We start from the raw sequence: 115,343 nt of genomic DNA on the forward strand, positions 1-115,343 counted from the left end.
GTTGATGGTAACCATAAAGTAGTTAATAAAATCGTCTCAATAAAATTAGTTAACCAAAAAAACCTAGAATCAGTATTTTCAATAGTCATGCACGGAACACGAACAGGTACTAATGTACCCTCTTTTAAAGCTTTTATACGAATCGGTAAGTAACCTAAATCGTGTAAGTCTTCTAGGTGCTTAGTATAAACATCTTCAACGTTTAGTGCATTTTTCACTACCCTTGTGTATTCTGTAATAACTTCTTCTTTAGGACGAGCAAAAAAGTCTTTCTCAAATTTTTCAATAAGATAATGCTTTATAAAGTACTGTAAACCAAAAAACACAACTTCATCGTTATGTAAATCCCATTTTTTTACTCTGGGAGTGAGTGTACTGTAAACAATTTCAGTGTTTACAGGATACTGTTCACGATGGGATAACTTATAAAAATCTGCCAAAAGCATTATAGGAGTTGTCATATCTTTCCTTTTTTCTTTATAAGTATTTAATGACATTGTAAATGATTAATACATCAAGTATCACACCCGTTTACGAATAATACTACTACATATTGATTTGTATTTAATACACACGACTATAATTCTTATAAAAATAGTTATTATATTAATAAAATATCGTTATTTCGGTTCATATTAAATATTATTAATACTTTCTCAATATAATCTTTACGTAATATTTTCTTTGCTAATTAGAGGATAAAGATCTTAAAGCAGTAAAATAATAAAATATTAGTATCTCCAGCATAAATACAGTAAACATTACAAACTATAGATTAGACTACTAGTAAATAAAATTTTTACTACATATAAAATATCAGTATAAAAGCAAATACCTACCAAAATAATTACAAATATAATTTTCACATTAGCATATATACGAGATATTAATATTTTATTAATATCTACACATATTCAGTCATTTTTACAAAACATTCTAAATGCGTAAAATTAGATGAATATTAGTGCATTTCCTACATATAAACTCACCACATTCTTTAAAAATAAAATCACAATTTTCAAGTAAATTATTAAAAACAAAAGTGGCTAACAACAAAGTTAGCCACTTTTATAAAGTTTGAATTTTAGTTCATGAAACTAATTATTCAGCCTTGTTACCCTTTTTACCGAAGAATTCGATGAATACTGGGCTTAGACCACCAACAACAATTAGCAAACCACCGATAGCGATCAACATTGTCATTGATTCTTGCCAAATTAGGTAACCACAAGCAACACCAACTGGGCATTCCCAGTAAGAAATTGTTGTGTATTCGATAGCTGGTAGGTTACGACCTGCAACAACTAGGAAACCTAGAGCGAACAAACCACAGACTAGGAATAGTCCTGCTGCCCACATCCAGTTTTCTCCTGTGAAGGAAGCAACACCATGCCATGGGTTTAGAGCGATGCTCATAGCTAGTGTAGCAACAGCTGCCCATACGAAGTTCCATGTACCACGTACGATTGAGTCGATATCTTTACGGTATCCATAGAAGAACATAGCCAAACCGTAGAATACACCAGATAGCAAACCTAGCAAGTCACCGATTGCCTTCTGTGGTAGTTCTGGTGTACCACCACTTAGGTCTAGACCGAACTGTAGGCTTCCTGCTTCGTCGAAGCTAACGATACCGATTGTCAAAATCATACCAACGAATACTAGGAAGAAGAAGAATGCACCTAGTGGTGAAATTAGTTCCTTACGGAATACACGAGCCAAAATAGCACAGAACAAAGGACCTGTGTAAATCAAGAAAACAGCGTTAGCAATTGATGTCAATAGAGTTGAGGAAATGTAGCAACCTAGTGACAAACCAATGAACACGCCACCAAAGATAACTGCTGGAGAAATCTTTGTCTGACGGAACAAGCCAAACTTCTTTGTAATGGCTAGAAGAACAACGAAACCGATGAAACCGGTTGTCATACGACCGAATGCTAGGAATGAACCGATAACTGCTTTATCAGCATCAGCTAAACCTGCTGTTGTCAAACGTGAGAATGTACCCACTAGACCCATGCCTGTAGCTGAAAGGATCATTGAGATAGCACCGAGCTTTTTGTTCATTACGTACTCAGTTGAAGTAGTTGTGCTCATAATAATAAGCCTATCTTTGTAAAACAATAAAAACTACACGATGTTAAAGCCATAAAACACCATGCAACAAGATAAATTATATTTAATACCAGAGAACTATTCAAACGCTAAAGATGTAAGATTAAGCACATTTTTCTTCATCTTATAGGATTACTACCCCTGAACTACAACCTTTTAAACTACTTTTAAACTCATAAATACAACTAAAATTCACATAGTAAATATCATTTTTATGAATTTTTCAAACTAAACATCTATCTAAATTATAATGTTCTCATACTCGAGTAGGATATAAATATAATAAACATTTAGAAAACCCGTAAAAAATAAAAACAGATATAATCACGAAAAGAAACTTATAAATATTTCAAAATAGTTGCTATAAAATCTAAACTATTAGTGTATCAATCTTATAATAAGGTTATCTCCCTAGAAAATATGCAAACAAATACCAAAACGACACTATACTAATAAATCTTATTTTCAATAAAATATTCAAAATTCGTAAAATACTAAATACATTTCCTAGTTACCAAAAATATAAAATAAACCTTTATAAGTTATGAAATATATTTTCTTCCTTTTATAAGAAGGCTATCATTTTATTATTTAGCATAATAATCCCAAACACTTCATAAACTTATTTTGAGAATTCTCATCTAAAACCTTAAACTTTTTTAAAAAATATTAGGGCAGCTACACTATATAAGCGCTACTACCCTAATATTTTATATAAATTTTTTATGAAAATTCTTTATTCACAGCCTTTGCCATACCTTCACTAGCAACAGTGAGCAAGATTTCACCTTTCTGCACAGTTGCATTTTTAGCACATGACAAACAACCAGAATCTGGAGTAAGTTCAGGCTGAATAGGAAGAATATCATAGTTAGGCATAACTGCAGGATCAGCTACTTCAACTTTATTCATATCCACTTTATCTGGATGCAACAATAACATTAGTGATGTTTCTAAAACTCCACCATGTTCTAAATCCCAACCAGTAAAACCTTCTGGATACAACTTTTCAATTGTTTCATCATCGACAAAGTCCCAATATGAAAGTAGAAGTACTTTCACATCGTCTATACCTTGCAATTTCAATTCACGCAAAGCCAAATCTATGCCTTCAAACATAAATTGATAATTCTCGTAGTGTCCATTGCAGAAAACTATTTTACGATTACCATGTGAAACTATTTCCAAAACTAGCTCTTTCACCTGGTTAATCAAAGTTATACCTGACATGAATAAACCACCGCTGAGATGATATCCACCACCTGAGCGCTGCTGTGATTTATATCCAAATACTATTCCTGGAGCAACTAAACCATCAACTTTTTCAGCTAAAGCTTTGGAAAGCTCTTTAGATAAAATAGCGTCAACACTGACTGGCATATGTGGACCATGTTGCTCAATTGCACCCACTGGAACAACAATAATTTTTTCACCATTTGAAATGAGTTCACGATAGGTGAAAGCATCCAATTCTTCCATAAGTAAGGAATTAGTCATCGCAAATCACCTACTCGCTATTCACTTCGCTCATTTTCGGCTCAGCCCCGGCATTCTTCACTGACATGAATATCTGCGATACACCACCACCGACGATTAAAGCACCACCAAGTAACTGTAGTGGAGTCAATGTTTCTGAGAAAAGCACAAATCCAAGTAGTGATGCCATAATAGTTTCTTGGTATGAAATAGTTGCTAGTTCACCAGCAAACAAGATCTTTGTAGCCAAAGTCAAGAAATAGAAAGCACCAAAACCTGTGATTACAGCGGTAATAATCAAGAAAATCCATGAACGAGTACCCATCTCTGATAATATCCAAGGCTTAGAATCTATGATTCCACCAGGTGTATTACCGTTCCATTCACGAATTGGATACTCTAAATCCGACCAGCGAATCATAACCATAATTGCTATAGTTCCAGCAGCAAATAGGAAGTTGTACCATGCTCTAACGTTTGAGTCAAAATCTGTACGCAAACGAGAAACAAATAAATACAAACCATATGCCACACCAGAAGCAAGAGCAATTAGGTTACCAATGGTATATTGTGGATCAAGATTTAAACCAATTCCGTTTTCAGATATAATTCCAACAATCAATAAGGTACCTATTATAACTGCACCTAAAGAACCTAGCATGGATAATCTAAATGATTCCTTCAAAAATACAGTAGCCAATATTGTCGAATAAACAGGGCCTGTATAAATTAAGAAAGAAGCGTTAGCTAGAGTCGTATATTGTGTTGAAATAACATATAGAGATGAAAGTAATCCCAAGAATAAACCTGAGAAGAAAATAGCAGGACTAAAACGTTGTCCTTTAACGAGTGTAAATTTTCCAGCTATTATAAAAATAACTGTCATTGCTATGAGTCCTGCAAAAGATCGCCAAAAAGCGATAAAATCACCAGGAGCATCGACATAGCGGGCAAATGCACCTACCCCCCCCCATCAATGAAGATGAGAGGAACATGAAAGCAAAGCCCTTCGCTTTTTGTTTTGCTGATGTTTTCATAATCAGTCTTTCCCAAAAAAAGAAGGATGTTTATTAGGGTAGATAATTTTATTTACATAGTTTGATAAGAATATATCTATACAAATTGCATTGTATTCTTCAGTTCAATTCAATCAGATAGACAATAATCATAAACTTAACAAACTTCTGTCAAATATATCTATGCTTTTGCTTCATAATTTGAATAGTAAACAACATTGAATGCTATTCCCGTAAAATGAAGAATCAAATTATAAATAAACAAACCGATTTCAAAATATTTTATTTAAAAACGATTTAAGTTTGTAAACCTAAATTATTTATGGTGTACATCATAAATGACGCACACATGAAACGATGTCCTTTCCCGTGAGGAAAAGGACATCGCACGTAAACTCAATCCCTTACGGAATGAAAACTTCTACGCTACTAAGAAATTAGACGCGTGTTGGGTCTTCAACCTGATTTGGGAAGTAGTCTTCACAGCCACCTTCACGGTAAACGTCAGCTGTAGCACAGTGTAGAGCGCCACCGAATGCGTATGCATTACGGAATGGTACTGGAACTGGTTCCATACCTAGCTTGTCGAACTGTTCTAGCTGGTTTACTTCTGAAGCTTCACCGATAACTGTCTTGTGGTCTAGAACTAGGCAGTTCATTGACAACCATACTGATGAGTAGCACAACGGTGGTGGTTCTTTGTGAGCTGGCATAGCAGCATCAACAATCTGCCAGTCGTTTGCTTCGAAGATCTTACGCTGTTCTTCTGGTAGACGACGGTGTGGGTTGTTGATGATCAAACCTGGACGCAATGGTACGAATGTTGCGTCGATGTGGATTGGGTATGGGTCACCTGGGAAGTTTACAGCGTGAATACGGAATTCTGGGTACTTACGCTTGAACCATTCCATAGCCTTGCGGTTTGTTGTTAGACCATGCTGGATGAATAGGTCTTTACCTAGACGTAGAACGTCTGCTGCGTCGAATAGGATTTCTTCTTCAGTTGTAACGAAGTCTTTGTTTGCTGTGCGAACTAGACGTTCTTCTAGAGAAATCTTTTCGTCGTAGTAGTTGTGCTTGTATGACCTGTCTGTCAAACGTGGACGTGGAGCCTGTGACCAGATGAATTCTGGGTCGTTGTCGAAGTATTCTGACAATAGTGGGCTATATGCCAAGTATTCCCAGAAACGGCAACGGAATGACATAGCAGCTTCGATGATTTCTGGGCCGATTGTCAATAGTACGTCACGTGGAGGCATACATGTCATCATTGAATCTGTACGGAAGTCAGGTGTGATAACTGGCTGATTCCACTGTAGAGGTGTTGGGCGGTCAACCTTTGCACCATACTTTTCACAAGCTGCTGCTAGGCCATCTAGCTGTTCTGCAGCTGCTTCTACTGTGTATAGAGGACGAGGACCCCACATACCGCGCATTTCTGAATCGACTGGAACCTTTTCAGATGTTGCTGGTTCTTCTGGTGGAATACATGAGTTTTCTGCACGACCGACGATTACGTGCTTTAGTGGATCGAAATCATTCCATGAATTAACGATCTTTGCCATTGTTCTCACTCCTTCTGTATGCGTCTTCGCACACAAGTGAATTTCCGATAATTATTATCTGTACAGTCATGAATATTACGTTTGCAATATCCTGATGAGAATTCGATTTCTCAAAATCTCTTCACCCCCTAGTTTACATCCTTTTAGGGACATAAACTAGGAGATGACATGAGACATTAATCACTTTGGTGAACTATATTTTAGTATTCACCTGTTGATGTAATAATTGTGCCTGCTTCACCCTTGATAACAGCCACAGCATCAGCCAAACGACCGATACCAGCAGCGCCATTTGAAGAATCAACGAACTGGCAAGCTGCTTCTACCTTAGGTCCCATTGAACCTGCAGCGAAGCCCTTTTCACGCAATTCTTCTGGCTTTGCACGGTTAATTTCGCACTGTTCTGGTGTGCCAAAGTTTTCCATAACAGCTGGAACGTCGGTTAGAATCATGAAGAAATCTGCACCTAGTTCGCGTGCTAGAGTAGCACCTGTTAGATCTTTGTCAACAACAGCTTCAATGCCGTATAGTTTACCTTCAGCATCACGGCCAGCTGGAATACCGCCACCACCGGAGCAGATTGTAACAGTTCCACCGTCAACCAAGCGACGGACTAGATCGATTTCTACGATACCCTTTGGAACTGGTGAACCTACAACGCGACGGAAGTACTGACCATCAGCCTTCATTACCCATCCACGTTCAGCTTCGAAGCGCTTTGCTTCTTCTTCGCTGTAAACTTCACCAACGAACTTGGTTGGGTTAGCGAAAGCTGGATCTTTTGGATCAACCAATGTCTGTGTAACTACTGCACAAACATCGCGACCTGGAAGAGCGTTCTGGAAGCCCTGCTGCAACCAGTAACCAATCATACCCTGAGTCATAGCACCCAAAGTATCGAATGGATATGGTTCTGACAATTTCTCGTCATTTGCTGACTGTAGAGCCAAAACGCCAACCTGTGGACCATTACCGTGAGTAATGATTAGTTCATGTTCTTCGGCTAGAGGTGCTAGAGCTTTAACAGCTGTTAGAACGTTTTCGATCTGAACAGATGCATCTGGCTTCTGACCACGCTCTAGCATAGCGTTACCGCCTAGAGCTACTACGATACGCATCGGCTTACCACTCACCTAGTGTAGCAACCATAACAGCCTTGATGGTGTGCATACGGTTTTCAGCCTGCTGGAATACAACTGATGCTTCTGATTCGAATACATCGTTTGTTACTTCTAGAGATTCCATGCCTGTCTTCTGGTAGATGTCTTCACCTACTGTTGTGTTGCGGTCGTGGAATGCTGGCAAGCAGTGTAGGAACTTAACATTTGGATTGCCTGTTGCTTCCATTAGTTCCTGGTTTACCTGGTAGTCCTTTAGAAGAGCAATACGCTGATCCCAAACTTCCTTTGGTTCACCCATTGATACCCAAACGTCTGTGTAAACGCAGTCAACGCCCTTTACACCAGCTTTAGCATCTTCTGTGTGTGTAATCTTAGCACCAGTCTTTGCAGCAATTTCTTCAGCTGTCTTGATTAGTTCTGGTTCTGTCCATAGTTCCTTTGGAGCAACAATACGAACATCCATACCTAGCATAACGCCTGAGATTAGTAGGGAGTTACATACGTTGTTACGGCCATCGCCACAGTATGCGAATGCGATGTCTTTGTATTCTTTACCTGATACTTCGTGCATTGTTAGCATGTCACATAGCATCTGTGTTGGGTGCCAGTCATCTGTTAGACCGTTCCATACTGGTACGCCTGATAGTTCACCTAGTGTTTCAACATGTGACTGTAGCTTACCACGGTATTCGATACCATCGTAGTAACGACCTAGAACGCGTGCTGTGTCAGCCATTGATTCTTTGTGGCCAATCTGTGAGCTTGTTGGTTCTAGATAAGTAACAGATGCACCCTGGTCGTAAGCAGCAACTTCGAATGCACAACGTGTACGTGTTGATGTCTTTTCGAAGATCAAAGCAATGTTCTTACCCTTTAGGTGCTGAACTTCGCGGCGTTCGTACTTAGCAGCCTTTAGTTCTGCTGCTAGATCTAGAAGATAACGCCATTCTTCTACTGTGAAGTCCAATTCCTTTAGGAAATTGCGGCCTTGCAATGGTCCAATAGCCATTTTTCCGTCCTTTTATTAGTAGTTTCCAATTAATATTTTATTAGATGCCGTCACGAATCATTGGGCAGCTCATGCAACGTGGGCCACCACGACCACGACCGAGTTCGTCACCTGGTACTTCAAGAACTTCAAGACCGTTCTGACGGAAGTACGCATTTGTAGTAACGTTGCGTTCGTAAGTAACTACGACACCTGGTGCGATTGTCAACATGTTGCAACCGTCGTTCCACTGTTCACGCTCTGCAGCGAGCATATCTTGTGGAGCAGTCAAAATGTGGATTTCTGGTTCACCTAGAGCCTTAGCAATTACATTGTGCATTTCTTCGGCTGGGTTTGGAACGATATCTAATCCACCGTTATCGCCTGGGAAGATTGAGTATGATGGCAACATACCTAGACCAGCATACTTGCTGAATGTGTTTTCGTTAGCCATTGTCATAACTGTATCTAGGTGCATACATGCACGTCCCTTAGGCATATCAAGAGCAATAATCTGCTTTGCTGAGCCATTAGCAAACAAGCGCTTTGCCAAACGTTCTACACCGATTGGGGTTGTACGTTCACTCATACCTACTAGAACAACACCACGACCAATAATTAGAACGTCGCCACCTTCAACTGCACATTCTGGGCCACCCTGGCCGTCTGTCCATAGGTTGAAGTCATCGTTAGCAAAGCTTGGGTGCCAACGATAAATTGCTGCTAGGTTAATTGTTTCACGACGACGAGCTGGCTTCTGCATTGAGTTAACAGCAACACCATCGTAAACCCAGCAAGATGTATCGCGTGTGAACAAGTGGTTTGGTAGAGGTGAAAGAATCATGTCATCTAGTTCTAGTGTCTTCAAGTAAACTGATGAAGAATCGCCTAGTTTTTCTACCAATTCACGCTTAGTCATACCAGCAATCATCAAAGTAGCGAATTCACGAGCTGTCAAATCGTCAACTAGCTCACGCAAAGGTTCTGCCAAAGTACCATAAATTTCTTCAGTGAACAGTTGGTCTGTCAAGTGCTGACGAGCTTCAGGAATTTCAACTGTTTCTGTCAACAAGTTGTCTAGTAATACAACTTCAATTCCACGATCTTCCAATGTCTTAACAAAACCTTTATGTTCTTCCTGGGCCTTTTCTAGCCATAGAACATCATCAAATAGTAAATCATCTTTATTAGAAGGTGTGAGACGGTTCATCTCAAGACCTGGACGGTGTAGCAAAACTTTATGTAGCTTACCGACCTCAGAATCAACATGGTGCAACATCTGGGTTGCCTTTCTTCAAATATCTAATTTTTCAACAACATAGCTACCCTAATTAAGGAATAGCTAAATTTGTAATCATCAGAATTACAAACACTACAACTTTATCACTTATCTTAAAGTTATTACAATGTAGAAAGAAAAATACGCCAAAAATTTTTAAGCTAACAGAATAAAATGTCGTAAATAAAAGGATCCCCGCACCTTAAATATTTTAAAATGAGGGGACCCGTAATGTCATGATTTTAGGAAAACTACGATATTTCAAGAGAACTGTCATTTGGAAGAAGCTCAATCCAAGTCTTTCCTGGAGCTAACTTTATAACTTTACCTTTTGAATCTTTGAAAACAACAGGTTTTGAAATGTCTGTTTTTTCCCATGTACCTTCAATCATTTTGCCGTTGATTACAATTTTTACATTACCTTTACCAACCATTACTGTTTCTGGAACATGTGAATCAACACTACTTGGGTGAACATCAACGCTCATCACAATAACATTTTTAGCTGAAATTCTTGTTCCATCTTGTGTGGTCAAAGGTGAACCGTTATCAGTACGTAAGTAACTTCCTGACTCCTTGTCAAAATCCCATTTTGTAGTATGAGCAGGGAATTCTAAAGATAAAGCATTAGCTGGCTTTATATCTTTATTTTTACTATCTTCAACAGCAACTATGTCCTTTTTACCTGTAGCAAAAGCTAACTGTGATTCAGGTTTTTTCAAATCTTTGCCAAAGCGATCAACCGCCGCTTTAGTGTCTAGGAATAAGTTATGTGGGGCAAAGCGTGAAGAATCTCTGTGTGCAGTATCTTCAGCAATAGTCTCATTTATAAACTTACCAACAACCTGTGATACTGAATCCATAAAAGCTTGTTGACCTCCACTGCAAGCAAAAACACCATGTAGTGGAGCTGATATACCAGCATCCATAGGGCGTACAGAACGCATTGGTCCAGCTACATTTGGAAACTGTGAATGATAAACAACATTAAAACGTGTCAAACCGCCTTCAACCATTTGTTCCCAAACAATATCAGCCTTATCTAAGCCTACATGAGGACGCGCATCATCAACATTCTCAATCTTCATTGAAAGAGCCGGATGATTTATTTCTTTTTCAGAAGAAGCTTTCTGTCCTGTTAGCGGCCAAAAAACTTCAGCTGGAGGTTTAGGGGCAGCCTTTTCTTCAGGAGCAGCAGAACACCCTGTTAAAACTAAAGCTACAGCTACTACCCCAGCCAATAACCCCTTACAACGTTTCATTTGGAACTCCTAATTCCTCATTTATCAGAAAAAATATACAAATACACGCTATAATAAAAGTAAAAAAACTTTTGTATTGAAACGCTAAAAATAAAAATATAATGATAAAATCACCGATAAACTGGATAGAAGCTGCTAGACCGAAAACACTTCCAGCTGCTGTGGCTCCTGTTGTACTTGGAAGTTGTATTTGCGTAAGTGTTGGAAAATTCCAACCGATACCCGCACTTTTATGCTTACTTGTGGCTATAACTCTACAAATAGCTTGCAACTTTTCAAACGACTATTCTGATGGAATCAGAGGAACAGATAATGAACGTGTAGGACCAAAAAGGTTAGTCGCTAGTGGTACAGTATCTGCTAAAACAATGCTCAAAGCTTCTCTAGGGACATATAGTTTATCTTGTATATTTGGTCTGATTTTAGTTATTTATACACAAAAATGGTGGCTAATTTTGTTAGGTCTCCTATGCATAGTTGCTGCTTGGTATTACACTGGTGGCAAATATCCGTACGGATACAGAGGCTATGGGGAAATAAGTGTATTCGTATTTTTTGGTCTAATAGCAACAATTGGAACAACCTATTTACAAACTAACACTATTCCACCAGTTTCAATTAGCACCGCTTTTTCTATAGGAATGTTATCTACGGCTATGCTAATGATAAACAATATTAGAGATATAGAAAGTGACCGAAAAGCAGGCAAACACACTTTAGCTACGAAGCTTGGAGTGGGAAAATCTAAAGCACTGTATACCGTTTTAATAATCTTACCTTTAGTGATAGGTATAACAACTTTCGTTTATGCTAAGTTGGCTATTTTAACTGGCGTAACAGGGTTTTTAGTATTGAAAATTTTGAAAATTGTTTTATACACTGATGACCCTAAAAAGTTGATTTTGGCTTTAAAATATACTGGTCAACTCGAGATATTATATGCTCTCATACTAGGAACAGCTATCGCATTGAAGCCTATAACGGGGTAATCTGTAACTTTTCAGCGTGTATAAACCTTCGCATAAATACTTTTAATACTAGTTCACACCTTATTAATACTAATATTTCCTATATGTAATACTGTTTTAAAATATAGTAGTAGCATACAAGGGAACTTTTATAACCTTAAACGCAACTCATACTAAAATATGAAACCTTATTTCTAACCTAACTATATTTTATCTCGATTTAAGCCATTAATTATAAGGTATACCAAAAGGCTCATAAGATTATTGCAACTTATACAGGCATATATAAACTGAATATATTTTGCGTTTACAATAGCTGTTATAAATAGTTATTACTCATCCTCAAACTTTTCATCTTCAGTAAAATCAGAGTCTTTTGGATCGTTTTTCTTTTGAGTATTTTCACTCTTGAACCTGAGATTTTCACCTAAAGAATCATTACGTTGTATACCTTCACGTTCAAGTTGTATATCTCTATTTAATTTGAATAGAAATTCTTCATCATCATCTGGAGCAACAACTTTGTCTTTCTTAGAATTCCTATTTTGTTTTGTCTCAAAATACTTAATAAAACGTAAAGATAACCAAGATATAGCCCCGACAGGCTGAACTAAAATTATGACAACAACCCAAACTATCTTAGGTAGTCCACCAGGTAATTCTTCATCAGAAGATGTATTTATGCACGAAACTAATGCGTAAACAGTTAATACTAAGAGTAAAACTATAGGTATAAGACGTAACATATTTTAAAGATAAACTAAAAAGGGCTTGGAAACAAGCCAAGCCCAATTCAGATTACTTCTTATTACGACGCTGATGACGAGTCTTACGAAGCAATTTACGATGCTTCTTCTTCGCCATACGCTTGCGACGCTTTTTAATAACGGAGCCCATTGCCCCTCCTTATAATCGAACTACCCAAAATATTCTAAAAGAGAAAATGAAAATTTCCTACTATTTAAGAGGAAATAAAACTAATTAGCTAAAAGCTTATCTTCAACGTAGATACCTTCCAAAGCCAACATTTGTTGAATTGCAGACACAGGAATGCGGTAAGACTTACCTACACGAATAGCAGGTAAATCACCAGAATGAACCATACGATACACAGTCATTTTGGATACACGCATAAGCTCTGCAACCTCAGCAATAGTGTATAAATTAGGCTTAGAAGAAAAATTCATAGTCCCCATCCAAGTCGAAAACAACAATACACAATATACCGTCAACTGCACAGTATTGCAACGAAAAATATATAACAAATTGTCATAATATAACTAGCATTTCACGCATAATACTATTATCAGTAATTTGTGTGAAAAAATGACTGAAATTAGATAATATATTTGCCTTATTAAAAATCGAAAGTAAAACAACTAATAAACAACTAGCGAAAAGAAAAACAAACTCGAACCTCACAAAATCCTTATAAACAATCACAAATTCATTAACAAAAACTTCTAAAACACGTTTAACTTTTTAGGAACAAAATAGACCAAACATAATTACTTAGCTTTTTCTCACACATAACACAACACGTAATTTATATTTTCAAACAAACTAAATAAACACGAGAAAATACTTGCAATATCAAAACTTACAAATAATAAATATAAAACACATATAAATAAACTTACTAGCCCTCGAAAATGCTGAAAACAAAGACTCTGCACAAAATAAACATATGGAAATGAATAGATACTTAAATCACTTTTTCCTAAAAATAACATACAGGACATTGCTATGACAAAACTACTTAAAATAAAAAAGGACAAACACTTAAAAATATACCTGTCCTTTAATTTACAAATCTTCAAAAAACAAAACTATGAATTATACGCGAATTGTTCCAGCAAATCTGCATCACCACCAACGATAATAATATCGTCCTCATGTATACGTGTACTAGCACTCGCATACTCAAATGGCTGGCCAACACTTAGTACTCCAATAACAGTTACGCCATACTTACGACGAACTTGTGCTTCTTCCAAAGTAAAGCCCCAGAATTCACGAGGTGGACGCATTTTAACAATAGAAAATCCATTACGCTCCATCTCAATATAGTCAAGCATACGTCCAGATACTAAGTGTGCAGTCCTCTGACCAGCATCAAATTCCGGATAAATAACGTGATGTGCACCAATACGCTTTAAAATGCGGCCATGCTCACGGCTAGTAGCTTTAGCCCAAATCTGAGAAACTCCAATATCGACTAAATTAGCTGTAATCAAAACTGAAGCTTCTAGCGAAGAACCAACGCCTACAACAGCAGAGGAAAAATCAGCAGCCCCAATTTGTTCCAAAGCGGCCATATTAGTCATATCAGCTTCAAGAGTAGGTATACGGCTAGACCACTTTTGTACTAACTTACTCGAAATATCAACAGCTAAAATTTCACGATTCAAATTATCCAAAGTCACAGCAACAGCCGAACCAAAACGACCTAACCCAATAACTAAAGTAGAATCAACTACGTTATTTGGCACTTTCATCACCACCTATAATTCCTATAAATAGCATAAGCCTAATATCTAAAAAGTAAAAATATTCACAATACTATTAGCCATTAAAAGTTCGTTTCACGCGCAAAATATTCCAACCTTTGCTCTCACAGACACGGCGCAACTTACGATCAGGATTAACACCGCAAGGAAAACCAACCATAGATAGCATAGGAATATCTCCGTAAGAATCGCCATAAGCAAAGGAATTAGTCAGATCATATTCGTACTCGCTAGCTACTTTACTAACAGCTAGTCCTTTACCTTCGTTGTGCATTAACTCTCCGTCAAGTTCAGGAGCTAAAACACCATCTACAACTTTTACTTTAGTACCTAAAATGCCATTAACACCAAGCTTTTTAGCAATAACTGCACCTATTTGTACAGGCACAGCAGAAACCAACCATACATCATGTCCAGCAACTAAATGCCTATTCAAAACTTCACGCATATAAACAAAAATACGGCCATGCAAGTCATTATCGTACAGTTCCTCAACAATTTTGGAAACCTCATCGACACTGCGCCCAGCTAAAACATTTAAAGCTCTATCAGCCACCAAGTCTAATCTTCGCTTAGATTCACCAAAGAGCATATACAACAAACTATGACGTGCAGCAAAAAAGATATCACGCCACCCGAAAAAATTACGACGATACAGTTCACGAGCAACATAATATGAAGAAGAACCACGAATCAAAGTCTGATCAATATCAAAAAACGCAACAACACGTGAATTCGCAGAAGAATCAGTATTAGGCTGATTGATATTCATATTCATAAAGCTCTCACTAACAATCAAATCTATTATTCACGAGTAAACCACTATTCTATACTCATATATCATACAGAACAAAATAAAGATAATATAAAACAAAACGTCCACAAAAGACAAGATAGAAACAAAGGGCTAAAATACTACTATGACACAAACAATAATACATGTATTACGACATGGTGAAGTAGAAAATCCTGAAGGAATATTATACGGACGTCTAAAAGGATACTCGTTAAGTACCTTAGGGAAGAAAATGGCTCAAATGGTTGCTGATGAGTTCAAAAAACGTCCAGAAATACAAATATCTAGAATTATTGCTTCTCCTCTTCTACGTACCCAGCAAACAGCCAAACCAATTTCGAAGGCGTACAACGTACCAATTGAAACAGATATACGTCTAATAGAAGCGGGTAATCACTTTGAAGGTATAGCAGTAAATAAAAATCCGAAACTTCTAGCAAGCCCTAAATACTGGAAATACTTCCATAACCCTATACGTCCATCATGGGGAGAACCTTATATAGACATTGCTGATAGAATGCTAAAAGTGGTAAAAGAAACTCAAAAGAACAATGCTGGACAAGAAATACTTTTAGTTTCACACCAACTGCCTATATGGTGCTTACGAAAATACTTAGAGAAAAAACCACTCGCCCATTTACCATGGCAACGAGAATGCTCTCTAGCTTCAGTAACAACACTAATATTTGAAAATAACACACTAGTGGGAATAAAATATTGGGAACCTGCAGCCGTGCTACTAAACGAAGCAAAAGATGTGACTCCAGGAACATCAAGCGCTATGACTAACAGAGGCTAAAATTCACAAGATACAACAAAAGCGAAAAAAGTGAATAAAACAAGTAAAAATGAGAAAAAGCTTATAGAAGATGTAAAAAGCTATATAAGCTATACAGCAAAGTACAAACCATCATTATTAGCAATAATGATTTTCGGTAGTATCATAACTGTAATAACCATGCTACTTTGCTTGCCAATATCAACAGTTGATGGCAAAATGCCAAACTTTGTTGACGCTTTATTCACGGCAACCTCGTCAGTATGTGTAACTGGATTGACTACTGTAGAAACAGCAACTTACTGGTCACATTTTGGACATTTCGTAATAGCCTTAGGTATGAAAATCGGTGGCTTGGGGGTAATGACCTTTGCTTCAATACTTGCTTTAGCAGTGTCAAAAAATATTGGTTTAACTCAAAGGCTCATTATTGCCAACGAAAATCAAATAGAAAAACTAGGCAAAGTAAAAACCCTCATACGAGCAGTAATAATCATATCTGCTACTTGTGAATTTTTATTATTTCTCGCATTATTTCCACATTTTTATTACGGAGTTGGATACTCATTCGTAAAAAGTATAGGATACGGACTATTCATGTCAGTTTCCATCTTCAATAACAGTGGATTCGTAATTATGCCTGAAGGAATGGAAGTATTTGCAAACGATATTTTCGTAATAGCACCGATAATAATTGGAACATTTGCTGGAGCAATCGGGTTCCCCGTTATTTTGAACATAACTTCAAATATAAAGAATCCGAGAGCGTGGAATATACACACAAAATTAACAGTTATAACTTACCTAATTTTATTCGTAATAGGTACTGTTCTCATCGGTTTATTAGAATGGAATAACACTCATACTTTAGGAAATCTACCATTACACTCTAAAATAAGTAACTCGTTATTACTGGGAATAAACGGTAGATCCAGTGGTCTTAGTACTCTAGACATCGGACAAATGCACCCTTCAACTTGGCTGGTACAAGATGTGCTGATGTTTATAGGCGGGGGTAGTGCCTCTACTGCTGGTGGTATAAAAGTTACAACTTTAGCTGTGCTGACTTTGGCGATTGTTGCTGAAGCCAGAGGTGACACAGATATACAAGTATTTGGCAGAAGAATACCTAATACAACAGTTCGTTTGGCTGTTACTGTAATTGCGATAGGTAGCTTCCTTGTCTTTACTTCAATTTTCTTGTTGCTGCTGATTACTAACTTAAGCTTAGACGTTATAGCATTTGAAGTTATATCAGCCTTTGCTACTGTTGGCTTATCCACTGGTATAACCCCTCTACTACCCACTGCTGGAAAATACCTACTTGTATTGCTCATGTTCGCTGGAAGAATTGGAACTATGACTGTAACTGCAGCTCTGGCTTTGCGTAAACAAAAGCGTGTTTTGAGATACCCTGAGGAAAAACCTGCTATTGGCTAACTTTTCAAGTTTTTATAACTTTAGTAAACCTAATTTCAATTTGTCTTACTTTTGTGTGGCTTTATTTTGTTTATTTCAAAGTAGTTTTACTATTTGTATGAAAAATTAATATAGTTTTTAACGTTTAGCATTACGTAGTATTAGTGTTTATGTACTTTCTGTAACTTTTTAAAAGTTTATGTTTGATATTAGTTTTGCATGATTAAACAGAATTAAGTATTTCTTTTTATAAACTTGAGTTTGACTTTTATTCCCTCAATACTTTTTAGTATTTAATTACCTATTAGGCTATTTTTCGGGGAAATTTATATGTATATAAGCGCTTATTTTATTTTGCATTATAGTGTGATGCTTTTCAAAGGAATAAGGTATTTTAAGCTCCATAACTACATATTAATTGGCGCAGATATTTTATACTTTTAAAACTTAATAAATACTTTAGTTACACAATTCATATACACTTAGCACTAAAACTTATCTACACAAAATATAGCTTTGAAAGTAAATTCAATTTCTAAACCTTTAAATACTATCGTTGAAAAACTCTATCCACAACTTCAGCAATATTGGAGACAAAAATAAACTTTAAACCATCAAAATCAGACAAATTTTCTTTTACATTTGCAGGCAAAACTACCGTTTTAAAACCAAGTTGTACAGCTTGTTGCAAACGTTTACGCACAGCTGATATTTTACGTATATCACCTGTCAAACCAACTTCACCAAAAGCAATCAAATCTGCTGGAAGTGTTTTATTACTAAAAGCAGAGATAATTGCTAAAACTACAGGTAAATCCAAAGCAATATCGTTGATTTTTGCTCCACCCACAGTAGAAACATACACGTCCATGTTCTGCACGCTGATACCAGCACGTGACTGCAAAACAGCCAACATCATTGCTACTCTAGAGCTATCTACACCAGAAGTAGCCCTACGAGGAGCAGCAAAGTTAGTTCCAGCGACCAAAGACTGTATTTCTATAGGCATAGGCCTACGACCATCTAAAGCTATAGAAACACAAGTTCCAGCAGTATCAACCCTGTTCTCAGAGATAAACAGACCCGAAGGATCTAAAAGTTCTTGCATACCATTTTCGTTAATTTCAAAGCAGCCTACCTCATCAGTTGGCCCAAAGCGATTTTTCACAGCCCTAAGCATACGTACGCTACCAAAACGTTCGCCTTCAAACTGGCATACAACATCAACTAAGTGTTCTAAAACTCTTGGACCTGCTATAGTTCCATCTTTTGTTACATGTCCAACCAAAATTATTGGTGTATTCGTTGTTTTTGCAACAGAAATAAGCTGATTAGCCACTGTTTTAACTTGCAAAGTCGATCCAGATACAGCATCAATTTCGTTAGCACTAATTGTTTGAATCGAGTCAACTATTACTAGAGATGGTTTGGTCTCTTTTATATGCCCTAAAACTACAGATAAATTATTTTCACTTGCTAATAAAATATTTTTCTGTAGAGCTCCTATACGTTTAGCTCTAAGTACCACTTGTGAAGCTGATTCTTCACCACTTATATATAAAACTTTATTATCAGGGTATTTACTAGCGATCTTTAAGGTGACTTCCATGAGTAATGTAGATTTACCAACCCCTGGCTCGCCAGCTAGCAAAATTACAGCACCCGGTACAATTCCTTGACCTAATACTCGGTCTAGCTCGGATATACCGCTACTTCTAACTGATGTTTCCTCAGTACTAATCTCAGTTATAGGCAAAGCTTGATTTGTGGGCGAAATAACTTTAGTTTTTTGTTCAGAAATAGTGTTTTCCTCTAGTGAACTCCAACTTTTACATTGGCGACATTGTCCTTGCCATTTAGAAGTTTCCCAGCCACATTCGCTACAAATATAAGCAACACCGTTCTTCGCCATTTTTCTTTCCACATCGTAAATAAATGATTATAAAAACCTTAATATAAGGAAATAAACGTAGGAATACTTAAACTTTTTTCCACACTACAAGCATATACTGAATACTTCATTAAATGAAACAAGAATGATAGAAGATTAAATAAGTTAAGGTTGCACGACACGTAATATGTCGTGCAACCTTGCGCCGTTTTAGGATAAACCTAAAGTTTTATATCGTCACTTTCTTCTTTTTACTTTTTGAGTGTACAAGAAGAAAATTACTGCAGTAACCATGAACATTAATCCAGCACCAAATAGTCCTGAAGCTACAAGAGGTAGCCAAGAGCTATCTGAACTATCAGCATTGTTTATAGCTGGAGTAGTTTTTGCTTTCTTGCTCTTCAAAGGTTTCAATCCACCGTTTTCACCTTTTTCTTTAGCATCAGCATCTTTTGCGTTTACTTTAGGTAATTCAAGCGGTTTAGCTGCTGCTAATGGGTTTGATCTGCCAATAAATGGCTGAGTAAGTACTGGTGAACTTTGAGATTGAGGAGAGCGCGAATCTACGCTATTTATTCTGTCGTATTCTTCACCGCTTATTTCTTTGAATCTTGAGGAATCTGGATTCACTGGAGCAGGTTTTGTAGTTCCAGATATTCCATTATTAGCATTATTTGCGTTATTTCCGTTAGATCCATTATTTGGATTGTTGTTACCTGGAGCAGGGGAAGGATTACCATTGTCAGGCTTAGATGGAACAACAGGATTTGAAGGTTTAGAAGGTTCTGCAGGCTTAGATGGCTGATCAGGATTACCCGGTTTAGGCGAAGGTGTACCTTCATTATCAGAGTCTTTACCATCTGAATTTCCATTATCTGAACCATCATTTCCATCTTGCTTATCCGGATTAGCAGGATCTTCAGGCTTTGAAGGAGAATCGCCATTATCAGGAGCTGACGGATCTACAGGATTTGAAGGATTAGAACCATTATCAGGAACTGATGGATCCGCAGGCTTAGATGGCTCTGAATCAGAATTGTTAGTATCTTCACCAAAGATTTCAGCACGAGTCAAACGAACATACTTGTTTGTATTTTCATCTAGTTTCCAATACTGACCGTACTTCATATTTTCTTTGTTTTCAGGCTTTTCGCTACCTTCGTATTTATACAGTTTTCCTTCTGAAATGTAATAGTATCCATTGTCAACTATTCCTACAACTTCAGCTGGGTTCTTTGTACCTTTACCTACTTCATAGTTAGGCAATTTTTCTATACGATGAATCTTATTTTCAGTTTCATTTCGATAATAAAAACCATCGTCTGTTATACCAACAATATTCTCAGCTTTTACTTCTCCATCATACTTTTCGTCAGTAATAATTTTCTTCAAATCATTCAAAGTATCTACAGTTTTAATTTCCTTACCATCACCACGTGTATAGTATTCAGAGTCCTTATCTTTAATTATTGATAGAACATCTTTAGCTAGTATTTTAGGGGCATTGTCATCAGCATTACTATCACTATTTGGTAACTTAGGCAAATTGTACTTTTCACGTGAAACATTGATAGATTTATCACCAACTAGGTAGTGAAGAGTATAAGTACCGTAAGTATAATACTTAGCTCCTTTTTCTTTCATTCTGAAAGTATATTCAACAGAATAAATACCCGGTTGTGTAAAGTAAGTAGCTTTGTGAACATGAGTTGGATTGTATAACTTTTCAAAAGTTGTTCCTGCATAATAACCTGTATCAATTGACTTTACAAAGTCGTTTTGCAAGGCATCATAGCTACCTACAATCATACGTCCAGGACCCTCATACTTGAGTGCAGTTACTGTTACTCCATCTTCTAGATTAGAATAATCAATCTCTTCAGTATTAAATCCTAACCATGGTAACGATGGGTTTTGTATTTCAGGTAACTCATACAGACGCTTATCTTTTCTGTCTGAAAGTTCACGCAAAGCAGCATATTCTGGAGAATTACCCTTAGGTAAGAACAAAGATGAGTCGGGGACCTCCACAGCTGCACTTTCGCTTTCGCGTTCAACAACATTTGCCGGGTCACTTTCATCTTTTAAAGTCATCCTAATGCTACGTTCACCTTTCGACCAGCGACCTTTCAAATCTAGGTGGCCTTTAGAAATATGAACTAAGTTAGGGTTATCTTCTGGTCCCCATTCTTCTGGTAACACAGGAGTGTAGTTATCGTTAGAATATTCAGGGTCATAAGCTGAGGTATCATCGCCAACTTCTGCTTTAATTTTTTCAGCATAGACTTCTGTAGATGTTGTAATTGGATTGATACCAGTTGTTGTTCCCTCTGGCAAACCAACTTGCGCATCGCTACCAACTAACCAGGTTACTTCACGAATTGGAGTAGATATTTTTTCACCATTCTTCAAAGTTGCATGTCCTTGCCATTTCAAACGGTAAATACCTGGCTTTGAAAATGTTGTGTATGAGTGTGTATGCATTCCTGCAAACATATAATAACGTTTGTATCTGGAATCTTTGGAGGAAATAATTCTTGTCACTGGCTGTTGAATGCCATTGTAACTGAACATTTCCATAGTACCTGGACCATCTGCTTCAACTAGCTCCATTTTTATTGATTCTTTGACAATATTTCCCAGAGGAAGAGTTTCATGATCAGTTTCTAATGCACCAATACCTGCCCATAGAGGTGGCCATCCTCTATAGTATTTTTGAGGACCAGACCATACTATTTCACCAGGTTTGCCCAAGAATGCTAGTTGTCTATCTGCTGGAATTGCAAATCTTGATACTTCTTCACCTTTTTCATTAGCATCAGGAGCCAAACGAATACACACATCGCTTGCATTTATAACTGTTGCACCATTTACAACTTTAAGATCAATGTTGTCTGGACTAGTCTGATTTATATAAGCAGCGTCGATATGCTTACGATATATCATTTTCTTTCCAGCACAAATATGATTTAAACTTGCAGGTAAATCTATATCTGACGCATAGCTAGACTTGCTGTTATCTACAAGTGTCAATCCAGCTATTGACAAAAACGTTGCTAATAAAATTAGCAGTGTTTTCTTTGTTACACTCAACTGTTTTGCAAACATTGGTATCTTTCTAAACAATCCGTAATAATAATCATTATCAATAATAAACCCCAAGACCCAATAAATCAATTTAATAAATCGAAAAAATAACTAAAAACACTTATACTATTTTTAATAAGAAACAAAATGGAAGCCAAATATGTCTCAAAACAACAACACAAATCTAAGAGAAATACTACAATCAATTGCTCCTGGCACAGAAATACGCGAAGGGTTAGAGCGTATCCAATTAGGCAAAACAGGGGCACTAATAGTATTAGGTTACAACGAGAACATAGAAAAAATATGTTCTGACGGAATAGAACTAGACGTAGAACTATCCCCTGCCATACTAAGAGAATTATCAAAAATGGACGGGGCAATACTAGTAGATACAGACACAATGAGGATTCGTCGAGCAAACGTTCAGCTACTACCCGACTCAACAATCCCAACAAAAGAATCAGGAATGCGTCACCGAACAGCAGAAAGAACATCAAAGCAAACAGGCATTCCAGTAATTTCAATAAGCTCCTCACTAAAAGTTATTACAATCCATACAGCTGACACCAGATATACCCTAGAGCCGCCAGAAGTCATATTGACAAAAGCAACACAAGCTTTATCTACTCTAGAAAAATACCGCACAAGACTCGATCAGTTCATGTCTGGACTATCAAAATACGAAATCACTGATCAAGTTTTCGTAAAAGACATAGCCACAGCTCTTCAACGCACAGAAATGATACGTCGCATAACTGACGAAATTGAAGGATATCTAGCTGAACTAGGTAGAGATGGCAGACTAATTTCCTTGCAGCTAGACGATTTGCTAAAAGGTGCCGCAAAGGAGAGAAGCACTATTCTGAAAGATTACATGGCTGAAGAAAGCGACATTCAGATTGCTGAGGACTATTTAAGCTCGTTATCTTCAAATGACATAATCGATCTGACAGTAATAGCACGAGGCCTACACTTTTCTATGTTAGACGTAGTCGCGCTAGATGACCCTGTTCACCCACGAGGATACAGAATTATGGGTGAAATACCTAGATTACCTCAAACAATAGTGGACTCAATCGTAAACCATTTCTCTACCCTGCAAAATATTTTGAACAGCGGAATAGAGGAGTTACAATCAATTGAAGGTGTAGGACAATTCAGAGCAAAACGTATACGTGAATTCTTAGATATACAAATACAAAACAATCCTACGCATATACATTAAATAAGATCTAAAACTCACCAAATTCAAATATTAAGCTACCGAATTATTGCCACTTTAGTACTATAAAGTGGCAATAACTATATCAAAGTTTTATTAATAAGTGCTGTAACTAGCCATTTTTCAAAACAAATGGATAACTTACGTCAAGCAAATCTCCATCTTTAACACCTAACAAACGATAAGTACCTGCTTGGGAAATTGAAAGTTTTTCACACTTAGCATTGTAATTTATACCATCCCAATTAATCGTACCCGTCCATGTTTGCCCAGGTTTCAGAAGCAGAGGATTTTCCTCACTAGTTACAGGGCAAGAAGTACTATCCCAAATTTTCTGATCACCAGACATAACTCTAATACCAAATTTCTTTGAGCCAGCCTTAGCTAAACATGTCTTAGAAGATTTATTTGTGACAGTAATACCAAAGTCTGTTCCTTTACCTACCAAAACCTGATTTTCTTTCACAAAAACATTCAAATTCAAGTCTCGGTTATCGCAATCTGGAACTTTTGGAGTTGACTTAGTAGTCTTTTTTACAGCAACTTTCTTAGTTGCTACTTGAGTTTCAGAAACAAAAAACTTCTTATACGACCAGTATCCCACAGCTGATAGCAAAGCAAAACAAAGCAGGATAAGAAAAACTTTAGTATATATTTTACTTTCGCCATTATTAGCATTACTACCACTATTTGACCTTAGTTTACTATAGGCAGAAAAGTCTGTATTTCTTTGTGTTTTCCTAAAGTTATTTTCAGAAAACTGTTGCTTTTTACCAGCAAAATTTGCAGAATTTTTAGATTTTTTATTTCCTTTAGGCATTGTAGACTTACTACTATTACCCTTAGGTACATCAGAACGCTCTTGCATACTTGAAGAATTTATATGCACAATATTTTTTGGATAAGCACTAGGCTGTGAAGAAGTTTTTCTCGTAGAGCTTTTTCGCTCAGCTAGATGTGAGTATTTATCAGAATACTTTTGCCCACCGTTCGAAAGCTTTTTACTTTGAGTAAAACTACCTTTAGCTTGCTTTTTTCTGTCTGATTGAAGTGGCTTATTTATTTCTTTTTCAAAATCAAAAACTTCTCTGTCATTACTATTACTCGAATGAGTGCTCTTTCGTCGAGGCTTCAAGTTAGGACTATTATTTTTTGACACAGAAGAATTACGTTTAATACTAGTATCTGAGAAGTTCTCACGAGATACTTTATTTTTCGCAGATGATTTATTTACCTGCGAATTTAAATTTGAACGCATTTGATGAACTTTTGATTCTGAAATATTATTTCTTTTATTTCCTTTATTAGAATTTAAATTTTTATCGTTCATATAAACCACTAACAGTTAGATGATAGCTTTTTATTTAAAGTACTACTCGTATTCAAGTCGTCACCGTCATCGACAATGCACCAATTCTCAACGATAATACCAGTAGTTGCAAACAAGATACATGACAAAAAGCTTGCTAAAGAAACAATTATCATATCTTGCATGAACATGGATTCACTGTACATAATGAAAATTATAGTTTGAGCAAAAGTAAAACCTGAAATACATGCTCCGCCAATAGATGAAGTTTTAGCAAAAATAACCAGCTTAGCAGCCTTAAACTGATCTACTTCCACAGTTTTATCACTCTTATACTTACGTACTTTCCAGCCAGCTAAAGCAAGAATTCCTGAAAATATAAGCATAAATATAGGTAAAATCCAGCTTGCCAAAGGCGGAGTAAAACCTGAATGTATGACACTCAAGATAAATGTAAAACTCGAGATAAGAAATATCGTAAATGCCAACACGAGGGAAGAAATCTTCGTCTTAGTCATCTTATTCACCTTTTTCAAGCGACTGCCACTTAGGTTTGAAAGTATACGGCGCGTCAGGCTCTCTAACTGCCATTGCTTCCTCAAAAGTTTTTTTCCTCAAGGCTTCGTATATACTAGCTTTTTGAGTTGCAGGTTTTGAGGTGCTTTCAGAGTTATCAATAACTTCAGATTCATAATTTCCAACATGTTTATTCATACGCTGAGCTATAGGTATTCGTACTACTTGTGTAGCAGATTCTATTCCACTATCATCAGATTTACTATAAATATTAGTTTCTTTATGAGTGTGGATTTCTTCTTGAGGCAATAAATCAGAATCTTCAACTCCATTTGTAAACAAAGTGCGTAACTGATTCATAACCTTTGTATGTTCCATTGTATTAAGTATTTGATTAATTTCGTCATCTGAATTCGAGTTAGAAATAGGTTCCTCATCAGATACAGCAACGCCTTGTTCTCCCGCGGCTATACCGTAATTATCTTCTTCGCCTTCAAATACTTCTAAATCAGGTGTATCTGCAGAATACAAATTATCAGCGTCAAAATTTGAATCATCAAGGCTAGTATCTAAATATTCGTTTTCCTGAGATTCATAGTGAATGTTATCTTGCAAATCTACACCATCTATGGTGGTAATTTCTTCTGAAACATCTCCTATAGCGTTACTATCGTTTTGCTCATAGATTTCATCACCAGTATAAACATCTATGTCATCGTCAAGTATTCTAACTAATTCGTCAGAAAGCTGCTCGTCCTGTATATACTGATTTTCTACCCCAGCGTTTTCAAGCTCAGCATAACTCTTACCAAGCCACTGCTCCCAAGTATGCAAAATACCGTCACGGTCATCAGTTTTTTCGAGCAAATCAGCAACTTTCTCACCATCAAGTTCAGCTTCATTTTCCATCAAATGCCATGGATATAATACAAAAGCACGCTGTTTTGCTAGTTTATGAGGGATAGTTAATTCTTCGTCCTCATATTTTTGGTTGTTGTAGCTAATAATGTCAATATCAATTAAACGTGCCTGCCATTTAGCGTGTTCACGTCTACCGAAATAATATTCTACTTCTTTAACTAGTCCCAATAAATCGCTAGGGCGCAAGAAAGTTTCACCTCGTAGCACACAATTATAGTAGTCAGGCTGTTCTTCATCATTTAATGTATGTGCTTTTGTTTTAACTAATGGAGATACATCTAATACATCAAAACCTAAAGATCTATCTAAATCTGAAATCACATCTTGAAATAGTTCTACAGGGTTACCTAAGTTTCCACCCAAAGCTAAAATAACACTAGATTTCTGAGGTTCGAAAATTGGTGGATAATCGTTACATCCCTCCTGTGTTACATCAATAATATCAGTCTTAAGTTCAGGTTCTTCAAAAGTATCGCTCTGGTTACTTACAGTATCGAGGACTGAATCAGTTTCTAACTCTTTTTCATAATCATTAGTAGCTTGAGTTTGAGTTTGTATCCCTTGAGTAGAATAAACATCAGAATTTGTTTCTTCTAGAAGAGTATTTTCAGTATTTTCTTCAAGTTCCACGTCAAGGTTTACAGAGTTATCAGCTAAAGTTTTATCAGCTTCTTCCTCTAAAAAGTTAACACGTTTTATAAAATAAGCACTATTTTCAAAGCTAATCTTCAAATTAGATCTATTACGCACAATTGATAAAGCTACGTCTTTAAACTCATAATCTAGAGGAGCTTGTGGTTTATGTACAGTAACACTAACCTCTATGACGTTATCAAAGCATAAGACCACTAAAGCAATTCGTTCAGCAAGAGTTTCAATGAGTTTTACAGGTTCGCCCTCAATTGCACGAACTATAGCTCTACCTACTTTTTCGTAGTCAACTGTTTTATCCAAGTCATCTTCAACAGAAGCATTTACACAATCAACATCCATCACAACATCAACCACAAAATTTTGACCAACAGCACGTTCTGTGTCATAAAACCCGTGATAACCTTTTGCGGTAACACCTTTCAAATGGATTTTATCAAAACTCATCTTGTGACTCTTTCATCTAAATATTTTTTAGTTAGTCCAACATTGTGTACTCGCACTCCCCACACGTTATGGTCAGCGCAAAAGACAGATATTTTTGCTGTAACTTTGTCTCTATCTTCTATATTATCTCTACCATACAAAACTGTCATACGTTTTCTAGATGCACCTATCAAAATTGGGTACCCTAATTGACGCAAAGTATCAATTTTGTTTAATAATTCCCAAGATTGGCTGTGATTTTTGTAAAACCCTAACCCCGGATCAAGAATTATTCTTTTATCTTTTATTCCAGCATCATGCATATTTTCAATACATAAATGTAGCTCATGCATTACATCGTGAGTAAGTTTCCAATACTTTTCAGCTTCAATAGGATCAGTGTTGACTCGCCAATGCTGACAAACGTAATCGATGTCATTATCTGCAACTACTTTATACATGTTAGGATCATATAATCCACCAGAAACATCGTTTATTATGCTAACTCCATATTCCATACAAGCTAAAGCCGTAGAGGAATTCATTGTATCAACTGAAATTGGAACTGATAAATCTTTCAAAGCGGATAAAACTGGGCGTATTCTAGCAATTTCTTCTTCCCAAGATATTCTAGTAGAGTTAGGTCTAGTAGATTCTCCGCCTATATCAATAATATCTGCCCCGTCTTGTATCATCTGATTAGCATGCTCAATAGCGTTGTCTAAAACCATATATTTTTGACCGTCACTGAAAGAATCTGGGGTAATATTTAGAATCCCCATTATTTTCATTCTATTTTTGTCCTCATTGACCATAGTTTCTCCAACGCATTTATTTTACTTATCAATAGATAACAGTCTCATTATCTCATTTTGTTTCACAGAATCAGAAAGATTTCCACGTGAAGCTAAAGTTATTGTTTTAGAACCCGGTTTCTTTATGCCACGCATTGACATACACATATGTTCAGCTTCTAAAACCACTAGCACACCTTCTGCATGCAACTGTTCGGTTATAGCGTCAGCAATCTGACCAGTGATACGTTCCTGAACTTGTAATCTACGAGCATACCCTTCAACTAGTCGAGCTAATTTTGACAGCCCTGTTACTTTGCCATTGCTAGGTATATAACACACATGAGCTACACCATAAAAAGGTAGCATATGGTGTTCACAGCAAGAAAAGAAAGAAATGTCTTTCACAATTACTAGTTCATCATGATCTACTTTAAATTGCTTTTTTAAATGTTCTGGAGGACACTCATCCATTCCAGACAAAAGCTCTTGAAAAGATCTCGCTACCCTATCAGGGGTTTCAAGTAAGCCATCACGGTCAGGATCTTCACCCACTGCAATAAGTAAATCTCTTACAGCTTTTTTAACGCCATCGTAATTGTAAGTCATATAGTATTTATCTCATCTCAGTAATAAACTAATGTAGGTAAGTATCAGAACTTACCTACCATTAGTACAATCTATTTCCACGTATTTTATTCAAAAGTATAATCAACGTGTAAAGTTTCTGAAAACTTTTGATTAGTTTTTAAACAGTCAGATTTACTCTGAGTCAGTTCTTGTAACATCATTATTTTCAGATTCGTCAGTATTTTCTTGAACCTTACTTTCTTCAATACCTGATTTTTCTTCAGCTATATCAGTGTTTTCTGATTCTGTTTTAATACTGACTGGCGCTTTATATGATCCGTAATCTGCTTCAATACCACGCCACACTGGACGTTCATCACGCTTTTTAACGTTTTTGAATATTTCAGCAAGCTGACTTTCATCTAGAGTTTCCTTTTCAAGTAACTCTAGAACTAGGTTATCCAAAACTTCACGGTATTGAATTAAGATTTCCAAAGCTTCACGATGAGCATCCTCAAGCAATTGCTTAACTTGTTCATCTACCACAGTAGCAGTTTGGTCAGAGTAATCTTGGACTTTGCCACCATAGTATTCTTCAGTGGATTTTCCTAGCTTTACAGTACCAATACTATTTGTCATACCGTAAGTTGTAACCATATTACGAGCAATAGCAGTAGCTTTTTCAATATCATTCGAAGCACCTGTTGTCGGATCTAGATAAACAAGTTCTTCAGCTACACGACCACCCATTGCGTAAACTAATTCATCAAGCAATTCATTACGAGTCTTCGAATAGCGATCTTCCACTGGCATAACCATGGTGTATCCCAGAGCTTTACCTCTAGGCAAAATAGTAACCTTTGTAACTGGATCGGTATATCGCAATGCAGCAGCTGTCAAAGCATGACCACCCTCATGGTAAGCAGTCATGGTCTTTTCGTGGTCGTTCATCACGCGAGTACGTTTTTGTGGACCAGCAATAATTCTATCGATAGCTTCATCTAATGCTCGATTGTCGATAAGATCAGCATTGTGACGAGCTGTAAGTAACGCTGCCTCATTCAAGACATTCGCTAAGTCAGCACCAGTAAACCCTGGTGTACGCTTAGCAATAGCTACTAAATCAACTTCATCGACCATTGGTTTATTCTTAGCATGAACTCTAAGAATAGCTTCACGTCCTTTCAAATCAGGAGCGTCAACTGAGATTTGTCTGTCAAAACGTCCTGGACGTAGCAATGCTGGATCCAATACATCTGGTCTGTTAGTACCAGCTATCAAAATAATATTTGTTTTCTCGTCAAAACCATCCATCTCAACAAGAAGCTGGTTTAATGTCTGTTCGCGTTCATCGTGTCCGCCTCCCATTCCTGAGCCACGGTGACGACCAACAGCGTCTATTTCGTCAACGAATATAATTGCTGGGGCTTCTTTCTTTGCCTGCTCAAACAAATCACGCACACGAGAAGCTCCCATACCTACGTAAAGTTCAACGAATTCTGAACCAGACATAGTGAAGAATGGAACGTTTGTTTCACCTGCTAGAGCTTTAGCTAGTAAAGTTTTACCTGTTCCTGGAGGGCCATATAATAAGACACCCTTAGGAATTTTAGCTCCCACTTTGCGGAATTTGTCAGGTTTAATCAAAAATTCACGAATTTCCTGTAGTTCTTCCAATGCTTCATCAACGCCAGCGACATCAGCAAAAGTAATATCTGAGTTCTCTTTTGAAATCTTCCTAGATTTTGACTTGCCCATTCCCATAAAACCGCCATCTTGCATACGGGAAGAGAACCACATGAGCAAAGCGAACAAAAGAAGAACAGGCAATAATAGCGGAATTAAACGAGAAATAAAAGATTCTACAGGATACGTAGAATTATATCCCTTAGATAGCTTAGCTTTAGCTACAGAACTAGAAATGTCAGGACCTTGTGGTGTCACATAGAAAAAGGAAACCTTTTTACCTACATTTTGTTTTACACCAAACCAGTTTTTCTTTGTACTGGTGTAGCTTTTCGATAAGTCAAGTACAACAGTGTGTGTTCCCTCGTTTATTACTGCTCGTTCAACAGTTTTTCCTTTTAAAAGAGCCAAACCTTCAGATGTATCAATCATTCTAGGAGCAGTCAAAAAACTATATACCCAAAAAGCAGCAAATATTAAAAATATAGGAAATACCCAAAATAGTGGTCTCCTAGTAACTACTTTAATCTTTTTGTCGTTATTTTCATTTGCCACAGATACTATCCTCCATAAACATGCTTGGCCAAAGTTCCTATAAATGGTAAGTTACGATACTTTTCAGCATAATCTAGACCATAACCTATAACGAATTCGTTTGGAATATCAAAACCTAAATACTTAACGTCTACTTCAACCTTAACAGCATCTGGTTTACGTAGAAGTGTAGCAATCTCAACAGAGTTCGCTCCTCTACTTTCAAGATTGTCACGTAACCATTTTAAAGTTAGACCTGAATCAATAATATCTTCGATAATTAGAACATCACGGCCAGAAACATCTGTATCTAAATCTTTAAGAATACGGACAACACCACTAGATTGTGTGCCTGCACCATAAGAAGAAACAGCCATCCAGTCCATTGTAATTGGATTGCTCAACTTACGAGTCAAATCAGCCACAACCATTACAGCACCACGTAAAACACCAACAACTAACAATTCTTTACCAGCATAATCTGTATCTATTTGTTTAGCCATTTCAGTAAGACGTGAGTGAATTTCTTCTTCAGTAATAAGAATTTTTTCTAGATCGGTACCCATATCTTTAGCGTCCAAAACACTGCCCCTTAAATAACGAGAAAATAGTTACTTAAAAGAGTAACTTAATATGTGAAAAAAGTGTCATTAAGATAGTAAAAAATATTATTTTTTATAAAAATAAAGTATATGTTTTTATTTGAAAACACAAAGAAAATCGGAAAATACACGAAAAAATAATTTCTTTATAAGCGAAAATTCAGAATTATAAATAAAAATATATAAAGAATATGTAACTAAAGTTGCGTTTATACGAAGTTAAATAAATAAAATACAACAAAAATACGTATTTTATAAAGTATTTAAAATGAATAGACCCTTGTGAGCACAAGGGCAAGTACAAGGGTCTATTACAAAATTTTAGTATCCTGCTTCTTTTGCACGCTTAAAACCAGCTTCAATTTCAGCTTCAGCTTCAGCACGATTAGTCCAGTGAGCACCTTCAACACTCTTACCTGGTTCCAAATCTTTGTATACTTCAAAGAAATGCTGAACTTCTAGGCGGTGGAATTCAGATACATCATCGATATCTGTACGCCATGCTGCACGCTGGTCAGTACTTGGAACGCACAAAACCTTGTCATCGCCACCAGCTTCATCTGTCATACGGAACATACCCAAAGCACGGCAACGAATAACACACCCTGGGAAAGTAGGCTCTTCTAACAAAACAAGAGCATCGATAGGATCACCATCTTCACCAAGTGTGCCTTCAATGAAACCATAATCATCAGGATAACGGGTTGAAGTAAACAACATACGGTCTAAGAAAATACGACCAGTTTCGTGGTCAACTTCATACTTATTACGACTTCCCTTAGGGATTTCAATCGTTACGTCGAATTCCAAGATTTTCCTTCCTAACTTGTATCACTCACATAAGTAAGTTAAGGTAACACAATGGTAACATATTACTTATGATACCCTTAATTTAAGGACTGAGTAATGAAGGTATTTTTAAAATGAAAAAAATAAATAAAAAAACAATAATTCCATCTATAGGAACTCTTGTAATACTTTCATCACTCATAATATACATAGTCTTATCAGCAGTAGGAATAGTAGAAAATCCTTTTTTTGACGGCAAACCACTCGGAAATAATAAAGAAATACAGAGTAGTGTTGCAGAGGATGTAAATAAAAATGCACCTAAAAATACTTGGAATTTACAAGCTCTAGAATTATCTCCAGAGCAAATTTCACAAAGCATAAGTAATAATGTAGCAATTCTAAAGGAACTATCTCCTTTTGTCTCAATTACAATAAAAGATGCAGTCACTAACAAAACTTTATACTCTCTAAACGATAAAACTGCGAATTCTGTCGCTTCTGCAACAAAACTTTTATCTATGATTACCAGCATTGAAGAACTCGGAGAAAACTACCAATTTACAACAAAAACTTCAATAGATAAAAATAATAACCTATATTTATACTCAAATGGTGACATTCTGTTAAATGCACAAAATAGTGATTTAAATAATGTGAATGGATACGCTGGTCTAAAAACTCTAGCTGAAGAAACAGCGAAATACTTGCAGAAAAATAATATAAAAACAGTAAACTTAAATATAGACGACACTTATTTTGGAAACGAAAAAACATTAAGCTCCTGGGCTGAACAAAAATCTGAAAGCTATATAGGTAAAGTTACTCCTATGGCTATCAATGCTGGATTCGTAAACAAAGATTTTTCTGACGCACCTGAAAAAATAGTATCTGAAACATTTGCTACACATCTACAAAACTTAGGCATACAAGTAAACCAAATTAATGAACACAAAAAAACACCTAAAATTATCAGAAATATAGCAAATATAAAATCTGACAAACTAAAAAACATAATTAAACACACTCTTAAAGAATCAGATAATACGACAGCTGAAACTATCTCTAGAGCTGCAGCTATAAAAGCAGGTTATAAGCCAACTTTCAAAGACACCACACGGTTTATAAAGAATACTTTAAAGAATCTAGATATAGATACTGCTGATTTATCTTTAGAAGATGCGTCTGGCTTATCAAGAAATAGCAAAATTACAACAACTACTTTAACATCTGCTTTAGAAAAAACTTTTGTTGATAATGTGAAGCTATTTGAAATTTATAATTCTTTGCCTATAAGTGGCACCGACGGAACTTTAAAGCAAAGATTGACCAATATACCTGGAAAAGTTCTAGCCAAAACAGGAACATTACCACAAACTTCATCTCTAAGTGGAGTGGTTTTTACAAACAGCGGAAGAACATTAAGCTTTTCAATAAGTGCTACAAACTTTGACGAAAAAACTTTTTGGAATGTACGACAAAATATTGATATATTAGTTGAAACATTGCAAAAACAGTAGTAAAAATTTCATTAACGGTTGTCTGATTATCTGATTGTCTGGGAAAATATGAAACATAATAACAATTCTAAGCATTTAAGTGTTTCAAATACGCATTCAAAAGAAAACTATTTAAAAAACTCTAGAAAAGATTCTAACAACGAAATTCCAAAAACTAGCTACCAAAAAATTACTCCAACAATCAAAAAACTAAGATCAGCTGTACGTAAAACTATAGATGAGCTCAAAATAACTTCCAATGACACTATTTTATTAGCAGTCAGTGGCGGTGCCGATTCAATGGCACTTGCCTTAGCTACAAAACACGTCACTGATAAATTACAAATCCCTGTTCACACTGTGACAGTAAATCACAATATTCGTGAAAAAAGCAGAGAAGAAGCTGAACATGTACAACAAGTATTATTAAATATTGGTTACAAAAATGTTCATATTGCAGATTTAAATATGCATGAAGTAGAAACTCACAACTCTTTAGGTCCTGAAGGAAATGCTAGGCTAGGAAGATACGAACTGATAAGAAAATTAGCTTCAGAAATCGAAAAATCTGCAAGTAAAAATAAGCGTAATTCCCATGAATCTCCTCAAGGAAAATGCTACGTTTTTACAGCACACACTATGAATGATCAAGCTGAAACAGTATTGTTACGTATAGCTAGAGGATCAGGGATAAAAAGTCTATCAGCAATTGCACAATACACGTATTCATTCGGTTTGCATTTGGTTCGACCCCTACTAGATATAACCCGTGAAAAAACTGAAAACTGCTGCAAAGACCACAATGTGAGTTACGTCATTGATGAAACAAACTACTTAGATAGTAGTTGGAAAACATCAAATGGTTCTCCTCTTCTACGAGTGGCAATACGTCATAAAATAATTCCTCTTTTAAACGATGCTTTGCAACAAGACAGTATAAAAGCTTTAAGCAGGACAGCAATGCTATCACAAAAAGACGAAGAAGCATTATCTTTTGTCACTGATGAGTACTTTGAAAAAATACTAATAGGTGATCAACCTAATGAATTGGATACTACACAAATTCCGAGCAAAGACTCACTAACTTTAACTCTAGATGTAAAACAGCTACGAAAACTACCAGAAACAATACGTACAAGGCTATATTTAAAAGCTTTAAAAATACAAAAATATCCTTTATCAAATATAAGTAGCAAAAATTTATTATCCATAGATCATCTAGTTATGAAGTCAGATAACAAGAGCTACGTCGAATTGGTAAGTAAAACTAAAGTTAGTATTGAAACAGCTGGTCTATTAATTCCTTTGTATAATTCCTAGAGTAACAGTGACGTTATACAATACTAGATCTAAGATTTTGTATTTCCTCAGCATCCAGATTTACGAAAGTATCTAATGCTACTAAGAAGTAACTTTAAAATATTGCAAAGTATATAAACGTTTAAAAGTTTTTAAAATAAAAGTGGTGCACTTGCACTTGCAAATACACCACTTTCATAAAAGTTCTATACGCGTCCAGCAAAAGGAGTAATGTTAGCGTAGTAGATAGGTACTTGACGCACTGACATACCAGGCATTGGAGCTTCAATCATCTGTCCACCACCCACGTAAATAGCAACGTGGTAAATATTTCCTGGCTGTCCCCAGAACAACAAGTCACCTGGCTGAATCTGGTTCAATGGTACACGCTTAGTAGCCCAATATTGTGCTTCAGCAACACGTGGCAAATTAACACCAGCATACTGGAAAGCACGCAAAACTAGACCTGAGCAGTCATATCCTGATGGTCCAGTTCCACCCCAAATATACGGCATACCTATCTTTGAACGAGCAAATGATATTGCTGTAGAAGCAACATTTCCGTTCGGTGGCGGTGGTGGAGCCACTGGTTGAGGTTGAGGCTGAGGACGTGGCTGTGGTTGCGGACGTGCTGGCTGAGTTCCTGTATTGTTACGCTGTGGAGGAGCTGGTGGACGCTGCTGAGCTGCTTGTTCAGCACGACGACGAGCTTCTGCATTCTCACGTTCACGGCGTTCATTATCAATGGCAATCTGGCGTTGACGTTCAGCTTCAAGAGTCACACCACGTTTTCTAGCCAATTCCTTTATCAAGTCTTCACGTTTTTTCTCAGATGTCCTCACCTGATTTAGAGCATTTTCAGAAGTTTTCTTGGCTTCATCAGCTTGGCTCTTTAGTTCTCTAGTGGCCTTACGCTTATCGTCCAGCGCTTTTTGTTCACGCTTATTAATAACTGATGCGACTTCTTCCAAAGCAGATACTGTCTGTAGTTTAGCTTCAGCTTTAGCACCAAAAATTTCTACAGCAACTTGTCGTATATATAAGTCGTCTAAACCATCAGCAGTCATATATGGTTCCAAGGTCGAAACTGAACTTGAACCTTGACGATATACTGTGGCAGTAATATGGCTCATTTCAATTTTTGCTTTACGAACCAAAGCACGAGCCTTGTCAGCTTCTTCTTTTAACTTATCAGCTTTAGCAGTTGCATTATCGAGTATTTCTTGAGCTTTCATATAGTTCTGATCAGCAATTTGTGCTTCTCGAACATCGTTTTGAGCTTTAATAGAAACTTTAGCTAGTTCAGACTCGATTTGAGTAATCGAGCGTGCAGTTCTTCTTTCATCAGCCCTAGCTCTATCGACAGGGTCTTCAGCGTACACAGGAGCTATACCCAAACCTGTTACGAGAGTAACAGAGGTTATTAACCCTAATGCACGTGACATTGTTTTACGCTTACTTGACGACTTAGACACGCTGTCCTCCTAAAATAACGACAGGACCCTATTCTATCGTTAAAAAGTCTCATAATTACTAAAATCCACTTTCAAGACTAACTAATTTATAAAAAAATTGCAACAATTTTAACAATAGTCACAATTTTCACATTATTAACACGCTACATTAATAAAACCCTATAATATTCTTTAATAAAGAAATACTATATAAGTAAATACATTTGTTTAATGGGGAAACGAAAATGAATATAGTATGGCATCCAGATATTTTAGGAGACGGATACGAACAAACAACTATACCTTTAGGACACGACCATGAAGGAGAAACAGTTTGTACGTTGATTGCTCACAGACCTGAGAAAAATCCTAATAAATTAGAAGAAACTCCCGAAAAACCATTATTTGCACTACTTTACATACACGGCTGGAATGACTATTTTTTCCAAACAGAACTAGCAGAACAAATAGCTGCGTGTGGTGGAGCATTTTATGCTGTAGATTTACAAAAATACGGACGTAGCCTGCGCCCAAATCACTCGTTCGCCTACACTTCAAATCTAAAAGCATATGACAATGATATAAAAGCATGCCTACACATTATTCATCACGAACAGGGAAAAAATATTCCAACCTTGCTAATGGGGCACTCCACTGGTGGATTAACTGCAGCATTATGGGCACACAGACACCCAAATAAATTAGCGGGACTAATATTAAATTCTCCATGGCTAGAATTACAAGTAAGCGAGCGAAAACGACCACTCATATATTTACTTACATCTTTAGTCTCTATGAGAAATCCTAAGAAACAAATGCCATCAGTTGGACCAAACCACTACAGCGTTTCTCTACGTGGCTGGAAAACATCAGACGGTCCTTTACCATCACATCTATCAAGTTACCCTAATGACCCATCTGTAGTAGGTTTTGACATAATAGATGAATGGAAACTACCAGAAGGAGCTCCTGTATATTCAGGGTGGCTCAAAGCTATTTTAAAAGCACAACGTCAAGTTGCTAAAGGACTAAAGATAACTTGTCCAATACACGTAGGGTGTTCAACACATTGGACTCACGCGAAAAAATGGACTCCTCAAATGCGACGTGCTGACACCATACTAAATACTGATTTAATTGTAAAAAGAGCAACAAATCTGGGAAATCATGTAACTATAGACAAATTCCCAGCTAAACACGATTTAACTCTATCTGATCCTGAAGTAAGGCAAGACTATTTTGCACAACTTCGTAGATGGATACGTATGTACATAACTGGGTTGTAAACATCGCGACAGTTTTTATAATAGCCAACAAATAATAGGGTAATCAAAATGGTTACCCTATTAATATTTAAGCTTATAGTTATTTAAGCTTATAGTTCAACTTTGCCTTTATAATTTATCTCACGAATCGCTTCAGTTATACTTGGACCATCTGCTGCACCAAGTTTAATAGCATCCCAGCCACTATTAGGGTGTATGCGTGAATCTAATGTGACCATAAAATAATCTGAAATAGCTATATAAGCTTTGTTAGCATCATCAAAAACAGCGTTTATCGCGTGTATTTCACCAGCTCGCAAGAAACCAAAAGCACCACCCTTACATATAGCTGGTAAATAGAGACTAATTTCTTCCTCATCACTAACTGCTGATATTACAGCCAACCCTTGAGCATCAAACTGCACTGGAGCGTATTGTCCCTTCTCCATATAGCTTATTGCCTTAGGTTTTGATACTTCAGCACTAGCAACTGGACGCCTATTATTTATGCGCGACCTGTTTTTCACAATCTTTTGTGTTACAGGTTTTACAGGAGAAACAACTGGCTTTTCTTCGTTTTCTTTAATTTCTGGTTTTTCTTCTACAACTAAGGAATCAGTATTTGAAACAGATAAATCTGCTCCTAAAACATTCACATTTGAACCTGCCAAAAGCATATTTTCTATATTAGATCTATGGGCAGTAACTGTTACTTTAGTAACATCAAGGAAAGTTCTACCGTTATTCATCGTACGCAAATCTAGTTCGTATATCGCTAAACCTGATTCAAGCAATATGTCTAGAGCTGGACGCATAGAAGATTCAATTTTATCGACAACTAAAATTAACCTAGGTGAAGCAACAACATTTACTGGCTTTTGTTCACGGAATTTCATCCAAGCAGAAGCAAACTCTTGAACTCCTCCGGGATAAAAACTAGCAATTTCTTTCCAGACTAAGCTTGATGTACGAGATAGAAATGACAAAGAATTCGTAAGCACTTTAGAGTCCAAAACAGATACAACTTCAACAATTACAAGCTGACCTGACAAATCAAAGGAAACTAAGCGTTTTTGATTATCAGCACTACTACTTGTTATATCACTAGGCAAGTTCTTATACACATCTGCTGTACGCAACCAAGCTACTGGCAATAATGGTCTATCTATCACTTGCAAAACTTGATTACGAACACTACGAAGAATATTTTCAGAAATGGCAGAGTGAACTTTCCTACCAAATTGTGCTGGAATGAGTTTCTCATTGTCAATTTCAAATAACGCCATGATATTCCCTAAGCATAATAAAAAATAACCCTATATATATTTTTACATTAAAGTACAGAAAATATGTATAGAAATAAAATTTATTTCAAGTTTTCTTTATGCTAAAATTACAATGCTTGGTAGCGTGTCCGAGCGGCCGAAGGTGCAGCACTCGAAATGCTGTGTAGTTGAAAGACTACCGTGGGTTCAAATCCCACCGCTACCGCCACTTTCAATCTAAACCTATATCTATTTTGTTACTAAATAGCTAGTTGTTTTGACTTATGGTGTCTTATACATTTATGGCTACATTTTAAAATATAATTGGATTAACATTGTTAGCTTTAGTTTCTACACCAATGTAATTTTACTATCTGGATAATATTGAATATTGTTTATACTAAACATCTACTGAAATGAAGCTTATAGAAAATAAGATAAATATTCAACAAAACCTTTTACAGCTTATATTCTACCATGTATTCATCAATCAGTTTTAATGACAGTATTTTTAAAAACTTGTAAATAGATGAATTTTTGCTGTACCTAAAGTTTACGTAATTTAAAATAGTTGAAAATTAGTCAAAATAAAACAGTCTTAAGACAAAGTAAACCAAAAGTTAAATACAAATATATCACTATAAGTAGTACATAAATTATCGATAAGCAGTAACTATTCAAGCAATACCATTAAAAAAAGTTATGGGCAAAGATTTTTTCAACCCCTGCCCAAGTAAAACTTATCTATTTATACAACACCATATAATCTGTCGCCAGCATCTCCCAAGCCAGGAACAATATATGATTTTTCATTTAAGCATTCATCTACAGCAGCGGTAACAATCTTTACATTTACTTTGTCACCAACTTCTTTTTTAAGAGTTTCAAGACCCTCAGGAGCTGCTAGTAAACAAATACAAGTCACATCATCAGCACCTCTCTCAAAGAGATAATTGATGGCAGCAACCAAAGTGTGACCAGTTGCAAGCATTGGATCAATTAAGAAGCATTGACGTCCAGACAAATCTGAAGGTAAACGATTTGCATAAGTTTCAATTTCCAGAGTATCTTCATCACGTTTCATACCCAAAAAACCAACTTCAGCAGTTGGTAGCAGGCGCATCAAACCTTCCAACATACCCAAACCAGCACGCAAAATTGGCACAACCATTGGTCGAGGTTCTGACAAATAAGCACCTGTAGTCTTAGCAACAGGTGTTTCAATTTCATGAGGGGTAACGCGCACCTCACGAGTAGCTTCATAAGCTAACAAAGTAACTAATTCATCAGCAAGCATACGGAACACTGAAGAAGGAGTGTTCTTATCACGTAAAACCGTAAGCTTGTGATCAATAAGTGGATGATCGGCAATAATTAAACGCATAAAATAAGATTATCACAGAAAGAAAAATGACTACACTTAAAAACAGTATTTATAAGAACAAAATTATATCTCTTCAATCCTTGAAATTGTCCATTTTACAACGGATAAACCATTTTAAGTATACTAAAATAGACACACTCCAGATAAGTATTTTTAAAGTTAAAACTCTAAAATAATATTCGTAATATAAAAGATTATAGTAACCGTATAAGCACGTTTTATAAGCACAACTTCTAAAACTATTTTTAGAAAATAACAACTACATAACTAACAAATACACACTAATTTTTCAGTAACAAGTAAAGCAAATATAACTACATAACTCTATGAATAGATAATTTGATAAGCTAACCTGCAGTAAGTAATACTTAACGAAGCTTTAAATAAACTTCTATTTTAAAACTCATAAAAAACGCTAATCTTATGAAAAGATTCACAAATAAACTCTACTTTTATACGGACTTTATTAAAGTAAAATGCACTGGAATATTAGTAAAATACTCAACCTGCTTGCCTATACACTTTCATAAAATTAGCCAAAAATAAAAATCGTATTTTGAAAAACTCGAATCAATGAAAAGAAGAAAAATAAGCTTAGATTCTTGAAAATACAATGTTATTTATATCCAAAATGTCTAAACTACAACATACAACTACTAAAAACTAAAGCATAAATTAAAAAACAAAACGCATGAACAGTAATAATAAGAATACCTTTCGATATTTAATGCAGATACGATGTACAGCCAAGTTTTCAGTCACTTAGCTAGTTAATCCTTATTAAGCAAGTTTTCACATATCCTGAATTGTGCAGCAAATTTCCAAAAGGTAATTTCTAGTAGTTGTTTAAATCCTACGAAAACAGTAATTTAGCGTAAATCTTGGAAAAATTCTTCAAGTTGTTTCACACATTTTTCTTCTAAAATATTTGGATACACTTCGACGTAACTACCTATAGAAGTATCTCGAACTAAATCGTATTTACCTCCACAGCCACCGTTTTTCTCATCCCAAGCACCGAAGAAAACTTGTTTTATATGTGTTTGTTGAATAGCAGCAGCACACATAGTACAAGGCTCTAAATTCACATACAAAGTAGCACCGTCTAACCTGTGTACTCCAAGTTTTTCACAAGCAGCACTAATCGCATTCAACTCAGCATGGCCTAAAGGATTAGAATCAGCAACACGAGTATTATAAGAAAGCGCAACAATCTGTCCACCATGTACAATGACACAACCGACAGGAATATCTCCTTTCGATTGAGCAACTTTACCTAAATGTATACAACGTTCAATCATTTCTTCATGAAATTTTTTACGTCCTAGAATTTTATCCATACTTAAATGGTAATGTGGAGGTCTCATTTTTGAAACCCCCACATTATTTTCAGAGATGAACATAATCTCAATTTTTATCTATTATTTATTTCATATATGATACACAAGTATCTAGATTAGAATGCTGGTATCACTGAACCATCACTCCAAGTCTTCTTGATGTATTCACGTACCTGATCTGAGTGTAGTAGTTCTTCTAGTTTTTCCCATAGCTTCAATTTTTCACCGCTCAAATCTGCACGACGAGCTAGAATATTTGCGTATGGATTGTTCTTAGCTTCTTCAACTGCGACTGCATCTTTAGCTGGTGATAAGCCTGCTTCTAGTGCAAAGTTGCAGTTTACGACTGCTAAATCTACTGAATCTAGAGTACGTGGCAAAGCTGCTGGATCTGCTTCAACAAATTCAATTTTCTTAGGGTTTTCAACAATACCTGTATGAATTGTGTATTCGTCAACATTTGGATCTAGCTTTAGCAAACCTTGTGATTCAAGCAATAGAATTGCGCGGTGCTGGTTTGATGGGTCATTTGTGATACCAACTTTTGCACCTTCTTTAAGGTCAGCAACTTTCTTTACGCTCTTTGAGTATAGAGCTAGTGGTTCAATATGAATACCTTTACCATGGCTTAGGTCATATCCACCATCTTTTTCGCTCTTTTCTAGGTAAGGAACGTGCTGATAGTAGTTACCATCTAGGTCACCTTCAGCCAAAGCTGTATTTGGCTGTACGTAATCTGTGTACTGCTTGATTTCTAGCTTGAAACCAGCTTTTGGAGCTAATTCTTTAGCAACATATTCTAGAATCTTAGCGTGTGGAACTGGTGAAGCACCGATTAGTAGGGTGTCTTCTTTAGCATCTGATTTTGCTGCTGTGTTTGATGAACAACCTGATAGAGCAAGAGCTGCTACGGCGAACAAACCTAGTGCTTTTTTGAAATTTTTGTTCATATTGTTTTCCTCCAATACATGGATATTTTTGTATTTATTGTATTTTTATATATTTGTGTACTTATTGTTATCTATACTTCAAAAATTTATTGTGCGTTTAGTAGCGGTCGACGCACTTGTGCGCACAGCAAACTGATGTCGTATTTTTCGAAAAGAATTTTTGCTAAGCGACTTTTTTATCCGACTAGTAGAGCTTAGCGGTGATCTACTAGTCGGCTTATCATATCGCCGACCATTTGCACTATTTGTACAATCAAAACTATTATTACAACTGTAATGACCATAACATCGGTCATGAAACGTTGGTAACCGTAGTTGATAGCTAGGCTACCCAAACCGCCACCACCGATGGCGCCAGCCATTGCTGAGTAAGATATTAGAGTAATAACTAGTACTGTGATTGATTGAACAATTGCTGGCAAAGCTTCTAGTACTAATACTCCTAAAATTTGACGCCTTGAAGCACCCATCATTTGTGTTGCTTCAACTTTTCCTTGATCTACACCAATTACAGCACTTTCAACTAGTCTAGCAAAGAATGGAATTGCCCCTACTGTCAAAGGCAATACAGCTGCTTGCCAACCTACAGAAGTACCTACAATTAGTTTTGTGAAAGGAATAATAGCAATCATCAAAATGATGAACGGTATTGAACGTCCTACGTTAATAATTATTGAAAGAACATTATTTATGAAAGCGTTAGGAACTAGTCCTTTTTTGGAAGTAGCCACAACAGCTAAACCTAAAGGAATTCCAATCAACACAGTAAAGAATGCTGATATAAATGACATTTGCAATGTCTCTAATGTTGCATTCAAAAGTTCGTTCTTAATAACTGGATTTGAGAACCAAGTTCCGTCTGTGGAATTTGTAAGTAGAGATGTAGCGTAAGTCAACATTATCTCACCTCCACATATACGTGTTCTGATTCTAAAACATTTTTAGCTTCGCCAAACCTTGCACTTGGCAAAGCAATACATAAACGTCCAACCTGTACTGATCCAACAGATTCAAAAACCCCACCGGCTACGTCGCCTTCAAAAGAAGATATTAGGGAAAGAATCTTGGCGCCAGTTGGTTTACCTGGATGCGAAGTAAAGTATATATCTAGTAATAAGTCACGTTGCTCTGATAATACATCAGCACTTTCAATAACTGGTGCTGGAACTAACTCATGTGCTAAGCGCGAATTTTCATTTGATAAAATTTGTTCAATGTCGCCACTCTCAATAACGCTTCCTTTTTCTAGCAAGCTAACAGAGTCACAAATTTCACGTACAACACTCATTTCGTGAGTAATAATTACTACTGTAACGCCCAAACGCTCACGTACATCATAAATTAAGTTCAAAATTTGCTTTGTGGAATCAGTATCCAAAGCACTTGTAGGTTCATCGCAAAGTAAAACTTGTGGTTCATCAGCCAAAGCACGAGCAATACCCACACGTTGTTTTTGCCCGCCTGATAATTGCGATGGATATGAAGAGCCCCTATCGGCTAAACCAACTAATTCTAGTAATTCTTCAACTCGCTTATTTCTTTCTTCTTTTGATACACCTGCGAGTTTTAACGGATATGCAATATTTTCAGCTGTTGTTTTTGAATCTAATAATTCGCCGTGTTGGAAAACCATTCCAATTTTTCGTCTTGCTTTTCTAAGTTCGGCAGAAGACAAAACCGATAAGTCTAAATTATCAACGTAAATATGTCCTGATGTAGGTTTTTCTAAAGCAGTAAGGCATCTAATTAGTGTTGATTTACCAGCACCTGACTGTCCTACAATTCCATGAATTTTACCCTTTTCAATGTTAAGGTTGATGTCATTGAGGGCTACAACGTCATCACCGAGCTTACGCGAATAGCGTTTTGACACATTCTTCAGACTAATCAATAGGGCCTCCTACTGTCAAAACACTTTTCGAACGGTTACAACTTTAGCAAACAGTAAAATAAAAGTAAAGGGTTTCTGGAAAAATTTTACTTAATTTTATTAATGACTTTCAAAGTAGTAAAACTTTGAAATATCAACACTTTAATACATTCCACACAATAAGGTTATAAAATTTTTATCTGCAAAATAAGGCAAAAATAATTGGAAAAATAAAATAATTAAACTAACATAAGTAGAAAATATTATGAAATATTTACCATTATGGCAGTGGTGAATATTCTAAACTAAATCCCCACAAGAGATTTATATGAATATTTTTAACTAACAAATATCTAATATTAGTTTTGATAACATATATGGTTTTAGGGAATGTATAAAATGCATTCCCTAAAACTATATTTTAATTCTTTTTATAAAATTTCTTGATATCTATATGAATTCTACTTAACTACTCTATAAACTAATTTCGAGGTAACAGTGAAAACTATTAAGTACAATATCACGAAAGCAACAAGTACTATTCCCATGTAGTAAATAAATACTCCATAGTTATTAACGCCAAATAGCACGAGTAGCTGACTCAATATTCTCGAAGCAACCAAACAATGGATACAAGCAACAACCAAAGGCATAAAGAATATCCAGAGAATCTGTTTCCTTGAAGTCTTTTTAATAAGCTTATCTTCTAAGCCTAATTTTTTCATAATCTGATATCTTTCCCTATCATCATAAGCCTCAGAAATCCTCTTATAGTAAGTAATTAATATATTCCCAGTTATAAAGATTATCGAAATAATCAAACCAATTAGTAAAAATCCACCATTCAACTCATATATGTGTGGAATTTCTTTACTTTTCATAAGGAAATTAGCTTGGTCATCGCTATTAAATTCATCTTCAATTTTCTTAGCATCGACCTTACTATTTCCATTATTATCCCAAGAATATTTAATAGACAACCTACCAGCAAATCCACCTGTTTCATCATTATTGATTACAGTATTAATCTTTTGCAAATGTTCAAGTGTAGGTACAACTACAAGCATGGATTTGGGTATAGGGCTGCTAGTTCCTTTTTCAAGATAAACTTTTTCATAATTTTTACCTAATAGCTGAACTTTATCACTCTTTTTCAAATTAGAATAAGGATCATGAATTCCAATTTGTCCATCCTTAAGCTTTAAATCAGTTTTATTGTAATTGTTGTAGCTTTCAAGATCCGAAAAGATAACAATAGTAGGAATTTCAAATGAATTAATATCGCTTTCTTTCGGCTTATTAAGTACATTTCCTTTAATATTTATAGCTGACATAGCACTCACGAAAGAATGAAGTTCTCTTGCATTTGCTGAAGGCATTACTTTTTGAATACGTTCAATATATTCTTTTTGAGTCTTCTTTACTTCAGCTGAAGAAATCCCGTCTTTCAATTGTACATCTAAGTTATATTCTTTAGGATATGTACTGTTAAACATACTTTCAATTCCGTTATAGATGCTGGCAGTAGTACCGAGAGACAAAATAATGCTAGTTGAGAAAATACAAATAGTTGCTAATCCGACAGCATTGCTCTTCATACGATAAAGCATTCCTGAAATAGATAAGAAATGTTTATCTTTATAGTAAAATTTCTTGTTTTTTCTAAGAAGTTTCAAAATAAATATACTAAAAGCCATAAACAAGAAGTATGTGCCAATAATAACTAGTATTGTTGCTATGAAAAAGTATAGTAATGATTTGAGCGCGCCATTAACAGTTAAAGCAATGCCGTATCCTGCTCCCAGAGTTGCAATACCTAAAAGCAAAATGATTATTTTAGTTTTAGGCTCTTTTTCATTTTTCTTACCATAGCTAAGCAATGCAATAGGGGTAATAGTTGTAATTCTAGTAATATTTATAATATATAAAACTATATAAATACAAGCAATTAGAGCACTTGTGTAAAACGCATGGCTAATCTCAAAAGGATAATTTGTAGATAAGGACGTTATCCTATCACCAAGTAGTTTAGATAGAGCAAGAAAAGTCAATTTTCCAAATACATATCCACCAAAAACACTCAATACCACAGTGACTAGGAACATGATTACTTTTTCGATAAATACGATTAAAGCAATATGCTTTTTCTCCAAGCCTAATATGGAGTATAAAGCAAATTCCTTTGAACGTTGCCTATCTAGAATATTATTACAATACAAAACGAATATAACAGCAAAAATAACTAAAAGTATTTCTCCAAAATAAATTATTTTCACCAGTGCACTGTGGCGACTTATAACATATTCGTTAGTTACTAGCGAATTAACTACGTAAAACAGCATGAACATAAAACTGGATGACAATACAAAAGGAGCTACTAATACCCTATTTGTTCTCAGATTTTTTCTAGCAAATTTCGAGAAAATCAATAAATTCATTTTAGTTACCTTTCCTACTTAAGGCGATAACACTGTCATTGATTTTTTCCATAAATGCTTGAGATGACATATCTCCACGATAAATTTCATGGTATGCAATACCGTCTTTAATGAAAACTACTCTACTAGCGTGAGACGCAGCTTTCAAAGAGTGAGTAACCATAATTACAGTCATACCACTTTGTTGAAGATCCTCAAAAATACGTAAAATCATATCAGAAGAACTAGAATCTAAAGCACCTGTAGGTTCATCAGCCAAAACAAGTGCTGGGTTTGTAATAACAGCACGAGCAATAGCAACTCTTTGCTTTTGACCACCTGAAATTTCGTAAGGATACTTATCAAGCAAATCAGCAATACCAAGCTTTGGAGCTATAACGCTAAGTCTCTTTTCCATTTCCTCAGGTGAAAGCCCAGATAGAACTAGAGGTAAGAATATATTGTCTTTGTTGTTGAATGTGTCAAGCAAATTGAAATCTTGAAAAACGAACCCTAATTCATTACGTCTAAAAGATGAAACTTCACTAGATTTAATAGAATCAATATTTTTACCGTTAATAAAAATATTACCTTCAGTTGGTTTATCTAGTGTAGCAATAATATTCAAAAGAGTAGTTTTACCAGAACCGCTTTCACCCATTATTGCAACAAATTCACCTTTGTTAACTTCAAAAGATACATTGCTAAGAGCTTCAGTTTTAGCACCACCTTTGGCGCCATAAATTTTTTTCAAACCTTGAACTTGTAATATAGACATTTTCCTCTCCTAACTTTATGTATCAATTTTATTTATTTAAAAAACGACTAGCTTTTATTCAAAATTACAATTCTAAGCCTCAAGTTAACAAAAATGTAATCTACGTATTCTAAACTGTTTATGTGAACAACAAAAGATATTATTTAGCGGTATAGTTTTCGTTCGAAGGAATATATAAGAATATCGTAGTACCCTGTCCGTATTCTGATTGAACAGCAATATCTATTCCCAGTTTATAAGCAACCTTTTTGACAATAAATAGTCCTACCCCAGTAGATTTCTGACTCAAACGCCCATTGAAGGCGCTATAACCTTTGTCAAATACTTTAGGAAGATCTTCGCTTTTTATACCTATGCCTGTATCTTCAATCACAAGAACACTTTTGCTGTAATTACCACCTAATAACAAGCTATTTAATTCTTCAATCCCCATTGAGTTATCTATAACAATACCCTTTTTAGATTGGTTGATTTTAGAAGTAAATTCAGAATCAATACTATCACTTGGGTAAAAAGAAATCCTAACATCTTTATCTTTTGCATATTTAGTAGCATTAGATATAAGTTGTTCAAGCAAAACGCTAAGCCAAGTAAAATCACTGATAACTTGGTATTCTGGTAAATTATACGTAAGTTTAATATTATTGTTTATAAACAAAGTTGAGTAAGATCTAATTATTGGGAATATCACGTCGTTGATGTTTACTTTAGTGAAATTCATGTTTCTTTCGCTATCAATCAATTTCACAAAGTTTAGAGCGTTATTCGTATAATTTTCGATATGTACAAGCTCGTTCTTCATCTGTAAAACATCTTTAGAATCGTTATCAAACATGAGTTTTAAAACGGTTATCGGAGTTTTAATTTGATGAACCCAAGTCAAAAAGTAATCGTTCAGTTCGTAACGCTCTTTTTCAGTTTTATTTTTTAAATCGTTCAACTCTTGTAACAAACGTTTATTTTCATACGTATCTTTAGTTTTTCGATGTATTTTCCCCCATAACATAAGCAAATACACCAAGTAATACAAAAGACTTATCTGAAATATTAATATTGCAAACTCATAGTTATAATCAGCCAAAATATGCATAAAGTAAATAAGAGAATTTATCACTAAAAGCGTCACTAATACAGAAAGACTATCTTTTAAAACTTGTTTAGCTTTATGAAAAAAATTCCCCATCATTTTCCCTATTTACCAGCATTTTCGCAGTGATTATCTGATAACTTATGCAGAGCGTATCCATACCCTTTTTTAGTCTCTATATATACGCAAGTACCTAAATTCTCTATTTTTTTACGTATCCTGTTGATATTCACAGCTAAAGTGCTATCTGAAATAAAATCATCACTCTTCCAGCACAGCTCTATGAGTTTTTCTCTAGATACAAATGCTCCTTTTTCTTTGAATAAACCGAGCATAATTTGTGCCTCAGTTTTAGTTAAATCAACTTTTTTATCAGCATAAGCCAAAACCATATTCTTTATATCAAAGTTTAAAGTTTCAAAGGTCAAATTCGCCAACTCATTGGAAAAATCATAGGTTCTACGCAAAACAGCTTGTACTTTAGCCAGCAGAACAGACATATCAAAAGGTTTCGTAATATAGTCGTCAGCACCAAATTGCATACCCATAACTATATCCATATTTTCTGAGCGAGAGGAGAGAAAAATTATTGGAACATTTGATATTTTGCGTATCTCTTGACACCAGTGATATCCATTGTGAATAGGTAAAAACAAGTCAAGCAATATAAGGTTTGGCTTTTCAATTTCATAAGATTCAATTATCGTATCAAAATCTTTTACTACGAAAGTTTCGTAACCATACCTTTGAAGCCCAGACTGAACAGAAAGAGCGATGTTTTCTTCATCTTCAACAATCATTACTTTCATTTTGTCTCTCACATTCAGCCATTTAAAAGGTAAAATTTCTGTTAGCAGACTTATAGCTACTATATTAATAATTATAAGTAAGATTCACAAATAACGTATATAAGAACAGAATTTCACTCTAGTAATGTTAACATTTTAATATAAAATACATAAATTCTAGAATACTTTAGTCATGCTGATATTTTTATTCCTACCAAAAAAGTTAGGAAATAGGTTTGCTTTTTCAGTTACTCTAAGTAAGATTTTATTTTTATATGGCACATTTTTAAAAGTTTTACTTAGAAAAGTAGCTAATTTGTGTAGTTAAAATTTAGGTTTCTTTTATTTAGGAACAAGTTGTAGAAGTAGTTAAAACAAAAAAGAACTACTGTAAGTAGTCCTTTTGATTTGTGCGCCCGAAGGGACTCGAACCCCCAACCTTCTGATCCGTAGTCAGATGCTCTATCCATTGAGCTACGGACGCAATATTACTGAGTAACAGTAAAACATTGTATCATCATAAAATAAATATGACAATAAGTTTTCCAAAATTCAAATTTTCATTTGAACGCGGAGGCGGTGGGATTTGAACCCACGGAGGGACAGGATCCCTCACGGCCTTAGCAGGGCCGCGCACTAGGCCACTATGCGACGCCTCCAAGAGCCTTTAAAAATAAAAGCTACAACTCATATAATGAGAGCGGAGAGTGTGGGATTTGAACCCACGGTACGGGGTTACCGTACAACGGTTTTCAAGACCGTCTCATTCGGCCGCTCTGACAACTCTCCATATTGCGCAAACGCACAACAACATCAAATATTATAACCACATTTTTTCCAAAATGCACACCTTTATTTGAAAAATATTTTAATATATTTATTCTTCAAATAAGAAAACGCCTATTTCTCAACATAAATCACTAAATAAAAACTTATCCACAATTTTAAAAAATTCAATTTTTAATATTTAAAATACTGATATTTTACTTATAAGACGATTATAAAAAATAGAAAATATAACTCCAAATTATTCACAGTAAGTCCAATAAAATTCAAAACCTATAAATATTTTGAAAGGACAAAAGTGCATACAAAAAATTCTCATATAATAAATATTTGCATAATAAATCTAATAATACTAAGTGTAATTTTCATAATGGGTTTATCAACTTCGACACATGCTTCCCCTCCAAATACAATGCTAGAAGGAGAAGAATATGAAGATAATTGGATTCGTCCACAAAGTTGTCTACACAACGAAACTTTAATAAAAACTCGTATACAAGGGCATGATTATAGCGAAACTATGCGAGCGTTTATTAATAATATTCAAAGAAATAATGAGTTAGGAATTGGCAAACCAATTAAGGATTTAATACATTACAACCTTGATGATACTGATCCTCAAGCTTTCCACCATGCAACTTCAGTTTTGATGAATTTAGCTCTACAACATATAAGAAATAAAATAGAAAAATCTGTAGGTATTTATAGCGACGGAACTATACATAACAAATTTGGTTTTCCTTTGGAAACAATTTCTTATGAAGGCCACATTAAAGACCCCAGATATGTTTATGGTGCTTCAAAATACCCTTCAACATATCCAGATGTAGCTTGGACTCCAGCTCAAAATATACGTGTTATAAACCCTAAAACTTCAAATGAAAGTGAGGAAATTTTAGCAAAAAACTTAGCAGATGTACTGCCTAACTCAACTTTAGAAAAAGTCATTCCAGCTGACGCCTACCCGAAACCATCTGATGACGGAACAATAGTTGTAAATATCCCTCAAGGAACAAACAATTTTGAGCACATTTCAATAACTGCGCCAGATAAAGGGATAAATCTATTAGCAGTAAACTATGCTTTAAGGTACAAAGCTCCTTATATACATATAAATAAACTAACCGAATATGTTAATAATAATCGTGTTTATATAAAAAAGATTATATTTCCATCACAAAATGCTTATGAAGTAAAAGAAGAGATTGCAAAAATATTAAAAACTGAAAACGAAAAAATACAAATACCAGCTCCATATAGAAATAACACTCTCAGTAATGTAAATCCAAGTGATGCAAGCTCAATAATTCTAAACGATATATACCCCACTGCAAGTAGTGATACCTACAATGCACTAGATACGTTATTTGTCACAAAACAACCTTATAATAACGAAAATCGTGAATCGTTAGCTTGGGAAAGTGATTTTCTAGCAGCTCTTTCATTAGCAGTTAACAAACCAAGTGACAGACAAGCAATAGTATTAGTAAAGTCTGTTAATGAAAGCTCACAACCGCTAACTGCTGATTTAAAAAATACTGTGAAAAAACTAGCACCAGGTAATATTTTTATTTCTGGTGGCCCTAGAGCTATTACAATGCCACAAACAGAAGAAATATTAGCTACCCTATCTCGCTCTGAAAAACCTAATTGGTTAGATACTACTTCTGCTGAATGTAGACACGACAATCCTAAGTTAGTCATAAAGAAAACAATATTAAAAGACTCCAATATGAGCGAAACAGGAAAAGTAGATATAAATCAAGAAGTAAACTACCAAATTCAAGTTACAAACAAAGCAGAAAGCGGTATTGCTAGAAATGTAAAAGTCGTAGAAAAAGGTTTAGATGGACTAGAGCTAAAAAGTTACGTAATAAATCAGCATAGCTATCAAATTAGTAACAATAAAAGTGAAATTGCATTACAAGATATTGAACCACAAGAAACAAAAACGATATTAGTCAAAGGGGTTACTAAACGCTCAGATAAGTATAAAACAGCCAATTTGTCTTATATAGCTAAAAATGATGACGATAAAGATGAATGTAATGCTGAAGACAAAACTTGTTCTATGGCCATTACTGAACAAAAGCTTCCAAATTTAAAGATATCAAAAACTTTAACTAACAAAGACAAGAGCAATAATGTAGACATTGGTGAAAACGTAGAATATGAAATTACTGTGACAAACACGGGAGATGGGAAAACCGACGATGAAGTAAAAGTTTTTGATACTCCGATAATTGGTCTAGAAGATCTCAGTGTAAAAACTTTTAACTTAGGTGTTTTAGAATCAGGAGTAAGCAAAACTATAAAGCTAAAAGGAAAAATATTACCAAATTCACAGAAAATAACTGAAAACGTTGCAAATACTTGTTTTGGAGACAGCTGTAAACCTTTGAGTAAATGTGAGGAAAATAGCCAAAATTGTAGCAAGCATACTCTAATTCATAATGTCCCCCAAATATATTTATCAAAAACCCACGATGAAAAAATGGGGGTACATGAAAACGACTATGTATATTTCGACATTACAGTATCAAACTCAAGCCAAACTTCTGCCAAAAATGTAGCTATAAAAGATTTACCTGTCTCAAACCTAAGTGAGATAGAATTTATTAAAATTCCTGTTGGAAAAATTGAAAATAATATCTGGAAAATACAAACACTTGCTCCTAACACCACCTATACAGGAAGAGTGCGAACAAAAGCCACATCTAATAATCAAGTTGAAAATAAGGCTTGTGTAAGTAGCGAATATATAGACGAAATTTGTGTAACAGATATACATAAAGATAATTCTTTTATAACGGTAAATAAAAAACTACTAAATACAGATTCAAATAATCACACAGCTAAATATCAAATCACAGTATCTAATTCTGGAGAAACAAATAGCCGTAATATTACTTTAGAAGACAAAATGAGCATAGAAAGTCCCAGTAAAAATTCAAGTTACAAACTAGTACCATATGGCGGAAAATATAAATTTACTAATATAGAACAAGGCGCAGTAAGTGAAAATGGACATCTATGGAATGTTGGTTCTGTAAAAGCAAATACATCGGTAAAAGCAATTGTAGAAGTATACGAAGCCACCGCAGACATGGATGTAAATTCCAGAATAGTAAATGAAGTATTCCCCATCGACTATCCTAAATGTGATGTTGAAAAACATAAACAAGAGTGTTCTTCGATAAAACATAGTGGAGTAAAAGTAGTTAAAACAATAGATTCAAGCAGTATAAAAGATAATAAAATTCATGCTGGTCAAAAAATTATTTTCAATATCGAGTTAGAAAACACGAGTCAAAGCGATGCTTACAATGTGACTACAATCGATATAGGCGGAAAAAGTATTGAGAATCCAAGATTTATAACAGCGCAACTAGGCACAGTAGAAAATAATAAATGGATAGTTGAAAAGCTACCTGCCGGAGAAAAAGTAAAAGCAACTCTTGAGGGAACTGTTAGTAATAACACTTATATAAATGAACAAGAACTAGAAAATACTGTTTTTACCTCATCACGCCTATTCTTCACTAAATCCCATACAACAAAACCATTTATCAGCTTAGATAGTGACAATAAAACAGAGGTAACATTTGAAAACTTTATATGTGAAAAAGACAATACTTATTGTTCTCAAGTTCAGTTAAAAGACAACTCTATTATAAAAATAAATAAAACTTTACTAGAAAAAGGAATTAAAACATACGACGGAAAATATATTTGGAACATTGAAATCACAAACAAAGGAAGCACTACCGCAAACAACGTGAAAGTATACGAAATATTAACACCACAAGTTAAAGATGTAACTTGGATAGATAATCCTAATATTGACAAACTTGCCCCAAATGAATCTAAAAACATCAGAGTATCAACAACAATTTCAAATCCAAATCTACTAGATGGTGTAATACAAAACATGGCAATAGTTGAAGCAGATAACTATAAGCCTTTAATTGACGATGAAATTGAAAATAGTTCGACAAACAACAGTATTACATTGAATGAAAAAGATAAAGAAAAATTTATTTGCCAAGATAACGAAAATATAAATAATGACACAGATAGATGCGATATTGCTAAAGAAACTCAATACACATTTACTGAAGAAAAACTAGCCAGCACTGGAACAAGTGGAAGCCTGACTGCTGTAATGGTACTAATATTTGTATTAAGCACAGGAGCAGTATGGTTTATAAAAAAGAAAAGAAATAGCATATTCTAACTAAGTAGATTGTAAAAAATAATAAACTAATATAGTGTAAAAGCAGTATGATAAATAATAAATAACCTGCTGGAAGGTATAAGATAAGCATGAGTTTTAGCGAAAAAACTAAAAAAGCACTAGGCATAACTACTACAAATAATACTCAAAAGTACACTTATTCACTATTACCTATAGCTTTCAAAGGTACTAGGTTCTGGAAACCTATAATAGCTGTATTTGTAGGAATAGTATTATCCACAATCTTACAAGCAGTAGTTTTAATCTTGAGTTACTACGGGCTCAATTTTGATAAATCACATACGTTTATAGCATACATAAATATGCTTACAGGACAAATAAACGGCACAAATTTACCCGTATTGTTTGTTATGTTTAGCTCAGTAGGAGTAATGCTACCAGCAGTTTTTATAACACTATTTATCTGCAGAATGGCACCTATAAGAATGATTTCTTCAGTAGAATTGAGACTTCGCTGGAAATTTCTATTCAAATCATTACTAGTGTCGTTAAGCATAATATTAGTAGCAACACTAGGAATAACAGCACTAGATAACTCACTATTCGACTTATCTTTACCAAAAGAAGTAGCTAGCGGAAGTTTTTGGATACTGTTTATAATTCTAGTTTTTGTGTGTATACCGATACAATGTGCAGCTGAAGAGTATATATTCAGAGGATTTATAATGCAAACATTGGGAGCATGGTTTAAATCTCCTGTGCTTGCGATACTGATACCTAGCATAGCTTTTGCCTTTGCTCACTTGTACCAAGCATGGGCATTCTTTGATGTACTAATTTTCGGACTTTTATCTGGATACCTAGCACATAAAACTGGTGGCCTTGAAGCCAGCATAGCTATACACACAGCTAATAACGTATTCTCAATATTATCAGTAATATTTATATATAAGAGCTATGATCCTAATGCTAGTGGATCATTTATAAGCTTACTAATTACTGTTGTTGAATTATTAGCTATAACTTTTATTGTCCTATTTATGGCTAAAAAGGCTAACTTGCAAACCACTTTTAATGTGTCAGAAAATCTAAACAATAAGTATGTTTTAGCAAACACTTCAGAAAACGAACATCGAATTATTTTAAGTACAAAGTCAATAAACAATAACCCAGATACCAGTAATAAAAACTATTTTTCTAATCACTAAAACTCTAATTACTAAAACAGTTCAAATAGAAACGACAACCAAAAGTAAGCACGCATAGGTATTTAGACAATATATTCGATTAACACATATTGGATGCAGTTTACCAATCTTATGCGTGCTTTAAATACTTATATTAGTTTTTTGTTCCACATTACCTCGCTATAAGTTTTAAAGAAAACTACATATAAACCAAAACAGTTACTACTACGCAATAAGCTTTCTGCAAAACAGTAAATAAACCCGAAAGATACTTTATAAGAAATATATTCCATGATACTTAAAGTAAACTGAACTTGAAAACTATAAAAATTCAAAACGCATAATAAACTCCTTACACTATTAGAATTTACGGTGTTAACAGGCACTATCAACAGAAAAATAACCTATAAACCTAAAAATCTACATACATAAAATAACAAAATGTAGCTAATATTTAGAAAAGTAAGAAAGTTAATGTACGGTTTTACTTAAAAAGTAGATAACAGTTACAAAGAACTAATAAAAACAAACAATAGAGTTCAATAAAAATAGCTAGATGTTCGTAGTGACACAAACAAATATTACTCTAAACTACTTGGCTACGAAACATCTACGCAACTGATAACACCCAGATTATATGAAGTATCAAGCAATATTGAAGTTTAGTTTCTATACAAATAACTAAACTTCAATAACACAATATTTATTACTAAAACAGTTTCTAGAAGAAAGGTATATCCAAATGAAAATACTTATATGAGAGTATTCCCAAAACGGTGACGGCGCATTTCTTCAACAGCTCCAAATTCAATACTTTCTAGCGGATACCCTAATGCTTTTGAAAGTAACCAGTCAGCTAATTCTGGGTTACGTGCAAGACAAGGTCCATGCATATATGTGCCGATAACATTGTTAGAAAAAGCTCCGTCGAAGTGGTTAAACACAACTTCAGCGTTAGTCTCCTCAGCATAGCTTTCCCAAGCTTTCATTGAGTTAAACGCAGGGTCAGTCAAAGTATCAACGTTATAGCAATCCCCAGCATTGCCCTTACCAACGAGCACATGACCTAATGGTAAAGCGTCCTTACCAACGTTAGTAACACCAGCATGATTTTCAAAACCAGTAAGCAAATCTGATATACCTGGCAAGATTGGAACAGAAACTATTTCACCAATAAAACGCTTACCACGTGAAACTGTCTCGATATCAAGTACTTCAAGCCCCTCAACCTTACGCCCAAAGGAGTCAATATACCAGTTACCTAAAATTTGCATAGATGCTGACACAGCCAGCACCGGCTTACCAGAATCACAAGCATTACGAAAACCAGCAAACTTACGCAAATGGTCAGTAGCTAAGCTCTGAGCAGTATCTTCCCCACCACCTAAGACGTAAACATCTAAGGAACTAGGAATTTCATCATTCAATGAACAATATACAATCTCAGCATCAATATCTCTAGCTAAAGCTCTCTCACGTAGCACAATGGCATTACCAGTATCACCATAAGTACCCAGTACGTCAGGTAATAGTAACCCAATCTGTAGCTTTTCAGACACCATAACCCCTAAAACTAATCCTCATATTCTATTCTGTTACGAAAATTACAAATACTTATATCCACGTGCATTAATTTCATGCTTTACTTCGTGGAATGAAGTGTAGTTAGCAACCAATTCGACACGACCACTAGGAGATTTCAATATAGCTTCCATAGGATCAGTACATATCTCATAAGGTATACCAGCATAATCTAGGCGTACAGCCAAATCGTAGCTCCTCATACCACAAGCGTAAATTTTACAAGACGGGTTATTAGCAACAATATCTTTGAGGGTTTTGAAATTAATATCCCATAGCCATGAAACATCAATGCCATCGCCAACCATATCGTTCACACCAATAACAATGCTCTTAGCTTGAGAGTCAAGCATTGAAATAGCTTGGTTCCAACCAGCAGGATTCTTAGCCAAAAGCATATGAACGTGCTTACCCTCAACATCTACAAGAGAGTACCTACCAGCAACATTACCAATCTTTCCAATAGCACTAACAGCTTTATCAACATCGGCCCCTAAACGAACAGCACAAGCCAAAGCTTGCATGGCGTTCATTCGGTTAGCCATTCCTGGCAACTTAACATCAACTTCAGTTATAACACCTATACCATAAAGTTTAGATTCACTGTCATAAAACCAATCAGCATTTGGTCGACTATAGTTTGTCTCTACACCATGTTCGTCAAGCCCAACCCATAACAAACCATCATATTTAACTACTCCACGAGTACGTGGGAAAACCAAACAATCTTGAGTATCACCTAAAGAACAGGCACACCATATACGTTCCTTTGCATCCCAAGCAGCACTAGCAACCATAGGGTCATCACAGTTAGCAACAACAAAAGCATTCTTAGAAACTTCAACACCTTCACGCACTTTTTTCTCTGTAGTGGCGATTTCTCCGACTCTATCTAATTGGTCAGCTGTGAGATTTAGCAGAATAATACCTGTCGGGTCTGTGCGTCTAGCTACTGACTCTAAATGCATTTCATCAACTTCTAAAACAACGTATGGAGCTTTAGGATTGTTCATCATAGCACTGACAACACCGTCATGCATATTGTCACCTAAATCATTAGTTGTAACTTCACCAAGAGTACGCAAAGCAGCACATGTCATTTTAGTTGTAGTAGATTTGCCGTTTGTACCTGTTACTAGAATAACTTTCCTACCATAAGCTAACTTTGACATGATTTGTGGATCTAATTTCAAAGCTATACGCCCACCAATCATACCTCCGTTTCCACGACCAGTCATTCTAGAAGCTTTCGCAGCCATTTTTCCCATAAATATCGCAAATTTACCACGCAAATTTAACTTTTTCATACGCATACCATCTTTTTGTGTCATTATCTCCTCACCATCTCACACCTAAATTCGAGTAATCATTTATATCAAGTAGTAAACCACTATAATTCAGTGCTTAATACTAGCTCCCACAAGAATACTTTTAATTATTTAGCTAGTTATAAACTAACATTTTGGACAATAAAATGAACTCACCCTTATATTCATTTACTTTGTCACCATTGCTTTTGCTTTAGTTATTCACTCAAGGATTTATATTTTCTCCTAAAATTACGTAACACTATCCGACACATCACTCATAATCTGTCAAAATATGCTATTTACAAGAGTTCCTCAAAGTAGATGAAATAATTTACTATTACAATTCACCTTAATAACCAAACACCTAAACCAGCTACATTTCCATTTTCAATTCACATAATTCACACATTTGAATACTCTCTAAAAAATAATTATAACGCATTAGCGGAACCAATCATGAAAATTAAACACGTGTATACCTTCCATAATTTAATTTCTTAAATTACTTTACAAGTCTTTAGTTAGAAAAATATTTTGATTCTTAGCAAACCACAACGCCTGATAAGCATGGTATATGTCAGGTCTACCACTCCAAATACTGCTCGAAAAGTTGTTATTTTCATCCAGCTGATGATTCCATAAACCATCATCATTTATCACATACTTATCAGCATAACTTATAAACTTCAAATACCAATAGTCGTAGAAATCTAAGTACCCTATTTTTACCTCTGGAATGGAAGTTATATCCGCGTTTTCTGGCATAGTGAAATAATTTATTCCATAGCTAGTATCCATAAACTCTGCTGATATGCCTTTAGTATCAAGTAAGTTTTTAGCTTGCTTCAAAGCTACAGTTGCACCAATTGCTTCACATAAAACCCAATGCATACGGTCGCGCACAATTGGCTTGCCTTCAAAATCTGTTGTATAAACAAATCCTTCTTTACCGTCTACACCCCAGCTTTGCAACGCGACATTATACAATCCGACACAGTCCTTTAGTAATGCCAAGTTCTCTTCACTAATATGTCCTTGACGCTTGTAATATGACAATACTAGCTGTACACCCAATCTAGCCCATTCCATAGCGTGGCCAACCGTAGCACCATAAGGTCTGAATTGGTGTGCTTTATCATCGAAGTTATAGTCCCAAATAACATTCCAGTTTTCATCAAAATGCTCAGGAATCATATAGTTATTATTTCGTGCTGTTTCAAATACAAAATCTGTCAAATATTTAGCTCTTTCAAGCCAATCTGTCTCACTCAAATGTGAATTTTTATTAAGCATAGAGTCTACGTTTAGAAATGCTTCAACAGTATGCATTGCTGCATTTACTCCGCGGTATTTTTCACAGCCGCTCCAGTCTGCCTTATATGACTCAATTGTTTTCTTGGTTTCTTCGTCCCAAAAATATTTTTCTTCAACTTTAACTATTAGTTCAAATAATTCTTCAGCACGGTCAATATTGGCATAAACTGCACTAGAAGCAGCAAGCAAAACAAAAGCGTGGGCATAGGCAACTTTAGTGTTTTCTTCGCTCGTTGGCTGAATCTCAAATTGCCCGTTCTCTTCATTTTTAATAACTTTTATAGCTTCGAAAAATCCACCATGCTCATGGTCTTGAATGCTCTCAATTAAAGATTTCACACCATGAGTAGCGAGTTCTTTAGCTACCTCTAACTCCTTAGCAAACTGTGTCTCATGCTGATGATCAACTATAAACATACTGTATATATGAGTCATCCTGCACGTTATATAAGTCTGTATATTTTGTTCAGGATCAATCTGGCCATTTTCTTCTAAATACCCAAATCCACCGTAAGTTTTAGAGGAAATTCCGAAATTGAATAGAGTGTTAAGCCGATTATCTAACCAGTCTTTATGTAAAATATCTCTACTCATTTTTCCTCCGTTTTATATAGTAATTAGCAATCAGTACAATTATTTCATTAATTACTTACCACGCAAATTCTTTATTACTATTTACAGGCTTTAATTTATTAGTGAACTAGCTCATTAACTCAGTTACACGAACATTTATTCAACAAATCTCGACCAAAAAAGCCCATTTTTCAAAGTAATTCGTAATTCACAGCAAATTTTTATTACAATATAGAACTTCACATAGACTAACCATTAACTAATAAAATCCATGTCCCTATGTCTACCTATTTTCAACACACTGTATTTATAAAACAATTCTAAGTGACAATTTCAAAATATAAGAAAAGTTATAAACTAAATTAGGCAATCTAATAGCTTACTCAGACTATGTTTTACCTATATTGACTAGCAATCAACCTAAAATCACGACATTCAGCCTAAAATATCGCCAAGCAATAAACACTAAATTGTAACTTTCCTTAATGCCAATACTCAAAACACGGCGACACTTACGTTAACAACACTAGTACTACTGTGTTACAAACTATTTGCCAAAGCTTTATTAACTAAGGCTTCAAAAACAGCAGCACAACCGTCATTATAAACATCGGCAGTCACAACTTTGGCACTCTCTTTGGCTTTATAATACCCATCTCCCATAGCCACTGAATGACCTGACCACTCAAACATTGTAATGTCATTATCTCCATCACCGATTGTTAGAGTGTTCTCAGGATTCACACCTAGTAGAGTAGCTAACTGTTCTAATCCTACTTTCTTTGTCATATTCTTAGGAGTTAAATCCATCCAAGCTGTTCTACCAAACGAATATTCAACATCTTCTAAATCAATGCTGTCAACTATTTCTCTCAGCTGTGCATTTGTATACTCAGGAACTGTAACAACTAGTCTAGGAGCTGGCATATTCTTTATTTCATCTATAGTTTTTAGAGTTTGTTCACCAATCATTTTATTTTCTGGAAATAGCTTATCCATATAGAAACCTTTACCTACATTTTCTAAACAGAAATGAGCATTTGGAATCTTTTCGTATAGTTTTTCTATAGCATTTTTGAAAATAAAGTTAGTGCGAGTAAGTATTTTATACCCATCTTCAAATTCAGGGTTGAATTGCGCAACTACTCCACCATTTGAGCAAACAGCATAACATTTATCTACCCCAGCTTTTTCCAAAGCAGATTTTACTGACATAACTCCACGCCCCGAAGCAATAGAAAAAATAGCACCATTTTCTATAAGCCTACGCAAACTACTCTTCATTTGCTCAGATATTTCATTTGAAGCGTTAATCATAGTTCCATCAACATCTACACCAACTAAAGTTTTTGACAAATCTTTAGCTAAATTATCTGGTATAAATTTTTCTTGCTCTTTTACTAGTTCTTCAAAATTCATTCGCATACAATCCATTCGTTCATAAGTCCATCTATTCATCCACTCGAGCATACCTTCAAGGTTTCACGTGAAACATATCTATAACATTCTTATAAGTATTTTCGTAATAATCAGCTATTACAAACAATAAATAAATATTCAAAATCGCTAATTAGCACAAAGCCTATGCCCAACAGGAATACTCTCAATATAGACTAAAAATAAAAAGTTTGCCCCACATTAGTGGGGCAAAAGCTTAGTTTTCAGGGGTCAAGTACTCAACACCACCCAAGTATTTACGCAAACCTTTTGGAACATACACACTTCCATCAGCTTGCTGGTGGTTTTCAAGAATAGCAACCAACCAACGTGTAGTAGCTAAAGTACCGTTTAAAGTAGCAACAATATTTGTTCCATTTTCTGAGCGTTCACGTATATTCAAGCGACGAGCTTGGAAAGTTGTACAGTTAGAGGTAGAAGTAACTTCCATCCAACGATTCTGGCTAGGCAACCATGCCTCACAGTCAAACTTGCGAGCTGCTGAAGTTCCCAAGTCACCAGCTGCTGTATCAATGACTCTATAAGGTAACTCAACCTTAGCAAGCATTTCTTCTTCCCATGCAAGCAAACGAGCGTGTTCGGCTTCAGCCTCATCAGGTGTACAGTAAGAGAACATCTCAATCTTATTGAACTGATGAACACGAATAATACCACGTGTATCTTTACCATGAGACCCAGCTTCACGACGGTAGCAGGTTGACCAGCCAGCATAACGCTTCGGGCCTTGGCTCAAGTCAATAATCTCATCAGAGTGATATCCAGCCAAAGCAACTTCGCTTGTTCCTGTCAAATACAAGTCATCTGCTGGTAAATAGTAAATCTCACTACTGTGTTCACCCAAGAAACCAGTACCTGACATAATCTGTGGACTTACCAAAGTTGGTGTAATCATAGGTGTAAAGCCAGCTTCAATTGCTTGTTCGTAAGCTGCCATCAGCAACGCCAGCTCAAGCCTTGCGCCAATGCCAGTCAAATAGTAGAACCTAGCTCCTGATACTTTAGCACCACGCTTTACATCTACAGCTTTCAAACCTTCAGCTAAATCCAAGTGATCCTTGACCTGAACACCTTCAGCTTTGAAATCACGTACTTGTCCAACATGACGTATAACAACATAATCGTCCTCGCCACCACTTGGAACACCATCAAGAATAACATTGGCAATGGAGGATAAGATTTTTGTAGCTTCTTCAGCTTTTTCATTAGCTTTAGCTTCAGCAACCTTAACTTCCTCAGCTAAGGCTTTAGCTTCAGCTAATACACTTTCACGCTCTTGCGGGGATACTTTACTGATACTTCGGGATAGTTCTTTCTGCTTCGCACGCTTTTCTTCAAAACTAGTCAAATACTTCTTACGTTCATCATCAGCTTGAATAGCTTTATCAATCAAAGAAGGATCTGCACCACGAGCAATTTGACTTGCTTTAGCTATTTCAGGATTTTCGCGAACCTGACGTAAATCAATCATTTTGTACCAACCCCCGTACCAATAAGTTATGTATCATATCTTATCCTACTATAGACGAATTTTGCATTTTTATGTTTATCATCCACGTTAACCATATAGACAAACACATAGGAACTATCAAGACAAGAGCATTGCCCGGAATGACAATACCTGAATCATTGACCGACCCACCAATGAATAACATCACAAATAAGCTCAAAATCATTGGTTTTAGAATCAATAAATCTTGATCCACGCTTTTATCTGTGTAATCACTTATCAACCATCTATAGGTATCAATGTTCTTGTTAACATTCTTCTTCATATGAGGAAAGAACATTATATAAACTATCAAAAAGGCACCTGCAATAGCTATAACAATTAAAGGTGAAGTTAGCATATTAACGTTAGCGCCTAATTTCCTATATACGACTGGCCATAGCCCTCCATCTAAAATAACTTGCATAAAGTTACCTAAATGAGTTCTTTGAGTAGCCGGTCTCATCCAGTCAAATAAGCATATACCTAAGACAATTATACCAGTGAAAGCAAAAACTCCCACTATTCGTTTCCAACTTAATTTTACTTCCAAAAGTATTAAAATTAGGAAAACAAAACCTGGAATAATTGCTGGCGGACCACCAAAATCAGCACCAAATTTTGGTAAACCATCAATTACTGTTGAATAAGCCATTAGTATAAATAGAGTAGCAAAAATCGCTAATTTAGATTTCCTGCGTACATATTTTTCACATAATGCTGCACCTAACATCAATGTGGCAGACGCAAATAACGCAAACATTATGTTGCCAAATCCATACATTCTAGCACCCAAAATTGACTGAGAACCTAGTACTGAGTCCAAAAGCATTTGGTTGCCAATTAAAGGATCTATGGTCAAAGCAACTACATGTATTAACGATACTAATATTAACGGAGCTACTAAACTATTTTTTAATTTACCTATAGAACATACACAAGCCACAATAACAGACATTAAAGTAGGTACAAGAATAGTTCCAATTTCCTGTCCACGATGCTGCCACCAAGGAAGTAAATTATAAATCAAGCCATTTATTGGAACACACGCAACCACTATTGAAACAAAACGTAATACTTTCCATGTACGAAGAGAAGTAGCAATTTCAGATAAATCTTTCTTAAAATAACGCTTAGCTAAGTTTATAAAACGCTTATTTAAAATAGCCCCAATACTAATAAATAGTATTGCTGTAATAGATACCATATATAGTAAAAATGGCGGTGCTGTGCGCTTAATTCTATCTGCATGTACAGCTCTATCAATTAGCACATTTGCTTTAGAACCTACGTAGGCTTGAGGAGCATCTACTTTCAAATCTTCTTGCCTAAAAGTAGGAAGTTTTGAAGAGACCGTGCTTAGAACTTCTACATCTGACTCCCCAAGCAAACTGAGTATCTTCTTATAAATATCTTCATTTTGTATCAAACCAATATGACGAGTTGAAGACGATTTGATAAAACCTTTTTCTTTAAAAACAGGTCCTCTAAAAGCAACCATTTGTAAATGAGGAATTGGGCCAGAGTCAGACAAAGAAGCCAAAACAATGTTTTGATTTTCACTCTGATAAGACAAAATAGTATCTAAACGTTTTAAAAGTTTGTAAGTATGTGTAGCTAAAGGTGTATCAGTATAATCTATCCCTCCACGTTTAAGCATTTTTTCTTGAGTGTATTGTCTACGTGAATTTGTTCCACGTTCTTTTGACATTGCGTAACTATCTACGCTATAAGCTCTAACATTAACGCGCTGATATGGTCTAATCTGACCAGCATCAGCAATAACGACTTTATTTTCTTTTATTTCTGAAGCAATTTGTTTAGCGAAAATATTATCATTAGAGTGAGCATGGCTGAAATCACGAATTTTACCATCAGATCCAGCTAACGCTACTGCAGCCCCAAGACCAATAGGTTTAACTTTGTATTTACTTAGAGCTTTTTTTAAGCTGCCTAGTTCTGCATGGTAATTATTCTCTGATTCACTTTGTTTATAAGCATTCCAGTCGTGAATTCTGTTAGAGTCATAAGGACTAGCAAAGTTGGCGCATATACCAACTCCACCTCTATACGCGTCACCAAAACGTTTACCTGTGTTTAAGGCTAGCCAGCCATCAGCAGTACAAGTTGAGCTAGTTATTGATCGGACAATGTTATTAGCCAAAGCACTTTCTTCAATAAATTTTTTCAAATTATCAAGTTTGTAATATTTTAGTTGTGCATTGATATCTTCTAAACGTAGCCCACCGACACCGATTACTAATAAATTTTCATTTTTCTTTAGGACTTCAAAGTCTTTAGTTTGCGAGTTTTTATCATCATTTTGCCCAGTAATAGCATTAGTTTCATTTGTGTTGCTATCTTTAGGCGTCGAGATGCCATGTACGTTTTCTTTAATGCTTTGGCTACGAACAGGTGCACTTGCATATACAAGACTTGAACCCACTAGTGTAAAAATAAATAAAACTACTAATACTAACGCAACTATTCTGCTAAACCGATTCATGATTGCCTACACTGTTCTAACTATTAAAGCCCCTGATTGTATACGGACTTTAAGTTCTTTAGCTTTGCCCATATACTCACCATCAATTTGTACATTATATTTTTTATCAGTTGTTAAATGTGCTTTATGCGTCCTTAAAATGTCTAGTTTTCCAACAATTTTAGGAATTTTAGTTTTGATACCTATTCCTTGTAAAATTACTTTTATTGCAAGAGAAATCCAACCAAATATTTTAGATTTAATATCGATTACTGCTATTTCTAGCCACCCATCATCAATTTGTGCGTCTGGTAAAAGTAAAATATTATGAGGTAGTTGTCCACAATTAGCAAATAGAACACTACGAGCTAGAAATTCTGATGATTCTTGAGTTGAACCTATTGTTAGGTTAGCTCCCATTCTTTCACGTCGCAGATTTTTTAGTCCTGAAAATACATAAGCAAACCAGCCAACTCTGCTCTTCATTTTGCCTTCAACGCTTGCCATTATGTCACCGTCAAACCCAATACCTGCCATTATTAGGAAAGCAGATTCTCCTGAATCTATGTCATCTCTACCTGTTAATTCCTTTAGGAAAGTACTATCTGGCACTATTCCCTCAGAATATTCTCCGTTTATTATTTTCATCCATCCAATATCTATTTGACGGTTTCGTCCAGTTAAAGCTATTTGAATTGATTCGTCTAAGTTGTTAATTGGAAGTCTTAAATTTCTGGCAAGCAAGTTAGTCGTACCTACTGGTAATATTCCCATCGGAATTCCAGATCCCGACAAAGCAGACGATACAGCCCTTACTGTTCCATCTCCACCAGCTGTTATTACTACACCAGCATTAGCTTCTACTGCTTTTAAACCCATGCTATAGCCACTATCTTCACGCGTTGTAGCTAACCAAATTGGTTCTTCCATCCCAGTATTTGCAGCTATTGCTGAAATTTTAGTTTTTAAATTCTGAAAGTCAAATTTTTTACTTGGATTATATATAACATACACACTTCCCCCTTTATTAGAAGGGGTTAGCTGGTGACTGTGTTTAGAAGTCTGCTGTACAACTAAAAGATAACGCAGTTTTCTCCAAGTTTCACCAGCTAAAGCTAAGGCAAGAATAGCAATTATTAAACTAACAAGACTGAACCAAAAGTACCAGTTTATGTAGTAAATTACCATTTCTTTCCTTACCGTATAAAACGTATATATCCTAGACGACTTATTTGAAAATAATTAGATTAATTATAGTTCAATTTTAACGGCTCACTATGATTCACGTGCTTTATAAGGCTTAGAAAATTCTTGAACTCTACTATTCTTAATATAATCGTGATAATTAGCTTTTACGCCCTTCAAACGTCTAATCATAACAGCTAACCAAACACCTTTATACTGTTTAGCTCTGTGTAAGTATCCAGAAAAATCATTTTTAGTAACACGATGTGTTAAATTACAAGGAATTTCTTGTAAAGTATAGCCTTTTACTAACAAATCAATAGTCATACCAGTTTCTACACCCCAATCACTAGCTAATGGCATCGCTGCTTGCATAGCTTTCTTTGTCAGACATCTTTGTCCTGAAAGTGGCTGTCTAGGTGACCAGCCTGTGGCACGATAAATAGCTTTGCGGGCAAAACCAGTAACAATACCATGACCTCCAGCGTCTTTTTGAGGAGGGAAAACAGCTATACCACAGTCAATTTTTCCAGTCTGCACAGCTTCAACTATAGGTATACACTCGACTGCACTTTCCCCCAAATCAGCATCTATGAACAGTAATAATCGCCCTGGAGTTTCAGGGTAATCTCTCATAAAAGCAACTTTAGAGCCAGTTTCCATTGCCGCAGCTTTTCCTCTGTTCACGCTATGACGAACTACTACAGCACCAGCAGCCCTTGCCACGTGCTGTGTATCATCAACTGAACCATCGTCAACGACTATTATTAGGTCAACGTTTGGTATTCCTCTGCAGGCTCGAATGGTTGAAGCAACTCTTGTTTCCTCGTCTTTAGCTGGAATAATAACAGCAACTCCCGGGTACATATTGTCTTTCTCAACCATTTTTCCTCCATTGCATTCTCAATTGCTCTTATATATCAGTTGATTACTAAGCATTTAGAAAGAGTAATATTTTAGCAACATAGTGTCAATCTAACATTAATATGTAAATCAACACTATGTTCACTGCTTATATAAAACTTTATCGTAAAGATACTTGCCTACTTACAAGACCAGCTCTAGCTCTTCTCTCTTCGTCAGTTAAAGAATCTTTATTAGGTAGCTCTTTCAGAACGTTTTCAGCAAGCTTTTGCATAGCTTTTTCAGCTTGAGCAAATTCCATATCTTCAGGAATTTCCCACACAGGAACGATTAGTCCGAGACCTCTAAATGCACCTGCAAATTTTGAACCTTCACCTAAGTCACATAATCCTTTTACTTTCAGACGTGCTAAAGCATTGTAAACGTCGTACTCATCCTCAGCCATTACCCAACGAATAAAATCTTTGTTAAATTGGCACCAATAAGCACTTTTAACATTTTCAACAGCTTTAGTTGGAATTATGTTCTCACGGCTATTTTCTACTGCTTGAGCAATTTGTTCGTTTTCTTCTTCAGTGTCAAACCAGAATGAGCAATCTTCATATACTTTCACTTCTGATTCGAAAGTATTATCAAGCATTTCTTGCAAACGAGGACCCTCGCAGCGAAGATCTACACCTGTGATAAGTTTTTCACCCTCAGATTCTAAAGCAATCTTCAAGATGAAACCTAAATCATGTGAAGCATCACCAGTATTAGTGTGAGTTTGTAGAGCAATCATGATTTTACCGTTAGAGTTAACTACTGCTTGAGCAAAATTTGGAAGCAAAGTAACAAAAGTAATTTCACGGTTACCATATTCTTCATTTGTTTTTGCGGTAATTGTTCCAGCAGGAACTAGTTCACGCATAGCCACAAAATCAGTTTCGTATTTAAGCCCTTCAAATGGTCTAACAACGAAAGGAACTTTAAATTTCTTTTCAACTAACTCTTGTGCTTTTTTATTTTGTTTACGATTTTTTTTACCCATAAAAACGATTTTATCAATTTATTTGAAAGTAACTATAATATTTAACCAAAATTGTAACAAAACCTTCGGTTATATCACTAAAACAATGAATTACAAATTATTAATTAATTTAACAAAGATAGTTTACACTTTCAAAGTATGGATAAAATATGTTGATTTTTCAACGACTGTAGCAGTTATAAATTTTATAATAGAAAATTATTAGAGCACTTTGAATCATAGTAAAATTTATATAAATATTTTCAAGTATTTTATAAAAATTAATAAATATTACTTTCATGAGAATTATTAAAACAACATGTACTACTCTATAAATTAGTTATAATAAGGGATAAAAAGTATTTTAAATAACTATAAAGCTTAAAATTGATAGTATTTACTAATAAATCAATCTAGCGAACTACTATAAGATATAGGAATGTTAGAAAATGCACGAAAGAGCTGGCGAAATAGCACAAATACAAGATCTCATCAACGTAGATGAGCTATTAAATGCTTATTATGAAAATGAACCAGATATTAATATTCCAACACAACTAGTTAGTTTTGGAACAAGTGGACATAGAGGTTGTAGCCTCGATTCTACTTTCAATGAAGCACATATTGTTGCAATAACTCAAGCAATTGTTGAATACCGCAAAAATAACAATATAACAGGTCCTCTATTTTTGGGTAGGGATACTCATCCTTTATCAGAGCCTGCTTTTATAACTGCTTTGCAAGTATTACTGAGTAACGATGTAAAAGTAATTATAGATAAAAGCTCAGCTTTCACTCCAACTCCTGTTATATCTCACGCTATATTGCGAGCAAATACTGATGAATCTGAAAATGTAGATTTCTCAAAACCTGACCTAGCTGACGGTATAGTCATTACTCCTTCTCACAATCCTCCAAAAGATGGCGGTTTCAAATATAATCCTCCTCATGGCGGTCCAGCAGATGGAACTATAACTAAAGTAATAGCTGAAAGAGCAAATGAAATATTGCGTTCTGGCTGGAAATCCGTAGAAAAACTACCTGAAAGCCAAGTAATTACACACTCTAATTTAGGAAAATCTGATTTACGTGGCGATTATATATCTGACCTTGGAAACATAATTGATTTTAATATTATTCGTGAAAAAAATATTAAAATAGGTGTACATCCCCTCGGAGGGGCTAGTGTAGAGTACTGGGAAGAAATAGCTAAATACTATAACATAAACCTAACAGTAATCGACCCTGTTATAGACCCTACTTGGGCGTTCATGCCTTTGGACTGGGACGGGGCTATACGAATGGACTGTTCTTCTCCTTACGCTATGCGTACACTGACTGATACTGTGAAAAAAGAAAACTACGATATTGGTGTGGGCAACGATGCTGACGCCGATAGACATGGCATTGTTACAGTTGACGGTTTGATGAACCCTAATCACTACTTAGCAGTGGCTGTTGAATACTTATCTAATAACCGTCCACTTTGGAAAGCTGAAAGTAAAATCGGAAAAACCCTAGTGTCGTCAAGCCTAATAGATAGAGTATGTGAAAAATCTGGAAAAGAGCTTTTTGAAGTTCCTGTTGGCTTCAAATACTTCACTAATGGTTTGCTAGATGGATCAATTATTTTCTGTGGTGAAGAATCTGCTGGAGCAACTTTCTTACGTCACAATGGAAAAATATGGACTACTGATAAAGACGGCTTGATTATGGGTCTTTTGGCAGCTGAGATTATGGCTAAAACTGGACTTACTCCTTCTCAGTTCCACAAAGAGCAGACTAGAAAATACGGTGAAACAAACTATGCTCGTATTGATGAAAAAATATCCAAAGAGGGCAAAGTAAAGCTTCTAAATTTAGTACCAGACAATGTAAAAAGTACTACTTTAGGTTCAGATGAGATTAAGCATATACTGGTCAAAGCTCCAGGTGACAATCAGCCAATTGGAGGGCTAAAAATCACTACTGAGAATGCTTGGATAACAATTCGTCCATCAGGTACTGAAGATGTTTACAAGATTTATGCTGAGTCTTTTAAAGGTGCAGAACATTTGAAGGAAATTCAAGCCGAAGCTAAAGAAATAGTAGATTCGATTTTGGGTTAGACAACTTAAACGACAAAGGTATTTGTTACTGTGAACTATGTTTAGTAGCAAATACCTTTAAAAGCTTATACTAGATAGAGCATTAGGATAGTTTAGTCATTAGACAATGTATGATTCTCACTTGCTTTACGTAAAATAGGTAGCACTAAGAAACCTATTACAACCATAATCCAAGCAAATATAACAGTGGCTATAAATCCTAAGTCACTTCCTCCAAAGTCAACTAGGTATCCACCAGCAAACGCTCCTGAAGAAACCCCTATGTTTATAGAAGTACTCATCCAGCTAAACCCTTCAGTCAAGCGATTCTTAGGAACAACTCGCTCAACCATATTATTCACATTTGTCATAGTTGGAGCAATAGTAAAACCAGTAATAAACATGGCAAAACTCAAAATGATTAGGTTATCAGCAAATATAAAGGTACTAACCCCAAATCCTAAAAGAACAATACCGACAATCAATAATTTCCATATAGGCTGCGCCCAGTGTCTTGCACCATAAATTAAAGCCCCAAGCATTGATCCGCAAGCAAAAATAGCTAAAACAATACCTGAGTAGCTCTTTGCCCCTAGTTCTTCAGCAAAAGCAACAACTACCACATCGCACAATCCGAACATTGTACCAGCACACAAATATATTATGGCTAGAGCTGAAATAGCTTTAATACGTAATAGAGATTTTTGTTTAACTCCTTTTTCAAGCTTCACTAATTTAGGCTCAGTGCTTTTTTGTGAAAATAGCCATATTCCACCAGTAATATTGAAAAATACTGCAACTACAAGTCCTGCTGGTGGATATACTGAAGTAGTTAAAACTGTTGCAATAATTGGACCTATAACGTAAACAACTTCATCAACAGCTGATTCTAGGGCATAGGCTGTGTGTAATTGCTTAGGGTTTTGGACAGTCTTAGCCCATCTAGAACGAATTAACGCTCCAATTGATCCAGAAGATGCACCAGCTATTGCACTAAATAAATTCAGAACCCAAGGAGATAGTAAAAACATAGCGCTGAATGCTAGTAATAAAAGATTAAGCGAGCTAATAAGTATGGCTGGCAGCATAACTTTTCTTTGACCATATCTATCGACTAAACGTGATAGCCAAGGAACAAAAATAGCGTATGCAACAGTTGTAACAGCAGCTACTTGCCCAGCAATACTATAAGATTTATACAAGGTAGAAATTAATAAAATAATAGAAATATTTACCATTGACATAGGAAAACGAGTAATAAAACCCGCTAAAGAGAATTTCCACGCTCCTGGTAGTTTTAAAACATCACTATATACTTTTAACATTTCATCCTTCAAAATAACAATATCTCAAAAGATAATTATATTAGTTAAGAGATGTTTTTGGAACGCAATTCACACCAAGATATAGATGCTTCAGCAAGCATATTACTTAAGTTCTTTAAGTTATTACTTTCATCTCTAATGACATCAACTTTAGATCCATCAGATAGTTTTGAAAAATATTTTCCTGTAAATTCAATTAATATGTCATTATAGTTTTCATAGTCAGTAACTAGAATCAGAATAGGACATTTAACTTCTTCAAGTGCGTTCTCAATATTAGTTAGTGATAAATCAGCCAGAGTTTGCTTTGAAATGATGAAGTATTTACGGCTAGTTGGAGAGTCATCGAAAACCCTCATAACTCCGTCTTTATCTAATTTTTCAAGTTGCTCAGCAGGAAAAATACTTTCCCATTCATAATGCACAGAAGTAATCATAGGGTCAATCAGAATAATACTTTTAACTTTGTCTAAATCAGATGATAAAGCAACTAGCGATCCAAAAGCTGTAGCAACAACAAATTGTTTACTATAGCCTTGTTCATTAGCCCAAGCACACACTGACCGTAAATCTTCGATTGAACCAGCCAATGTTATAACGTCGTCTTCAGATTCACCAACACCCGAGAAATCAAATTGCAAAGTGGTATAACCAGCACGCCTAAAAGCAGCTGCCATAATATCGTAACGATATCCACCGGAACGTTCTGACAAAAAATCGTGAACGAATATTACGATTGAACCGTTAGAATCTACTGGAGCATTTATAGTTCCAGATAGTCTTATACCTCTAGGAGTTGTTATAGTTATTTCAGACATAGTTTAATTATCTCGAGAAATAAATATTATGAACATGATTTAACTGAATAATTAACAAATATCATACTTAAGTATTATAAAAATCTGTATTTTTGGTTTATCTAATAGCGAATAGGTAACTATAAAATAAAAACATTACATTGGCTTTACTAATCAAGAAAATAACAAGTAAAATTTTTAGTAGTAAGATAAGCAGTTACTACATAGAATTATTGTATTAAGTTATAAAATATCGAGATTGGGGATAACATTGAAAAAATTATTCACGCTAGCCATATTTTTCACAGGGTATGTACTAGGAAGCAAAGCTGGAAAAGGTCGCTATGAGCAAATCAAAAAATATTCAAATAAGGTATATAAAGCACCAGTTGTCTCAAAAACTATAGATAAAGTATCAAAGAAAACTGAAACTTTCGTTAAAAACCAGGGCGAAAAGATTACTGACAAAGTTGCTGAAGTTGTAAAAAATAACCTATTTACAGTAAAAGTTACCAAACCTGAATCTAAAAATAATCAATCTGCAACTAACGAAGAGACAACAACTAATACAAATTCTAACTATTCGACTATAGATACCACTAATTTACCTGACTCAAAATAATAAAATTAATGTTCAATTTTATTACAGTTTTACAAATAAGTGACCTGCGTAACTTTTGCTTTGAAACTTTTACATTAGGTAAATTACAATCTACAAAGTAAACTATATAAGGGTTGAATATGAGGTAATGTTGGTAAGGAAAACTGAAGAAAAACTGTTACAAATTAGCCGAGTAATTATATTGAATTCACTTTTTGATAACAGTAATAAGTTAAAAATCATTGCACTTACCTTACAAACTTACAAAGAATCCAAAGAAACTTATTAGTATATTCTAATCAGTTTAAAACCACAGGAAACTGTTATAGAACTGAAATAAACTGCAAAGTTTGAAATAAAGAGTCTAAAAAGGCACCACATAATGAGCATTGAGAATCCTACTAAAAAGCAAATACAAACTTGGCGTAACTATCTTGCTGACGAATACATGGAAGCAATGATTTATGAGAAATTAGCAAATAAAAAAGACGACGAAGAAAAACGTATACTACTAGAATTAGCAGAAGCTGAAAAACGCCACGCAGCTCATTGGCTAGATTTACTTGGAGAGTATGCTCATCCACTCCCGAAACCAAAACTAAAATCTCGTATACTAGCAAAACTAACTTCAATGTTTGGCTCTATTTTCATACTTGCAATCATGCAAAGAGCTGAGGAACGCGCGAAATACACTTCCGAATCATACGCTACACCTCAGATGTTCGCTGATGAACAAGTACACTCAGAAGTAGTCAAAGCCCTCGTTTCTAAAGCTCGTAATAAAATGTCTGGAAACTTCAGAGCTGCAATTTTTGGTATGAATGACGGCATAGTATCCAACTTAGCTCTAATTCTAGGTGTTGCTACTACTGGAATACAAAATACTTACGTGTTGCTTACTGGTCTAGCAGGCTCTTTAGCTGGTGCATTATCTATGGCAGCTGGAGAATATGTTTCAGTAAAATCACAAATAGAGCTAATACAATCAAGTGAACCTAATTCTTACACTGATAAAGTAATTGCTAATCTTGATGTGAATCAAAACGAATTATCATTAATTTTTAGAGCACGAGGAGATAGCGAAGAAGAAGCCAGCAGAAAAGCCCATGAGTTATTAAAATCAATAAACACTAAAGCACCAAAACGTATAACAGATTTAGGTAAAGAAACCGAAGATATGGGCAATGCACTATCTGTAGCATTCTCTTCATTCGTGTGTTTTGCATTAGGATCACTGATACCAGTGTTACCATATGCTATTGGAATTACAAGTTTTACTGCAATGCTTGTCGCTTCTATATTATCTGGACTAGCTTTAATATTAACCGGAGCTATTGTAGGTATATTATCTGGCGTAAATCCAATATGGCCATCTTTGCGTCAATTATTTATCGGTTACGGAGCAGCAACTGTTACAGTATTACTCGGCACAATTTTTAGAGTGAGTTTGTAATGTTGGAGCAAATAAATCAACAACTATCAGAAATATTCGTAGTAATTGATCTAATAGGTGTTTTGCTGAACGGAATACTAGGCGGACGTTTAGCTAGGGCAAAGGGTTTCGATTTTGTTGGCTTTTGTATTCTAGCAATAATGTGTGCTTTAGCTGGAGGTATGTTACGTGACCTTATTCTAGATTCTGGTCCTCCTATTGCAATTACTAACAAATACTATTTAATAACTGCAATTACAGGAGCAGCTATAGCCTGGATAGTTCCTTTAAACAGTAAATGGTCTAATCGTGTCCTGATACTATTTGATGGCATAATATTGGGCTGTTGGTCTGCCACCGGAGCCGCTAAAACATTAGGTTTAGGGTTTGGTATAGTACCAGCTATCATGCTTGGAATGATGACTTCTATCGGTGGAGGAATGATTCGCGATATTGCTGCTGGTAATGTTCCAACTGTTTTTGGTGGAAATAACCTATATGCAACACCAGCTTTTGTTTCTGCTGGGGTAATGGTCCTGTTTTTCAAGTTTGATTTAATGATGATTGGTATGTTAGTTGCTACTATAGTTGGTTCTTCTTTCACGGTTCTAGCTCATTGGCGTAAATGGCAACTACCTCAAAATCAGTGGAATATAACTATGAGTTCTTCACAGCTACGTGCTTTGCTAAGAGCTAAAGGGCAATCTGATAAATAATTTATGCAATTATTAAGCTTTAGAATTATTTGTCAGTGCGTAAATTTAGCGTGTGAAGTGCGGGTCGATGTCTAGTTCACACTCTATTTACATAAAGTTCATTGAAGTTTGAGCTTTTAAATAAGATACGCAAAAGTTATCCACATTTTAAAAACATTAAATGAACTTTGTCGTGTTCAAAATTATAATTTAAATAGTAATATTCATCGTAATAAGAGGAAAAGCAATTAATAAATGTTCATAGACCCAAAGCATAGTCCTAAGTCTGAAAGGTACTATAGCAGAAAACGTGGAATTATTTTGGTAACAAACATACTAATTTTACTATGCCTGTTAGCAATACTTTTACCACAGTTAATAAAGGTTTTTAACAATAACTTTTCCTCTGTTTCTTCACCTAGTGGTAGTGAAAAATATTGCTCTGAAAATTATACAGATACCCATCAGCAAAAGTTATGTAGCCTAAGTTCAAGTGGAGCAAATGTTAATGAAATATCTAATTCTAATATCCCTAAATATGGTAGAAAAAAATTTGGTAAAGCGTGGCTAGATATAGATAATAACGGTTGTGATACTAGAAACGATATTTTAAATCGTGATTTAAAAAAGATTAGAAAAATAAATTGCACTGTTTTGTTGGGAGAACTAGATGATCCTTACACTGGGAAAAATATAAAGTTCCAAAGAGGTAAAAACTCAAGTGTTATTCAAATAGATCATATAGTTGCTTTACAAAATGCTTGGATAAATGGGGCTTGGGAATGGAATAAGAGGAAGCGTGAAGAATTTGCCAATGACCCTTTAAATTTGATAGCAGTAGATGGAAAAAGTAACCAAGAAAAAGGAAGTAAAGATTTCGCTAATTGGACACCTAGAAACAAAACTTCTTTATGCTCGTATGCGAAACGACAAATCACTGTTAAGTCAAAATATGGTTTAAAAGTAACAGATGAAGAAAAAACAGCATTAATGAATACACTGCAAGAATGTGAATAATATTTGGAATTATCTCTATAAATATAGCGGTATTTTCAAAACTATTCTGTAAAGAAACGTACAGGCTCAATTCTCATTGTTTTTTTGTCGTATACGACTTCAATTGGGTGCTGATAGACTGATGATAAGACTTCAGATGTAAATACTTCCTCAAACGAACCACTGCTAACTAATTTACCTTCTTGAAGTAAAACTACCTTATTACAGTAAGCTGCAGCTAAATTCAAATCATGCAGTACAACAACTACAGCATAGCCTTTTTCAGTCAAATTTTTCGCAATACGCATTGTTGATTCTTGGTGTTTTATATCGAGGGAAGCTGTGGGTTCGTCAAGCAGAACAACTGGACAATCTTGAGCCAGCACTCTAGCCAAAGCCACTCTAGCTTTTTCTCCCCCCGATAAAGCGGATATTTTACGGTATCGCAATTCTTGAATATCAGCTTTTTCTAAGCATTCTTCAATAAACTTTTCTTCTTCTTGTAGTGGTAATTTATTTTCAACACAAGAACGTCCCATCAAAATAACATCATGGACTAAGTATTCAAAAGATACCTCTGTGTTTTGTTCCATGACACTACGTATACGAGAAAGTTCTAAAATAGAATAATCTTTAATGGATTTCGAGAAGAAGTTAATCTCACCTTCGTATGAACGGTAATTACCCGCAATACATTTAAGTAAAGTTGATTTCCCAGCCCCGTTTGGTCCTACTAATGCTATAAAATCGCCTTTTTCTATATCTAAAGATATATCAGACAAGCAAGGATTATTACCATAGGAAAAAGATAGATTCTTTACACTAACAGAAGTCATATTATCCAACCTTCAACATATTTTGTTTCATAACAATGAAGAATACAACTGAACCAATTATGGCTGTAAAAATACCGATAGGAAGGTCAGCATAAGACATAGCTGTGCGAGCAATCAAGTCAGCACTTCCAACGAGAATTATGCCCCCAACAGCAGATAGAGGAATCAACCAGCTATTCATAGGACCAATAATTAGGCGTAATAAATGTGGAACAATTAAGCCGACAAAAGTAATAATACCAGCAAAAGAAACAGCACCGGCAGTCAGCAAAGCAGTCATACATATAGCTGTGAAACGTAAACGTGGAACATTCAAGCCAAGATATTTAGCAGTATCTTCACCCAAGGCTAGTAAATCTAGTTTTGGAGCAATATAGAAAGAAACTATTAGCCCAAAAATCACTATTGGTGTAACTACAATTATGTGTTGCCAATTAGCCCCGTTTAATGACCCCATTTGCCAGAAAACTATTTGGTTACGAGCTGTAGTAGGAGCAGCATAGGTGAAGAACGCTATCATGGCACCACATAGAGCGTTTACAGCTATTCCCGTTAAGATGAGAGTTATTACCCTAGCTTTGCCACCAGATTTTGACATTTGGTAAATAGCAAAAGTAACTATTATTCCAGTTACAAAAGCTGAAATTGGGACTGTAAGCAAGCTTAGGAATGTCCAGTTCATAACAATTGCTATACTTGCCCCGACGGCACAGCCAGATGAAACACCAATGATTCCAGGTTCAGCCAGCGGATTAGCAAATATCGCTTGCATTATGGCTCCACCAACTCCTAGGGAAGCTCCAACGAGCATTACCATTACTATTCTAGGCATACGTATGAACCAAAAAACTTGGTATTCTTGAGAAGATGGATCACCAATATTGAATAAAAATTTATATACTTCTGAAGTATTTATATGGAACTGTCCTAGCGAAGCTGAAGCAATAAACAATGCACACAAAATGAATAGCATTACTATTAGGGTACTTAAGCGTAAAACTTTTCTTTGTTTCAAAGCATTATTTTGTTTAGTACTGTTGCTTATTTTTTTATTTGTATTGGTTTTAGTAGATACTTGTTCCATAGTTATTATTATTTCATATTTTTAAATACTTTTTATATTTTGCTAATATATCTATACTCAATTATCAGTTGTCTGATAAATAATATTTCAAATAGTTATTAAATAGCTTTTATTTAGTTATTAAACAATTTTCATTCCAGTATAGATTTTTTATTATCGTAATGTGTTGTTACTTTTTACCTTATCCAATACTCCCTTCCCCTTGTTGCCAAAATTAACTGTTTATATAAACAATAATCGTTAGGTTATTTGTACATAGTTTTACTTAGTACATGTCACGTTTGGTGACTTTACCTATCTGTAACTTTATGTAATTTTAACTTCTTGTAATTTATTACTATGAATTTATTATTTACTCTTTAAATTTGTGGTAGTTTAAGCAGAAGTTTCTTTATCTATCTTCTAATACCTTAGTTTGTAAAATCGCAGTTATATTATTGCCGTTCCAAAGAGATAATAAAAGCATTAAGTTTAGTTTTTTGAAAGCTCTGCTATTTGCTTGCCAGTTTACATAACTCGCTTAAGAGTTTATGTATATGGGTATAAGTTCTAAGTAAGTTTTGCTATTGGTTGGTTAGTCAGTATTGTTTCTTAGCTGGCTAATTAGTTGGTCAGTTACTTAGCTAGTTAGTCAACTAGTTATTCGCAACGGTTAGCTTTACAATTCTTTATATAAATGCAACCTATTATTTATTAGCAATACACAATATAAAGTTTTACTTTCCCTCACCTAAGTATAATGCTTTAGCAACTTTACTTAGAACTTCACCTGTTTGTGGACCAAAGGATAAAGCCAATCCATCAGGAATAGCAACCACTCGCTTATTTTTACCAGCAGTAGTTTGTGCTACACCCGGTCTTTCAAGCAGACCTTCGACTCCATTAGCAGATTCGAGCCCTTTACTCATGACGAAGAATACATCAGGGTTAATTGAAGCTATGGATTCAGCAGTTGCTGGAGATATCCCTTCTATTCCAGCTCTACTAGCAGTGTCATGAGCATATACGTTTTCGATTAGCTCGTCACTCCCCTCACCTTTACCCAAAATGAAGAATATTCCGCCATTTCCACGCACATATAAGAAAGCTACTTTTAGTGGTTCTTTATTATCTCCTACTAAGGTTTTAATTTCTTCTTTAGCTTTTTTTATCTCAGATTCTGTACGTTCAGCAAGTTTCTTTCCAAGCTCAGTAACACCCATGATTTCAGCAACCTGCTGAATTTGTTTCCCTACTCTTTCAATCGATCTCTTACTATCAATTTTTACTATAGTTGTTCCTGTAGCTTTTAATGATTCTAATACTTCTGGTGGCCCTACAGAATCGTCAGTGATTATCAAAGTTGGTTTCAAAGAAGCTATTGCTTCACCATTTAGAGCATGACCATCTTGAGTAACTACTGGTAGGTTTTCTAAGCTTTTTTCAGTATCAGATACTGTTCTACCAACTAAGTTTTTTTCAAACCCTAAACTTATTAGTGTTCGAGAAATAGTTCCATAAATATCTAAAGCTAGTATTCTGGAAGTATCTTTAACCGTAACTTTGTTACCAGAACTATCTGTAACTGTAACTGGCAGCTGCTGTTTTGGATTAACTTTGCCAATCAGTTTAGGATCAGATATATCTTGTACTTGTGTAACGCCTTGGATTTTGTGTGGATCTATATTAGTGTTTTGCGTAGATTTTGTATTTGATTCAGGAGTCTGTGCTTGAGAACAAGCTGTTATACCACTTATGAAAGATAAACTAATCAAACAAACAACAATTTTTTTCATTTTTATTCGCATTTTAAATCCAACCTATCGTGTACGTCACAAACTCTCTACCAAAACATCTATCTTATTTTATTAAAATTACCCTGGTATATAAATTTATTAGTCATATAAAACGATTTTACGTAACTATTTATAAGCCAGTAAGTTATGATCCATCAAACAATATTTATTATTACTGTTTAAGCATAAAAATTGGTCTTACGAGATTTTACTCGTAAGACCAATTTAATTATTTAGCCATCTTACGAGAAATGGTTATACCGAATACACCAATTAGTGATAGCAAAGCTATTGTTGTTAGTGCGTATTCACCATTTGCACCTGTTGAAGATAGTACTGGGTTACCATTTGCATCATAACAAGTAACTTTATCGCTTAGTTTAACATTTACTGTTAGGTTATCTAGTTGTTTACCAGCTTTATAGAAACCAGCAAATGCTTTAGCACCTTGTTCAGTTAGTACAACTGAAGAAGTTGTTGCATTAAAACTATCTTTAGTAAAGTTTGCATTAGCGAAAGTTACGTCAGCAAAACGAATGCGACCTGGAATAACTGGTTTTCCTGTCATATCAGTTGAGGAAACTGATAGCTCTAGATAACCAGTAGTTGGGCTTGTAACTACTAAAGTTGGGTTAGACAATGTCAAGTTCAAGACACCACTGTGCTTGTAGAAGTTGAAGTTACCACCGAAGTTTATACGACCTGTCTTCTTACCAACATTTATCATTGAACCTGGATGGGTTGCTGGATATATGAAAGTGCCGTTATTCAAGGTAGCACCTGCGCGTGGTGTAATTACTCCACGACCACTACTTCCAATGCTTGAAAGAATATAGCTGTAGAATGAACGACTGAATGTCCAGTTCAATCCACCATTTACAACACCACGTACCTGTGGGTCAGCGACACAGCGTGGTTCGTCTGACTGTTGAGGCTTTTCAGGTGCTGCAGGTGCTGGAGCTATTTCTGGGCGTCCAGGTGTTGGAGGTGCTGGAGGCTTTGGTGGTTGCACTGTCGAAGCAACAACATCGAATTCAGCTTCAGCAACAGTCTTAGTTTCACCTTTATAAGCTACTAATACTTTATGCTTACCTGCAGACAAACTTGATGGTAATGGGGCAGTAAATGTAGCCCTACCATCAGCTCCTACAGCAACACTACCCATCTTTGTTGATAATGAATCAAGGAATAAATCAACTTCTTTATTAGCTACAAGATTTTCAAGTGTTGTTGTAATATTCTCACTAGCTTTGTATGATTTCTTATCAATTTGTAATGTAGGAGTTGCTGGCTGAGAATCATCAGGAGTGACCGAAATAGTTTTTTGCAATTCTAGTGTAAATGAGACAGGGTCACCTGGTTTATTACCATATACTGTGCGACCACCAACAATATCAGCACCTGCTTCTGTGATGGTTGTAGGAGCATTAGTTACTGTTATTGTTGAAGCTGTGTAATCAATTGGGCTTGCTGACAAATCTACAGTTGCAATTTCAACATTTTGTGTTGTAGTGATTGGAACTAGTGCCATTGGGTTATCCATTGATGCACCCTTACGGTATGTGAGATCAGCCACTAATGTTGCGCTTGTAGGGTTATCAATACGTAAACGTAAGTTATTGATTGTTGAGTCTACCAAGTAATCTGTGCTTGGAGGAATCTTGTACTTTTGATACTGCAATCCACCTGGGAAAGCAATTGAGTTTGCTGCATTTGGATTGATAGTTGTTGCAGCATCAGTATGCCAACCATATCCATAATCAGGTGCTTTACGAGTATCAGCATTAGGGTCCACGGACACACCATTATGTCCTGTTGTAACGCCTGGTGCTCCCATAATAGGCATCTCCATGTGGCTACGCCATCTTTGGATAAATCCCCATTTTAAATCACCTGAAGTGACTTTAATTGTTTCTGTGCCGGTAGCATTTGCAGTAGATAGGGCTGTAAATCCTATTAAGCTAAATACTAGGCCCAACACTGCTGTTACTGCGGACACTCTCTTTGGAATGCTCATATTCTTATCTTTCTGTGCGTCTCTACACAAAACTGCGTAACTAAATAAGGTTAACCTAATTTTATATCAAGTAGTCCTATATACAAAGTAAAAATGCTTTTTTATAAATTCGAATTAACTAATAACCTTACATAAACAAGGTAATCACAATTCTTGATTTAATCAATGAAAATTAACAAAAAATGGGGAAGTGTAATCTAACTCCCCCATTTAATATACATATGTTACCTAGATAGTTCTTTGAAAGAGATTTTTCCAACAGAATCTGAATCTGTAAAATCAAATTCACGGATATCTAAAACCAATTTACACCCTTCAGATGTCAAACGTTCAAAGAAATTAGCGTTCAATTTTCTAGGCGGTTTAACAAATACAGGAATAATACTATCTTGCATAACAATTTCACGAATTTTAAACATATCTTTATAAGAAATATTGTCGCTATACAAGACTGCACATTTTTCAGCTGACTCATCGTTTAAATCAACTAAATCGATGATTCTTTCAAATCCTATTGAAAAACCACAAGCTGGAACATCTTTTCCTAGCCATTTTCCAATCATTTTATCGTAGCGACCTCCACCAGCTACTGATGAAGAAAAATCGTCATGTACTACCTCAAAAATTGGACCTGTGTAATATCCCATACCGCGTACTAAACTAATATCAAAAACAATTTTAGCTTGCGGTAAAACTTCATTTACTGTCTCTACAATTTTTGGTAAATCATATAAGTTTATACTCTTACCGTTAAAGGTAATTTCATCTTTACCAACAATGTTTGTAGTATTTCTTAGCTCTTCTACAGCATCTACTAAAAGCGTACACTGAGTTTGAGAAAGTAGCTCTTTAGAAACTATTTCTTCAGAAACGCCATCCCTACCAATCTTATCCCATTTATCTAGGCTAATTAAAACATCGCCACACTTTTGTTCTTCAACATCAAATGCAAGCAATAGGTCACGAAGTATGCGTCTGTCATTCAAATGCAAAGTAACTTTGTTTTCCATTTTCAAAGCTTTAAAAGCAGACAAAGTTGCAATTATCAGTTCAATCTCAGCAAGAACAGACTCTTCACCTAAAATATCAATATCACATTGACGGAATTGACGATACCTACCTTTTTGTGGACGCTCAGCACGCCAAACAGGGCCAGTTTGTAATACTCTAAAAACTTTCGGCAATTCACTAGCATGTGAACTATAAAAACGGCTCAAAGGCAAAGTTAAGTCGTACCTTAAACCTAAATCTGCAGCTTCTGAAACTCTTATATCTGCGTCCTTATCAAGACCTCGCTTCATGATTTCAAATAGCATTGACTCATTGTCGCCACCTTGATTTGACTTTAAACGAGTAATTATTTCAACTGCAGGTGTTTCAATCTCATCGAATCCAAATTTCTTATATGTATTTTTGATTATATTTAATACATATTCGCGTTTTGCTTGTTCTTGAGGAAGAATATCACGCATTCCTCTTGCGGGTGATACTGTATTAGCCATGCTAAAATTTTATCAAAATTATGCGAATTTTTAAAAGTCTTATAAAACAGTAGCACTAAGGTAACTACTATATTTTCTCCTCAACAGCAAATATAGTAGTAGTAACAATAACTGCTGGTAGTAGTTTGGCAGTACTATAAAATACGGTTACCTAACCTGTTCGTTTAATTAGTCTATGTATAACAAAACAAATTTTGTTTTACCATCATATAGAAACAGCTAATTTATGCAATTACGTTATTTAACAGATTCCTTATGTATCTACTCGTAAAGTAAGCTTTAAAATATTAGATAATCGTAAAAATCTCATAAATCTTCAAAGCAAAGTCAGTAAAAGTTATAGTTAGTTTATTCTTCAAATGCTTGTGGTCTCAAAGAAACTACTAATGATTCTATAACTAAAAGCGGGCTAACATTAGACTGTAGTCTAAGTCTGGCTTTCGAGATACTTTCCATACGCGCAAGCGTTTGCTCAAAACTACTTTCGGCTGCAATGCTTTCAATATCCACTTTTAAATCAATATTTATTATATTTACATTTGATTTAAGCTGACATACTAATACATCACGGTACAGACCTAGTAAATCTATAAAAATCCTATCTAAATTATCTCTTATAGATCTAGTCATACGACGCTTTTGTTCTTCTTCTAGCTGTTTAATCTGAGCATTAAGCTTTAGTGGAACTTTTTCTCCATCTTCAAGGCCCATAGCTTTCAGTAAAGCTGTTTTTTCAGCTATGTTTCTTTCTTCATTTCTTTCGTTAGCGTCTTTTGTGGCTAATTCAAGCAAATCTGCAGCTATAAATACAGCATCCACCACATTTCGAACTTTGATTGGAGAAATAATTAGTTCTCTCCTATTAGCTCGAGCTTGAGGATTTTTAGCGAGGTATCTTGCCATTCCTATGTGTGATTGTGCACATATAACAGCTTGTTTTGCTATGTCGTAATCTATCGAGTCTTTTTCACATAAGAATTTAGTAACAGCTTCAACACTTGGAGTTTTTAAATTCAGGTTTCTACACCTAGATCGAATAGTTACTATTACATCGTTTGGGGTTGGTGAGCATAAAATCCACACTGTTTTAGCCGGAGGTTCTTCTATAGATTTCAGTAGGACATTTGATGTAATTTCAGTCATTCTATCAGCATCTTCAACTATTATAATTCTCCATCTACCTTGGATTGGAGCTTGAGATGCTATAGATACAAGTTCTTGGACCTCTTCCCTATTAATAATTACTTTTTCAGTAGCCATTTGTGTAACGTCTGGATGTGTATTTTTCAGCACCGAAATACACGCTTTACATTCCCCGCAACCATATTCTAACTCTTGATTTTGGTTGTTCATTTGCGGATTTTCACACTGCAAAGCACAAGCAAAGTATTTCGCAGCATTGGATCTGCCAGACCCCGGAGGTCCTGTTATCAGCCATGCATGTGTCATCGATTGCACAGCTTCAGGGTTATTACTATTGGCTGATTTTACAGCTTTTCTAAGAATATTTACTGCATTGTCTTGATCTATAAGATTGTCCCAAATACTCATTTTAGTCGCTCTTGTACTATTGATATTATTTTTGCGTGTATAGATTCAATTGTATCTTTAGCGTCAATTACTACATAGTTTGAACTATTTTTAGCTTTTCTTATGAAAAAGTTTCTAACTTGCTTGTGAAATTCTATAGGTTGGTTTTCTATATTATCCTTTTTACCTTTAATCATATTTTCTTCTGGAATAATATCTAAAACTATTACTAAGTCAGGTTTTAAATTATCAGTTGCCCATACATTTAAATCTTCTATTACTCGTTCACGTAGGTTTCTACCATATCCTTGATAAGCAATTGAGGAATCAATATATCTATCAGATATTACAATCTGACCATTTTCTAAAGCTGGCCTTATTTTTGTGTTTACATGATGTGCTCTATCCGCCGCATATAGTAATGCTTCTGTCTTTGGATTTATATACTCGCCATGTAATATAATTTCACGTATCTGAGCACCTAGTTGTGTGCCTCCAGGTTCTCTGGTTAGTACTACGTCACGTCCTTGTTTTGTTAACCAATTTTTCAACAATTCCGCTTGAGTGGTCTTACCTGCCCCATCTCCTCCCTCTATAACTATAAAAAGAGAAGAAAATTTATTTTCCTGCTCATTCACCAGATTATCTTTCGTCCGCGAATTTTCTAATAATTTGCAATTTATTTTTTAGCTGTTGTTTTCTTAGATGTTTTCGCCGTTTTCGTTGTCTTGGCTGTTTTTGCTGTCTTAGTCGACTTAGCTTTAGTTGCCCTAGTTGCTTTTTTCTTCACTGTCCCTTTAGCTCTTTTATCAGCTAACAACTCATAAGCGCGTTCTGGAGTTATACCTTCTATTGTTTCTGTCTTAGGCACAGTAACATTTGTAGTTCCATCGGTAATGTATGGGCCAAAACGACCATCTTTGATTTTAACAGGTTTTTCACTAGCAGGATCTGTTCCTAATTCTTTTAATACTGAGACACTTGTTCTTCTCTTTGAAACCTTAGGTTGTTCTAGCAAAGTTAAAGCTTCCTCTAGAGTAAGAGTAAATATTTGCTCTTCAGTTTCTAGAGTACGAGTATCAGATCCACATTTAATGTACGGACCAAAACGACCATTTTGAGCAGTAATTACTTCCTTATCAGAATCCCTTACCCCTATTTCTCTTGGTAGTTTTAGCAAATTCACAGCTTGTTCTAAAGTAATAGTATCTAAAGTCATGCTCTTGAATAATGATGCTATGCGTGGTTTTTCTTTACTTTCTTCTGGCAATACTTCCGTAACGTAAGCACCGAAACGACCATTTTTAGCTATAATTTCCAGATTAGTTTCTGGGTCAACACCTAATGTTTTGCCATCTTGCGCTGACATTTCAAATAGTTCTTTAGCTTTTTCTTCGGTAAGTTCATCTGGAGCAATATTTTCAGGTACAGATGCTCGTTTTTCTTCGTTGTTTACTTCTTGAATATATGGACCGAAACGACCGACACGCAATTCTATATCACTACTTATTTTTACAGTATTTATTTCTCTAGCGTCAATGTCACCTAGATTTTCAACACTGGTATGTAAACCATGCTTACTACCATCGCCATAATAGAAGTCTTTCAGCCATGATGTTCCAATTTGTTCACCTTGCGCGATTTTATCTAAATCATTTTCCATTTGTGCAGTGAAATCATAATCGACCATTTCGGCAAGATTCTCTTCAAGAAGTTTAACTACTGAAAAAGCCAACCAGCTAGGAACTAAAGCCTGAGCTTTTTTGAAAACGTAACCTCTGTCTATGATTACGGAAATGATTGAAGCATATGTTGATGGACGACCAATTCCATGTTCTTCTAAAGTTTTAACTAGTGAAGCTTCTGTGTATCTTGGTGCTGGAGTTGTAGTGTGCGTTAATACGTTTACATCAAGTATCTCCAAGACATCATTGATATTTAATGCAGGCAACTCACTTAGATCATTGTCAGATCCATATCTTGCTGCATCTTTGCCTTCTTCATAAGCATTCAAGAAGCCTTTTTGGTGTATAACAGTACCTGAAACTGTAGATATACATTGTTTATCAGCAACATCAGTCGATAATACCAAGGTATTAGTAGTACCTTTTACATCTACCATTTGTGAAGCTATTGTTCGCTTCCAAATTAAATCATATAGGGCATACTGTTGTTTCTCTAGTACACCTTCTAGTTCTTGTGGAGTTCTGAAATATTCACCAGCTGGACGTATAGCCTCGTGAGCCTCTTGAGCTCCTTTAGTTTTTTTAGTATATACTCTTGGAGTTTTTGAAACGTTTTCAGATCCATACAACTCTTTTGCTTGTATTCTTGCAGCCTTAACAGCCTGCTCCGATAAAGCTGTTGAATCAGTACGCATATAGGTAATGTAACCATTTTCGTATAGCGACTGCGCTACTCGCATTGCTTCTCGTGAGTTCATATGCAGTTTACGTGAAGCTTCTTGTTGTAAAGTCGATGTGGTAAATGGAGCAGCTGGGTGTCTAGTGTATGGTTTAGTCTCTATATCTTCGACTTTAGTAGGCTTATTTTTTAGCTGTTCAGCTAAATCTTCAGCTTGCTCTTGATTTAATACTAGAACATTATTTTTCTCAGCAGCACTAGTCAAAGTACCTTGATCGGTAAAATCACGACCTGTAGCTATCTTCTGTTCATTTACTTTTACTAGTTTAGTTTTAAAACCAATGTTGTTATTTTCAAAACTTATCTCAATACCGGAATAATTCATTGGTTTGAAAACCATACGTTCACGTTCACGTTCAACAATTAAACGTGTTGCAACTGATTGCACACGGCCTGCTGACATTCCTGGTTTAATTTTTCGCCAAAGCAGAGGGGAAACTTCATACCCTACTAGACGATCTAAAATTCTACGCGTTTCTTGAGCATCAACTAAGTTCTCATTAATTTGTCGAGTATTTTCTAAAGCATAAGCTATAGCTTCTTTTGTAATTTCGTGAAATACCATTCGGTAAACAGGAATTTTAGGTTTCAGCACTTCTAATAAGTGCCAAGCAATTGCTTCACCTTCACGGTCCTCATCAGTTGCCAGATATAGTTCTTTGGCTTCTTTCAAAGCTTTTTTAAGCTCTGCAACTTTCTTTTTCTTATCCGAATCTACAACATAATAGGGTTCAAAAGTTTCAATGTTAACAGCAAATTTTCCGTATGGACCTTTTTTCATCTCATCAGGTAATGAAGATGGCTGTGGTAAGTCTCGTATATGTCCGATAGAAGCTTCGACTCTGTACTCTGCACCTAAGTATGACGATATTGTGCGAGCTTTAGCAGGAGACTCTACTATGACCAATTTTGTTTCGGACAATTCTACCACCCGTTTATGTTTCTCAATTTGTTCCAAGTTTATTGTATGTTATTTATGTTTTTGCGTGAAGTAAATACAACATACTTTGCTATAAACAATATTTATGCGTATATCTTTCTTTATAACACAAAATTAAAGTTATTGAAAAACTATTACTATTTAAATAACTTCTAAAAATCCTTCTATTAGTGAAGTCTCTATGAAGTTTGCTATTTCTTCTATTATTCCATTAAGGATATTTTCTTTTTCTGTATCTGCATTGAATTGACTATCATCACTCTCATTATTATTTTGTGTAACTAATAGATACGCTATTGCTTCACATATTTGGCTTGCAGTTAATTCTCCGTCACAAGCTCCAATAAATGCAGCTTCCAAAGAAGTTAACTGTTTTTTCCTACCTAGACTTCCACCTTGCACCATGTATATCGAATGTGGGTCACTTTGCCCTGGAATATAATATCTTTCTTCCGTAACATGAGATGGTCTTAGATATTTGTAATCAAATATGTCACGGCTTGAGTTTTTCCTTATTTTGAATAAATTTTCTTTTGCTACCAGAGTTTTTAGAACTACTTCACCAGTAGGCTGATGTAAGTATTGGATTCCATTCTCTATTTTTTTCCAAACAGTTTCAGTGCCCTTAGATTTTTGTAATATGAAATACCCAAAAGATATATTCTCAATATTTCGATTTTTGAAATCTTCTAGCCACAAACAATACTTATTTTCGTATTCTTCTTTCGAATTTTTCAAACTTTGAGCGTCATCCATCCATAATTTAACATATTCTTCAGGTGTTTGTTCTTGACGTTTAATAACCCATATATCTGTATTATTAGGTATAGCTTTTAGTAGCTTATTTTCGTGTTTATCATCAAACTTAGGTAAATCATATCTTTCTTCCCAATTTCCCAAGAATGTAGCTATACCCTTTTCTTTTAGAAATGCTGACACATTACTGATAAAGTGCATTAATAAGTCATCATTTTTCATTCCACCGTCACGGTAAGTGTACTTATTATTTTTACGCACTTGCTCAGCAGTTATTACAAAAGGCGGATTAGAAACTATTAAATCAAATTTACAATCCAAGTTCTCAAGTGGTTCAAACAAAGACCCGCAAATTGTTGTAATTTCAACATCATTTAAAACAGCATTATAATTCGTATACATTAGTGCTTTTTCACTAATATCCGTAGCATAAGTTTCATAACCTAGCTTAGCCAGTATCAATGCTTGTATACCGCTTCCACATCCGATGTCTACTGCTGTGGGGTTATCTATATTTTCGTCAAAATACTGCCTAAAAGCGTTATCTTTGATAATCATTTTCGCCAAACTTTTACTAGCTCCACCTATACTCATAACATATTCGTTATCAATATTGCTATTAGTAGATATGCGTTTTAAATCTGATATTACATAAATTGGAACTGTATCTTTGTTATTTTCAAGATTGTAACAACTAATATTTATTTTTGGAGAAAAGTAAACACTGTCTTGTAAATTACCATCTAAATCTAGATTCTTATCTGAAACATCAAAATACTCTATAAAGTTATGTTCAAGTAAAGCAACAAAAATAGTTTCACCTAATAAATTCTGTAACTCACTAGCAGTAGTTTCTTTACCGAGTAAGAAAAACTTATAAAAGATATTTTCGGAAGAAGAATTTTCAGACAATTTCATTAGAGCTGGAATACGATTCTCTAGAACATACTGATTGTAAGCATTCATACCCACAATACTTTTAAAGTGAAAGTCGCTTATTTCCAGTTCTCTTAATCTATTACCTAATTGCCTAAACAATTCAAGATTTTCCATAACTACCCTTTACCTTACTTAACTCCAAATTTTCGTGTGTACTAACTTGTATTTTATTCTAACAATATGAGTTTAGACATAAAAAATTACTTTTAAAAATGTGGATAACTTAGAACAAAATGAAAAACCCTTAGAAATACAACAAATATCTACACTTAGTTATACACAAGTTTAAAAACCCAGTGTTTCACATGAAACATAGCAATAAAGCAAGGTAGTATTATCCGAAATTTTAGCTCTTAATAGACTTAGATAATGCTATTATCACAACGCCTAATAGGATAGAAATTGAGACGAATTGTAAGCTAAACAAACCCATTAATTGTTCAGATAAGAAAGAGATGACCAAAGCTAAAGGCTTTGAAGAACCCGTCTGAAATTCTGCCCAAGATATAATATATGGACTTGCTATTTGAAAAGCAAAATGTAATAAATAAGCGATAACACCAAATATAACTACTCTTTTGCCAACTTTTTCTACAACATCTTTATCAAACATATTTCCTCCTTGAAACATATTTTCACAATAACTTTAATTATAGAACACTTCCTAAAATAACCTCACACAAAAATGTTATTTTCCAAAAACTTAACTACTTACAATTTAAAACTAAATAAACACATATTCATTAAACATAAGTTAAGTTTCAGCCAGCTTTCCCAACTAACTCGCACGTAAATGAAAAACGTCAAACGGCAAACTCTCAACTTGCTTACCTATCTCTAAAAACTCTTCATCCCAACCAACAGCACTTGCCACAAAATCTTCAGGAGCCCCTTCTTGACGGGCTTGTTGTAAAGCAAAGTTTCTAACACCCATCTCTGAACATTTTTTAGCTATATCAAAAGCTGTAGAACTAGTAATAGAATTAGGAAAAACTGTCAGCCTAACTTCGTAATCAACATTAGAATCTAACACAATTTTCAAACTCTCATAAGCTTTCAAACCAGCATTAGCTCTACCTACTACCTCAGAATAATCCTGAGGCAAAGCTTTTACATCTATCCCTACCCAATCAACATATTCAACCAGTTTTGCTAATTTTTTAGGATAAGCTCCAGCCGTATGCAGCCCCACACTAAAGCCCATATTTTTTACTTCTTTTATTGCGCAAAGCAAAGATTCTTGTCTAGTAGCCTCACCGCCAGAAAAAACTACCCCATCAAGCAAACCATTTCGTTTTTCCAGCAACTGTAATACATCACCAAAGGGAATTTGCCCCGGTTTTCTAGGGTCCAAAATATCAAAATTATGACAGTAAACACACCGCCAAGGGCAACCCTGTAAAAACAAGGTGCAACATATTTTCCCTGGCCAATCAACAGTAGACATAGGGACCATACCTGCTATAGATAAAGAATATGAGCTATCTATACCCGCAGTATCTTCTGATAAAACTTTTGAAGTTTCACCTAAACTTTTAAAAGAAAGAGAGTTTAACAAATCTTTATCACCTATATAATTGGTAGAATTTGCAGCATTCTCAACACCTACCACGCTCTCTTTTCTAACAAATATATTACTACTTGATAAAAATTTCTTCATAATGACAATATTCTTATTCGAACAGTAAAAAATGAGTTTAAACTTTAGACAAACTGAAATAATCTATTATTTACACCTACGTAAAAACAAAGAATTGGGGCCAAACACTGACCCCAATCGACATTAACTAACCAAAGCTTCACGAGCCTTTTCTTCAACAAACATTTGTCTTTCGGCGTATTCACCCTTCTTACCAATATTGAATGAAGATACTGGTCTGAAGTAACCCATAACACGCGTCCAAACTTCGCACTCCCTAACGTTATTAGGATCATTTGCCGCACATTTAGCACAAGTCTTATGTTCACCAGCCAAATATCCATGAACAGGACACACTGAAAACGTTGGAGTAATAGTGATATATGGTATACGGAAATTAGTCAAAGCTCTTTTCACAATTTCCTTACAAACCGCACTTTCACTGATTCTTTCACCCATATACAAATGCAAAACTGTGCCACCTGTGTATTTCGTCTGTAGTTCCTCTTGTCTACTTAAAGCCTCAAATGGATCTTGAGTAAAAGCAACTGGCAGTTGTGAGGAGTTCGTATAGTATGGTTGATCGGATGTTCCTGCTTGAATAATGTTAGGGAACCTCTTCTTGTCTTCCTTAGCAAAACGGTAAGTAGTACCTTCAGCTGGGGTTGCTTCTAAATTATACAAGTGCCCCGTTTCTTCTTGGAAATCAACCATTTTTTCACGTATATGATCTAGAATACGTACACACATTTTATGACCATATTCATCTGTAATATCATATTCACCCAAAGTAAAGTTACGTACCATTTCATTCATGCCGTTAACACCAATAGTGGAAAAATGGTTATCTAATGTACCTAAATAACGTTGTGTAAATGGGAATAGACCACTATCAATGTGTTCTTGAATTACAACACGCTTCTTTTCTAAGGTACTTTTTGCTAATTCCAATAAATAGTCAAGTTTTTCAATTAAAGCTTTTTCGTCATGTGCGTGAATATATCCGAGTCTTGCCATATTTACAGTTACGACACCAACCGATCCTGTTTGTTCAGCTGACCCAAATAGTCCATTGCCACGTTTTAACAATTCACGTAAATCTAGTTGCAGACGACAACACATTGAACGGATCATGCCTGGTTCTAACTCTGAGTTAATGAAATTTTGGAAATATGGAAGTCCGTATTTTGCCGTCATCTCAAAGAGCAAATCAGTATTTTCATGTTCCCAGTTAAAGTCTTTAGTAATGTTGTATGTAGGGATTGGGAATGTAAAAACTCTACCCTCAGCGTCTCCCTGTGTCATTACTTCCATGTAAGCCCTATTAATCATATCCATTTCTTCTTGGAGATCACCATAGGTAAAGTCACACATCTTACCGCCAATAAACGGCTTTTCATCTTTCAAATCCTCAGGGCATACCCAGTCGAAAGTCAAGTTAGTGAATGGTGTTTGAGTTCCCCATCTGCTTGGAACGTTCAAATTGTAAATCAACTCTTGTATTGCTTGTAAAACTTCTTTATATCCAAGATTATCTAGCCTAATATATGGTGCCATATATGTGTCAAACGAAGAAAATGCTTGCGCACCAGCCCATTCATTTTGCAAAGTACCTAAGAAATTGACAATTTGTCCAACTGCAGATGATAAGTGCTTTGGAGGATTAGCCGCAATCGCTCCAGAAACTCCATTAAATCCTTGTTGTAACAAAGTTTTTAGCGACCAGCCAGCACAGTAACCTGCAAACATATCCAAGTCATGTATATGGTAATCAGCGTTTCTGTGAGCCATTCCTTCTTCAGGTGTATAAATATGAGACAACCAGTAATTTGCTATCATTTTTCCAGAAGTATTTAGCATTAATCCACCAAGTGAGTATCCTTGGTTAGCGTTAGCGTTGACTCTCCAGTCGCTTCTATCTAAATATTCTTCAATTGCCTCTATCGGATTTACAAAAGGTTTGTTGCCATCGGTGTTCATTTTCAATTTTCCCCATATAAATTTTTATTTTCACTTAGTGCACTAATCAAATACTTTATACCTTTTTAAAGTTTTTTCAACTATATATTGGGGTTATTTTTAAAAGAAGTACCATATATTGGGGGAGTTCTGTTTTGCAACTCTAAAACCCTTATGTTTTCAATGTTTAAGTTTTAAGAAACTTTTTTGTGACATTTTTCATTCTTGCGTGTCAAAATAAACTAAAACCAGGTATTTTAAAAGAAACAAAATATTCCATAAAATTAGTAAAACAAAAATTACTTAAATAATAAACATTTAAAAGTAAACAATACAACTCAAATATTTTCTTATACAAATAACGACAAAATCTAAAAAAATAATTACTTCAAAACAACACTTTTCAAAAGTAAATTCGTATTAAATATAGACACCCCAAGTACTACAAATAATTTGACTAAAACAGACAATACTGTAAAGGAAGAAGTTGAAACTAGCTTCATAAAACGTAGGGGATCATCAGCAAGATTATACAAACTGGAGTAAAACATAAAGTACAAAATAGCTAAAACAAATACGCTTAATCCTAAAAGAATCCAAGTAAATGTCCATTGCGTTCGTAAGGAAACAAAATTAGTTTTCTCATTGAAATCAGACAGAAATACATATTGATTCTTAGAAAAAAGTTGTCGCACAAATACAACAAACATAAATATTGAAGTTGTCAGCAAAATAGATCCCACAACATCAGATAGTCTATGCCACTGCGCCACACAAACAGCCATGCCAAAAAACACCATGAATACAACAGCGAAAATCTTAAAAAGTTTCTTGAAAGCTACGGGAACTATAAGCATAAATCCTAGCATCACCGAGGTTACAAGAGTCATATGTCCTGAGGGATACGAGTTTTTGAAGACATACAAAACAGCATAATCTGGACGTTGCAAAATATAGTGTTTAAATATTTGAGTAGCCACGTTTGAGAAAATAATTGCAGTTACAATATAAGCAACATCTACATATTTTTTCTTTGCAACACCAACGATAACTATAAGAATTATTGTGACTATTACAACAAACTCAGTAGTTTCAGTAAGTAAAAAGTACGAGAAATTTTTGATGTAATTAGAATAGTCAACTTTGGTATATAAAATTCCTAAGTCAATAACTTGCCCAGGTTTTGTCAAAACTGCTAACCAATATATGAACAAAAAGCACAAAAACAACGATATCGACATTAATAAATTTTTTATACGCATACACTTCCCATAAAAGTTATCCACATTTTTAGAAAATAATAATTTTTTTCTCAAATAGTAGCAGAAAATATGTACATAAATTATATATGAAAGTAGGTATATTTTTGAGCAAAACAGACGAAAAATTTAATATTGGAGTACTGTGCAAGCCGTGTAATGCTTGCGATCACATAAAAACTCTATGTTTATTATTAGGTATAACGATAAAAAATATTACAGATAGAAGAAGTTATAAAAACTCAAATAACAAATGTAATTATGAAACATTCTCAAAAAGTAATTTCCAAGCAATATTGTACCCTTTTCAATCAGGTAAAAATATTTTTTGGAAAATAACTGTAAATAGAAACGAATTATTAAATAAAAACAATATCTATGAGTGTTCTCAAAGCTTTTTCTTACCTAAACACGACAAAGAGCTATTACTATTCATAACTGAGTTAAAGAACGCTTACTATAAAAATAAAATCTCAAATAATTCTTCAAGCTATATAGGAAAGCTAAATTTACTGAAAGCTAACTATAAAGAAAATATAATATTTTTTAGTTCAACAAACACTAGCCTAACAAATAGTTTTCTTTGCTTAGAAGTAGCTAAATTTTTAGCAGATTACGATAAAAGAGTTTGTTTATTAGATCTAACAGTTAGTAATGAAATTGCTTCACTACTGGGAGTAAAATACAAGTTCTCACTATCTGACTTAATAGACGAATATGCGATAATTGACTTTGAAAATTTCTTCCACACAAGCATAAAATATACGTCTGACAAATCTGATAAAGGGGAAATTTATATTGTAGGAAATAACAATATTTGTGATAACTCAATTCAAAACATAAACGCAACAAATAAAAATTTCTTCACAAGACTTTACGAGTATGTAGATTACGTTTTAGTAAATACTGGAATATATGATACTACTATCTCAATTTTATCAAAACAACATAAAGTTATATTATCTGTTAGTGATGAATTTCTAAGCATATCTCATACAGAGCAGATTTTATCTGATACAGAAAATAACAGTTTTTCTCTTTTCGTTTCTTATGCCAAAGAGAACAAAAGTAGTAATCTTTTAAAGATTTTAAGTAAAACAGTTAATAAACCTCTTATATGTTTTGAAGCAACAAACATGGAAAAGTGGAAATTTACAGAAAATATACCTGATAAAAAGTTACACAATACAATGTACTTAAAATTTCATAAATCCATCAAATACTGTAACGAAAAAACATCTAAGAACACTCTTAACTGTAATAAAACCTTACTTCTAAAGAAAATATATAACTATACAAACGATTTAAGTAAGCAATATAAATGCACAGACCCTTTCATAAATGAAAATAGGTTTTCGAAAAAAGAAAAACTATATGCACAAATATGCAACTTATGAAAGTTATCCACAATTTTTCATTTTAAACACTAAGGGTAAAAATATGAGTATAAAATTTTTAACAGATACTCAAAAAGATAATTTTAAGAAAATAGCTGAAAATATAGCTAAAGGACAATCAATTTCTGAAGCTATTAACAATACGCAAAATACACAAGTAAATATATTAAATAAATATAGCTTATATAAATATTCAAAAGATAGCATAGCTGGAATAGAGTACATATCTGATTTTTTACAAGATGAGTCAGTTACAGACATCATGATAAATAACGATGGAAAGATATGGATTGATTGTGATACAGGGATAAAGATGACTGGAAAAACTTTATCAACTACTCAAGTAAAAGAAATTGCCATAAAACTTGCAACAATATGTAATAAGCGATTAGATGAATCTTGCCCGATAGTTGATGGAACTTTACCAAACGGAATACGTTTTAATGCGATTCTAGATCCCATAAGCACAAACGGAACATCTATAAGTCTTAGGATCAAACCAAAAACTGTATTGCCATTTGATGAAGTGTTCTCAATAGACGCTCCACATTTTCAACTAAAAAAGATACTAAGACAAATAGTGAAATCTAAAATTTCTTTTATTGTCAGTGGTGGAACTGGAACAGGTAAAACTACATTAGTATCTACTCTAAGCGAACTATTCGATGAAAAAGAAAGAGTGCTATTTATCGAAGAAGTAAGCGAGCTACTTACAAACCACAAAAATAGCGTATTCTTACAAGCTCGTGCTAAGAATATCGAAGATAAAGGAGAGATTTCACTTTCACAATTAGTCCATACAGCTATGAGAATGAGACCTGACAGAATTATTCTCGGCGAATGCAGAGGAAAAGAAATAGCTGACTTGTTAAATGCTTTCAACACAGGTCATGAAGGAGGAATATGCACAATACACGCTAATAGTGTAAAAGAACTTCCTTCACGAATACTATCTCTAGGAATCTTAGCTAAATTAGATGTTGAAACAATAACTCAGCAAAGTTTAAGTGCAATAAAAATAGCTATACATTTAAGTAGAAAAGAAAAAGAAAATAAAATTCACCGTTGGATTAGCGAAATTGGAGTGTTTAGCATAGAAAATAATAGACTAATTTGCTCTCCGTGCATAAATATTTCACAGGAAGGAAAAGTTACTTTCACCAATGATTGGAAAAAGTTAAAAGAACTAATTAATTATGCTGAAAATAACGATTAGCATACTGTGTTTAGCAGTAATATACACAAAACTAACACAGCTCAAAAAATACCCTAAAAGTAGTAGAAAAATACTAGAAAATATAGCAAATCAATACGAAAAAATCCTTTATAAGGACTTACTTAAAAGAGTTGTAAAAAATACTATATCAACTACTAATTACAAGAATCACTCAGCAATTTTTATATCAGAGCTAATTAGTCGCATTGAATCTGGGGAATTTTTAGAAAAAGCGTGGAATGAGACTCTTAAAAATTTCATATCTAATGGATTTGCAAATAACTCTGAAAAAATAGTAAGTGAGCTACACACTATATGTTGTTTTTGCTCAATTTTAGGGACAAATACGGTAAAAATTCTTTCAGATATTTCAAAGACAATTGAGAAGAAAGAAAAATTAGAAATAAATAAACAAATAGCTATAACTCCAGCAAAAACTACAATAAAAGTATTGTCGTTCCTACCAATATTAGCAATAACTCTAACTTTGTTATTAGGAGTGAATCCTTTTGAAATACTACTTTTCAGTAAGAGTGGAAATATATGCTTATTGCTCGGAGTTGTGTTCTACGTATTTGGACAAATATGGACTAAAAAGTTACTAAAAAACACCATAGTTGATATAAATACGTGGTAGCTATATCACTAAACAGCTTTATTCAACAAATACCTTGACCAGAAAGAATTACATGAAACTAATGGTATTTATTAGAAAACATATAAATAAGTTTCACAATTCAGACAATACAAACAACAGTATTTCGCTTAATCCAGCATTATTTATAGATTTAATTATAGCTGGATTATCGGCAGGAGGATCAATTACAAATATTTTACAAACACTATCAAAAGTAACTAATAATGATGACTTCAGAAAAATAGCGAGAAAAATATTATTAGGATTAGAATGGAAAGATGCTTATAAAAATACTTTTGTAGACTCCAACAAACATTATAAGCGCATACTTGCAACTTTAGAAAATGCTTGGAAAAAAGGGATTTCTCCTACCCAAATGTTAGAAAAAATCAGAGAAGAAATAATAGTATCTGAAGAAAAATCATTACAAGAAAATATTGCAAAACTAAGTACAAAAATTACTCTACCTTTGGGAGTTTGTTACCTACCATCTTTTATATTCTTAGGGCTACTTCCAATAATCATATCAAGTGGTGGAAACATACAATTTTGAAAATATAGAAAGGAAAATATGTATAGTAACAACTTTTTAAAATCCATAAGGAAATATAAAAATAAAGTAGTGGAAAAAATAAATATTCTAAAAAATATAAATTTTCACGATGAATCAGGATCTGCGACGGCAGAATACGCAATTATAGCACTGTGTGCTGTGGCTTTCGCAGGCACACTTTTATCTGTAATTAAAGGGGGTGGAGTTCAAGATATGCTACTGTCAATTATCACTAAAGCATTAGAAATAGTGTGATATGAATAAAGTAATTTCTTGTGTAGTTAAGAAAAACTATTTATTCGTTTACAAAATAAAACTCTTTATAAAAAGACACTTGAAAGCATTTTCAAAAGCTAATTATGCCCATGAAAAAGGTAGCATCACTTTAGAGTCAGCTTTAGTTATGCCAGTAGTAGTTCTAGCTATATGCATAATATTACTTGCAATAAATATTTCAATAAATTATTTGAAAATCCAGGATATGGCGCATTCTTGTGCAACTATCATAAAAAATAATACACCAATACATGAATGCTTAAAATTACCTAAGTCATTCGGAGATGAACAAGTAAAAATTCAAACAAATTCTAAGAATCAATATACTGAGATACTCGTTTCGAAAAAAATATTTTTATTTCCCAACATATCTCCAATAAATTTACGTACAAAATCAATTGTTTATAAAGAATAAGGTAATCTTTGATGAGTAGAATGAAAAAATTTAAAACAGAAGATGGATTTACTACTATACAAAGCGCTTACATGCTACTTTTTTGCACAATTATATTTGTGCTAATAATTGCTTTAGCTAGTTTTTATTATCAAAAACATGAATTAGAAAATAATGTAGAACTAATTAGCCTAAAAGTAGCTAATTTAACAATTAACCAACAAAAAGAATGTGCCAAAGCGCTAAAAGATGCTTTAAAAGAACATAATGCAAGTTTTAAAAACAATATTCAAATTGCTCAATATAAATGTACAGACACATGGGTACAAATAGAAGGCAAGATAACCACTCAAATTTTACAGTTACCCATAACTATAAATGCTACTTCTAGAGCTGGAACTAACTAATATGGGTGTACTTCTAGTAGTAGAAGTACACCCATACAAATACAGATAGTGTAATGTTACTTTTCAAAAGTTGATGTATCAATTACGAAACGGAACATTACATCCCCACTAACTACACGCTCATAAGCTTCATCAACATAATCTACATCTATTTTTTCGATCATAGCTTTTAAGTTATGCTTAGCACAAAAATCTAGCATCTCTTGTGTCTGAGGAATACCACCGATATTAGAACCAGCAATAATTCTGTTACCACCAATAATGGAACCGAAACTAATTTTCTGTGATTCACTAGGCAAAGCAACAACACACATAACACCTTCTACACGTAGAAGACGCAAATACGCATCTAAATCAATATTTGCACTAACAGTATTCAAAATGAAATCGAACTCATTCTTGTACTTATCGAAAAAGCCTTCTTCAGTAGTTGATAGTGTACGTTTTGCTCCAAGTTTTTCAGCCAATTCAGCTTTTCTTAGTGAACGTGACAAAACAGTAACTTCTGCACCCATTGCTGCAGCTATTTGCACAGCCATATGACCTAGACCACCCAAGCCCATAACAGCAACTTTATCCCCTGGCTTTATATTCCAGTTAGAAAGTGGAGAGTAAGTCGTGATACCTGCACATAGCAAAGGTGCAGCATCTTCAAAAGACATATTGTCAGGCAAACGCAAAACTGAACGCTCGTTCACTACGATACCCTGTGAATATCCACCTTGAGTAATAGTTCCATCAATATCAACAGAATCGTAAGTTCCAACACGGCTTACATTACAGAACTGCTCACGTCCACTTTCACAGAATTCACAGCTGCCACAACCGTATACTAAGCAACCTACACCTACACGATCGCCAACTTTGAAACGAGTAACTTTAGAACCTACTTGTGTTACTACACCAGCAATTTCATGTCCAACTGTCAAAGGAAAATGTGCTTCTCCCCATTCGTTTCTAATAGTGTGAATATCGCTATGACAAATGCCAGCAGCTTTAATATCAATATAAACATCATCTTCACGAAGATCACGACGCTGCAAATCACCTACATAAAACTTTTCATGTGGGCCATCTTTCATCAAAGCTTTAACTGTAATACTCATGTTTATCCTTTCGACGCATACGCTTTCATATTATCAGAGCAAAATGTTTTCATTATGCACTTTGATATGATAAGTTCCAGATAAAGTGATATTTTTCACATCTATTTCCTAAAAACCTACACTAATATAAAAATTGTTTCAAACCCATTAATATACTTAACCATTTTTTACCACATTTATTGCAATATTAAAGCTAAATATCACTTAGATAACAAAATTGTAGCATTATAAAATACTTCAAGAAATTTATTCAATTCATAAAACCTAAAAATGACAACAATCTTAATTACAAAAATAACAAATAAAGAACTATAAATATCCAAAAAATAATCTTTGAAAATACGTCGGGATAGCGGGATTTGAACCCACGTCCTCTTCGTCCCGAACGAAGCGCGCTACCAAACTGCGCCATATCCCGTACAAATGCAGACAAAGAAAGTATAAACCTTAAATCAAATACTTTCCACTCATAATACAAATAAACTATCTAGAGGGTAATAAACGAATAATGGACACTTCTGGTGCACATGAAAAACGCAATGGAATCATAGGAGATGTTCCTAAACCAGCACTTATACTAGCATATCCCTTTAAATCATTTACAGACTTAACATTATTAGAAACTACTTCAGAAATATTCTTCCCAGTAACACCAGTTACATAACTGAAAATTTCTTTCAAAGAAAATACTCCACTAGCATATACAGGAGGTAAATCACAATTAGATACCAGAGCTCCAAATAATGGAACGCATAGCTGTCCTCCATGAGTGTGACCAAAACATGACAAGTTACACTCTAAACGCTCAAATTCAGATAACACATTCAAGTACGGAGCGTGCGCTAAACCTATGCGAACAATAGGCTTATCATCATTGGAATCTTCCTCGAAATCTGGATATTCTTCGCTAAACATTCCTCTACCTATGTGAGGATCATCTATTCCTATAAGCTCAATCTTTCCTTGAGGTATAGATAATGTTCCACTAGCATTATTCAAATTAATCCATCCAGCTTCCACAAAGGAGTCTGCTAATCCTTTAGAATCTAGCAAAATATTTTTTTCATTTTCCACTTTTTCAACAGGGCTTTTTATAAAGAAATATTTCAAAGGATTTTTTTTCTTAGGAGCATAATAATCATTAGAACCAAATACAAATGCTCCTGGTAGTTTTAGGAAACGGGACAAAGCAGAAAGAACCTCATCATTAACTTTTTCTGCACCTAAGTTATCTCCAGTAGATAAAACCAAATCTACATCGAATAAATCTATATTATTCAGCCACCTAGCAAGCCATCGAGATTTTTTACCTCGAAAATGTAAATCTGAGATATGCAGTATGTTTACTGCTTCTGATTCTTTAGGCAATATTTTAAGATCATAGTATCTTATTTTTGGATGTCGTGTTTCGTAAAAAGACCACGCAAGACAAGATAAACCAGCTATAACTCCAGTTCCTAATACTTTACCCAAAGTTTTAGTTACTTTTGAACCATTGTTACTGGCACTAGTCATGGCAACCTCAAATCATTCCATTTCATATATACAAAGATAGTAAATTTACTGCAATAATTACTAGTAGTGAGTGATTTTACTTAAATTTTATAACTAGTAATATCACAAAAATTACTCGTCCACATACACGTATTCATAACCTGGAGGTGGAGGAGGAAGATCCGAGAAATCATTCTTCTTCTCTTCGTCTTTCTTTTCCTCGTCCTTATCCTCATCATCCTTATCATCATCACTGTTAGTTTTACCGATATCTGCAGATACAAATCCCGTATTTGGCAAATCTTTCACAATTTGGTTCATATATCCGCTCCATATCCTAGCGCCTAGGGTCTCACCATAGACAACAGGATAGAATCTTCCACCAATAGTAACGTTTATTAGAGGAACATCCCCTTCAGAGTGACCTATCCAAATACCAGTAGCCAGATTAGGTGTATATCCAATAAACCAAAGATTAGTGTTATTATCCGTACTACCTGTTTTAGCAGCAGCTTGACGACCAGCTAAAGGAGCAGAGTAGTTCGCCCATGTCTTATTCAAAACAACATTAGCTTTATCAATTACATTTTCATCGATAACTTGCTTACACGATTGATCAGATAAACGAACTTTTTCACCATCGTGTTTAATGACCTCAACAATAGCTTTTGGCTTGCAATACTTACCTCTAGCAGCAAAAGATGCAAAAGCATTTGTCATATAAAGTGGAGGAACTTCGTTGGAACCTAAAATTGCTGAAGGGTTTGTGCTTATAGGCTTATTATTTCCATGTTTTACACCCATTTTTCCAGCTAAATCTGTAATATTACATAAGTTCATTTTCTGAGCCATAGCCATATACACAGAGTTCAAAGATTGCTTTGTACCTTCAACCACGCTTGTGGCACCATTTGCTCTACCATTAAAGTCTTTAAACGAGTAGTTAGCAGCACTTCCTGGTGCACAAGGAATATTCCAAGCACTAGCAGGATATGAGTATTTTCCACCTACTTTGTCATATCCACCGAAGCCATTATTAAACCACTCAGCTAAACTAAACACCTTGAAAGTAGAACCAGTTTGCTTTCCATATCCACCTCCGTGTGACTGGTCAGCAGCGAAGGAAACCTCCGTAGCAGTAGGGTTTTCTTCAGTCGGACTACCCCAAACAGTATTTTGAGTCATAGCTAATATTTTTCCAGTGCCAGGCTCTACTGATGTAACTGAAACTTTTACATTGGATTTGTCGTTAACTGGCACGACTTTTCTCATTGACTCGAATGCTTCTTCCTGTTTCTTAGGATCTAGCGTAGTTTTGATAGTCAAACCACCGCGTAACAACAATTTACGGCGTTCACCTTCAGTTTTACCCAGCTCCTTAAGCTTTTCAACTTCGTTCACAACGTAAGAACAGAAATATGCCGAATTTCCAGCAGTCGCACAACCTTGCTGGTTATCATGTATGTTTAGCAAATCTTTAACTGGGGTATTTTTTATGCGGTCATAGTCTTCATGAGTTATTTTCTTCTGCTGCAACATGACGCTTGCCACTGTTATTTGTCTAGCTTTAGCATTCTCAGGATTTACGACAGGGTCAAGAGTAACTGGAGATTGCGTTATACCAGCCAATAGAGTGCTTTCGTCCAAAGTCAACTTTTCAGCTGAATGTCCGAAATAGTATTGACTCGCAGCCTCTACACCGTAAACTTTAGCACCGAATGAAGCTATATTTAGATAGCCTTGAAGAATTTCTTTTTTCTTCAGTTTCTTTTCCAAAGCTACCGCATATTTAGCTTCTCTCAACTTTCGTGAAATTGTTGGTTCTACAGCTTTTTTAGCCGCTCTCTCATCACCCTTTTGTATAGCAGTATCTAACAAAGCATTTTTCACATACTGTTGAGTAAGCGTTGATGCACCTTCTAATGACTGTCCTAACAAGTTTCTTACAAAAGCTCGACCCATTCCTTCTATATCCACACCTTTGTGTTCATAGAATCTTTTATCTTCAATAGCCACTATTGCATCTTGAATGTGTTTTGACATTTTACTTATAGGAATAACAATTCTATTTTGAGCATAAAAAGTCGCAATTGTACTTCCATCTGCAGCCAATATAACCGATTGTTGACTTGGAGGCAGAGTTTCTAATTCGGATGGTAGATCTTCAAATACTTCGCTACCTAATTTTACTCCAATTCCCATTGTGGCTAATAAAGGAAAAATTAGCACTAGGAATGATAACCCTAACAATACAGATGTAGTAACAAACTTCATCCATATCGTACTTTTCTGTTCACTCATTTAGTTCCTACGATTTATTTGGCAGAATTCGTACCAAAATATACTCATGCTATATAAAGATTATACTATAACTAGAATTTGAAGAAATTTTCTATCTTTTTTTATAATGATTTTGTATGATTTTCTCATGAAGAAATGGGAATATGTTACTGTACCGTTGCTAATTCATGCAACGAAAGCAATACTCGATCAGTGGGGTGAAGAAGGTTTCGAACTTGTCCAAGTGGTACCAGGCCCTGCCGGTTCTGATAATTTAATCGCATACATGAAAAGGGAAAAATCTGATGAGCTGTAAAAATGGCGAATCCTGTGGCTGCAAATCTAAAGCACAAACTCAGGTTTCTTTAACTCAGCGTTTACAAGAAATGGGATATGAACTTCCTGAAGTTGTCGCCCCGTTAGCTTCCTATGTTCCCGCTGTTTGTTTTGGTCGTACTGTTCATACTTCTGGACAGTTGCCAATACGTAATGGTGAATTAGTTTTCAAAGGTAAGGTTAATTCAGCTGTTTCAAAGGAAGAAGCATACGAATGCGCTAAGCAATGTGCGTTAAATGCACTGGCAGCTGCTGCTCGTTTGGTTGGCGGGCTTGATATGATTAACGATGTTGTAAAAGTCACAGGTTTCGTAAATAGCGAAAGTGACTTTACTGAGCAACCTGCTGTAATTAACGGAGCCTCAGATTTCTTTGGCGAGTTGTTTGGACGAGGACATGCTCGTAGTGCTGTTGGTGTGGCTGCTTTGCCACTTGATGCACCTGTTGAAGTTGAGGTTATTTTTTCAATTAGATAGAAATTTTAACTAAAGGGCTTTGTAACGCTTACAAGGCCCTTTTTGTTTACGAGTTTTTAGTGTTTTATAAAAAGAATAAGTATTATACATCCACAGATAGCTATACCCAACTAACTAGGTAAGTAGATAAGGGCAGGTTAGAGTATAAAGGTATAGTTCCGCTCATAAACCCATGAATTTTTGAATTAATTTTATTATTATCTTGTGCGATAACGTAATTTTTCTTCATCCAATATAGTAACTGATCGAATTCCTAGTTTTACCCACCCACGAGTAACAAACTCTGCTAAAGCCCTGTTAACTGTTTCTCGTGAAGCTCCCACTAATTGTGATAGTTCTTCTTGAGTTAAATCATGTTTAACGAAAATAGTTTTTTCGTCTACTTGTTCTCCAAAACTATCAGCTAAATGTAATAATGCTTTTGCAACTCTTCCCGGTACGTCGTAGAACACAAAGTCGCTTAAACTTTCATCAGTTTTACGTAAGCGGTTAGCTAATATTTGTAACATATTTTGCGAAATACGAGGATACCTATCCAATACTAATCGCAAATCATCATATTTTATGCTGCAATATCTAACTGATGTCAATGCAATAGCCGAAACAGAATGAGGCCTTGGATCGAATAGTGCAACTTCACCTAGAAACTCTTTAGACCCTATGACACTGACCAGATTTTCTCTACCATCAGAAGTGGACGAAACAAGTTTCAACTTCCCTTTCAGGATTACAAAAAAATCATCACTTTCATCACCTGATTTGAATAATGGTTTTCCTTTAGGTAAAACCTTATCTTGCATCAGTATATAGATCTCTTTACAATCTTCTTCAGAAATCCCTTTAAATAATGGCGAGGTAGTTAAAACGTTATTTTCCATGACTATATTAATATATTACACATTCTTTATTATTGAAAGTTACTAAGGGTTTTTATTTTTACGTTCAGCTTTTGCTTGTGCTTTAGCTTCGGCTTTAATTTCAGCTTTTTCAGCTTTTAATGCAGCCTTTTTAGCTTTCTTTGCAATTCGATCATCAACACCAACAAGACCTAAATCATTACGAATCTGTTGTTCTCTACGACCTTGTCTTCTGGCTGTATGAGCTATAAAACCTACAAAAATCAGCATTAAACCGAAGTAAAATAAAGCTCCGGTATAAGCATTTTCAGAAAAATAATTAAAGATTTTTTCTGTAATACCATGCATATTTACTGCACGCTCGTGTATTGGGGCAAAGTATTTATCAGTTTCAGATGGGAAAAATATGAAAGGAATAGCAATAACTGTCGTTATAGTACCCATAACAAATGCACCCAAAGAAGAGAATTGGCTGGAGAATAGGAATATTAACAAAGCAACTGTTGCACCCAATACTTCCAAAGTTCCAAGAGTAACCGAAGCTGTAGTGTATTCAGTCATAGTTAATCTAGCCATTCCGTGATTTAAGAAGAACCAGCTAATTGGCAGAAGTAAGATAGCTAAGAATAATGACCACCAATGTGCTGCTGCTCTTGAAGGCAATGTAGGATATACAGTTGCACCTTCTAGAATGGTTTCAAGCTTTTCTTCTTCAGTTTTTTCCTCTTCTTGTTTCAAAGGCTGCCAAGCTAAACGCACGTGAGTATCGTCATAGCCTTCTTCAATTTTTTGTCGAGATTCTCCCATTAAAGATCTACGACGTATCATAGTCGTTTCTACTTCATTTATCTCTATTGGAGCTTCGAACTCCGGTTGTACTTCTTCAGTGGCATCATCTTTGAAAATTTTAGGTAAAGTTGCAGCTGTATCTGTTACTATTTCTAGTTTTTCTTCAACTTTTTCAGATGGTAAATCTGTATCTGCAATGTCAAAAACTTTAGTGGCACTATTTTCTTCAATTGGAGTCTTATCTCGAAAATCTGAGGATTGCGGGGTTGCTGATAGCTTTGAATCTTGAGTTTTTTCTGTTGTACTATCAAAATCTTGTGCCGGTTTTTCCTCAACAATTTGTTCTGCTATTGTTTCAGACCTCTGAGGAACTGATTCTTCTGAAAATCTACTAAATATTGATTTTCTTTCCTGATTCGCTAGTTCGTCTGTCGATTGAACTTCTGACTCTTCAATATTTCCAGCTATAAGTGAACTATCAAATTTTGTATCTTTTTCAAATGAAGTTACTTTTTCTACCTGAAGTGTGTTCTCAATTGTTTTATTTTTTTCAGACCATGGAAGAGGCTTAAAACTACCTGTATCCTCTGGTGAAACTGGTTTCGTTGCAAAAGGAAGTTCTGCATCTATTTTCGCCCACTTCGGTTTAACTCCATTATCAAATGATTCATTATCTAGATCACTCATTATTCCTCCAATTGATAAACGTATAATACAAAGTTACATTATTATGTGTAACTTTTTGAGTATTAACGAGCCAAAAACAGATTTATTGTCCGATTCTTGAGTTTCCTAAAAGTATTTTACAGAATATTTTGCTATTTTACGTCAAGAGTTTAGAAATTTTGTAAAAGTTTCTTGTTATTATCTATATATTGTTATGATTATAAATACACTTACTTCATAAGGATTATAATGAATACTATCAAGAAAAAGTTTATAGCTTTCATACAGCATTTATGTGATGAATCTATTTTATCTGAAGTATCCGTGGATTATAACCAAAATTTAGTAAGTCTAGTATCAGATATAAAAAATGAACTACTAAAAGTTTATCCTGACACATCTGTGCGTATTCCTGTAAAAAGTATTCATTATGCTAATAACTTTGATAATGGTGGTTTAAAAGAAGTTGCATTTATGCTTGAAGAAATATCACAGTTATTATATTTCAACGGGTATTTAGATGAAGAAAAAATTACTAGCTTTTTCAACTCTAAAGTTACCGAAGATGACTTTGATTTTTCACCAGTAAACTTAGTTTTACTTACTATTGATGGTTTATCAATGGCTAAAAAGTAGTTTGATTTATTATGTACGATTCACTTTTAAAAAGTCTTGAATTTTTTTCATCCCAAGATAAAACTATTACACTACAAAACGCATTTGATGAACAAATTAGAAACTTTAGATTCCATGAAGCATTCCGCAATCGTTCAGTCAATATGCGAGCAGAAGCAAGTTTTTATCAAAGCTATTTCCTCGTAAAATCAAATGGTTGTAAAACTGATTTGAACGAGTTTCGCAAGATTTTTATCTCTAATACCAACACAAATGATTTATACCACGATTTATTTTTACGCCTATGTGTAGCTAATAATTTAATAGTTGATTTAATGCCTGATTTACAGCGAGGTATTAATACTAAACGCAAATCTGACATCTCTTTAAAATATTTGCTACCAAAATTGCATTCAGTAATTAGCATAAGTGACAAACTAGGAATTCCACGTCAAGATGAAGCTCCTCTTAGTTTTCACATTACATCAGCACCTTGTAATGAAGAACTTTTGAATAGAATAAAAATTTTAGATTTTCTATTTTCTTCACCTTCATTAAAAAACACTCATATACGTACAGCAATATTTTTTGCAGAATTGTTACTTAGTTCTCCTTTCATAGATTCTAATTACGAAATTGCAATAATACTAACTCGTCTGCTCCTATGTAAAACAGGAGCAGATCCTACAGGTTGTATAATTTTTGATACTAATTTTTCACCCATTAACAACGTTTTTATTAATAAACTAAAACATTATTCGACAGGCAATATCGATTATATTAACGATTGGATTTGTTACTTTCTTGAAAGTATGAATAATTCTTTTGACAGTTTAAATAGCATAGCCAATAGTGTTTTAGCTAAAAAGCTACCAAACTGGCAATAAGACTTATTTCTTCTTTTTCAGCAAAGAGATTCCAGTTAATAAAATTGTAGCTAAAGTAATTGAGTAAACGATTTTGTTAATTTGCGAAGATAGATTTTGCTTTTCATTCGTTTTTATTATTCGCCAATTTCTATTTATAGCTATTCTTTCTAGCTCTTTATCAGGATTTACAACGACTGGATTACCTACAAGTTCTAGTAGTGGCAAGTCTGTTATTGAGTCACTATATGCATAACTGTTTTCTAAATCCCAATTATTCTGTTCAGCTAGTTTTTTAGCAGCAAACGCTTTTTCTTTGCTGTACATAAATCTTTTCACATTTCCAGTAAATTCATCTTCTTCTACTTCTAGAGTTGTGCCTAAATAGTGATCCATATTTAGATGTTTAGCTATTGGTTTAACTATCTGCTCAGTAGACGCTGAAGCTAGTACAGTTTCGTAATGTGAAGCTTTATGTATTTCTATTAAATCTAGCATATGTGAGTAGCATTTAGGATAAATGTATTTGTCGAAAGATTTGTCGGTTATTTCCTCTAACTGTTTAATATTTATTCCAATTGATAAATTAGCTATTCTTTCCTTCATCTTTTCAGTTTTTTCATCGTTAGCACCAAAAAGCAAGTATTCTAGTTGTGACAGTATTCCAATAAAATTTTTGCCCCTAGTAGTTATACCAGCCTTAACAAAAGGTTTTCTTAGTGCCATAGATGACGATGTAGATAAAATCGTTTTATCTAAATCAAAAAACACACATACATTCTTCATTCTTCTCCTACGATATGCCTATGAGTAAAATTCTATCTCATTACTTTCGATGTTTAATACAGATAAAAATTATTTTGTGGATAAGTTACGTTATCTTGATTATTTCGTATAGTTTTCCACATTTTTTAAAAAATTAGCTTTATAACAGAAATTTTTTTATAAATTTAAATGCAAATACTATTCAATTTTAGGAGAAAAATGTCTTTTATACTACTTAATGAAAATTTTGAAAAAGTAAATTCTTTTTTTAAACAAATCGATAACTCACTATCAAATGTTAATAAAGATTTAATCTGGGAAGGAAGTGCTAGAAAAAAGTTCGACAAAAATACTGAAACGATAAAAAATGATTTTACCCAACTGTTCTACCAACTACTAAAACTGAAAAATTACTATAACGAAAATTCAAATTACCAATACTGGCTATACTTATAAAACTTCTAATAACATATGGGGTAAAACAGCTCATGACAGGTACAACAAACCCTCATATTACTGACAATTTAAATACTAAAAATAATGTATATGTAGTTGATATAAATAGTGTAAATACTTTCAAGATTGCTAGCACAGCTTTAGGATGGAATAATATCGCTCACCTCGTATTTGAAAGCATAAATACTCTAAAACTAATAAGAGAACAGATTATTATGTTGTCATGTGATACGAATACAAATTTATTTATCAAACATAATATATCTGACCATATATTGCATAAGAAATATCATGCTAAAACTAATTTGGAAAACCTAATAACGCATATAAATATTTTCATCAATTCAATAGGTAGTTTTAAGGATAAACTATCATCCATAGTAGACAAAATAAATACTGTTAGTATGCTATATGAAAATGCTGAAGAAAACATTAAACGCAATATTTATCCTAGAATATTTGCTTCAGATTCTAAAGAAAATTTCACACCTTTCAGTAAAGAAACTCTCTTATACCCTAATTCTATAGGAGTAATCTATTTGTTAAGAGTTTTATTAAAAGCTGGAATTACAATAGATGATTTTTCAACATACTATAATAGAATTTCTAAAACATTATATGGAAATATAAACAGTAACGGACAAGAAAATTTATGGTTATCTAGTTCAATAGAAAAAATTTCCAAAAACCTTTATCCTCTCATGAAAAATATAAATCATAGTGAAAGACGAATAAATTCTAAAGATAAAGAAAACTCAGTTGAACATATATCGCTAATATTAGCAACTTTAATGCATAGTTTTTATAACATAAAGCATGGTTATAAAAGTAATATATCTATAGTTCCAACTTTTAATAAGGAACTAGGTAAATCATTTCAATGTCGAATAATAAATAGTGCATATAAAACACTAGGTTCAAAAACTAATAGAAAAATCCAAATTAGTAAATTAAAAAGCCTCACACCTACAGAGTTTTACAAAAACAGTATAGGAAATTTAACTGCATCAAACTTAGTTAAAAGAATAGGAATGTTACCTTCACGGGAAGATATAGGAGCATTTGAGATTATAAAACACGAAAATATCGTTGATGGTAAAAAGCAAAATAGTTGGAGCATATTAATAAGAGGTACTCAAAGATGGGATGCTTCAAGTAGTAATATTCAAGATCAAGTTACGAATTTTACTAGTATTGCAAAAGCAGATAATGACCAATATCGAGCAATCCTAGAAGGAATGAAAATGAGCGGAATTAAAAAATATGAACCAATAGAACTTGTAGGACATTCTCAAGGAGGAATCATTGCCACACAAATCGCTTCATCTAATCAAATAAACAAAAACTATAATGTCGTATCTTTAACCACATTCGGTAGTCCAACTGGTAACTACGATATACCAAATAAAATTCAAAGCATGCATTTTGAAAACTTATCTGATCCAGTACCTGCTTTAGATGGAAAGACAAATCCTGTAACTGAAAGTAGAACCACAGTTTATTTAAACACTAATGATATGAAAATCACAAATTCAACTCATGATCAAATAATGTATTCTTATGCAGCTGAAAATATTGAAAATGCAAAAATAAACAGTGTTCAGCAATGGGTGAAAAGTAGAAAACTCTTTATGTTCCCAGATAAAAATGAAAGGAGAACTTATAAATCTTACTCACAAATTTTTGATACAATACGCTTATAAGGTAGATAACTAAATAAACTGATTTAATCCATATGTCTATATAAAATACCGATAATTGTCTTATACAAAGTGAATGGTGATTTTGTGAGCAACAACTTTGAAACTGATATCGAGAATACAAACACATTCGATAACTCTATGACTATAAAAATCGAAGGAATCACTTGTTCTTCATGCGTAAGTAGAGTAGAAAAAGCTGTACATAAATTAGGTAATAATAAAATTCAAGTAAATCTAGTTACAAACACAGCATATGTTGAATACAATAATCAAGTATTGCCTGAAAATATTGTAGAAGTAATAGAAAAATTAGGTTACAAAACCGAAATAACTGAAATATCAAATACTGAAGAGAATAGTAAGAATATACAAACGCCTTCAGTCAGTAATTTAGAAGAAGAAAAGTTAGTCCACCAATACGAAAACGTCACTAGTTCAGAAAAAGTAAAAATACCTTACAAAAACTTTTCTGAAAATTTCATAAGATCCAGTTTTAATGATGTAGTTGAAGAGCCCATAGGCCAAAAGACTAAAAACGAATCGACTTATAGTTTTAAACTATTAATCAGCATAATCCTTACGGCATTAAGCGTCGGTATATTAATACCACTATATGGTAATAGCAAAATCGTTATATATTCTATTTCTATTTTCTCATTAATTGTAAGCTTGTGGTGTGGCTCATCATTCCATAAAAATGCATACAAAAGCATTAAGAACTTTTATTTAACTATGGATTCACTTGTAAGCTTATCAGTTTTAAGTTCGCTAATCTGGTCATTTATTCAACTAACCATCACAGCAAACCCAGTGATACATAACCACTTTAGTTTAAGAATCTTTGACTTCCATTCAGCAACTTCACCATTACATTTTGACAGCGCGATGATGATAACTACCTTTATATTATTAGGACGCTGGATAGAAGATAAATCAAAGAAACGTGGTAAGCAAGCATTACAAGACATACTTGACCTTGAAGTAAAACACGCAAAACTTGTAACTAAAACTAATAAAACTATATTAACCCCAATTGAAAATATAAAAGTCGATGATGTAGTTCTAGTACAAAATGGAGAAGTCATACCAACAGACGGAATAATTATTGAGGGAGAAACTGAAATAAATACTGTTATGTTGACTGGTGAAACTCTTCCAAAATACGTAACTGTAGGTGATGAAGTAGTAGGTGGAACAGTTAATACTTTTGGTGCAATAAAAGTAAAAGTAACCAAAACCGGCAAAAATACAATGCTTTCGCAAATAATTAAAAGTGTGTTAGACTCACAGGCTCATAAACCAAAAATACAAAAATTAGTAGATAAGATTGCTGGCGTATTTACACCATTAATTGTATTCATATCAATATCAACAACTATTGTTTGGATACTACAAGAAGCTAGTATAAATGAAGCAATAAGCATAACAATAACTATGCTCGTAATAGCTTGTCCTTGTGCATTAGGTTTAGCAACTCCTATGGCATTGATAGTTTCATCTGGTTATACAACTAGAAACGGTATACTAGTAAAAAGTTTAGAAACTTTGGAACAACTTTCAAAAACTAATGCAGTAATTTTCGACAAAACGGGTACAGTAACAACTGGAGAACTTTCAGTTAACAGTATCGAAGTTTGCGAAGACATAACTGAAAATGAGCTTGCAAAAATCGCATATCTTGCTGAACAAGGCTCAAAACACCCTATTAGTGAAGCAATTACAAGTTATGTTGAAAGAAACAATATATTCAAAAATAGTGAAGAAAAAACAAAAAATGTAAGTAATCACATCAACTACGCTGGTTGTGGTGTTGAAGTAACTATAGATAACTTACGTGTACATATAGGTAAAACTAAATGGATTAAAAATCTTGGATACGAGTTGCCTGAATACTTGCTCAGAATAGTCGCTCAGGCTCAATACACTGGTTCAATAGTTATACTTGTGGGTGGATACGATATTAACGAACCGTTTGATACAAGGGTATTAAAACTATTTGGCATAATAACTTTCACAGATAATATAAAAGAAAATGCTAAAAAAACAATACAATACTTGGAATCAGAAAAAATAGAATCATTATTAGCAACTGGTGACAATGAAAGAAACGCAATATACATATCTAACCGCATTGGAATTGAGGAAAAAAATATCTATTCTGAACTAATGCCACTAGATAAGAAAAAGATTATACAAACTCTGCAAGAAAAAAATAAGTATGTAGCAATGGTTGGTGACGGCATAAATGACGCTGCAGCCTTATCTCAAGCTAGTATACAAGGGGCAAGTTTTTCTTTTGCTCACGGTAGCGATTTAGCAGTCTATGCAAGTG

The 115,343-nt window shown here is 34.7% G+C and carries 92 protein-coding genes and 5 tRNA genes (2 of these 97 running past the window's edge); 28 read left to right on the top strand and 69 right to left on the bottom strand.

Annotated elements, in window-relative coordinates; all coding sequences use genetic code 11:
- The 9 genes from HCQ94_RS05535 to HCQ94_RS05575 form a co-directional block, all read right to left on the bottom strand.
- Positions 1-461 carry the 5' portion of a nicotinate phosphoribosyltransferase gene (locus tag HCQ94_RS05535; protein WP_166982537.1) on the bottom strand. It extends 1,027 nt beyond the left edge of the window, so 461 of the gene's 1,488 nt are visible here — the first part of the coding sequence; the start codon lies at positions 459-461; the stop codon falls past the left edge of the window.
- Positions 462-1,101: 640 nt separating this feature from the next.
- Positions 1,102-2,100, bottom strand: coding sequence for a DMT family transporter (locus HCQ94_RS05540; RefSeq protein ID WP_166978434.1), 999 nt, complete (start codon positions 2,098-2,100; stop codon positions 1,102-1,104).
- Between the two features lie 741 nt (positions 2,101-2,841).
- A complete protein-coding gene (locus HCQ94_RS05545; RefSeq protein ID WP_166978432.1) occupies positions 2,842-3,615 on the bottom strand; it encodes a creatininase in 774 nt (257 codons plus the stop codon).
- Between the two features lie 10 nt (positions 3,616-3,625).
- Complete coding sequence (locus tag HCQ94_RS05550; RefSeq protein WP_332835450.1) at positions 3,626-4,516, bottom strand: DMT family transporter; 891 nt, start codon at positions 4,514-4,516, stop codon at positions 3,626-3,628.
- 531 nt (positions 4,517-5,047) lie between these two features.
- Complete coding sequence (locus HCQ94_RS05555) at positions 5,048-6,175, bottom strand: serine/threonine protein kinase (RefSeq protein WP_166978428.1); 1,128 nt, start codon at positions 6,173-6,175, stop codon at positions 5,048-5,050.
- A gap of 200 nt (positions 6,176-6,375) precedes the next feature.
- Positions 6,376-7,293 carry a carbamate kinase gene (gene arcC / locus HCQ94_RS05560; RefSeq protein WP_166978426.1) on the bottom strand — a complete coding sequence of 306 codons (918 nt, stop codon included), beginning with the start codon at positions 7,291-7,293 and terminating at the stop codon, positions 6,376-6,378.
- Between the two features lie 4 nt (positions 7,294-7,297).
- On the bottom strand, positions 7,298-8,305 hold the full coding sequence (argF, locus tag HCQ94_RS05565; protein ID WP_166978424.1) for an ornithine carbamoyltransferase: 1,008 nt from the start codon (positions 8,303-8,305) through the stop codon (positions 7,298-7,300).
- Between the two features lie 40 nt (positions 8,306-8,345).
- Complete coding sequence (locus HCQ94_RS05570) at positions 8,346-9,563, bottom strand: arginine deiminase (protein WP_166978422.1); 1,218 nt, start codon at positions 9,561-9,563, stop codon at positions 8,346-8,348.
- 251 nt (positions 9,564-9,814) lie between these two features.
- A complete protein-coding gene (locus HCQ94_RS05575; protein ID WP_166978420.1) occupies positions 9,815-10,825 on the bottom strand; it encodes a DUF3048 domain-containing protein in 1,011 nt (336 codons plus the stop codon).
- A gap of 101 nt (positions 10,826-10,926) precedes the next feature.
- Between HCQ94_RS05575 and HCQ94_RS05580 the strand changes: the two genes are divergently transcribed.
- Positions 10,927-11,814 carry a 1,4-dihydroxy-2-naphthoate polyprenyltransferase gene (locus HCQ94_RS05580; protein ID WP_166982539.1) on the top strand — a complete coding sequence of 296 codons (888 nt, stop codon included), beginning with the start codon at positions 10,927-10,929 and terminating at the stop codon, positions 11,812-11,814.
- 311 nt (positions 11,815-12,125) lie between these two features.
- Here the strand turns inward: HCQ94_RS05580 and HCQ94_RS05585 are convergent, their stop codons facing one another.
- From HCQ94_RS05585 to HCQ94_RS05605, 5 genes are all read right to left on the bottom strand, one after another.
- Positions 12,126-12,539, bottom strand: a complete 414-nt coding sequence (locus HCQ94_RS05585; RefSeq protein WP_166982541.1) for a PLDc N-terminal domain-containing protein — start codon at positions 12,537-12,539, stop codon at positions 12,126-12,128.
- A gap of 52 nt (positions 12,540-12,591) precedes the next feature.
- Positions 12,592-12,690, bottom strand: coding sequence for a 30S ribosomal protein bS22 (locus HCQ94_RS05590; RefSeq protein WP_003792170.1), 99 nt, complete (start codon positions 12,688-12,690; stop codon positions 12,592-12,594).
- Between the two features lie 80 nt (positions 12,691-12,770).
- Entirely contained in the window at positions 12,771-12,980 is a 210-nt protein-coding gene (locus HCQ94_RS05595) for a helix-turn-helix domain-containing protein (protein ID WP_166978414.1), read from the bottom strand.
- Between the two features lie 642 nt (positions 12,981-13,622).
- Positions 13,623-14,291 carry a potassium channel family protein gene (locus HCQ94_RS05600; protein ID WP_166978412.1) on the bottom strand — a complete coding sequence of 223 codons (669 nt, stop codon included), beginning with the start codon at positions 14,289-14,291 and terminating at the stop codon, positions 13,623-13,625.
- 67 nt (positions 14,292-14,358) lie between these two features.
- The gene (locus tag HCQ94_RS05605) at positions 14,359-15,081 is read right to left on the bottom strand and encodes an HAD family hydrolase (protein WP_166982543.1); all 723 of its coding nucleotides are present in this window, start codon (positions 15,079-15,081) and stop codon (positions 14,359-14,361) included.
- A 142-nt stretch (positions 15,082-15,223) separates the two neighbouring features.
- Here HCQ94_RS05605 and HCQ94_RS05610 point away from each other — a divergent pair, with 142 nt between their 5' ends.
- Entirely contained in the window at positions 15,224-15,898 is a 675-nt protein-coding gene (locus HCQ94_RS05610) for a histidine phosphatase family protein (RefSeq protein WP_166982545.1), read from the top strand.
- A gap of 30 nt (positions 15,899-15,928) precedes the next feature.
- Positions 15,929-17,317 (top strand): TrkH family potassium uptake protein, encoded by a 1,389-nt coding sequence (locus HCQ94_RS05615; RefSeq protein ID WP_166982547.1) that lies wholly within the window; start codon positions 15,929-15,931, stop codon positions 17,315-17,317.
- A 529-nt stretch (positions 17,318-17,846) separates the two neighbouring features.
- On the opposite strand, the gene radA is transcribed toward HCQ94_RS05615, so the two are convergent.
- Together radA and HCQ94_RS05625 are read right to left on the bottom strand one after the other, a co-directional pair.
- Positions 17,847-19,208 (bottom strand): DNA repair protein RadA, encoded by a 1,362-nt coding sequence (gene radA / locus HCQ94_RS05620; RefSeq protein ID WP_166982549.1) that lies wholly within the window; start codon positions 19,206-19,208, stop codon positions 17,847-17,849.
- A 216-nt stretch (positions 19,209-19,424) separates the two neighbouring features.
- The gene (locus HCQ94_RS05625; protein ID WP_166982551.1) at positions 19,425-22,295 is read right to left on the bottom strand and encodes a choice-of-anchor M domain-containing protein; all 2,871 of its coding nucleotides are present in this window, start codon (positions 22,293-22,295) and stop codon (positions 19,425-19,427) included.
- A gap of 139 nt (positions 22,296-22,434) precedes the next feature.
- On the opposite strand from HCQ94_RS05625, the gene disA reads away from it, so the two are divergent.
- The gene (disA, locus tag HCQ94_RS05630; protein ID WP_166978400.1) at positions 22,435-23,502 is read left to right on the top strand and encodes a DNA integrity scanning diadenylate cyclase DisA; all 1,068 of its coding nucleotides are present in this window, start codon (positions 22,435-22,437) and stop codon (positions 23,500-23,502) included.
- Positions 23,503-23,611: 109 nt separating this feature from the next.
- Here disA and HCQ94_RS05635 read toward each other — a convergent pair whose 3' ends face one another.
- The 8 genes from HCQ94_RS05635 to HCQ94_RS05670 form a co-directional block, all read right to left on the bottom strand.
- Positions 23,612-24,829 carry a hypothetical protein gene (locus HCQ94_RS05635; RefSeq protein ID WP_166982553.1) on the bottom strand — a complete coding sequence of 406 codons (1,218 nt, stop codon included), beginning with the start codon at positions 24,827-24,829 and terminating at the stop codon, positions 23,612-23,614.
- Between the two features lie 8 nt (positions 24,830-24,837).
- Positions 24,838-25,326 (bottom strand): DUF3180 family protein, encoded by a 489-nt coding sequence (locus HCQ94_RS05640; protein ID WP_166978396.1) that lies wholly within the window; start codon positions 25,324-25,326, stop codon positions 24,838-24,840.
- 1 nt (position 25,327) lies between these two features.
- The gene (folB, locus tag HCQ94_RS05645) at positions 25,328-27,343 is read right to left on the bottom strand and encodes a dihydroneopterin aldolase (RefSeq protein WP_166982555.1); all 2,016 of its coding nucleotides are present in this window, start codon (positions 27,341-27,343) and stop codon (positions 25,328-25,330) included.
- Positions 27,340-28,137, bottom strand: a complete 798-nt coding sequence (gene folP / locus HCQ94_RS05650) for a dihydropteroate synthase (protein ID WP_166982557.1) — start codon at positions 28,135-28,137, stop codon at positions 27,340-27,342. Before folP ends, folB begins: the two co-directional genes overlap by 4 nt.
- Before the next feature lie 21 nt (positions 28,138-28,158).
- Entirely contained in the window at positions 28,159-28,725 is a 567-nt protein-coding gene (folE, locus tag HCQ94_RS05655; protein WP_166982559.1) for a GTP cyclohydrolase I FolE, read from the bottom strand.
- 153 nt (positions 28,726-28,878) lie between these two features.
- Entirely contained in the window at positions 28,879-30,927 is a 2,049-nt protein-coding gene (ftsH, locus tag HCQ94_RS05660) for an ATP-dependent zinc metalloprotease FtsH (protein ID WP_332835445.1), read from the bottom strand.
- Between the two features lie 5 nt (positions 30,928-30,932).
- Positions 30,933-31,487 carry a hypoxanthine phosphoribosyltransferase gene (hpt, locus tag HCQ94_RS05665; protein WP_166978388.1) on the bottom strand — a complete coding sequence of 185 codons (555 nt, stop codon included), beginning with the start codon at positions 31,485-31,487 and terminating at the stop codon, positions 30,933-30,935.
- A 342-nt stretch (positions 31,488-31,829) separates the two neighbouring features.
- Complete coding sequence (locus HCQ94_RS05670) at positions 31,830-32,318, bottom strand: inorganic diphosphatase (protein ID WP_166978386.1); 489 nt, start codon at positions 32,316-32,318, stop codon at positions 31,830-31,832.
- A gap of 113 nt (positions 32,319-32,431) precedes the next feature.
- On the opposite strand from HCQ94_RS05670, the gene dacB reads away from it, so the two are divergent.
- Positions 32,432-33,817, top strand: a complete 1,386-nt coding sequence (dacB, locus tag HCQ94_RS05675) for a D-alanyl-D-alanine carboxypeptidase/D-alanyl-D-alanine endopeptidase (protein WP_166982561.1) — start codon at positions 32,432-32,434, stop codon at positions 33,815-33,817.
- A gap of 48 nt (positions 33,818-33,865) precedes the next feature.
- Complete coding sequence (gene tilS, locus HCQ94_RS05680; RefSeq protein ID WP_166982563.1) at positions 33,866-35,116, top strand: tRNA lysidine(34) synthetase TilS; 1,251 nt, start codon at positions 33,866-33,868, stop codon at positions 35,114-35,116.
- Between the two features lie 185 nt (positions 35,117-35,301).
- Here the strand turns inward: tilS and HCQ94_RS05685 are convergent, their stop codons facing one another.
- The gene (locus HCQ94_RS05685) at positions 35,302-36,570 is read right to left on the bottom strand and encodes a C40 family peptidase (protein WP_166982565.1); all 1,269 of its coding nucleotides are present in this window, start codon (positions 36,568-36,570) and stop codon (positions 35,302-35,304) included.
- Between the two features lie 224 nt (positions 36,571-36,794).
- On the opposite strand from HCQ94_RS05685, the gene HCQ94_RS05690 reads away from it, so the two are divergent.
- Positions 36,795-37,835, top strand: a complete 1,041-nt coding sequence (locus HCQ94_RS05690) for an alpha/beta hydrolase (RefSeq protein WP_166982567.1) — start codon at positions 36,795-36,797, stop codon at positions 37,833-37,835.
- Between the two features lie 89 nt (positions 37,836-37,924).
- On the opposite strand, the gene HCQ94_RS05695 is transcribed toward HCQ94_RS05690, so the two are convergent.
- Entirely contained in the window at positions 37,925-39,100 is a 1,176-nt protein-coding gene (locus tag HCQ94_RS05695) for a hypothetical protein (RefSeq protein ID WP_166982569.1), read from the bottom strand.
- Between the two features lie 118 nt (positions 39,101-39,218).
- Here HCQ94_RS05695 and HCQ94_RS05700 point away from each other — a divergent pair.
- Positions 39,219-39,308, top strand: a tRNA-Ser gene (locus tag HCQ94_RS05700).
- Positions 39,309-39,827: 519 nt separating this feature from the next.
- On the opposite strand, the gene upp is transcribed toward HCQ94_RS05700, so the two are convergent.
- The 12 genes from upp to HCQ94_RS05760 all read right to left on the bottom strand — a co-directional run bounded on the left by upp (position 39,828) and on the right by HCQ94_RS05760 (position 50,482).
- Positions 39,828-40,463, bottom strand: a complete 636-nt coding sequence (upp, locus tag HCQ94_RS05705) for a uracil phosphoribosyltransferase (RefSeq protein WP_166978374.1) — start codon at positions 40,461-40,463, stop codon at positions 39,828-39,830.
- 869 nt (positions 40,464-41,332) lie between these two features.
- Entirely contained in the window at positions 41,333-41,830 is a 498-nt protein-coding gene (locus tag HCQ94_RS05710; protein ID WP_166978372.1) for a nucleoside deaminase, read from the bottom strand.
- A gap of 89 nt (positions 41,831-41,919) precedes the next feature.
- Positions 41,920-42,753: a MetQ/NlpA family ABC transporter substrate-binding protein gene (locus HCQ94_RS05715; protein ID WP_166982571.1), complete on the bottom strand. Its 834-nt coding sequence runs from the start codon at positions 42,751-42,753 to the stop codon at positions 41,920-41,922.
- Positions 42,754-42,947: 194 nt separating this feature from the next.
- On the bottom strand, positions 42,948-43,652 hold the full coding sequence (locus tag HCQ94_RS05720; RefSeq protein WP_166978369.1) for a methionine ABC transporter permease: 705 nt from the start codon (positions 43,650-43,652) through the stop codon (positions 42,948-42,950).
- Positions 43,652-44,644, bottom strand: a complete 993-nt coding sequence (locus tag HCQ94_RS05725) for a methionine ABC transporter ATP-binding protein (protein WP_166978367.1) — start codon at positions 44,642-44,644, stop codon at positions 43,652-43,654. The genes HCQ94_RS05720 and HCQ94_RS05725 overlap by 1 nt, the downstream gene beginning before the upstream one ends.
- Before the next feature lie 440 nt (positions 44,645-45,084).
- A complete protein-coding gene (locus HCQ94_RS05730) occupies positions 45,085-47,061 on the bottom strand; it encodes an FtsX-like permease family protein (protein ID WP_166982573.1) in 1,977 nt (658 codons plus the stop codon).
- Between the two features lies 1 nt (position 47,062).
- Positions 47,063-47,818 carry an ABC transporter ATP-binding protein gene (locus tag HCQ94_RS05735; RefSeq protein ID WP_166978364.1) on the bottom strand — a complete coding sequence of 252 codons (756 nt, stop codon included), beginning with the start codon at positions 47,816-47,818 and terminating at the stop codon, positions 47,063-47,065.
- 139 nt (positions 47,819-47,957) lie between these two features.
- Entirely contained in the window at positions 47,958-48,824 is an 867-nt protein-coding gene (locus HCQ94_RS05740) for a sensor histidine kinase (RefSeq protein ID WP_166982575.1), read from the bottom strand.
- Between the two features lie 185 nt (positions 48,825-49,009).
- Complete coding sequence (locus tag HCQ94_RS05745) at positions 49,010-49,714, bottom strand: response regulator transcription factor (protein WP_166978361.1); 705 nt, start codon at positions 49,712-49,714, stop codon at positions 49,010-49,012.
- 390 nt (positions 49,715-50,104) lie between these two features.
- Positions 50,105-50,177 (bottom strand) — tRNA-Arg (locus HCQ94_RS05750).
- Between the two features lie 87 nt (positions 50,178-50,264).
- Positions 50,265-50,352, bottom strand: a tRNA-Ser gene (locus HCQ94_RS05755).
- 42 nt (positions 50,353-50,394) lie between these two features.
- Positions 50,395-50,482 (bottom strand) — tRNA-Ser (locus HCQ94_RS05760).
- Positions 50,483-50,849: 367 nt separating this feature from the next.
- Between HCQ94_RS05760 and HCQ94_RS05765 the strand changes: the two genes are divergently transcribed.
- Both HCQ94_RS05765 and HCQ94_RS05770 read left to right on the top strand, forming a co-directional pair.
- On the top strand, positions 50,850-54,716 hold the full coding sequence (locus HCQ94_RS05765; RefSeq protein WP_166982577.1) for a DUF11 domain-containing protein: 3,867 nt from the start codon (positions 50,850-50,852) through the stop codon (positions 54,714-54,716).
- 89 nt (positions 54,717-54,805) lie between these two features.
- Entirely contained in the window at positions 54,806-55,885 is a 1,080-nt protein-coding gene (locus HCQ94_RS05770; protein WP_166982579.1) for a CPBP family intramembrane glutamic endopeptidase, read from the top strand.
- Positions 55,886-56,616: 731 nt separating this feature from the next.
- On the opposite strand, the gene HCQ94_RS05775 is transcribed toward HCQ94_RS05770, so the two are convergent.
- The 9 genes from HCQ94_RS05775 to HCQ94_RS05815 all read right to left on the bottom strand — a co-directional run bounded on the left by HCQ94_RS05775 (position 56,617) and on the right by HCQ94_RS05815 (position 69,150).
- Positions 56,617-57,426 carry a type 1 glutamine amidotransferase gene (locus HCQ94_RS05775; RefSeq protein WP_166982581.1) on the bottom strand — a complete coding sequence of 270 codons (810 nt, stop codon included), beginning with the start codon at positions 57,424-57,426 and terminating at the stop codon, positions 56,617-56,619.
- A gap of 42 nt (positions 57,427-57,468) precedes the next feature.
- Positions 57,469-58,776: a MurT ligase domain-containing protein gene (locus HCQ94_RS05780; protein ID WP_166978354.1), complete on the bottom strand. Its 1,308-nt coding sequence runs from the start codon at positions 58,774-58,776 to the stop codon at positions 57,469-57,471.
- A gap of 486 nt (positions 58,777-59,262) precedes the next feature.
- Complete coding sequence (locus tag HCQ94_RS05785) at positions 59,263-60,663, bottom strand: AGE family epimerase/isomerase (RefSeq protein ID WP_166982583.1); 1,401 nt, start codon at positions 60,661-60,663, stop codon at positions 59,263-59,265.
- Positions 60,664-61,182: 519 nt separating this feature from the next.
- Positions 61,183-62,100 carry a Cof-type HAD-IIB family hydrolase gene (locus tag HCQ94_RS05790; RefSeq protein WP_196373606.1) on the bottom strand — a complete coding sequence of 306 codons (918 nt, stop codon included), beginning with the start codon at positions 62,098-62,100 and terminating at the stop codon, positions 61,183-61,185.
- Positions 62,101-62,296: 196 nt separating this feature from the next.
- Complete coding sequence (gene serS / locus HCQ94_RS05795; protein ID WP_166978349.1) at positions 62,297-63,568, bottom strand: serine--tRNA ligase; 1,272 nt, start codon at positions 63,566-63,568, stop codon at positions 62,297-62,299.
- A gap of 40 nt (positions 63,569-63,608) precedes the next feature.
- Positions 63,609-66,092 carry a hypothetical protein gene (locus tag HCQ94_RS05800; RefSeq protein ID WP_166982587.1) on the bottom strand — a complete coding sequence of 828 codons (2,484 nt, stop codon included), beginning with the start codon at positions 66,090-66,092 and terminating at the stop codon, positions 63,609-63,611.
- Positions 66,093-66,098: 6 nt separating this feature from the next.
- A complete protein-coding gene (locus HCQ94_RS05805; RefSeq protein ID WP_166978345.1) occupies positions 66,099-67,259 on the bottom strand; it encodes a diacylglycerol/lipid kinase family protein in 1,161 nt (386 codons plus the stop codon).
- A gap of 87 nt (positions 67,260-67,346) precedes the next feature.
- Entirely contained in the window at positions 67,347-68,141 is a 795-nt protein-coding gene (locus tag HCQ94_RS05810) for a glycosyltransferase (protein ID WP_166982589.1), read from the bottom strand.
- Between the two features lie 139 nt (positions 68,142-68,280).
- A complete protein-coding gene (locus HCQ94_RS05815; protein ID WP_166982591.1) occupies positions 68,281-69,150 on the bottom strand; it encodes a DUF5926 family protein in 870 nt (289 codons plus the stop codon).
- A gap of 428 nt (positions 69,151-69,578) precedes the next feature.
- Here HCQ94_RS05815 and pgm point away from each other — a divergent pair, with 428 nt between their 5' ends.
- The gene (gene pgm, locus HCQ94_RS05820; RefSeq protein WP_166982592.1) at positions 69,579-71,237 is read left to right on the top strand and encodes a phosphoglucomutase (alpha-D-glucose-1,6-bisphosphate-dependent); all 1,659 of its coding nucleotides are present in this window, start codon (positions 69,579-69,581) and stop codon (positions 71,235-71,237) included.
- 92 nt (positions 71,238-71,329) lie between these two features.
- Here pgm and HCQ94_RS05825 read toward each other — a convergent pair whose 3' ends face one another.
- Complete coding sequence (locus HCQ94_RS05825; RefSeq protein ID WP_166978337.1) at positions 71,330-72,541, bottom strand: MFS transporter; 1,212 nt, start codon at positions 72,539-72,541, stop codon at positions 71,330-71,332.
- Between the two features lie 44 nt (positions 72,542-72,585).
- Positions 72,586-73,359: an alpha/beta hydrolase gene (locus HCQ94_RS05830; protein WP_166978335.1), complete on the bottom strand. Its 774-nt coding sequence runs from the start codon at positions 73,357-73,359 to the stop codon at positions 72,586-72,588.
- A 250-nt stretch (positions 73,360-73,609) separates the two neighbouring features.
- Here HCQ94_RS05830 and HCQ94_RS05835 point away from each other — a divergent pair, with 250 nt between their 5' ends.
- The 4 genes from HCQ94_RS05835 (at position 73,610) to HCQ94_RS05850 (ending at position 77,083) form a co-directional block, all read left to right on the top strand.
- Positions 73,610-73,960 (top strand): YtxH domain-containing protein, encoded by a 351-nt coding sequence (locus HCQ94_RS05835; RefSeq protein ID WP_166978333.1) that lies wholly within the window; start codon positions 73,610-73,612, stop codon positions 73,958-73,960.
- A gap of 361 nt (positions 73,961-74,321) precedes the next feature.
- Positions 74,322-75,392, top strand: a complete 1,071-nt coding sequence (locus HCQ94_RS05840; protein ID WP_166982594.1) for a VIT1/CCC1 transporter family protein — start codon at positions 74,322-74,324, stop codon at positions 75,390-75,392.
- Positions 75,392-76,087 carry a trimeric intracellular cation channel family protein gene (locus HCQ94_RS05845; RefSeq protein ID WP_166982596.1) on the top strand — a complete coding sequence of 232 codons (696 nt, stop codon included), beginning with the start codon at positions 75,392-75,394 and terminating at the stop codon, positions 76,085-76,087. The genes HCQ94_RS05840 and HCQ94_RS05845 overlap by 1 nt, the downstream gene beginning before the upstream one ends.
- 234 nt (positions 76,088-76,321) lie before the next feature.
- Positions 76,322-77,083 carry an HNH endonuclease family protein gene (locus tag HCQ94_RS05850; protein WP_166982598.1) on the top strand — a complete coding sequence of 254 codons (762 nt, stop codon included), beginning with the start codon at positions 76,322-76,324 and terminating at the stop codon, positions 77,081-77,083.
- 41 nt (positions 77,084-77,124) lie between these two features.
- Here HCQ94_RS05850 and HCQ94_RS05855 read toward each other — a convergent pair whose 3' ends face one another.
- The 13 genes from HCQ94_RS05855 to HCQ94_RS05915 form a co-directional block, all read right to left on the bottom strand.
- Entirely contained in the window at positions 77,125-77,898 is a 774-nt protein-coding gene (locus HCQ94_RS05855; RefSeq protein WP_166982600.1) for a heme ABC transporter ATP-binding protein, read from the bottom strand.
- Position 77,899: 1 nt separating this feature from the next.
- Positions 77,900-78,982 carry a FecCD family ABC transporter permease gene (locus HCQ94_RS05860; RefSeq protein ID WP_166982602.1) on the bottom strand — a complete coding sequence of 361 codons (1,083 nt, stop codon included), beginning with the start codon at positions 78,980-78,982 and terminating at the stop codon, positions 77,900-77,902.
- A 716-nt stretch (positions 78,983-79,698) separates the two neighbouring features.
- Positions 79,699-80,757: a heme/hemin ABC transporter substrate-binding protein gene (locus HCQ94_RS05865; RefSeq protein WP_232525721.1), complete on the bottom strand. Its 1,059-nt coding sequence runs from the start codon at positions 80,755-80,757 to the stop codon at positions 79,699-79,701.
- A 229-nt stretch (positions 80,758-80,986) separates the two neighbouring features.
- The gene (locus HCQ94_RS05870; RefSeq protein ID WP_166982604.1) at positions 80,987-82,774 is read right to left on the bottom strand and encodes an HtaA domain-containing protein; all 1,788 of its coding nucleotides are present in this window, start codon (positions 82,772-82,774) and stop codon (positions 80,987-80,989) included.
- Between the two features lie 224 nt (positions 82,775-82,998).
- Complete coding sequence (locus tag HCQ94_RS05875) at positions 82,999-84,276, bottom strand: histidine--tRNA ligase (protein WP_166978317.1); 1,278 nt, start codon at positions 84,274-84,276, stop codon at positions 82,999-83,001.
- A 348-nt stretch (positions 84,277-84,624) separates the two neighbouring features.
- Entirely contained in the window at positions 84,625-85,827 is a 1,203-nt protein-coding gene (locus HCQ94_RS05880) for a DNA polymerase III subunit delta' (protein WP_166982607.1), read from the bottom strand.
- Positions 85,824-86,444, bottom strand: coding sequence for a dTMP kinase (tmk, locus tag HCQ94_RS05885; RefSeq protein WP_166978313.1), 621 nt, complete (start codon positions 86,442-86,444; stop codon positions 85,824-85,826). Before tmk ends, HCQ94_RS05880 begins: the two co-directional genes overlap by 4 nt.
- A 41-nt stretch (positions 86,445-86,485) precedes the next feature.
- Positions 86,486-89,152 carry a type I DNA topoisomerase gene (gene topA / locus HCQ94_RS05890; RefSeq protein WP_166982608.1) on the bottom strand — a complete coding sequence of 889 codons (2,667 nt, stop codon included), beginning with the start codon at positions 89,150-89,152 and terminating at the stop codon, positions 86,486-86,488.
- A 159-nt stretch (positions 89,153-89,311) separates the two neighbouring features.
- Complete coding sequence (locus HCQ94_RS05895; RefSeq protein ID WP_166982610.1) at positions 89,312-90,979, bottom strand: methyltransferase; 1,668 nt, start codon at positions 90,977-90,979, stop codon at positions 89,312-89,314.
- 232 nt (positions 90,980-91,211) lie between these two features.
- Positions 91,212-91,478: a hypothetical protein gene (locus HCQ94_RS05900; protein ID WP_166982612.1), complete on the bottom strand. Its 267-nt coding sequence runs from the start codon at positions 91,476-91,478 to the stop codon at positions 91,212-91,214.
- A gap of 165 nt (positions 91,479-91,643) precedes the next feature.
- Positions 91,644-92,525, bottom strand: coding sequence for an anaerobic ribonucleoside-triphosphate reductase activating protein (locus tag HCQ94_RS05905; protein WP_232525722.1), 882 nt, complete (start codon positions 92,523-92,525; stop codon positions 91,644-91,646).
- Positions 92,526-92,648: 123 nt separating this feature from the next.
- A complete protein-coding gene (locus tag HCQ94_RS05910) occupies positions 92,649-94,484 on the bottom strand; it encodes a ribonucleoside triphosphate reductase (RefSeq protein WP_166978305.1) in 1,836 nt (611 codons plus the stop codon).
- Between the two features lie 362 nt (positions 94,485-94,846).
- Positions 94,847-95,725 carry a phosphatase PAP2 family protein gene (locus tag HCQ94_RS05915; RefSeq protein WP_166982614.1) on the bottom strand — a complete coding sequence of 293 codons (879 nt, stop codon included), beginning with the start codon at positions 95,723-95,725 and terminating at the stop codon, positions 94,847-94,849.
- 293 nt (positions 95,726-96,018) lie between these two features.
- Between HCQ94_RS05915 and HCQ94_RS05920 the strand changes: the two genes are divergently transcribed.
- The 7 genes from HCQ94_RS05920 to HCQ94_RS05950 are packed head-to-tail and all read left to right on the top strand — an operon-like array spanning position 96,019 to position 100,602.
- On the top strand, positions 96,019-97,119 hold the full coding sequence (locus HCQ94_RS05920; protein ID WP_166982616.1) for a P-loop NTPase family protein: 1,101 nt from the start codon (positions 96,019-96,021) through the stop codon (positions 97,117-97,119).
- Positions 97,120-97,162: 43 nt separating this feature from the next.
- Positions 97,163-98,335: a TadA family conjugal transfer-associated ATPase gene (locus tag HCQ94_RS05925; RefSeq protein ID WP_166982618.1), complete on the top strand. Its 1,173-nt coding sequence runs from the start codon at positions 97,163-97,165 to the stop codon at positions 98,333-98,335.
- Positions 98,316-98,972 (top strand): hypothetical protein, encoded by a 657-nt coding sequence (locus tag HCQ94_RS05930; RefSeq protein WP_166978297.1) that lies wholly within the window; start codon positions 98,316-98,318, stop codon positions 98,970-98,972. Before HCQ94_RS05925 ends, HCQ94_RS05930 begins: the two co-directional genes overlap by 20 nt.
- Before the next feature lie 52 nt (positions 98,973-99,024).
- Positions 99,025-99,525, top strand: a complete 501-nt coding sequence (locus tag HCQ94_RS05935) for a type II secretion system F family protein (protein WP_166982620.1) — start codon at positions 99,025-99,027, stop codon at positions 99,523-99,525.
- 18 nt (positions 99,526-99,543) lie between these two features.
- Positions 99,544-99,780, top strand: a complete 237-nt coding sequence (locus HCQ94_RS05940; RefSeq protein WP_166978293.1) for a DUF4244 domain-containing protein — start codon at positions 99,544-99,546, stop codon at positions 99,778-99,780.
- Position 99,781: 1 nt separating this feature from the next.
- Positions 99,782-100,216 carry a hypothetical protein gene (locus HCQ94_RS05945; protein WP_166982622.1) on the top strand — a complete coding sequence of 145 codons (435 nt, stop codon included), beginning with the start codon at positions 99,782-99,784 and terminating at the stop codon, positions 100,214-100,216.
- Positions 100,217-100,227: 11 nt separating this feature from the next.
- Complete coding sequence (locus tag HCQ94_RS05950) at positions 100,228-100,602, top strand: hypothetical protein (RefSeq protein WP_166978289.1); 375 nt, start codon at positions 100,228-100,230, stop codon at positions 100,600-100,602.
- 56 nt (positions 100,603-100,658) lie between these two features.
- Here HCQ94_RS05950 and HCQ94_RS05955 read toward each other — a convergent pair whose 3' ends face one another.
- The 4 genes from HCQ94_RS05955 to HCQ94_RS05970 form a co-directional block, all read right to left on the bottom strand.
- Positions 100,659-101,708 (bottom strand): NAD(P)-dependent alcohol dehydrogenase, encoded by a 1,050-nt coding sequence (locus HCQ94_RS05955; RefSeq protein ID WP_166978287.1) that lies wholly within the window; start codon positions 101,706-101,708, stop codon positions 100,659-100,661.
- 344 nt (positions 101,709-102,052) lie between these two features.
- Positions 102,053-102,126: transfer RNA gene (locus HCQ94_RS05960), tRNA-Pro, on the bottom strand.
- Positions 102,127-102,191: 65 nt separating this feature from the next.
- The gene (locus tag HCQ94_RS05965; RefSeq protein ID WP_166982624.1) at positions 102,192-103,223 is read right to left on the bottom strand and encodes a metallophosphoesterase; all 1,032 of its coding nucleotides are present in this window, start codon (positions 103,221-103,223) and stop codon (positions 102,192-102,194) included.
- Positions 103,224-103,334: 111 nt separating this feature from the next.
- Positions 103,335-105,503: a transglycosylase domain-containing protein gene (locus HCQ94_RS05970; protein WP_166978283.1), complete on the bottom strand. Its 2,169-nt coding sequence runs from the start codon at positions 105,501-105,503 to the stop codon at positions 103,335-103,337.
- Between the two features lie 127 nt (positions 105,504-105,630).
- Here HCQ94_RS05970 and HCQ94_RS05975 point away from each other — a divergent pair, with 127 nt between their 5' ends.
- Both HCQ94_RS05975 and HCQ94_RS05980 read left to right on the top strand, forming a co-directional pair.
- On the top strand, positions 105,631-105,798 hold the full coding sequence (locus HCQ94_RS05975) for a DUF4177 domain-containing protein (RefSeq protein ID WP_166978281.1): 168 nt from the start codon (positions 105,631-105,633) through the stop codon (positions 105,796-105,798).
- A 70-nt stretch (positions 105,799-105,868) separates the two neighbouring features.
- Positions 105,869-106,294, top strand: a complete 426-nt coding sequence (locus HCQ94_RS05980) for a RidA family protein (protein WP_442858908.1) — start codon at positions 105,869-105,871, stop codon at positions 106,292-106,294.
- A 197-nt stretch (positions 106,295-106,491) separates the two neighbouring features.
- On the opposite strand, the gene HCQ94_RS05985 is transcribed toward HCQ94_RS05980, so the two are convergent.
- A complete protein-coding gene (locus HCQ94_RS05985; RefSeq protein ID WP_232525723.1) occupies positions 106,492-107,094 on the bottom strand; it encodes a Crp/Fnr family transcriptional regulator in 603 nt (200 codons plus the stop codon).
- Positions 107,095-107,214: 120 nt separating this feature from the next.
- A complete protein-coding gene (locus HCQ94_RS05990; protein WP_166982626.1) occupies positions 107,215-108,627 on the bottom strand; it encodes an AI-2E family transporter in 1,413 nt (470 codons plus the stop codon).
- A gap of 228 nt (positions 108,628-108,855) precedes the next feature.
- On the opposite strand from HCQ94_RS05990, the gene HCQ94_RS05995 reads away from it, so the two are divergent.
- Positions 108,856-109,242: a hypothetical protein gene (locus HCQ94_RS05995; RefSeq protein ID WP_166982628.1), complete on the top strand. Its 387-nt coding sequence runs from the start codon at positions 108,856-108,858 to the stop codon at positions 109,240-109,242.
- A gap of 11 nt (positions 109,243-109,253) precedes the next feature.
- Positions 109,254-110,108 carry a hypothetical protein gene (locus HCQ94_RS06000; RefSeq protein WP_166982630.1) on the top strand — a complete coding sequence of 285 codons (855 nt, stop codon included), beginning with the start codon at positions 109,254-109,256 and terminating at the stop codon, positions 110,106-110,108.
- Positions 110,109-110,111: 3 nt separating this feature from the next.
- Here the strand turns inward: HCQ94_RS06000 and HCQ94_RS06005 are convergent, their stop codons facing one another.
- Positions 110,112-110,873: an HAD family hydrolase gene (locus HCQ94_RS06005; protein ID WP_166978270.1), complete on the bottom strand. Its 762-nt coding sequence runs from the start codon at positions 110,871-110,873 to the stop codon at positions 110,112-110,114.
- A gap of 467 nt (positions 110,874-111,340) precedes the next feature.
- Between HCQ94_RS06005 and HCQ94_RS06010 the strand changes: the two genes are divergently transcribed.
- Positions 111,341-113,011 carry a lipase family protein gene (locus HCQ94_RS06010; RefSeq protein ID WP_166982632.1) on the top strand — a complete coding sequence of 557 codons (1,671 nt, stop codon included), beginning with the start codon at positions 111,341-111,343 and terminating at the stop codon, positions 113,009-113,011.
- Between the two features lie 84 nt (positions 113,012-113,095).
- Positions 113,096-115,343 carry the 5' portion of a heavy metal translocating P-type ATPase gene (locus tag HCQ94_RS06015; protein WP_166982634.1) on the top strand. Its footprint extends 230 nt past the window's final position, so only the first 2,248 of its 2,478 coding nucleotides appear in the window; its start codon is at positions 113,096-113,098; its stop codon lies beyond the right edge, outside the window.

It is taken from the genome of Actinomyces sp. zg-332, assembly GCF_011751945.2.
GTDB lineage: Bacteria > Actinomycetota > Actinomycetes > Actinomycetales > Actinomycetaceae > ZJ293.

Coding starts and splice junctions, on each gene's coding strand:
- HCQ94_RS05905 (WP_232525722.1), bottom strand. CDS start 92,525: ATGAAGAAATTTTTATCAAGTAGTAATATATTTGTTAGAAAAGAGAGC.
- HCQ94_RS05805 (WP_166978345.1), bottom strand. CDS start 67,259: ATGGTAATTTACTACATAAACTGGTACTTTTGGTTCAGTCTTGTTAGT.
- HCQ94_RS05940 (WP_166978293.1), top strand. CDS start 99,544: ATGTATAGTAACAACTTTTTAAAATCCATAAGGAAATATAAAAATAAA.
- radA (WP_166982549.1), bottom strand. CDS start 19,208: ATGGCGAAGAACGGTGTTGCTTATATTTGTAGCGAATGTGGCTGGGAA.
- HCQ94_RS05990 (WP_166982626.1), bottom strand. CDS start 108,627: ATGAGTGATCTAGATAATGAATCATTTGATAATGGAGTTAAACCGAAG.
- HCQ94_RS05600 (WP_166978412.1), bottom strand. CDS start 14,291: ATGAAAGTGCCAAATAACGTAGTTGATTCTACTTTAGTTATTGGGTTA.
- HCQ94_RS05610 (WP_166982545.1), top strand. CDS start 15,224: ATGACACAAACAATAATACATGTATTACGACATGGTGAAGTAGAAAAT.
- HCQ94_RS05840 (WP_166982594.1), top strand. CDS start 74,322: ATGAGCATTGAGAATCCTACTAAAAAGCAAATACAAACTTGGCGTAAC.
- HCQ94_RS05925 (WP_166982618.1), top strand. CDS start 97,163: ATGAGTATAAAATTTTTAACAGATACTCAAAAAGATAATTTTAAGAAA.
- HCQ94_RS05845 (WP_166982596.1), top strand. CDS start 75,392: ATGTTGGAGCAAATAAATCAACAACTATCAGAAATATTCGTAGTAATT.
- HCQ94_RS05895 (WP_166982610.1), bottom strand. CDS start 90,979: ATGGAAAATCTTGAATTGTTTAGGCAATTAGGTAATAGATTAAGAGAA.
- disA (WP_166978400.1), top strand. CDS start 22,435: ATGTCTCAAAACAACAACACAAATCTAAGAGAAATACTACAATCAATT.
- HCQ94_RS05765 (WP_166982577.1), top strand. CDS start 50,850: ATGGGTTTATCAACTTCGACACATGCTTCCCCTCCAAATACAATGCTA.
- HCQ94_RS05930 (WP_166978297.1), top strand. CDS start 98,316: ATGCTGAAAATAACGATTAGCATACTGTGTTTAGCAGTAATATACACA.
- HCQ94_RS05730 (WP_166982573.1), bottom strand. CDS start 47,061: ATGAATTTATTGATTTTCTCGAAATTTGCTAGAAAAAATCTGAGAACA.
- folE (WP_166982559.1), bottom strand. CDS start 28,725: ATGACTTACAATTACGATGGCGTTAAAAAAGCTGTAAGAGATTTACTT.
- HCQ94_RS05995 (WP_166982628.1), top strand. CDS start 108,856: ATGAATACTATCAAGAAAAAGTTTATAGCTTTCATACAGCATTTATGT.
- HCQ94_RS05715 (WP_166982571.1), bottom strand. CDS start 42,753: ATGAACAAAAATTTCAAAAAAGCACTAGGTTTGTTCGCCGTAGCAGCT.
- HCQ94_RS05590 (WP_003792170.1), bottom strand. CDS start 12,690: ATGGGCTCCGTTATTAAAAAGCGTCGCAAGCGTATGGCGAAGAAGAAG.
- HCQ94_RS05860 (WP_166982602.1), bottom strand. CDS start 78,982: ATGGAACAAGTATCTACTAAAACCAATACAAATAAAAAAATAAGCAAC.
- HCQ94_RS05775 (WP_166982581.1), bottom strand. CDS start 57,426: ATGGTGTCTGAAAAGCTACAGATTGGGTTACTATTACCTGACGTACTG.
- HCQ94_RS05545 (WP_166978432.1), bottom strand. CDS start 3,615: ATGACTAATTCCTTACTTATGGAAGAATTGGATGCTTTCACCTATCGT.
- HCQ94_RS05850 (WP_166982598.1), top strand. CDS start 76,322: ATGTTCATAGACCCAAAGCATAGTCCTAAGTCTGAAAGGTACTATAGC.
- HCQ94_RS05595 (WP_166978414.1), bottom strand. CDS start 12,980: ATGAATTTTTCTTCTAAGCCTAATTTATACACTATTGCTGAGGTTGCA.
- HCQ94_RS05770 (WP_166982579.1), top strand. CDS start 54,806: ATGAGTTTTAGCGAAAAAACTAAAAAAGCACTAGGCATAACTACTACA.
- folB (WP_166982555.1), bottom strand. CDS start 27,343: ATGAGTTTTGATAAAATCCATTTGAAAGGTGTTACCGCAAAAGGTTAT.
- HCQ94_RS05640 (WP_166978396.1), bottom strand. CDS start 25,326: ATGACTAAGACGAAGATTTCTTCCCTCGTGTTGGCATTTACGATATTT.
- HCQ94_RS05955 (WP_166978287.1), bottom strand. CDS start 101,708: ATGAGTATTACAGTTAAAGCTTTGATGAAAGATGGCCCACATGAAAAG.
- dacB (WP_166982561.1), top strand. CDS start 32,432: ATGAAAAAAATAAATAAAAAAACAATAATTCCATCTATAGGAACTCTT.
- HCQ94_RS05915 (WP_166982614.1), bottom strand. CDS start 95,725: ATGCGTATAAAAAATTTATTAATGTCGATATCGTTGTTTTTGTGCTTT.
- HCQ94_RS05695 (WP_166982569.1), bottom strand. CDS start 39,100: ATGGCGTTATTTGAAATTGACAATGAGAAACTCATTCCAGCACAATTT.
- HCQ94_RS06010 (WP_166982632.1), top strand. CDS start 111,341: ATGACAGGTACAACAAACCCTCATATTACTGACAATTTAAATACTAAA.
- HCQ94_RS05540 (WP_166978434.1), bottom strand. CDS start 2,100: ATGAGCACAACTACTTCAACTGAGTACGTAATGAACAAAAAGCTCGGT.
- HCQ94_RS05950 (WP_166978289.1), top strand. CDS start 100,228: ATGAGTAGAATGAAAAAATTTAAAACAGAAGATGGATTTACTACTATA.
- HCQ94_RS05575 (WP_166978420.1), bottom strand. CDS start 10,825: ATGAAACGTTGTAAGGGGTTATTGGCTGGGGTAGTAGCTGTAGCTTTA.
- HCQ94_RS06005 (WP_166978270.1), bottom strand. CDS start 110,873: ATGAAGAATGTATGTGTGTTTTTTGATTTAGATAAAACGATTTTATCT.
- HCQ94_RS05790 (WP_196373606.1), bottom strand. CDS start 62,100: ATGAATAGATGGACTTATGAACGAATGGATTGTATGCGAATGAATTTT.
- HCQ94_RS05800 (WP_166982587.1), bottom strand. CDS start 66,092: ATGAATCGGTTTAGCAGAATAGTTGCGTTAGTATTAGTAGTTTTATTT.
- upp (WP_166978374.1), bottom strand. CDS start 40,463: ATGCGTTTAATTATTGCCGATCATCCACTTATTGATCACAAGCTTACG.
- HCQ94_RS05605 (WP_166982543.1), bottom strand. CDS start 15,081: ATGAATATGAATATCAATCAGCCTAATACTGATTCTTCTGCGAATTCA.
- HCQ94_RS05585 (WP_166982541.1), bottom strand. CDS start 12,539: ATGTTACGTCTTATACCTATAGTTTTACTCTTAGTATTAACTGTTTAC.
- HCQ94_RS05810 (WP_166982589.1), bottom strand. CDS start 68,141: ATGGTTGAGAAAGACAATATGTACCCGGGAGTTGCTGTTATTATTCCA.
- HCQ94_RS05965 (WP_166982624.1), bottom strand. CDS start 103,223: ATGACTAGTGCCAGTAACAATGGTTCAAAAGTAACTAAAACTTTGGGT.
- arcC (WP_166978426.1), bottom strand. CDS start 7,293: ATGCGTATCGTAGTAGCTCTAGGCGGTAACGCTATGCTAGAGCGTGGT.
- HCQ94_RS05555 (WP_166978428.1), bottom strand. CDS start 6,175: ATGGCAAAGATCGTTAATTCATGGAATGATTTCGATCCACTAAAGCAC.
- HCQ94_RS05740 (WP_166982575.1), bottom strand. CDS start 48,824: ATGTTATGGGGGAAAATACATCGAAAAACTAAAGATACGTATGAAAAT.
- HCQ94_RS05870 (WP_166982604.1), bottom strand. CDS start 82,774: ATGAGCATTCCAAAGAGAGTGTCCGCAGTAACAGCAGTGTTGGGCCTA.
- HCQ94_RS05780 (WP_166978354.1), bottom strand. CDS start 58,776: ATGACACAAAAAGATGGTATGCGTATGAAAAAGTTAAATTTGCGTGGT.
- HCQ94_RS05875 (WP_166978317.1), bottom strand. CDS start 84,276: ATGGCTAATACAGTATCACCCGCAAGAGGAATGCGTGATATTCTTCCT.
- HCQ94_RS05900 (WP_166982612.1), bottom strand. CDS start 91,478: ATGTTTGATAAAGATGTTGTAGAAAAAGTTGGCAAAAGAGTAGTTATA.
- argF (WP_166978424.1), bottom strand. CDS start 8,305: ATGGCTATTGGACCATTGCAAGGCCGCAATTTCCTAAAGGAATTGGAC.
- HCQ94_RS05980 (WP_442858908.1), top strand. CDS start 105,869: ATGGGATATGAACTTCCTGAAGTTGTCGCCCCGTTAGCTTCCTATGTT.
- HCQ94_RS05830 (WP_166978335.1), bottom strand. CDS start 73,359: ATGTCTGAAATAACTATAACAACTCCTAGAGGTATAAGACTATCTGGA.
- HCQ94_RS05785 (WP_166982583.1), bottom strand. CDS start 60,663: ATGAGTAGAGATATTTTACATAAAGACTGGTTAGATAATCGGCTTAAC.
- tilS (WP_166982563.1), top strand. CDS start 33,866: ATGAAACATAATAACAATTCTAAGCATTTAAGTGTTTCAAATACGCAT.
- HCQ94_RS05745 (WP_166978361.1), bottom strand. CDS start 49,714: ATGAAAGTAATGATTGTTGAAGATGAAGAAAACATCGCTCTTTCTGTT.
- serS (WP_166978349.1), bottom strand. CDS start 63,568: ATGATTGATTTACGTCAGGTTCGCGAAAATCCTGAAATAGCTAAAGCA.
- HCQ94_RS05880 (WP_166982607.1), bottom strand. CDS start 85,827: ATGAGTATTTGGGACAATCTTATAGATCAAGACAATGCAGTAAATATT.
- HCQ94_RS05815 (WP_166982591.1), bottom strand. CDS start 69,150: ATGGGTAAAAAAAATCGTAAACAAAATAAAAAAGCACAAGAGTTAGTT.
- HCQ94_RS05825 (WP_166978337.1), bottom strand. CDS start 72,541: ATGTTAAAAGTATATAGTGATGTTTTAAAACTACCAGGAGCGTGGAAA.
- HCQ94_RS05580 (WP_166982539.1), top strand. CDS start 10,927: ATGATAAAATCACCGATAAACTGGATAGAAGCTGCTAGACCGAAAACA.
- HCQ94_RS05970 (WP_166978283.1), bottom strand. CDS start 105,503: ATGAGTGAACAGAAAAGTACGATATGGATGAAGTTTGTTACTACATCT.
- HCQ94_RS05975 (WP_166978281.1), top strand. CDS start 105,631: ATGAAGAAATGGGAATATGTTACTGTACCGTTGCTAATTCATGCAACG.
- HCQ94_RS05945 (WP_166982622.1), top strand. CDS start 99,782: ATGAATAAAGTAATTTCTTGTGTAGTTAAGAAAAACTATTTATTCGTT.
- folP (WP_166982557.1), bottom strand. CDS start 28,137: ATGGTCAATGAGGACAAAAATAGAATGAAAATAATGGGGATTCTAAAT.
- HCQ94_RS05720 (WP_166978369.1), bottom strand. CDS start 43,652: ATGTTGACTTACGCTACATCTCTACTTACAAATTCCACAGACGGAACT.
- HCQ94_RS05935 (WP_166982620.1), top strand. CDS start 99,025: ATGAAACTAATGGTATTTATTAGAAAACATATAAATAAGTTTCACAAT.
- HCQ94_RS05735 (WP_166978364.1), bottom strand. CDS start 47,818: ATGTCTATATTACAAGTTCAAGGTTTGAAAAAAATTTATGGCGCCAAA.
- HCQ94_RS05910 (WP_166978305.1), bottom strand. CDS start 94,484: ATGAACACCGATGGCAACAAACCTTTTGTAAATCCGATAGAGGCAATT.
- HCQ94_RS06000 (WP_166982630.1), top strand. CDS start 109,254: ATGTACGATTCACTTTTAAAAAGTCTTGAATTTTTTTCATCCCAAGAT.
- HCQ94_RS05985 (WP_232525723.1), bottom strand. CDS start 107,094: ATGCAAGATAAGGTTTTACCTAAAGGAAAACCATTATTCAAATCAGGT.
- HCQ94_RS05855 (WP_166982600.1), bottom strand. CDS start 77,898: ATGACTTCTGTTAGTGTAAAGAATCTATCTTTTTCCTATGGTAATAAT.
- pgm (WP_166982592.1), top strand. CDS start 69,579: ATGCACGAAAGAGCTGGCGAAATAGCACAAATACAAGATCTCATCAAC.
- HCQ94_RS05690 (WP_166982567.1), top strand. CDS start 36,795: ATGAATATAGTATGGCATCCAGATATTTTAGGAGACGGATACGAACAA.
- HCQ94_RS05865 (WP_232525721.1), bottom strand. CDS start 80,757: ATGAAAAAAATTGTTGTTTGTTTGATTAGTTTATCTTTCATAAGTGGT.
- HCQ94_RS05635 (WP_166982553.1), bottom strand. CDS start 24,829: ATGAACGATAAAAATTTAAATTCTAATAAAGGAAATAAAAGAAATAAT.
- HCQ94_RS05710 (WP_166978372.1), bottom strand. CDS start 41,830: ATGAGACCTCCACATTACCATTTAAGTATGGATAAAATTCTAGGACGT.
- HCQ94_RS05570 (WP_166978422.1), bottom strand. CDS start 9,563: ATGTTGCACCATGTTGATTCTGAGGTCGGTAAGCTACATAAAGTTTTG.
- HCQ94_RS05625 (WP_166982551.1), bottom strand. CDS start 22,295: ATGTTTGCAAAACAGTTGAGTGTAACAAAGAAAACACTGCTAATTTTA.